This window comes from Acinetobacter endophylla (assembly GCF_053543775.1).
Genome location: NZ_JBLVOM010000247.1, coordinates 1 through 115,343 on the forward strand (window position 1 = coordinate 1; position 115,343 = coordinate 115,343).

General features: G+C 43.3%; 109 protein-coding genes and 1 pseudogene (1 of these 110 running past the window's edge). 39 read left to right on the top strand and 71 right to left on the bottom strand.

What is annotated here, in order from left to right:
- From ACNPNW_RS12565 to ACNPNW_RS12595, 7 genes are all read right to left on the bottom strand, one after another.
- On the bottom strand, nt 1–720 hold a 720-nt coding region (locus tag ACNPNW_RS12565), incomplete at its 3' end, for an IS5-like element IS17 family transposase (RefSeq protein WP_448767008.1).
- A gap of 440 nt (nt 721–1,160) precedes the next feature.
- Nucleotides 1,161–1,448, bottom strand: a complete 288-nt coding sequence (locus ACNPNW_RS12570) for a hypothetical protein (RefSeq protein WP_005103447.1) — start codon at nt 1,446–1,448, stop codon at nt 1,161–1,163.
- A 158-nt stretch (nt 1,449–1,606) separates the two neighbouring features.
- Nucleotides 1,607–1,747, bottom strand: a complete 141-nt coding sequence (locus ACNPNW_RS12575; protein ID WP_004645377.1) for a hypothetical protein — start codon at nt 1,745–1,747, stop codon at nt 1,607–1,609.
- Nucleotides 1,748–1,904: 157 nt separating this feature from the next.
- Nucleotides 1,905–2,174, bottom strand: a complete 270-nt coding sequence (locus tag ACNPNW_RS12580) for a hypothetical protein (protein WP_448767009.1) — start codon at nt 2,172–2,174, stop codon at nt 1,905–1,907.
- Nucleotides 2,175–2,482: 308 nt separating this feature from the next.
- A complete protein-coding gene (locus ACNPNW_RS12585; RefSeq protein WP_004278758.1) occupies nt 2,483–2,686 on the bottom strand; it encodes a hypothetical protein in 204 nt (67 codons plus the stop codon).
- 324 nt (nt 2,687–3,010) lie between these two features.
- Nucleotides 3,011–7,534, bottom strand: a complete 4,524-nt coding sequence (locus ACNPNW_RS12590) for a translocation/assembly module TamB domain-containing protein (RefSeq protein ID WP_448767010.1) — start codon at nt 7,532–7,534, stop codon at nt 3,011–3,013.
- Nucleotides 7,535–7,569: 35 nt separating this feature from the next.
- On the bottom strand, nt 7,570–10,326 hold the full coding sequence (locus ACNPNW_RS12595; RefSeq protein WP_448767011.1) for an autotransporter assembly complex protein TamA: 2,757 nt from the start codon (nt 10,324–10,326) through the stop codon (nt 7,570–7,572).
- Nucleotides 10,327–10,500: 174 nt separating this feature from the next.
- On the opposite strand from ACNPNW_RS12595, the gene ACNPNW_RS12600 reads away from it, so the two are divergent.
- Nucleotides 10,501–11,820, top strand: coding sequence for an MFS transporter (locus ACNPNW_RS12600; protein ID WP_005263241.1), 1,320 nt, complete (start codon nt 10,501–10,503; stop codon nt 11,818–11,820).
- Between the two features lie 3 nt (nt 11,821–11,823).
- Complete coding sequence (coq7, locus tag ACNPNW_RS12605; RefSeq protein ID WP_004278762.1) at nt 11,824–12,459, top strand: 2-polyprenyl-3-methyl-6-methoxy-1,4-benzoquinone monooxygenase; 636 nt, start codon at nt 11,824–11,826, stop codon at nt 12,457–12,459.
- Nucleotides 12,460–12,605: 146 nt separating this feature from the next.
- On the opposite strand, the gene ACNPNW_RS12610 is transcribed toward coq7, so the two are convergent.
- On the bottom strand, nt 12,606–13,307 hold the full coding sequence (locus ACNPNW_RS12610) for a DUF1003 domain-containing protein (RefSeq protein WP_222112200.1): 702 nt from the start codon (nt 13,305–13,307) through the stop codon (nt 12,606–12,608).
- Between the two features lie 282 nt (nt 13,308–13,589).
- On the opposite strand from ACNPNW_RS12610, the gene ACNPNW_RS12615 reads away from it, so the two are divergent.
- Nucleotides 13,590–14,291 carry a VIT1/CCC1 transporter family protein gene (locus ACNPNW_RS12615; protein WP_004645386.1) on the top strand — a complete coding sequence of 234 codons (702 nt, stop codon included), beginning with the start codon at nt 13,590–13,592 and terminating at the stop codon, nt 14,289–14,291.
- A 592-nt stretch (nt 14,292–14,883) separates the two neighbouring features.
- Here ACNPNW_RS12615 and ACNPNW_RS12620 read toward each other — a convergent pair.
- The 4 genes from ACNPNW_RS12620 to ACNPNW_RS12635 form a co-directional block, all read right to left on the bottom strand.
- A complete protein-coding gene (locus ACNPNW_RS12620) occupies nt 14,884–15,321 on the bottom strand; it encodes a 2-amino-4-hydroxy-6-hydroxymethyldihydropteridine diphosphokinase (RefSeq protein WP_222112201.1) in 438 nt (145 codons plus the stop codon).
- On the bottom strand, nt 15,278–15,658 hold the full coding sequence (gene folB, locus ACNPNW_RS12625) for a dihydroneopterin aldolase (RefSeq protein WP_034439422.1): 381 nt from the start codon (nt 15,656–15,658) through the stop codon (nt 15,278–15,280). Before folB ends, ACNPNW_RS12620 begins: the two co-directional genes overlap by 44 nt.
- A gap of 129 nt (nt 15,659–15,787) precedes the next feature.
- Nucleotides 15,788–17,086, bottom strand: a complete 1,299-nt coding sequence (locus tag ACNPNW_RS12630) for an ABC1 kinase family protein (protein ID WP_222112202.1) — start codon at nt 17,084–17,086, stop codon at nt 15,788–15,790.
- A 58-nt stretch (nt 17,087–17,144) separates the two neighbouring features.
- Nucleotides 17,145–17,915: a HesA/MoeB/ThiF family protein gene (locus ACNPNW_RS12635; RefSeq protein ID WP_222112424.1), complete on the bottom strand. Its 771-nt coding sequence runs from the start codon at nt 17,913–17,915 to the stop codon at nt 17,145–17,147.
- A gap of 482 nt (nt 17,916–18,397) precedes the next feature.
- Between ACNPNW_RS12635 and ACNPNW_RS12640 the strand changes: the two genes are divergently transcribed.
- A complete protein-coding gene (locus ACNPNW_RS12640; protein WP_222112203.1) occupies nt 18,398–18,928 on the top strand; it encodes a pyridoxamine 5'-phosphate oxidase family protein in 531 nt (176 codons plus the stop codon).
- A 268-nt stretch (nt 18,929–19,196) separates the two neighbouring features.
- Here ACNPNW_RS12640 and ACNPNW_RS12645 read toward each other — a convergent pair whose 3' ends face one another.
- The 3 genes from ACNPNW_RS12645 to ACNPNW_RS12655 all read right to left on the bottom strand — a co-directional run bounded on the left by ACNPNW_RS12645 (nt 19,197) and on the right by ACNPNW_RS12655 (nt 23,264).
- Complete coding sequence (locus tag ACNPNW_RS12645) at nt 19,197–20,843, bottom strand: AMP-binding protein (RefSeq protein ID WP_448767012.1); 1,647 nt, start codon at nt 20,841–20,843, stop codon at nt 19,197–19,199.
- A 267-nt stretch (nt 20,844–21,110) separates the two neighbouring features.
- On the bottom strand, nt 21,111–22,247 hold the full coding sequence (locus ACNPNW_RS12650) for an acyl-CoA dehydrogenase family protein (RefSeq protein WP_216986124.1): 1,137 nt from the start codon (nt 22,245–22,247) through the stop codon (nt 21,111–21,113).
- Between the two features lie 246 nt (nt 22,248–22,493).
- Nucleotides 22,494–23,264: a 3-hydroxyacyl-CoA dehydrogenase gene (locus ACNPNW_RS12655; protein WP_312327785.1), complete on the bottom strand. Its 771-nt coding sequence runs from the start codon at nt 23,262–23,264 to the stop codon at nt 22,494–22,496.
- Between the two features lie 138 nt (nt 23,265–23,402).
- Between ACNPNW_RS12655 and ACNPNW_RS12660 the strand changes: the two genes are divergently transcribed.
- Together ACNPNW_RS12660 and ACNPNW_RS12665 are read left to right on the top strand one after the other, a co-directional pair.
- Entirely contained in the window at nt 23,403–24,425 is a 1,023-nt protein-coding gene (locus tag ACNPNW_RS12660; protein ID WP_448767013.1) for an AraC family transcriptional regulator, read from the top strand.
- A 227-nt stretch (nt 24,426–24,652) separates the two neighbouring features.
- A complete protein-coding gene (locus ACNPNW_RS12665; protein ID WP_085064870.1) occupies nt 24,653–25,006 on the top strand; it encodes a hypothetical protein in 354 nt (117 codons plus the stop codon).
- Between the two features lie 182 nt (nt 25,007–25,188).
- Here ACNPNW_RS12665 and prmC read toward each other — a convergent pair whose 3' ends face one another.
- A complete protein-coding gene (gene prmC / locus ACNPNW_RS12670) occupies nt 25,189–26,007 on the bottom strand; it encodes a peptide chain release factor N(5)-glutamine methyltransferase (protein ID WP_222112205.1) in 819 nt (272 codons plus the stop codon).
- Entirely contained in the window at nt 26,007–27,095 is a 1,089-nt protein-coding gene (prfA, locus tag ACNPNW_RS12675) for a peptide chain release factor 1 (protein ID WP_004645400.1), read from the bottom strand. Before prfA ends, prmC begins: the two co-directional genes overlap by 1 nt.
- A 345-nt stretch (nt 27,096–27,440) precedes the next feature.
- On the opposite strand from prfA, the gene ACNPNW_RS12680 reads away from it, so the two are divergent.
- The 4 genes from ACNPNW_RS12680 to ACNPNW_RS12695 all read left to right on the top strand — a co-directional run bounded on the left by ACNPNW_RS12680 (nt 27,441) and on the right by ACNPNW_RS12695 (nt 30,647).
- Nucleotides 27,441–27,857 (top strand): glycine zipper domain-containing protein, encoded by a 417-nt coding sequence (locus ACNPNW_RS12680; RefSeq protein WP_004645401.1) that lies wholly within the window; start codon nt 27,441–27,443, stop codon nt 27,855–27,857.
- Nucleotides 27,858–28,102: 245 nt separating this feature from the next.
- The gene (locus ACNPNW_RS12685) at nt 28,103–28,558 is read left to right on the top strand and encodes a hypothetical protein (RefSeq protein WP_004278778.1); all 456 of its coding nucleotides are present in this window, start codon (nt 28,103–28,105) and stop codon (nt 28,556–28,558) included.
- 169 nt (nt 28,559–28,727) lie between these two features.
- A complete protein-coding gene (locus tag ACNPNW_RS12690; protein WP_448767014.1) occupies nt 28,728–29,732 on the top strand; it encodes an LLM class flavin-dependent oxidoreductase in 1,005 nt (334 codons plus the stop codon).
- A gap of 351 nt (nt 29,733–30,083) precedes the next feature.
- Nucleotides 30,084–30,647, top strand: a complete 564-nt coding sequence (locus ACNPNW_RS12695; protein ID WP_044108869.1) for an NAD(P)/FAD-dependent oxidoreductase — start codon at nt 30,084–30,086, stop codon at nt 30,645–30,647.
- A 246-nt stretch (nt 30,648–30,893) separates the two neighbouring features.
- On the opposite strand, the gene ppsR is transcribed toward ACNPNW_RS12695, so the two are convergent.
- Nucleotides 30,894–31,730, bottom strand: coding sequence for a phosphoenolpyruvate synthetase regulatory kinase/phosphorylase PpsR (gene ppsR / locus ACNPNW_RS12700; protein ID WP_005106620.1), 837 nt, complete (start codon nt 31,728–31,730; stop codon nt 30,894–30,896).
- A 154-nt stretch (nt 31,731–31,884) separates the two neighbouring features.
- Here ppsR and ppsA point away from each other — a divergent pair, with 154 nt between their 5' ends.
- The 12 genes from ppsA to alr all read left to right on the top strand — a co-directional run bounded on the left by ppsA (nt 31,885) and on the right by alr (nt 45,001).
- Nucleotides 31,885–34,263 (top strand): phosphoenolpyruvate synthase, encoded by a 2,379-nt coding sequence (gene ppsA, locus ACNPNW_RS12705; RefSeq protein WP_004278782.1) that lies wholly within the window; start codon nt 31,885–31,887, stop codon nt 34,261–34,263.
- Between the two features lie 419 nt (nt 34,264–34,682).
- Complete coding sequence (locus ACNPNW_RS12710) at nt 34,683–35,480, top strand: RDD family protein (RefSeq protein ID WP_085064867.1); 798 nt, start codon at nt 34,683–34,685, stop codon at nt 35,478–35,480.
- A gap of 298 nt (nt 35,481–35,778) precedes the next feature.
- On the top strand, nt 35,779–36,873 hold the full coding sequence (gene cyoA / locus ACNPNW_RS12715) for a ubiquinol oxidase subunit II (protein WP_448767015.1): 1,095 nt from the start codon (nt 35,779–35,781) through the stop codon (nt 36,871–36,873).
- 3 nt (nt 36,874–36,876) lie between these two features.
- Nucleotides 36,877–38,865, top strand: a complete 1,989-nt coding sequence (gene cyoB / locus ACNPNW_RS12720; protein WP_219309179.1) for a cytochrome o ubiquinol oxidase subunit I — start codon at nt 36,877–36,879, stop codon at nt 38,863–38,865.
- A gap of 4 nt (nt 38,866–38,869) precedes the next feature.
- Complete coding sequence (gene cyoC, locus ACNPNW_RS12725) at nt 38,870–39,490, top strand: cytochrome o ubiquinol oxidase subunit III (protein ID WP_004278786.1); 621 nt, start codon at nt 38,870–38,872, stop codon at nt 39,488–39,490.
- Nucleotides 39,490–39,816 carry a cytochrome o ubiquinol oxidase subunit IV gene (locus ACNPNW_RS12730; protein WP_004645410.1) on the top strand — a complete coding sequence of 109 codons (327 nt, stop codon included), beginning with the start codon at nt 39,490–39,492 and terminating at the stop codon, nt 39,814–39,816. The genes cyoC and ACNPNW_RS12730 overlap by 1 nt, the downstream gene beginning before the upstream one ends.
- Nucleotides 39,817–39,826: 10 nt before the next feature.
- A complete protein-coding gene (gene cyoE, locus ACNPNW_RS12735; protein ID WP_004645412.1) occupies nt 39,827–40,705 on the top strand; it encodes a heme o synthase in 879 nt (292 codons plus the stop codon).
- Nucleotides 40,706–41,139: 434 nt separating this feature from the next.
- Nucleotides 41,140–41,526, top strand: a complete 387-nt coding sequence (gene rpsF, locus ACNPNW_RS12740) for a 30S ribosomal protein S6 (protein ID WP_004278789.1) — start codon at nt 41,140–41,142, stop codon at nt 41,524–41,526.
- Nucleotides 41,527–41,538: 12 nt separating this feature from the next.
- Entirely contained in the window at nt 41,539–41,766 is a 228-nt protein-coding gene (gene rpsR, locus ACNPNW_RS12745; RefSeq protein ID WP_004278792.1) for a 30S ribosomal protein S18, read from the top strand.
- Nucleotides 41,767–41,775: 9 nt separating this feature from the next.
- Complete coding sequence (gene rplI / locus ACNPNW_RS12750; protein WP_004645413.1) at nt 41,776–42,222, top strand: 50S ribosomal protein L9; 447 nt, start codon at nt 41,776–41,778, stop codon at nt 42,220–42,222.
- Between the two features lie 216 nt (nt 42,223–42,438).
- The gene (gene dnaB, locus ACNPNW_RS12755) at nt 42,439–43,881 is read left to right on the top strand and encodes a replicative DNA helicase (protein ID WP_004278794.1); all 1,443 of its coding nucleotides are present in this window, start codon (nt 42,439–42,441) and stop codon (nt 43,879–43,881) included.
- A 49-nt stretch (nt 43,882–43,930) separates the two neighbouring features.
- Nucleotides 43,931–45,001, top strand: a complete 1,071-nt coding sequence (gene alr / locus ACNPNW_RS12760) for an alanine racemase (protein ID WP_085064865.1) — start codon at nt 43,931–43,933, stop codon at nt 44,999–45,001.
- Nucleotides 45,002–45,048: 47 nt separating this feature from the next.
- Here the strand turns inward: alr and ACNPNW_RS12765 are convergent, their stop codons facing one another.
- From ACNPNW_RS12765 to ACNPNW_RS12785, 5 genes and pseudogenes are all read right to left on the bottom strand, one after another.
- Entirely contained in the window at nt 45,049–45,480 is a 432-nt protein-coding gene (locus ACNPNW_RS12765; RefSeq protein WP_005106614.1) for a BLUF domain-containing protein, read from the bottom strand.
- 81 nt (nt 45,481–45,561) lie between these two features.
- Entirely contained in the window at nt 45,562–46,296 is a 735-nt protein-coding gene (locus ACNPNW_RS12770; RefSeq protein ID WP_004278798.1) for a proteasome-type protease, read from the bottom strand.
- 13 nt (nt 46,297–46,309) lie between these two features.
- Nucleotides 46,310–47,089, bottom strand: a complete 780-nt coding sequence (locus ACNPNW_RS12775; RefSeq protein ID WP_005252164.1) for a transglutaminase family protein — start codon at nt 47,087–47,089, stop codon at nt 46,310–46,312.
- Entirely contained in the window at nt 47,086–47,688 is a 603-nt protein-coding gene (locus ACNPNW_RS12780; RefSeq protein WP_085064864.1) for an alpha-E domain-containing protein, read from the bottom strand. Before ACNPNW_RS12780 ends, ACNPNW_RS12775 begins: the two co-directional genes overlap by 4 nt.
- 22 nt (nt 47,689–47,710) lie before the next feature.
- A pseudogene (locus tag ACNPNW_RS12785) lies at nt 47,711–49,156 on the bottom strand (circularly permuted type 2 ATP-grasp protein); the annotation flags it as partial.
- A gap of 354 nt (nt 49,157–49,510) precedes the next feature.
- Here ACNPNW_RS12785 and ACNPNW_RS12790 point away from each other — a divergent pair.
- Together ACNPNW_RS12790 and ACNPNW_RS12795 are read left to right on the top strand one after the other, a co-directional pair.
- A complete protein-coding gene (locus ACNPNW_RS12790) occupies nt 49,511–50,518 on the top strand; it encodes a helix-turn-helix transcriptional regulator (RefSeq protein WP_243474533.1) in 1,008 nt (335 codons plus the stop codon).
- Between the two features lie 501 nt (nt 50,519–51,019).
- Nucleotides 51,020–52,690, top strand: coding sequence for an FMN-binding glutamate synthase family protein (locus ACNPNW_RS12795; protein ID WP_004278804.1), 1,671 nt, complete (start codon nt 51,020–51,022; stop codon nt 52,688–52,690).
- Between the two features lie 68 nt (nt 52,691–52,758).
- Here ACNPNW_RS12795 and ACNPNW_RS12800 read toward each other — a convergent pair whose 3' ends face one another.
- The 4 genes from ACNPNW_RS12800 to ACNPNW_RS12815 are packed head-to-tail and all read right to left on the bottom strand — an operon-like array spanning nt 52,759 to nt 56,493.
- Nucleotides 52,759–53,802, bottom strand: coding sequence for an alpha/beta hydrolase (locus ACNPNW_RS12800; protein WP_448767016.1), 1,044 nt, complete (start codon nt 53,800–53,802; stop codon nt 52,759–52,761).
- Entirely contained in the window at nt 53,802–54,941 is a 1,140-nt protein-coding gene (locus ACNPNW_RS12805) for a YdcF family protein (protein ID WP_085064861.1), read from the bottom strand. The genes ACNPNW_RS12800 and ACNPNW_RS12805 overlap by 1 nt, the downstream gene beginning before the upstream one ends.
- 1 nt (nt 54,942) lies before the next feature.
- Nucleotides 54,943–55,983: a UDP-N-acetylmuramate dehydrogenase gene (murB, locus tag ACNPNW_RS12810; RefSeq protein WP_085064860.1), complete on the bottom strand. Its 1,041-nt coding sequence runs from the start codon at nt 55,981–55,983 to the stop codon at nt 54,943–54,945.
- A gap of 3 nt (nt 55,984–55,986) precedes the next feature.
- Nucleotides 55,987–56,493 carry a low molecular weight protein-tyrosine-phosphatase gene (locus tag ACNPNW_RS12815; protein WP_085064859.1) on the bottom strand — a complete coding sequence of 169 codons (507 nt, stop codon included), beginning with the start codon at nt 56,491–56,493 and terminating at the stop codon, nt 55,987–55,989.
- A 120-nt stretch (nt 56,494–56,613) separates the two neighbouring features.
- Here ACNPNW_RS12815 and ACNPNW_RS12820 point away from each other — a divergent pair, with 120 nt between their 5' ends.
- On the top strand, nt 56,614–57,774 hold the full coding sequence (locus ACNPNW_RS12820; RefSeq protein ID WP_121979772.1) for an iron-containing alcohol dehydrogenase: 1,161 nt from the start codon (nt 56,614–56,616) through the stop codon (nt 57,772–57,774).
- An 89-nt stretch (nt 57,775–57,863) separates the two neighbouring features.
- Nucleotides 57,864–58,298: an acyl-CoA thioesterase gene (locus ACNPNW_RS12825; protein WP_085064858.1), complete on the top strand. Its 435-nt coding sequence runs from the start codon at nt 57,864–57,866 to the stop codon at nt 58,296–58,298.
- An 8-nt stretch (nt 58,299–58,306) separates the two neighbouring features.
- Here the strand turns inward: ACNPNW_RS12825 and dnaX are convergent, their stop codons facing one another.
- From dnaX to ACNPNW_RS12850, 5 genes are all read right to left on the bottom strand, one after another.
- Nucleotides 58,307–60,439 (bottom strand): DNA polymerase III subunit gamma/tau, encoded by a 2,133-nt coding sequence (gene dnaX / locus ACNPNW_RS12830; protein ID WP_085064857.1) that lies wholly within the window; start codon nt 60,437–60,439, stop codon nt 58,307–58,309.
- A gap of 133 nt (nt 60,440–60,572) precedes the next feature.
- Complete coding sequence (locus ACNPNW_RS12835; protein WP_085064856.1) at nt 60,573–61,016, bottom strand: copper resistance protein NlpE N-terminal domain-containing protein; 444 nt, start codon at nt 61,014–61,016, stop codon at nt 60,573–60,575.
- Between the two features lie 78 nt (nt 61,017–61,094).
- Nucleotides 61,095–62,360, bottom strand: coding sequence for a serine hydrolase domain-containing protein (locus tag ACNPNW_RS12840; RefSeq protein ID WP_085064855.1), 1,266 nt, complete (start codon nt 62,358–62,360; stop codon nt 61,095–61,097).
- Nucleotides 62,361–62,419: 59 nt separating this feature from the next.
- Nucleotides 62,420–63,274: a MaoC family dehydratase gene (locus ACNPNW_RS12845; RefSeq protein ID WP_004645431.1), complete on the bottom strand. Its 855-nt coding sequence runs from the start codon at nt 63,272–63,274 to the stop codon at nt 62,420–62,422.
- A 157-nt stretch (nt 63,275–63,431) separates the two neighbouring features.
- Nucleotides 63,432–64,823: a 3-oxoacyl-ACP reductase gene (locus tag ACNPNW_RS12850; protein ID WP_085064854.1), complete on the bottom strand. Its 1,392-nt coding sequence runs from the start codon at nt 64,821–64,823 to the stop codon at nt 63,432–63,434.
- Nucleotides 64,824–65,063: 240 nt separating this feature from the next.
- Here ACNPNW_RS12850 and ACNPNW_RS12855 point away from each other — a divergent pair, with 240 nt between their 5' ends.
- The gene (locus tag ACNPNW_RS12855; protein WP_448767017.1) at nt 65,064–66,581 is read left to right on the top strand and encodes an acetyl-CoA C-acetyltransferase; all 1,518 of its coding nucleotides are present in this window, start codon (nt 65,064–65,066) and stop codon (nt 66,579–66,581) included.
- 54 nt (nt 66,582–66,635) lie between these two features.
- On the opposite strand, the gene ACNPNW_RS12860 is transcribed toward ACNPNW_RS12855, so the two are convergent.
- Together ACNPNW_RS12860 and ACNPNW_RS12865 are read right to left on the bottom strand one after the other, a co-directional pair.
- Nucleotides 66,636–68,819: an LVIVD repeat-containing protein gene (locus ACNPNW_RS12860; protein WP_085064291.1), complete on the bottom strand. Its 2,184-nt coding sequence runs from the start codon at nt 68,817–68,819 to the stop codon at nt 66,636–66,638.
- 163 nt (nt 68,820–68,982) lie between these two features.
- Nucleotides 68,983–69,432, bottom strand: a complete 450-nt coding sequence (locus ACNPNW_RS12865) for an AceI family chlorhexidine efflux PACE transporter (protein ID WP_005252200.1) — start codon at nt 69,430–69,432, stop codon at nt 68,983–68,985.
- A gap of 98 nt (nt 69,433–69,530) precedes the next feature.
- Here ACNPNW_RS12865 and aceR point away from each other — a divergent pair, with 98 nt between their 5' ends.
- From aceR to ACNPNW_RS12885, 4 genes are all read left to right on the top strand, one after another.
- Nucleotides 69,531–70,421, top strand: a complete 891-nt coding sequence (gene aceR / locus ACNPNW_RS12870; protein WP_005263303.1) for an HTH-type transcriptional regulator AceR — start codon at nt 69,531–69,533, stop codon at nt 70,419–70,421.
- A gap of 89 nt (nt 70,422–70,510) precedes the next feature.
- The gene (tal, locus tag ACNPNW_RS12875; protein WP_085064292.1) at nt 70,511–71,488 is read left to right on the top strand and encodes a transaldolase; all 978 of its coding nucleotides are present in this window, start codon (nt 70,511–70,513) and stop codon (nt 71,486–71,488) included.
- Between the two features lie 75 nt (nt 71,489–71,563).
- On the top strand, nt 71,564–72,223 hold the full coding sequence (gene leuE / locus ACNPNW_RS12880) for a leucine efflux protein LeuE (protein WP_085064293.1): 660 nt from the start codon (nt 71,564–71,566) through the stop codon (nt 72,221–72,223).
- A gap of 109 nt (nt 72,224–72,332) precedes the next feature.
- Nucleotides 72,333–73,508 (top strand): benzoate/H(+) symporter BenE family transporter, encoded by a 1,176-nt coding sequence (locus ACNPNW_RS12885; protein WP_085064304.1) that lies wholly within the window; start codon nt 72,333–72,335, stop codon nt 73,506–73,508.
- A 39-nt stretch (nt 73,509–73,547) separates the two neighbouring features.
- Here the strand turns inward: ACNPNW_RS12885 and ACNPNW_RS12890 are convergent, their stop codons facing one another.
- Both ACNPNW_RS12890 and ACNPNW_RS12895 read right to left on the bottom strand, forming a co-directional pair.
- Nucleotides 73,548–73,892 carry an SMR family transporter gene (locus ACNPNW_RS12890; RefSeq protein WP_005106592.1) on the bottom strand — a complete coding sequence of 115 codons (345 nt, stop codon included), beginning with the start codon at nt 73,890–73,892 and terminating at the stop codon, nt 73,548–73,550.
- Between the two features lie 90 nt (nt 73,893–73,982).
- Complete coding sequence (locus tag ACNPNW_RS12895; RefSeq protein WP_044109514.1) at nt 73,983–74,969, bottom strand: alpha/beta hydrolase; 987 nt, start codon at nt 74,967–74,969, stop codon at nt 73,983–73,985.
- A 266-nt stretch (nt 74,970–75,235) separates the two neighbouring features.
- On the opposite strand from ACNPNW_RS12895, the gene ACNPNW_RS12900 reads away from it, so the two are divergent.
- Together ACNPNW_RS12900 and ACNPNW_RS12905 are read left to right on the top strand one after the other, a co-directional pair.
- The gene (locus ACNPNW_RS12900; protein ID WP_004278834.1) at nt 75,236–75,679 is read left to right on the top strand and encodes a universal stress protein; all 444 of its coding nucleotides are present in this window, start codon (nt 75,236–75,238) and stop codon (nt 75,677–75,679) included.
- A 133-nt stretch (nt 75,680–75,812) separates the two neighbouring features.
- Entirely contained in the window at nt 75,813–76,259 is a 447-nt protein-coding gene (locus tag ACNPNW_RS12905; protein ID WP_004278835.1) for a universal stress protein, read from the top strand.
- Nucleotides 76,260–76,292: 33 nt separating this feature from the next.
- Here ACNPNW_RS12905 and ACNPNW_RS12910 read toward each other — a convergent pair whose 3' ends face one another.
- Nucleotides 76,293–76,502, bottom strand: coding sequence for a hypothetical protein (locus tag ACNPNW_RS12910; protein WP_004278836.1), 210 nt, complete (start codon nt 76,500–76,502; stop codon nt 76,293–76,295).
- Nucleotides 76,503–76,710: 208 nt separating this feature from the next.
- Nucleotides 76,711–79,317, bottom strand: coding sequence for an aminopeptidase N (gene pepN, locus ACNPNW_RS12915; protein ID WP_448767035.1), 2,607 nt, complete (start codon nt 79,315–79,317; stop codon nt 76,711–76,713).
- Nucleotides 79,318–79,678: 361 nt separating this feature from the next.
- Between pepN and ACNPNW_RS12920 the strand changes: the two genes are divergently transcribed.
- The 3 genes from ACNPNW_RS12920 (at nt 79,679) to thiM (ending at nt 82,138) form a co-directional block, all read left to right on the top strand.
- A complete protein-coding gene (locus tag ACNPNW_RS12920) occupies nt 79,679–79,936 on the top strand; it encodes a hypothetical protein (protein ID WP_085064295.1) in 258 nt (85 codons plus the stop codon).
- Nucleotides 79,937–80,097: 161 nt separating this feature from the next.
- The gene (locus ACNPNW_RS12925; protein ID WP_085064296.1) at nt 80,098–81,258 is read left to right on the top strand and encodes a hypothetical protein; all 1,161 of its coding nucleotides are present in this window, start codon (nt 80,098–80,100) and stop codon (nt 81,256–81,258) included.
- A gap of 31 nt (nt 81,259–81,289) precedes the next feature.
- On the top strand, nt 81,290–82,138 hold the full coding sequence (gene thiM / locus ACNPNW_RS12930) for a hydroxyethylthiazole kinase (protein WP_448767018.1): 849 nt from the start codon (nt 81,290–81,292) through the stop codon (nt 82,136–82,138).
- Between the two features lie 571 nt (nt 82,139–82,709).
- On the opposite strand, the gene ACNPNW_RS12935 is transcribed toward thiM, so the two are convergent.
- Entirely contained in the window at nt 82,710–84,233 is a 1,524-nt protein-coding gene (locus tag ACNPNW_RS12935) for a TerC family protein (protein WP_005247303.1), read from the bottom strand.
- A gap of 742 nt (nt 84,234–84,975) precedes the next feature.
- Between ACNPNW_RS12935 and ACNPNW_RS12940 the strand changes: the two genes are divergently transcribed.
- Nucleotides 84,976–85,440: a MarR family winged helix-turn-helix transcriptional regulator gene (locus ACNPNW_RS12940; RefSeq protein ID WP_004278843.1), complete on the top strand. Its 465-nt coding sequence runs from the start codon at nt 84,976–84,978 to the stop codon at nt 85,438–85,440.
- Between the two features lie 77 nt (nt 85,441–85,517).
- Here ACNPNW_RS12940 and ACNPNW_RS12945 read toward each other — a convergent pair whose 3' ends face one another.
- The 5 genes from ACNPNW_RS12945 to ACNPNW_RS12965 form a co-directional block, all read right to left on the bottom strand.
- Nucleotides 85,518–86,180 (bottom strand): SOS response-associated peptidase family protein, encoded by a 663-nt coding sequence (locus tag ACNPNW_RS12945; RefSeq protein ID WP_005247305.1) that lies wholly within the window; start codon nt 86,178–86,180, stop codon nt 85,518–85,520.
- A 92-nt stretch (nt 86,181–86,272) separates the two neighbouring features.
- Nucleotides 86,273–87,721: an aldehyde dehydrogenase family protein gene (locus ACNPNW_RS12950; protein ID WP_448767019.1), complete on the bottom strand. Its 1,449-nt coding sequence runs from the start codon at nt 87,719–87,721 to the stop codon at nt 86,273–86,275.
- A gap of 128 nt (nt 87,722–87,849) precedes the next feature.
- Nucleotides 87,850–90,015 carry a malate synthase G gene (locus ACNPNW_RS12955; RefSeq protein WP_004278846.1) on the bottom strand — a complete coding sequence of 722 codons (2,166 nt, stop codon included), beginning with the start codon at nt 90,013–90,015 and terminating at the stop codon, nt 87,850–87,852.
- A 366-nt stretch (nt 90,016–90,381) separates the two neighbouring features.
- Nucleotides 90,382–91,533, bottom strand: a complete 1,152-nt coding sequence (gene zapE, locus ACNPNW_RS12960) for a cell division protein ZapE (protein WP_448767020.1) — start codon at nt 91,531–91,533, stop codon at nt 90,382–90,384.
- Between the two features lie 84 nt (nt 91,534–91,617).
- Complete coding sequence (locus tag ACNPNW_RS12965; RefSeq protein WP_448767021.1) at nt 91,618–92,625, bottom strand: AraC family transcriptional regulator; 1,008 nt, start codon at nt 92,623–92,625, stop codon at nt 91,618–91,620.
- A gap of 144 nt (nt 92,626–92,769) precedes the next feature.
- Here ACNPNW_RS12965 and ACNPNW_RS12970 point away from each other — a divergent pair, with 144 nt between their 5' ends.
- Both ACNPNW_RS12970 and ACNPNW_RS12975 read left to right on the top strand, forming a co-directional pair.
- Complete coding sequence (locus ACNPNW_RS12970; RefSeq protein ID WP_448767022.1) at nt 92,770–94,266, top strand: flavin-containing monooxygenase; 1,497 nt, start codon at nt 92,770–92,772, stop codon at nt 94,264–94,266.
- Between the two features lie 67 nt (nt 94,267–94,333).
- Nucleotides 94,334–95,242 carry a LysO family transporter gene (locus ACNPNW_RS12975; protein WP_448767023.1) on the top strand — a complete coding sequence of 303 codons (909 nt, stop codon included), beginning with the start codon at nt 94,334–94,336 and terminating at the stop codon, nt 95,240–95,242.
- A gap of 122 nt (nt 95,243–95,364) precedes the next feature.
- On the opposite strand, the gene ACNPNW_RS12980 is transcribed toward ACNPNW_RS12975, so the two are convergent.
- The 27 genes from ACNPNW_RS12980 to rsmG all read right to left on the bottom strand — a co-directional run.
- Entirely contained in the window at nt 95,365–95,592 is a 228-nt protein-coding gene (locus ACNPNW_RS12980; protein ID WP_448767024.1) for a hypothetical protein, read from the bottom strand.
- A gap of 86 nt (nt 95,593–95,678) precedes the next feature.
- On the bottom strand, nt 95,679–96,359 hold the full coding sequence (gene pyrF, locus ACNPNW_RS12985) for an orotidine-5'-phosphate decarboxylase (protein ID WP_216986153.1): 681 nt from the start codon (nt 96,357–96,359) through the stop codon (nt 95,679–95,681).
- A 36-nt stretch (nt 96,360–96,395) separates the two neighbouring features.
- Nucleotides 96,396–96,755, bottom strand: a complete 360-nt coding sequence (locus ACNPNW_RS12990) for a lipopolysaccharide assembly protein LapA domain-containing protein (RefSeq protein ID WP_004278852.1) — start codon at nt 96,753–96,755, stop codon at nt 96,396–96,398.
- Nucleotides 96,756–96,779: 24 nt separating this feature from the next.
- Nucleotides 96,780–97,085, bottom strand: a complete 306-nt coding sequence (locus ACNPNW_RS12995; protein ID WP_004278853.1) for an integration host factor subunit beta — start codon at nt 97,083–97,085, stop codon at nt 96,780–96,782.
- Between the two features lie 163 nt (nt 97,086–97,248).
- The gene (gene rpsA, locus ACNPNW_RS13000) at nt 97,249–98,925 is read right to left on the bottom strand and encodes a 30S ribosomal protein S1 (RefSeq protein WP_004278854.1); all 1,677 of its coding nucleotides are present in this window, start codon (nt 98,923–98,925) and stop codon (nt 97,249–97,251) included.
- Between the two features lie 110 nt (nt 98,926–99,035).
- Complete coding sequence (gene cmk, locus ACNPNW_RS13005) at nt 99,036–99,719, bottom strand: (d)CMP kinase (protein ID WP_004278855.1); 684 nt, start codon at nt 99,717–99,719, stop codon at nt 99,036–99,038.
- A gap of 17 nt (nt 99,720–99,736) precedes the next feature.
- The gene (locus ACNPNW_RS13010) at nt 99,737–100,168 is read right to left on the bottom strand and encodes an SRPBCC family protein (RefSeq protein ID WP_422195746.1); all 432 of its coding nucleotides are present in this window, start codon (nt 100,166–100,168) and stop codon (nt 99,737–99,739) included.
- A gap of 60 nt (nt 100,169–100,228) precedes the next feature.
- Nucleotides 100,229–100,744 carry a tRNA adenosine(34) deaminase TadA gene (tadA, locus tag ACNPNW_RS13015; RefSeq protein WP_253174234.1) on the bottom strand — a complete coding sequence of 172 codons (516 nt, stop codon included), beginning with the start codon at nt 100,742–100,744 and terminating at the stop codon, nt 100,229–100,231.
- 6 nt (nt 100,745–100,750) lie between these two features.
- On the bottom strand, nt 100,751–101,872 hold the full coding sequence (locus tag ACNPNW_RS13020; protein WP_448767025.1) for an enoyl-CoA hydratase/isomerase family protein: 1,122 nt from the start codon (nt 101,870–101,872) through the stop codon (nt 100,751–100,753).
- Nucleotides 101,869–102,582, bottom strand: coding sequence for a uracil-DNA glycosylase (gene ung / locus ACNPNW_RS13025; RefSeq protein ID WP_005247316.1), 714 nt, complete (start codon nt 102,580–102,582; stop codon nt 101,869–101,871). The genes ACNPNW_RS13020 and ung overlap by 4 nt, the downstream gene beginning before the upstream one ends.
- A 46-nt stretch (nt 102,583–102,628) precedes the next feature.
- A complete protein-coding gene (locus tag ACNPNW_RS13030; protein WP_044109536.1) occupies nt 102,629–103,225 on the bottom strand; it encodes a 6-pyruvoyl trahydropterin synthase family protein in 597 nt (198 codons plus the stop codon).
- Between the two features lie 152 nt (nt 103,226–103,377).
- Nucleotides 103,378–104,349, bottom strand: a complete 972-nt coding sequence (gspK, locus tag ACNPNW_RS13035) for a type II secretion system minor pseudopilin GspK (protein WP_081407897.1) — start codon at nt 104,347–104,349, stop codon at nt 103,378–103,380.
- Nucleotides 104,350–104,355: 6 nt separating this feature from the next.
- On the bottom strand, nt 104,356–104,997 hold the full coding sequence (gene gspJ / locus ACNPNW_RS13040) for a type II secretion system minor pseudopilin GspJ (protein WP_448767026.1): 642 nt from the start codon (nt 104,995–104,997) through the stop codon (nt 104,356–104,358).
- On the bottom strand, nt 104,994–105,545 hold the full coding sequence (gene gspI, locus ACNPNW_RS13045) for a type II secretion system minor pseudopilin GspI (protein ID WP_448767027.1): 552 nt from the start codon (nt 105,543–105,545) through the stop codon (nt 104,994–104,996). Before gspI ends, gspJ begins: the two co-directional genes overlap by 4 nt.
- Nucleotides 105,535–106,086: a type II secretion system protein gene (locus ACNPNW_RS13050; RefSeq protein ID WP_005106567.1), complete on the bottom strand. Its 552-nt coding sequence runs from the start codon at nt 106,084–106,086 to the stop codon at nt 105,535–105,537. The genes gspI and ACNPNW_RS13050 overlap by 11 nt, the downstream gene beginning before the upstream one ends.
- A gap of 9 nt (nt 106,087–106,095) precedes the next feature.
- The gene (locus tag ACNPNW_RS13055; protein ID WP_005252237.1) at nt 106,096–106,710 is read right to left on the bottom strand and encodes a TetR/AcrR family transcriptional regulator; all 615 of its coding nucleotides are present in this window, start codon (nt 106,708–106,710) and stop codon (nt 106,096–106,098) included.
- A 41-nt stretch (nt 106,711–106,751) separates the two neighbouring features.
- On the bottom strand, nt 106,752–107,525 hold the full coding sequence (locus ACNPNW_RS13060) for a TatD family hydrolase (RefSeq protein ID WP_448767028.1): 774 nt from the start codon (nt 107,523–107,525) through the stop codon (nt 106,752–106,754).
- Between the two features lie 27 nt (nt 107,526–107,552).
- A complete protein-coding gene (locus ACNPNW_RS13065; RefSeq protein WP_004278877.1) occupies nt 107,553–107,894 on the bottom strand; it encodes a PilZ domain-containing protein in 342 nt (113 codons plus the stop codon).
- A gap of 15 nt (nt 107,895–107,909) precedes the next feature.
- Complete coding sequence (locus ACNPNW_RS13070) at nt 107,910–108,890, bottom strand: DNA polymerase III delta subunit-related protein (protein WP_448767029.1); 981 nt, start codon at nt 108,888–108,890, stop codon at nt 107,910–107,912.
- A gap of 14 nt (nt 108,891–108,904) precedes the next feature.
- Nucleotides 108,905–109,666, bottom strand: a complete 762-nt coding sequence (kdsB, locus tag ACNPNW_RS13075) for a 3-deoxy-manno-octulosonate cytidylyltransferase (protein WP_448767030.1) — start codon at nt 109,664–109,666, stop codon at nt 108,905–108,907.
- A 12-nt stretch (nt 109,667–109,678) separates the two neighbouring features.
- Complete coding sequence (lpxK, locus tag ACNPNW_RS13080) at nt 109,679–110,683, bottom strand: tetraacyldisaccharide 4'-kinase (protein WP_448767031.1); 1,005 nt, start codon at nt 110,681–110,683, stop codon at nt 109,679–109,681.
- Nucleotides 110,684–110,686: 3 nt separating this feature from the next.
- On the bottom strand, nt 110,687–112,414 hold the full coding sequence (gene msbA / locus ACNPNW_RS13085; protein WP_448767032.1) for a lipid A export permease/ATP-binding protein MsbA: 1,728 nt from the start codon (nt 112,412–112,414) through the stop codon (nt 110,687–110,689).
- Nucleotides 112,414–112,836: an ExbD/TolR family protein gene (locus ACNPNW_RS13090; RefSeq protein ID WP_004278885.1), complete on the bottom strand. Its 423-nt coding sequence runs from the start codon at nt 112,834–112,836 to the stop codon at nt 112,414–112,416. Before ACNPNW_RS13090 ends, msbA begins: the two co-directional genes overlap by 1 nt.
- 10 nt (nt 112,837–112,846) lie before the next feature.
- On the bottom strand, nt 112,847–113,485 hold the full coding sequence (locus ACNPNW_RS13095; RefSeq protein ID WP_004278886.1) for a MotA/TolQ/ExbB proton channel family protein: 639 nt from the start codon (nt 113,483–113,485) through the stop codon (nt 112,847–112,849).
- A gap of 33 nt (nt 113,486–113,518) precedes the next feature.
- Nucleotides 113,519–114,406 (bottom strand): ParB/RepB/Spo0J family partition protein, encoded by an 888-nt coding sequence (locus ACNPNW_RS13100; RefSeq protein ID WP_004731487.1) that lies wholly within the window; start codon nt 114,404–114,406, stop codon nt 113,519–113,521.
- The gene (locus tag ACNPNW_RS13105) at nt 114,403–115,185 is read right to left on the bottom strand and encodes a ParA family protein (RefSeq protein WP_004278889.1); all 783 of its coding nucleotides are present in this window, start codon (nt 115,183–115,185) and stop codon (nt 114,403–114,405) included. The genes ACNPNW_RS13100 and ACNPNW_RS13105 overlap by 4 nt, the downstream gene beginning before the upstream one ends.
- 25 nt (nt 115,186–115,210) lie before the next feature.
- Nucleotides 115,211–115,343, bottom strand: partial view of a 16S rRNA (guanine(527)-N(7))-methyltransferase RsmG gene (rsmG, locus tag ACNPNW_RS13110; RefSeq protein WP_004645477.1) — the final stretch only. 500 nt of this gene lie beyond the right edge of the window; the window shows 133 of its 633 coding nt (coding positions 501–633); its start codon lies off the right edge, out of view — the gene reads right to left on this strand; the stop codon is at nt 115,211–115,213.

Genomic DNA, 115,343 nt, shown 5'->3' on the forward strand with positions numbered 1-115,343 from the left:
TCGAAGTAATTCATTTCGCTCTAGCGAGCTACTCTTTGTATCTTTCCATGGTTTCGCATTTTTTCTAGGTGGAATCACCGCATGTGCTTGCCGATCTGCAATGACCTGACGGCATTGCTTGGTGTCATAAGCTCCATCGGTATAAACAGAGTCAATCTGCTCATCTTGTGGAATCTGATTAAGTAAATCACCAAGCACCTGTGAATCACTGACATTATTGGTTGTAAGCTGAACTGCTCGTATTTGCAGGGTTTTGGCATCTATACTAATATGAAGTTTACGCCATTGGCGACGATATTCAGCTCCATGTTTCTTGCGTTTCCATTCGCCCTCACCTAGAAACTTCATGCCTGTAGAGTCTACGAGTAGATGCAGCCCATCGCTACTTTTTTGGTAGCTGATTGCAATATCAATATGCTTTTGTCTTCTACAAAGCGTACTGTAATCTGGTGCGGTCCAATTTAATCCGCAAAGTTTAATCAGACTTTGCACAAAGCCAGTGACCATACGTAAAGATAGACGGAATAAGGATTTAATCATTAAGCAGCATTGGATGGCTGCGTCGGAGTAGGTTTGATTTCGCCCTTGTTTGCCTTTTGATGGAGCATACCATTGCGTAGCAGGATCAAACCAAATGGCAATATTTCCGCGACTCATGAGTGCTCGGTTATATGCGGGCCAATTGGTTGTGCGGTAGATTTTGTGTGTAGGCTTCTTCATTTGAAAATTATATCGCTGAAAAAGCCTTTACAGATAGGTTTGTGCAACAAAGCCCTTACTCTTTCAAATAAGCGGGCTAGTGCTGTAGTCATTTTCTTCGTATTATTTGCGTCTTCTTGTTTTCGCAAAATGACTATAGCACTGTGAATTTATCAATAAAGTATAGGGAGTATTAATAAACTGTTCTCTTACATTTGCTTTAAGTTACTTTTCGTTCAATAAGCTGTACATGTTAAAAAAGCCCACCTTTCGATGGGCCTTCCCCCTTTATCACTTTTGCGCTGATTCAGATATGTTGTCAAAGTGAGCAACGACTAGAGAATAAGCAAGCTATTGATAAAAATATATAAATACCCCATTAACATATAACAAAACTATAGTTTTATAAAAAATAACTATACTTATTGAAGTAATTGACGATTTTGACCTTCAAAGGCACTTTATAGCTGACTTAATTTGCTAGACATATAAGTTAAAAATAACGTCTTATCCTGAAAATTAGGCATTTCAAACACCCAAAAAATGTAATTTTTAGATCTCAATTTAAGTTTCACATTCACAGCCTTTACTTGAATTATTACATCCTCATGCTGCATTTCTGCGAATAATTCTAGAATCAAGGCAAAGAATCTGAGTTTGTTGACTGTGTTGTATTTTGTTGGTTTATATATTCTCAAGGCTTCAGAATATATAAGCTCGCACCATTCATTTCCATCTTCATCATCCATTAGCTCTCATTTAATTATTTAAAATAGATCACGAGGTAGGTTTATAACATGGTGGCTATAATTAAACTGCTTTTAATCTGAATATTAAAATTATAAATTTTTATAAAATAAAAAAGCCCATCATCCGATGGGCTTTTTTGGGAAATATCTCGTGAAGACTAAGCTGCAAATTCTTGCAGTACAAATCGTTTTACACTTTCATCAAAGTCAGGTTTTGAAAGAGCAAGCTTGCCATTTTTCATAGTTTTATAACAATAACTCGCTGCTACTCCCATACCAACCAAAGTCAACAACTTCATTGCTCACCTCTTTACTGGGAAGATTTGAATACAAAGTTATCATTCAAATTTGTAGTTTTCCAACTCAGTTTCGATTGTTTTCTGTACTACATGTTAATGAATGTATGAATAATAAATGAAAACCTACCGTATGATGCGTTTGCTTAAAGTCTTTCAACTAGTGGTTAATTTGCGTATCTATCCAGTTAAGGAAATTTTCCTTATTACTGAATTCTGGCATAGACCCAAAATTTATAGTTTCTTTAGCACCAAATTTTCCAGCGACAGTATTCGGTGCTTGAACTCTGAAATCCAGAGGATCACTTTCATGTAGAGTTCTAAAATATTCTACTGCTTTATCAAATTCACTTTTATCCTTAAAACCTGGTCGTTCCTTTAAAAAGTCATAAACTTGTTCTAGAGCTGGTAGATAATTATTTTTAGGCATTCTGTTTTCTCTAAAATGATGAGTTTTATGATGAAGACCTATTTTGAATGAATAATGATAAGAATATTCCCTTATTTCTTAGAGTTTATGTAAATCATGATGATTTGAGAGTTAAATCCAAATTCTGGAGTAAGCTGATAAAAAATGAGCATAAACATACACTCATTTTTACTACAGTTTCTAATGCATACTTAACTAAATGGCATTGCTCTAAAATAAAGTCTGTTTTATTAAACAAAGTGCAAATGTCAGCTGCTCTATCAGAAAAGATTACATGCGCTTTAAATACGTCACTTTAAGGTTCAAGCCTAGTTGACGCTATGAATATCAAGTTCATCATTGGTGGTCAATACAACAGAAGCCAAAATTGGTATGCCCAAAATGAAAGGTACAGCGAAAATCCATAGAACTACGGTTACATCCGGTTTAAAGAAAAATTGAATGGCTAATGCAGTCAAAATAAGTACAGAAAATAGAATCGCAGCAAAACGGATGATAAATTTAGTCGACATGCGAAGATGCTCTTATGCGTGAAATCGTATTTTCAATATACACCTATTTTTATTATGGTTTTATTGATTTTCAGTCTGTTCTTGCATGTTTTAATTGATTTTCTATATGTGATAACTGAATTATACGACGATCAGTTTTCTTCACCCTGAAGTCTCATCCTAAATTCTTTCTCTACTCGTGATTTCATTGTCGTATATATAGAGAGATTGAATTCAGACATTAACGCTTCTGCTGATCCATAAATCAATCTACTGTATGACCAATAAAATTTGTGTACTATCTCAAATTAAAAAAGCCCTAAAATTAGGGCTTTTTTAATGAGATTAGAATCGCCAATTATAGAACAAGTCAATCGCACGTTCTAAAGACTGACTCGCTTCCAGATACAGACGCTGATTTACCTGATAACGTAAAGTCAGCTTATTCACTGGTGTGAATACCCCGACCCCATAGCGCAGATATAAATCAGGCGTAATATAACCGGTCACAGAAACCTGGGTATCATCTCCTGTACCTTGGGCATCCAGAGCTAGACCAGTTAAGCCAAAACTGCGCCCGATCTGGTTGGTCAGTGCGCGGGTGCTACCCAAGCCCAAACTAATCCCCGCAGCAGCGATCGTATTATTCACATCGGATCTAAATCCTTCAGCCTGGCTTAAACCAGATACACCCTCATTAACACGACCGGTAATCAAGGCATTTAAGGCTTCCTGTTCTGACAGGCCCGCATCATTATAAATCTGAATACTTGGACTCGATGCAGTCCCTGTTACCCGTACCCCGACTGTACTACCCTGAACCGATTTATTGGCATCAATGTCCAGTGTCGGATTGGTAAGTTCACCATTAAAACGCGCGATAGCACGATTCAAGTCCAGACTTTGGCCATAGGCTTCGATTTTCACCCGCTGTGATACCCCGATTGCACCATTGGCACGCATTGCAGTTTCCAGACCACGCTGTGACAGATTGACTCGACCCAAGAGTGGAATACGACTGTCAAAGCCCTGGAAAATCACCTGATTGCCTAAAGAAACAGCAACATCTGCCCGGATATCCCAAGGACGTGCAGACTTCAAGATCGCCAGCTGATCATCACCTTCATGTACGACACGTACATCTGAAGATAAACCGACTACAGGTTCTGAGGCTTCAGGCATTGAAATCAGCGCACGCGGTACATCGACTGTGCCACTCAGACTCAGTTTTTTATTAAATGGATACATGTCCAGAGTCAAATCAGGTGTCACTACAGCGGTAATTAATGGGGCCTGACGAATCAGCAGATTGTCCCCTTGCAGTTTTAACTGCACCCGCGGATCACCTTTCCATTCCACAGAACCGGTTAATTTGCCCACACCACGGCCACTGTTAAATGCGCCATTGATGCTGGCCGAATTCTGACGTATGGATGAATAGAGCTGTACATTGGTCAAATTCACCGGTAGGGAGATCATGCTGATTGAAGCATCTTTGACACGAACCTCACCTTCAAGCAAAGGATCCGTTAAAGTTCCGCTAATTTTTCCGGCATAAGATAAAATCCCGTCCAGATTACGGATGTCCTGAATAAATGGCTTAAAGACTTTGAGCCGTACCTGGTTAAAGGCAATTTCGCCACGCATCGGTTTACTGTCACGGTATGGATCAATGATGACATTGGCATAGCCGGTTCCGATATCCGGGGTTTTAACGTCCAGCCGAATTTGCAAGCCATCTGCCACGCTTTTTGCCACCAGACCGACTTCATCATATTTCAGTGTAGAACCCAAATAATCTGGATCTTCGGAAGATAAGCCCACCACACCATTACGCGTCACCAGACGCGCGTCGATTTTAGGTTTGGCGCCTTGTGCCCAAGCAGCCTTGGCATAACCATTGACTTTACCCGTCAACGCCAATCCATCAGGCAGGAATGCACTGAAATCTTCCAGATCAAGGTTTTGGGTAACAAAAGAGGCACTGCCACGGGTTTTATTAACCCGAATCGGCTGATCAAAACATAGCTGACTTTGCTGACTCATCCAGCAATGAGCACCGATGAACAGATCCGATTGAGCACTGTTATAAATCACGGCTGCATTCTGACGCTGTACCAGACGGGCACGTAAAGAGTCGAAATCACCTCTTTGAATTTGACCCAGCCAGTTATTCTGGGCATTAAAACCGCCGGCAAGCTGCACAAAGAATTCGGACAGGCGGTTTTCGGCCTGCACTTTGAGAATGTGTGCAGCACGGGTACCGGCCAGTGAGATCTCACCACGTACAATCTCGCGTGAACCGCTACGCAGACGATCCATGGTTGCAGTCAATAAGGTTGGTGTGCTTTGCGATGTCGGCAACTGGCCGCGAACACGAACTTTCTGCACGCTAAACAAGTTTTTAAAGGCAAAATTATCAATAGACAGGTTAGCCGAAGCCTGTAAGCGAGGCTGTGCCTGCATATTGATATAGCCCTGCGCCCGACCTCTTAAGCCTGGATACAGCTCAAACAGCGCCGGTGCATTGACTTTGAGTTGCAGATTCTGCGCATTACCAGTCGCCTGAATCTGGTTGCTGGCATAAGACAGGAACAGGTTATTGGCTTCAAACTGCTCTGGGACAAAACCGCGCTGATTTGAGTTAATAATGACCGATAAATTCCCTTTACCACGTACCGGTTTATTATTCAGCATACCAGCCAGATTCAAGCGTTGAATCTGAATGCGTTTTAGCGCATCTGACCACACACCTTTGGTCTGAACATTGCCTGACAATTCGCCTTTCAGTTTGGCATTAAAATATTGCGGCTTAAAACGGATTAAGGATGCATTAATGTCCCAACCAATCCCATTCGCCAGGTTGACCAGACCGCTAGCATTAATCTTGCCAGCCACACCATCATGACGGAATTCATTGATCTTCAACATGTCCGGGGTACCTGAAACGCGCAGTTTTAGCAGACCCTGACTGGCTTTAAGCTGGCTGGCATTTAAAGCACCATCATAATTAATCGCATACCCTCTAAAACCGCCGCCCGCTTTTTCATTATGGAATAACAAGGCAATGGTACTGTTACCGGTCAAACGTACAGTTTCATTCTGCTCTGCCAGTCGCCCAGTCAGGTCGACACTGTTCAGTTTAATAATCTGCTGATTCGGTTGCGCATAACCATTGGCTTTAACCTGACCATTCAAACGATCTACCGGTGAAGCTGCGGCAATACTTTGGGTATTTAAATTTTTAGCATTTAATATCGCGGTCCATTTTAACTGACGTTTTTCCTGTGGCAGTTCAATCCGTGCATTACCGCTTAAGCTGCCTGCCTGTGCATTGGCGCTGTAATTAAAGCTCGGGACATTCAGGATATTCTTGTTCAGATTGAGTTTGGCCTGATACATGCCTGCAGGTAAAAGACCCTCTTCATGCTGCTCAACTTTGGTCGCCACATGAATATTCTGCTGACCTTCGACCAATGCCAATTTGACATCGCCAGACTCACTACTGAGCCAGCCCACATAAGGTACGGCGCGATCAATATTTTTCCAGGCAACATCCAGCAGCATCGGTTGTATTTTATTGGCCTTGACCGGATTTTGATCCAGCTTCAGATTCCAGCTTTCATAGCGGTCAAAATCAACCAGTCCGGTAAGGTGCAGGCCATTTTCCAGGTTACCCGCAGAAGCGATATTGGCATCCAGACTTGGCGGCAAGAAATCTTGTACGACTTGCGGAATGCGCTCATGTTTAGGATCAATCCCATTCAAACGCCCAGCCAAATCCCAGCTGACCCGGTCTTTCCAGCCCACTGTCCCGGCAAGGCTGACTGCGCCTTTCATCAACTGACCATTCAGATCGGTAATATTCAGCTGATTGACCAGATCGGTATACATCACCGCACTATACTGACCTTGCGGAATATTTTCCCCAATCAGGTCAGTCTGGACATTCAGATCTAGACGTTGGATATCACCATTGAACTCGGCAATGCCGTCTTTGGTAAACAGTTTCTGTTCGGCCAGAATAGGCCAGTGATAATCCTTGAACTTCAACTCGCCGCGCATCGGTACCTGAGGGCGCATAGGATGTACAATAACCCAACCGGTTAATAAATCAGGCGTATTGGTCGCTACGCCAGCCTGAATCGTGTCCAGTGTTCCACGTGCCCTCACCTGAATATCATGAATATTCAAGCTATCTCTTAAGGAAGGCAGATTGACGATGCCCGTAGCATCTAGAGGGTATTTACCTTCAAACTGCATTTTACCCGTGGCTTCACGTACTGACAGATAGCCCATATCCATCCGGGAATCTTCAAAATTTAATTCGGTGCCAGACCAGAGCGCCTCATTTAATTCAATATTATAGAAATCAACTGCATTGGTCTGGGTTTTAATGACCAAATGATCCAGCAGTAAATGATCAACGCGCAAGATAAAAGGCAAACGGATAGCATTAAACTTGAACGGTTCGCCCGTTGATGGTTGCTTGTTAATAATTTGCAGATTGAGGACATCGGCTTCAGTCAGATGAATTTCTTTTTTGACAATCGCGCGCCAGCCCAGCTTAACATCAGCACGATCAATTTTGACATCGACTGGTTTCAGGCTGACCAGCACATTTTTAAGAATAATCCCGCGCCATAAATTACCGCCCTCATATTCATATTGAATAATTTTCTGGCGTTCCAGCACCTGATCCAGCAGGAATTTACTGCCCTGATTGGTCGAAAATAGTAAAGCCAGCACAGACAGCAGAAAAATCAGCGAAAAAAGCACCGACAATAGGATGCTTCTGAATATACGGCGCTTTTTCGGCACAACGCTATCTTGTGGTTCTTGTTCTGGCTGTGGTTGGTTCTCGACCATGATCTACTCAAATAACTATTTTTTAAAATGATGTTTTATAACTGCGACCCAATAAAGAAATGTAAACGAATCGGATAATTGTCATCAGACAGTCCAGTCGCTACATCTATACGTATAGGCCCAATCGGTGAAGCCCAACGTACACCCACACCCGCGCCATATTCGGTCGGATTATTGAATTCTTTATTATAGGCATTTCCGGCATCTGCAAAGACCGCAGCACGCCAGCCTTCCTTGAACTGATAATTATATTCTAATGAAGCCACGCCTAAAGCCTGACCACCTACTTTAAAGCCCTCAATTTCCGGAGAAAGGCTCTTGTAGTCAAAACCACGGATACTCTGGTCACCACCGGTGAAATATCTAAGGTTATACGGTACCTTGGCAAAATCTTCAGTGAAAATATAGCCTGCATCGGCACGACCCACAAACTGATGATCTGCATTTTCACCCAGCGAATAGATAAAACGCCAGCCCGCATTCACAATGGCCATATCTGCATCAGAGAGTAAAGCCTCGCTGCCCAGTTCAATCTTATAGGTCTGTTTAAAACCCTTGGTTGGGTTGACCCGACGATCGCTCTCGGTACGTGAAACTTCATAACCGACTAATAGCGATTGCTGTTCATCTTCGGTATTAAAGCGAAAAGCTTCTGGAATCTGGTTAAAGTCGACAGAACCATCCTGCTTCAAGCGATCCAGACGATAACGTGCGCCGAAAGTACGTTGCCAGCTACCACGTGGATTCTTGATAATCCGGTCTGCACCTAAGACTGCAGATTCAATCAAAAGGCCTTCACCCTGTGCGACACCTTCACGCTCTTCACGCTCATACCCCCCCACAATACTGACATAGTCATTCAGCGGATGGTGATAGGGAATATTATAACGTCCATCAATCGACTGACGGATGCCTGATAACTCGATGTTGGCATCAAATGAATGTCCGCGCTTGTTCACAATGGCACGGCGATATTGACCACGTAAACGGATATCGGTATCTGTGCCATAACCCAGACCCACTTCAGCACTGTTTAAACGGTCTGCATTTAAAGTCACAATCACTGGAATCTTTTTCTCTTCCCGTGCCTGTACTTTTAAACGGTCCTGTTCATTCTCTTTGGTTTGCTGCTCAACCCGCAAAGTTCTTAAATTTGCACTTTCCTGATCGCGGCTACCGGCAAACTGGTCTTCATCTACGACATTCTGGGTCACTTCCTGAGAAGAGGATACCGAGCGAGCTGGTTGCATCGTAGCAGCCTGATCTTCACTCCGTTTCTGTTCTTCAATCAGGCTTTGAATATCGGGTGCCAGTTCCAGCTCTTTATCAAGCGGATCAGGGCGAATCGCATCCACCAGGGTATAGTTAAAATAACGTGAGTTGGTCAGGTTGTTGGCCAGACTATTGACTCGCCAGAAGGTATAATCTGCACCCTCTTTCCAGGTGACTAGGCTTTCCAGTACGTCTCGGTTCAGCGGAAATTCCTTTTCAGGATCGCTCATTCTGAACTCGACATTGCCTAATTTATAACGTTCACCCGTTTCAAAACGCAGGTTCACATCGGCGGTATTTTGTGGCTGAGCAATCTTTACATCATGCAGACGCCAGAATGAATCAAAATAACCATTGTTATTGGCTGCTGTGGTAATGCGTGTCTTGGTTTTTTCATAATTACCATGATTGAAAATATCGCCTTCTTCCTGTTCAGGTAAAAGACTGATGACCTGGAATTGTGGCTGTTCGGCGCCCTCTCCAGTAAATTCAATATTTTGAGTACTGATCAAGACAGGCTCATTCGGGTTCACAAAAACTCGAACCCGGCTGTCAGAGATTTTTTCAAACCTGAACTGGGCATTATAATAACCCACTGCCTGCGCTGCCTGTCTGGACAAGGTGCGTAATTGCGGCAAAGCCGAATTAAAGTCGCCAAAAGACTCTTGGGTAAAACTGGATAATTTGGCTTTGACATTATTTCTTAAATTCAGATGGCCTTCAGGCACCTCTTTACCATTCAGCATACCTTTGCTTTGTGCAACACCTTGCCCATTTATGATCACCACATCTGCACTAATGCGAGGAACTCTTGCGGTCATGATCTGTCGTGGAGGACGGATTTTATAAAATAGCCGTTTGAACAGATTCGGACGTTTATCATCCTCAGCAACCAGTGGCCCTTGCACTTCTGGCAAGGTCAATCCGGCTTCATTATTTTTTACAATAATCTGGCTGTCTGCCTGAATCGATTGCATCAACTGATCGACATTCACCGGCGCCTGATTGATTTCCAGCAGTTCTTGCTGGCTGACATCAGCCACCACCGTTTCGCTGGTCTGAGTATTGCGATAGTTTTGTGCTTCCTGTTTGGCTTGCTCGGCTACCTGGTAAATTTCATTGGCCATGTTCTGGTCAATGGTCTGCATAGGCAGATCTTCCAGATCATCAAATTCGATCGGCGTAAATTCACCCAGACCAGATCCTGCATTTTGCTGTTGTTCCAGCATCAACATACTGTCGACTGGTACTTCCGGCTCCAAGGCTTCTTCAATTTTTTCTTTCGCTTCCGTTTCGGACGTAGCCACACCCTGACGAATCGCTTCTTTGGATAGCTCGTCTACCATTTCTGCCTGAGAAATGGCCACAGGTGTTTCGGGCTGTTCGGTTTGTGCCATGCTCTGATGGGATAACATCATAAAAAAGATGCTCATACACAGCTGCATACCACTATGCTGTGGTATGAGAGGCCCCATACTGCGATTTAGCATCGTTTTTTTAAAATTTTTCTTTGCAGGCATAGCAAACTCTAAACGAATACATTCTTTAATTGATTATTTGACCGAAAAATATAAGCTAAGGAGCTTAATTAATTGGTTTTTACCTTTACATGGCTGAAAGTATCTTACATGATTTTTCTCAATGTTTACGCATAACTGACATTTCTTAATAAAACTTAATGTAGCACGGCCTATATGAACAAAAATGAACATTTGTTAGCTTCTCGGCGCTTTTTACCGATGTTTCTGACGCAGTTTTTTGGTGCATTAAACGATAATGTATTTAAACAGGCGTTACTGCTGGTCATCACTTATGGATGGATTCAACAGCAATCGGCCAACATCAGCACTTTAAATAATCTGGCGGCTTTACTGTTTATCTTGCCGTATTTTATTTTTTCAGCCACTGCCGGTCAGATTGCCGACAAATACGAACGTTCACAGCTAATTCGCTATCTTAAGCTTCTGGAAATTGCCATTATGTTGCTGGGAACTGTCGGTTTTCTCATGGGTAATTTATGGATTCTGTTATTTGCCCTGTTCCTGATGGGCACCCATTCCACTTTCTTTGGCCCGATTAAATATGCCATTTTACCTGAAGTGCTGAAACCAAATGAACTGATGTCCGGCAATGCCCTGTTTCAGTCCGGAACTTCTCTGGCAATCCTGTTCGGTATGATTCTAGGCGGCGCAGTTATTGCAGCTTCTGCCGGCAACTTGATCTGGATCAGTTTAACCGTCATCAGCATCGCCTTGATTGGTTATATATCCAGTCGCTATATCCTGAAACAAAGTATTCCCGCGCCTGAGCTGCAAGTTGACTGGAATTTCTTCCGCACCAGCTTGCAGACCTTGAAATATGCCAAAAGCTTACCTCTGATTTTTACCATTTTACTGGGCAACTCATGGTACTGGTTTTATGGTGCAACCTATCTGACCCAGATTCCTCAGCTGACATTACAAAATCTGCATGCATCTGAAAATGTCGCCAGTCTGCTCTTAACCTTTTTTTCTGTCGGAATTGGTCTGGGTTCATACTTATGCCGTAAAATTGGTGGCAGCCAGGTCAATATCAAGATGGTGCCTTTTGGCGCGATCGGTCTGGTGATCTTTGCCCTGTATCTGGCCGCGAGTCTGGCCTTTGTTCCGGAGCGTACAGGTGCATTAATCGGCTTGGCAGATGTCTTTCAGCAAGGCTGGAGCTATTATCATGTGATGCTGGCCGTCACCTTACTTGGAATTAGCGGCGGTTTTTATATTGTACCGCTGTATGCCATGATGCAGGCGCATTCTCCCCGCTCACATCGTGCGCGTGTGGTTGCAGCAAATAACATTCTGAATGCCGTTTTCATGGTATCTTCTGCTATATTCTCGATTATTATTTTAAGTGTTTTAGAGCTTGATCTTAAAATACTTTTTTGTATTACCGCAGTATTAAGCGGCCTGTTTACTCTCTGGCTACTTTACCGGCTGAAACCAATGATCAAAACTGCAAAAGCGCCCTTGGAGGATTAATTCATGCGTCAATATACAGGTCTCGATAAACTGATTCACTCTTTTGACCAGGCATTACGCAGTCTAGTCCCGGGCACGACTTCGGCCCAACGTGAAAATCCGGCCCAACCGGTAGAAACACAGTTAACCGTCAGTGATGCACGTCATGTGGCAGGTTTAATGCGGGTCAATCATAGTGGTGAGGTTTGCGCACAGGCGCTGTACCATGGTCAGGCGATGACGGCGAAACTCCCGAATGTACGTCGCGAAATGGAACAGGCAGCGATTGAAGAACAGGATCATCTGGCTTGGTGTGAAAACCGCTTAAAAGAACTGGATAGCCATACCAGTCTGCTCAATCCGGTCTGGTACGGTCTTTCCTTCGGTATGGGTGCAATTGCCGGAATCGCAGGCGATAAATACAGTCTGGGTTTTGTGGCTGAAACAGAACGTCAGGTCAGCATGCATTTACAGCATCATCTTAGCCAGTTGCCACCGCAGGATGAACGTTCTCGTCGTATTCTAGAACAGATGAATGAAGATGAACTGCATCATCGGGATACAGCGTTAAATGCTGGCGGTGTAGATCTACCCGTTCCAGTTAAGATCGCCATGACAGGCATTTCCAAGTTGATGACCAAAACCAGTTATTTTATTTAAATCCCACTATTTTAATTTTAGCCCACTCATTTGTGGGCTTTTTAATACATCTAAAATCCTCACTGGTATCTATCAGCTCAAGGGATATCGTTATCTTATTGCTTATAAGTTCTATAAAATAATAGAGATTCCCCCACAGCATCCTTTTAATCTTTTTTGCTCATTTCAGAAAGCAGGTCCAGCTGGATTTCCTGAATTTGCGCCAACCGTTCCCATTGATGCAGCAACAGATGATCTAATTTTTCATGCAAATGCTGAATTTCCAGTTCGGCTTTTAAGTTGATCTGATAATCATTTTGCGAACGTAAGCGGTCTTTGGCTTCCTGTCTGTTCTGGCTCATCATAATAATAGGTGCCTGAATCGCCGCGAGACAGGACAGAATTAAATTCAACAGAATAAATGGATAAGGATCGGCAGGTTGTGTCACCATCACCACAGTATTTATCGTAATCCACAGCCCCAAGAAGATTGCAAAACAAATCAAAAAAGTCCAGCTTCCACCAAAAGTTGCAATTTTATCGGCGAGCCTTTCTCCCAAGGTCCACTTTTGCTCTAAGGTCGTTTCCACATTTTTAGTGATCAGTTCATGCTGATGCATGCTATGAATCACTTCGAACTCAAGGTCAGCCACTTCACCCTTTTCCGAACTTAATAATGAATGTACATACTGTATACGGTACCGGGTTAAATCTGCCTGGCAAATATAATCTTGCGGTGTCCAGCCTGGAATATCCCTGGCAATCTCTTCGGTAATGACTTTTCTGACTGTTCCCATCGGGGTGAGATTTTTCAGAAGAAAGTGCTTGCCGCATACCAAGCATTTATGGCTTTCATGTTTTTCTTTCATGATAATTCTCTTTTTAAACCGGCTCACTCAGCTATTATTTTGTTCGATATATTTGATTTGCTTTAATCATTTTTACCATTCGTAAATCAATTATGTATCAAGTGCGTCTGATTTCTTGAACTTATGAATCTCACTTCGATTTTATCTTGGATTGATAAAAGGCTAAGCCAAGCGCACGATGATCAGATCATTCAAGATAATTTTCAGATCGATTCAATCCTACTATCTATACATGACTTAAATTTACTATAATCATGATGATAATAAAAAAGGGGCTTCATTGTGCGCCATTCATACCATCTTGAAAAACATTATATCGAACGCGCGGGTTGGCTTCGTGCAGCTGTACTGGGGGCAAATGACGGAATTATTTCGGTCACCAGTCTGGTGGTGGGTATTGCAGCCAGTGGAGCATCCACAGAAATTTTATTGGTGACCTGTGTTGCCGGCTTAATCTCTGGCGCTGCCTCGATGGCGGCCGGTGAATATATTTCAGTTAAATCCCAGCAAGACATTGAAACCAATGATCTACTCATGGAAGAGCGCGAACTCCAGCGCCATCCCACCCATGAGTTAAATGAGCTCAAAACAATTTATATACAGCGTGGGTTGGAACCTGCTTTGGCACAACAGGTCGCTGAACAGCTGACCAACCATAATGCCTTGGATGCCCATGCTCGGGACGAAATTGGTATTTCAGCACATACCTCTGCCCAACCTTTTCTCGCTGCATTTTCTTCCGCCATGGCCTTTACGGTAGGTTCATTATTCCCTTTAATTTCAATCATGATTTTACCGGAACACTATCTGGATAAAGGCGTCATGCTGATTGGCGTTTTAAGTTTGGGGATGATGGGTGCACTGGCAAGCTATGCCGGTGGAGTAAGTGTCTGGAGAGGTGCTGTTCGGGTGATGCTCTGGGGAATTATCGCCATGTTATTCAGTGCATGGATCGGATCATTATTTAATGTGTCTGTTGCCTAAATATGTGTTTATTTTTTAGCTAGACAAAGAATAGGATTGAGCGGCTCTTGTATTAACATCACTGAAAAATGTTTTTTCAAAAACTAGCCGCTCTAACAAAACTTGAGTTTAATTAATATATGTTCGGTTTTAATTTAGATATTTAAAACCTAAGATCTATGCATGAGAGGTATTGTTATGGAAACTACGATCATTCTTGCCATCTTGGCGATCATTATCGTATTGCTGATCATTTTTTATAACAAGAAAAAGTGAAATAGCGATGATGCATTTTTACTGCTTTGAGGGTTTTTACTGATCTTAAAATAAATTCCAGAGCTTTAAATCAATCAAATATTAATTTCCTGTCGGAAAACCATGAAATCCCCATTGGATCACATAAAGAATCCCAAGGATTAAAATCACCGAAACCAAGATTTCTAATATTTTCATTTTTAAATGAGCTCTATACTTAAGCACCTCATCTTATCTGAATTTTTCTTTTCATCTAAAACAAAAAATTGAATCATAAAAAAGCCTGATCTTGTTTGATCAGGTTGGTTAATCATTCTTACTGGATAAAATTTATGAGCAAAAAATTAGGTGATTTGATTTAAATCAGCTGTTCAACTGTTGGGAAGCTATGTGATCCATGTTCGAACATGGCATCATGCCAGATATCAAACATGGGCACTTTCACATCCAAAGCCAAAGGCAATTTTTTTTCATTAAACTGCATATGTTGAAGATCGGATCCCCAGGCAATCAAATCAACATCCAAAGTAATCTGATGTGATGGACGTACTCGCCCTGATGCCTGTTCCAGCTGTTTGAGCAGCTCAATCAGGTCTTCACTAGACACCGAACTTCGCAATAAACACGCTGCATTCCAGTAATCTGCGCCGATGCCATCACGGCAAGGAATCATATAAATGGGAGAAAACTGAACTTCTCCCCATTCAGAAATACGTTGCTGTGCAGCTTGAAAGTGTTGCTGAGGATGACAATTACTCGCTAATGCTAGGGCGAAAATCGTTTCGGTGGCGTTCAAGACGTATCCCTACAGAATTGGCTTGCGCGATAATGGCAGGCTTACGGATCGTAATATTAATCGATTCAATTGCTGTAAAGGTAGTAAAAAGTGCATTCAGCACTAACTTTGCTGCATGTTCAATCAATTCAGGCTTGGCCTCTTGAATGACTTTGCTGGAAATCTCACAAATTTCTGCATAATTCAGCGTATCTGCAAGTGCATCTGAGTTTGATGCCTGTTCTAAATCGGTTTGAATGGTCAAATCCAGCATTAAAGGCTGAATAATTTGACGCTCCCAGTTAAAGCAGCCCACGACTGTCTCAACCTTTAAACCTTCAATAATAATGGCGTCCATTGGATTGCTCGAGAATTTAGTACTAACCAAATCCCTCTCAAGCTCCTTTACAAAGGGAGGAGCTTTTAAAGTCCCCCTTTTAAAAGGGGGATTTAGGGGGATTTTTCCAAGTCTAGATAGGGTTTAAGATTAATGCTTTAACAGCAGATTCGGATCTATGCTTTGCACCATTTGCAAACGCTGATCGGCATAGATATCGGTATACGGTGCAAGAATTCGCATGAAACGGTCGAAATACAACATTTGCTTGAATAGCAAGGCAAAGTCGCGCGGGAAGCGGATCCCGTGACGTTCACCCACAGCCACCATATCCATCATGATATCGTTCAAGTCAGCAGGATTTGATGTTAACAATTCCTGCGGATCTGCCATCAACACGCCACTGAATAAACGTTCCAGATCAGCAGCCAAGACTTTGGTATCAATCTGCACAGCGGTCATGCCCATTTTCAGCATGTTTTGCGCCATTAGCTCATAATTGGTATGTTGCAATGAATCCATGAATGCCATACATGCCGTCCATACTTCAGGCTTGAGCTGACCAACAATACCGAAATCAATAAAACCGACACGGCCATCTTCGAGTAGCATCAGGTTACCGGCATGCAGATCGGCATGGAAGCTGTTACACATCATCAAGCTGCCAAACCAGGTATTCATCGCAGTGATAAGTACTTGAGATGGATCTTTGGATACCTTTTTAACCACTTCAAAATCTGTCAAAGGCACACCGTATAAACGCTGCATGGTGAGCACACGACGGGTCGAATATTGATGATAAACCTTAGGTGCAGTCGCTGCCTGATTGTTGGTGATATTCAGGTAATTGACGAAATCATCCAGATTCTGTGCTTCTTCGATAAAATCGACTTCACGCACCATACGGGTTTTGATTTCTTCGACAATGTCAGCCAGTGAAGCAAACTTAACTTTCGGTACTGCTTTTTCCAGTAACTTGGTTGCCCAATGTAGGACGTTCAAGTCAGTGTACAAAATGGTCTCTACGCCCGGTTTTTGTACTTTAATCACGACATCTTCGCCAGACACCAGTTTGGCTGCATGCACCTGTGCAATAGATGCAGAAGCTAACGGCGTTTCATCAATCGATGCAAAGATTTCATCCAGATTGCGTCCTGCAAATTCAGAAGCCAACACTTGCTGGATATAGCTAAACGGTAAGCGTGGTGTCTGATCCAGACAGCCCTGAAATTCTTCAACGTATTCACGTGGAAACAGCGACGGTGTGCTGGCAATAAACTGACCCAGCTTGATATAAGTTGAACCTAAGGATTCAAAAGTTTCACGCATCAGTTTGGCATTGCTCGGCTTTTCAGTGGCATATTTAAAGCCCGCCTTTGCCGCAACGACTGCTGTTTCTCCCATACGGGCAACTGAACGTATTCCATCTAACCAGATATTGTTTTTCATAATGTCTTAGGAAAAATTAATTAAATGCAGTGTAGCAAAAAAAATTCACTTTGCAGGCTTATCTTGCCTGACAGATTGGGCAATCTGTATCTTTTTCGAAAGCGAGAATCCGCTGTTTAAAGCTCAGCCCATCCCATAACAACAGCTTTTGTCGAAGTGGCGTCTGGCCCAATCCCAGATATAACAAGGCATGATGTGCCTGCAAGCTGGCCATCACATTCGGTGTGGTGGCCAGTACACCGGAGTTTGCACAGCGTAGACTTTCATCAGCCTGGTTTTCGGGTGGAAACAGACAGGCATAACAGGCGGAATCCCCTTCGACCATAAACAACTGGCCTTGCAAGCCAATTGCCGAGGCACTCAACAAGGGCACATTCTGTTCAATGCAAATCTGGTTGACCAGATAACGTGTGGCAAACTGGTCGCAGCCATCCAATACCAGATCCTGATGTTCGATCAGGTGCGCTGCATTCTCAGCCGTTAAGGCCTGATTCACATATTCAACCTGTACGTTCGGGTTAATCTGGCCCAGCCTTTTGGCGAGAGTTTCTGCCTTATAAAATCCAATATCCTGCGGCATAAATGCCAGTTGTCGCTGCAAATTACTCATCTCGATGGTATCCGGATCGATCAGGGTAATTTTCCCCACGCCTGCGCGTGCCAGAAGTTCTGCCAGTGCACAGCCTATCCCGCCACAACCAATAATGCAGACATTAGAAAATTTTAACCGTTCTTGAGCGTCAATATCCCAGCCATCCAGAAGAATCTGACGGCTATACAGATGCAGTTCAGCATCGGTGAGTTCGAATTCTGGGGATATGGTATCCATGTTAAATGTAGACAACGTCTTTCCTTGTTTCGAAAATTTTTAACAATGATCGTAAAATTAGCTTTACTGAAGTTTCTAAAGGCTGATAAATCTCTGGAATATCAATCTCACATTCAATTCACAGCACATCAATAAATGGTTCGGCAATCGTTGAGGCAAATAGCATATCAGCTAAACGTTCGGTATCAAGATGCAGCCGCTATGGCTTGGCAAGATTTTTTGAATCACCTCAATTAAACGGTTCCGGCAAACAGCTCTTTCTCATTTATACAAGGTGTCAAACCTGAAGTTTTTAAAATCTTTGCTATTGAATTACCCTGTAAATAGAACTGCCTTGTTTAGCAATTCTGTAGTCTCTGCCTGTATTTGAGTATGAAAATGTATGAGTTCAGTGAGACCTAAGGCATCTGTCTCTAAATATGATTAATCTGAAAATACCAAGCAATCTTTTCAGCTTTCATAAAATCGTATGGAGAACATACATGACCGAGCATAACAATACTCAACATGATAATCGTGAAAAATTATGGGAATTGATCAAGGATGTTCGTTACACCATGATCAGCCATTTAACTGACACACATGAAATACACTCCCAGCCGATGACCATGCTGAACTCCGAGCAGATGAATGAACGCCAAAACTTATATTTCATCCTGCGTAATACCAATGATCTGGTCAAAGCAGCAGAAACAGGCCGTGGTCAGATTGGTCTGTCTTTTGCAAAACCATCAGATGGTATTTACGTGTCGATTAGTGCACATGCCCAGATCAGTACTGACCGCATTCTGATTGAACAGTTGTGGAATCCGTGGGCTGAAAACTGGTTTGAAGGCAAAGATGATCCTACCGTACGGGTATTGATTGCTGAAGCAATCAGCGCAGAATATTGGAATGTGACAGACAACAAAGTCACCCAGCTTTTTAAAGCCTTAAAAGGCGGCGTAACTGGTGAAGCGGGCGAACCGCATGCAGAACATCAAAAAGTGAATCTACAAGGTAATATCTGGTAATGAATGAGATTTAGCCTCTTGAAATTAAGAGGCTAATTTTTTGATATATTTAATTTTAAATATCAATGTAATTCCACTGTAATGACATAAAAAATTATAATTTTTGCTTGCCTTAATCTGCTCTCTTAAAAATATAAGCTTGGGAAAATCAGCTCAATATCTGACTAAAATTTAAGTAGAAGATTTATTTCCTAAAAAACCAAAAGGCTGCCATGGCAACCTTTTAGCATTCAATCAAAAAACTAATTTGAGAAACTAACTAACTAAATTAACTGACTCGCTTCATCTCTTGGACTTTGGCTATTTCCTGCTGTTTGAGTAAATTGCGCTGAATTTTGCCGCTCGATGTTTTAGGCAAAGCTTCTACAAACTCAATCTCTTTCGGATAGGCATGTTTGGATAAGCGTGAACGTACATAACTTTGCAGTTTCAACATTAAATCTTCAGTAGCAGGATAAGCCGATTTAAGCACTACAAAGGCTTTCACAATTTCTGTTCGTTCTGGATCTGGCTTTCCAACGACTGCGGATTCAAGCACTTCCTCACATTCAAGCAAGGTACTTTCTACATCAAAAGGCCCAACCCGATAGCCCGAGGTTGTAATGACATCGTCTGCACGCCCAATAAAATCAATACCGCCATATTCATTCAGCTTCACGGTATCACCAGTGAGATAATACTGCCCGACAAATGACTTGCGGTTATGCCCTGCATAGCCTTCAAACCACATCAAAGGTGAAGCTGAACAGTCGATAGCAAGTGTTCCAATACCGCCTTTTTCTACTTCCTGATGTTCTTTGTTCAATACAGCAAAACGATGCCCAGGAATGGCAAAACCAGCTGAACCGACTTTTTTATAATGCTCCAGGCCATGATGATTGGCGATCACCATACCCAGTTCAGTCTGTCCATATTGATCGTAAACATTCACATTTAAATCATGATTGAACCACTGAATTACTTCAGGCGTGAGCGGCTCACCCGCACTGCTTACCACGCGTAAATGCGAACTGATGCCTGCATCAAATTTTTCTTTAAAGCCAAAGAACATGCGAAATGCGGTTGGCGAACCGGTCAAGTTACTGACCTGATATTTTTGAATGATTTGTACGGCATTATCGACACTAAAGCCACGTTCATCCATGATGATGCTGTGCCCTAAACTGAGCGGCCCTGCAATGCCATAATACAGTCCATACGCCCAGCCCGGATCTGCCAGATTCCAGAAGGAATCTTCATCTCGCAGATCTACAGCGTGCAGCATATAACCCTTAAAGGCCAACAAGGCTTTTAAAGGCACAGGAACCGATTTCGCCAAGCCTGTGGTGCCTGAAGTAAACATCATCAGGAAGACATCATTAAACTGGCAATTTACCGGTTCAAACTCTTCCGGTTGTTGCTGTAAGGCTGTCCAGAAATCCGCATCTTGATAATTATTTGTCGCTGTTTGATGCACAGTCAGAATATTAGGAATATTGAAATCATGGAGTTTCAGTCGTTGTTCTTCATCAGTAACGATCAACTGGGTGCCAGCGGTACTGATGCGATGTTCAATGGCTTTACTTTCAAAAGCGGTAAATAAAGGTTGGTAAATGGCACCGATACGCCAGGTGGCCAATATGGTAATTAAGAGTGCTGGCGTTCTTGGCAGTAAGCCTGCAATACAATCACCGGCCTTTAAACCCAGAGAATGCATATAATTGGCCAGCTGTCCTGAAGCCATAGCCAGCTGTTCAAAGGTCCACTGCTCTGCGTCTCCGTTTTTGCCTTCCCAGATCAGTGCAGTTCGGTTTTGACCCAAGTAGCGACCACAGCATTCGGTATACGCATTGATGTTCTCTGCGTTTCCAACCAGATGTTCCTGAACCATATTTTCAAAATTAAAATCAGTATATGCCTGCTCTAGTGCCTTCATGACGACAACCTCTTTCCTATTGTAGTTTTCAGGCGACCTTGCCTGAGTTTATCCATTTGTATTTGTTGTTCCTGCTGATTCCCTCAGCATACTTTCTCAAATCTGCATTCATGCCCTAGGGCTAGAACATGAATAAGGCTTATTTTTCGATTATTCGTACTGTATGTCTTTAGATCATCATGTTCAGTTGAATCCTGCAATTTCCATATCCATCAACGTAAGTGCCAGATTTGAACATCAATCAAAGTCTGTTTTTTAAATTAAAAATCAGCGCTGACATACTTCACGTGCAATCACCAGACGTTGAATATCCGATGCACCTTCATAAATCTGGCTCACTCGTACATCACGATAGATACGTTCAACCGGAAAATCCGACACATAGCCATAGCCACCATGAATCTGAATCGCATCTGAACAGACTCGCTCTGCGATAGTTGAAGCAAACAATTTGGCCATAGAAGCTTCTTTTAAGCATGGCTGGCCAGCATCTTTTAAGGTTGCAGCATGCAAGACGAGCTGACGTGCGGCTTCAATTTGTGTCGCCATATCTGCAAGCCTGAATGCCACAGCCTGATGCTGCACAATTTCTACGCCAAAGGCTTTGCGATCATTGGCATATTCCACTGCAGCATCTAGCGCAGCCCGGGCCATACCGACAGATTGTGCTGCAATGCCGATCCGCCCCGATTCAAGGTTCGACAAGGCAATCTTATAGCCTTCTCCTTCCTGCCCCAACAAGTTGGCAGCAGGAATCCGGCAGTTATCCAGAACGATGGTCGCGGTATCGGAACAATGCTGACCCATTTTCTCTTCCAGACTGGACACGATATAACCCGGTGCATCGGTCGGCACCAGAAAGCATGAAATACCTTTTTTCCCTGCCGATTTATCAGTCACAGCAAAGACTAGTGCAATCTGTGCGTGTTTACCTGTCGTGATAAACTGCTTGGTGCCATTTAACACCCATTCATCACCATCACGTTCGGCTTTACACTCCAGCGAACTGGCATCCGAACCGGCCTGAGGTTCTGTCAAGCAGAAACAGCCGAGCCATTCACCTGTTGCCAGCTTGGTTAAATACTGTTGTTTTTGTTCCTCTGTGCCATAACGCTGGGTAATGCCACAAGGTAAAGAATTCTGCACACTGACAATCGTCGATATTGCACCATCACCTGCGGCGATCTCCTCTAGTGCCAAGACCAGTGACACATAATCCAGACCTGCGCCGCCCCATTCTTCAGCCACTGTCATACCCAATGCGCCAAGCTCACCGAGTTCTTTAAGTTCTTGTGCAGGGAATTGTGCAGTTTTGTCGCGTAAGGCCGCTGTCGGTTTCAGTTTCTGCTGCGAATAATTTCGCATCATGTCCTGAATCATTTTTTGTTCATCATTTAAAATCATTGAACTTCCCTTTCTATATCTATTTATTTACTTCAAGCTTTTTACTATTGAGATCGTTGGCACGTCGGATAAGGCGGCATGGATGTCGCCTGCGAAACTGAGATACAGGGATGTATCTTCAGTTTCGCAAAGGATTTTTGTTTCTTTTGATCCTTCAAAAGAAAATGCATGCTTAAGCAAATTCATTTAAATTCAATGAGAAATTGGTAGCTGTGCAAATCATCATGTCCTATATAAATCGAAAACTTATTTAGGCTGCATACGGATTGCGCCATCCAAACGAATGACCTCACCATTCAAATAACTATTTTCAAAAATATGTCCCACCAGATGGGCAAATTCCTGTGGTTTTGCCAGACGTGGTGGAAACGGCACCATTTGTCCTAAAGCATCCTGGACATTTTGTGGCATGCCTTTTAGCATCGGAGTTTCCATAATGCCCGGCGCGATGGTCATGACACGGATCGCTTCACGGGCCAGTTCACGTGCCAGAGGTAAAGTCATTGCGACTACTGCACCTTTAGAAGCCGCATAGGCAGTTTGACCAATTTGACCGTCATAAGCGGCAACTGAAGCAGTATTCACAATCACGCCACGTTCTTCTTCACCCGATTGCAACTCATATTTTGCAATTAAAGCCGCCGCATGACGCAACATATTAAAAGTACCATTTACATTAATATTGAGCACTTTTTGAAACATGGCTAATTCATGGATGCCGTTACGACCCAATACTTTGGCAGACGGTGCAATCCCGGCACAGTTGATCAAGCCATTCAGTTGACCATACGTGCTTTCAACATGAGCGAAGAAACTTTCAATGGCTTGTTCATCGGTAACATCGAGCTGTACAAACTCAGACTGTGCACCCAGTTGCTGCTGTAGTACTTCACCCTGCTCCTGATTCATATCGACCAGAATCACTTTGGCACCGTGTTCAACCAGATGAGTCGCTGTGGCTGCACCCAAACCTGAGGCACCACCGGTGATCACAATAACTTTTCCCTGAATGTTCATGTTTATTTCCTAGCGATTTTTCTATTTCAGATACGACTTAATATGCAGAGTAAACAGAGTTTTTATTCTGTACAATTTCCAAATATTGCATCTTGCATGATGTATTTGGACAATGAAAACAAGGATGTCAGACTGAATATGCATAAGCCTGCACTGGAATATAGCAAAGGCACCATCTCGATTGACCTGGTGAACGAAGCATTGCTGGATGCCAAACGGCTGCAATTTGATATCCCTGCCATTTTGAAAAAAGCCAATATCCCAGCAGAAGTATTAAATGCTCCCAAGGCACGCGTGTCGGTCAGCCAATTTGCCCAATTATGGACTGTGCTTGCAGACAGCATGAATGACGAATTTTTTGGCATGGACAGCCATGCCATGCGTCGTGGCAGTTTTAAATTGCTTTCGAAAATGGTTATGCAGGCAGATACACTGGAAAAAGCGCTGCAAAACATTCTGCAATTTCTCAACTTGGTTTTGGACGACCTGCAAAGCACGCTCATGGTTGAGGAACACTATGCCTATATCGTGATTTATGATTTAAAAGCAACCAAACGCATGTTTAGTTATGCGACGTATCTGATGCTGATTCATACCCTGATCTGCTGGTTAAGTGGACAACGAATTTTACTCAATCAGATTCAACTCAAATGCGCAGCACCCCTAGATGATTTTGATTACAAAGTTCGGTTCTGTGAACAGATTGAATATCAGGCCAGCGAAAACTATGTGCAATTTGATGCAAGCTATCTGCAACTACCGATTAAACAGGATGCTCAGTCTTGGTATCAGTTTATTCAGCAAACCCCACAAAATTTATTAGTACGTTTTAAAAACCCCTATGCCTTGAGCACCCAAATTCGCCGACAATTGCTACAGGTTTCACCAGCAGAATGGCTGGAACTGAATGAATTGGCCTTAAAAATGAATATGTCTGAAGCCACCATGCAACGGCGTTTAAAAAGCGAAGGTGTCAGCTATCAGCAATTAAAAAATGAGATACGCCGGGATACCGCCATTGAATTACTGACCCGTACTGAACAAAGTTTACAAGAGATTAGTGATCAGCTTAACTTCCAGGAATCCAGTGCATTTCATCGTGCATTCAAAAAGTGGACTGGCGTCAGTCCAGGGACTTATCGACAAAATAATATTAGATAATTTATATAAACTTAGACTTCAAAAATATTACCGAAAAATACTTGGATTATAAGCATATATTTTTATTATGATTATATATTTCAAGCCCCAAAACATATATTAGCAGGACTACACAGTCACCCGGAAAGCTTTGCAATTTACCCGAGAATAGATTATTTTTCACTCAATTTATAGCACTTTGCTATTGGCTGTATTCTCCATTTTCCTTTCGTGTTGAAGGTATCTCCATGTTAAAGATGACTGATGTGCTTGGGCAAAATCTTGTCCAAAACTTCTCTAAAGCTTTATTTTCTTCGACTGATCTGATCACAGAACAGTTGAATCAAGGGATTTTAAATGCATCGGATGCAGAACTGAAAGATGCAATTCTGCACTTCTTTAATCAGGTAGATGCTGTGGAAGCGGCTCAGGCCCTTGAAATTCCGGCAGAACGTATCAATGAATTACAACAAGGTATTGCCTTGAAAGATGAAAAATCTCTGGCAGACACTTTGAAAGTTGTAGCGCTTTGTCTGGCAATGGAAACTGGCAGTTTGGATCAGGTAGAAGTCTATAACTGTCTACAAGACTATCCAATGTAATTATTTTTAAAAATTCCTCGAAAGCGGTGCTCTGGCATCGCTTTTTTGTTTTTAGTTATACTGCGTTGGCGTCATGTCATTCAAAATACTTAAGGTTTCAGATGCAGTCAGGAATTTATAAAGAAAAAATCCAATAAAAAAGCGACCACATCGGTCGCTTTTTTATAAAGATAGATGACAGATTAATGTGGCCATTGACCCAAAGTTACGCGATCATTCCCGCCATAATCTTTAACCGTGCGGACTTGCTTATAACCCGCCTGTTTGAATAGATGTTGTACGGCGTCTGCCTGATTATAACCATGCTCAAGCACCACCCAACCATTCACGGTCAAATGCTTCTTGGCTTGCAGAATAATCATTTCAATATCGGCCAGCCCCTTTTTATCTGCCACCAGCGCACGTTCCGGTTCAGTCGCCAGATTCTGCATATGCACATCATCAGGGTCGATATAGGGTGGATTCGATACAATGGCATCAAAGAATTGACGGCCAAATGGTTTCAACCATGAACCTAGAACGAATTCTACATTCTCAATATCATGTTGTTCCGCATTATATTTCGCCACCTCAAGCGTAGGCTCGTAGATATCGGAAGCCGTTACTGTCCAGTTAGAACGTTCAGATGCCAGTGATAAGGCAATTGCGCCAGTACCTGTACCCAAATCTACTACACGGGCATCTTCAGGCAGGTCTAACTTCAATACCGTCTCAACCAGTACTTCAGTATCCGGACGTGGCACCAAGGTATCTTTAGTCACTTTGAGGTCCAAAGTCCAGAATGGCTGTGAACCAGTGACATAAGCCAAAGGCTCACCGGCAGCAATACGCGCCAACCCGTCTTTATACGCCTGTTCCTGTTCCGGCGTTAACTCCTGATCCTTTTTCATCAGCAGATCAAATGAATCAATCTTGGTGATGTGTTCCAATAACCAGGCATTTTCCTGACGTTCGTAACTTTCAGCTTCGCCGCGTAAAGCCAAGGCTTGTAAAATATTCATTATCCACCATTCTGCTGTGCAAGCATGGCCAACTGATCCGCCTGATATTCGCGGTGCAGACTATCCAGCAATTCGGTCAAATCACCTTCCATCACGGCATCCAGCTTGTATAAAGTCAGGTTAATGCGGTGATCGGTCATACGACCTTGCGGATAGTTATAAGTACGGATACGTTCCGAACGATCACCCGATCCCACCAGGTCACGACGCATTTCCGAGGTTGCTGCATCTGCTGCTGCACGTTTGGCATTTTCCAAACGTGATACCAGCAGTGCCATCGCTTTGGCCTTGTTCTTATGCTGTGAACGCTCTTCCTGACATTCCACTACGGTGCCGGTTGGAATGTGGGTAATACGTACTGCAGAATCGGTTTTGTTAACGTGCTGACCGCCTGCACCTGAAGCACGATACGTATCAATCCGCAAATCGGATGAATTGATTTCGACCGAGGTATCAACATCAATTTCAGGAAGAATCGCAACGGTACAAGCAGAAGTATGCACTCGGCCTTGTGATTCGGTCGCCGGTACACGCTGTACACGATGCGCACCACTTTCAAATTTTAGACGACCGTAAACACCGTCACCATTAATCAGGCAGATGACTTCTTTATAGCCGCCATGTTCGCCTTCATTTTCAGAAAGGATTTCAATACGCCAGCCTTGGTTTTCCGCATATTTACTATACATACGGAATAAATCGCCAGAGAAAATCGCTGCTTCATCGCCACCGGTTCCCGCACGAATCTCCAGATAAGCCGAGTTGGCATCATTCGGATCTTTCGGAATCATCAAGATGTTCAAGTCTGCTTCAAGCGATTCAATTAAAGCTTTATTCTCTTTAATTTCTTCCTGTGCCATTTCCTTAAAGTCCGGATCTGACAGCATGGCCTGAGCCGTTTCGATGTCTTCTTCAGCCTGTCTATACTTGGTCCAGACATTGGTAATTTCTGTTAAGTCATTATGCTCACGTGACAATTGACGGAAGCGCTTATTATCAGAAATGACTTCTACATCAGCCAGTAATGCGGTCAATTCTTCATGGCGGTCAGAGAGTTGGTCTAATCGTAAACGTAACGATTCTTTCATTTTCTAAAAAATCTCAAACATAGGCTGTGACTAAAAACCGATTTAGCACAGCGAAATCAAAAAATTGCGCCTAGTTTAACGACTCTGGCTTCTAATGAACATCATTATTGAGTAAGTCCGCGTTGCTATCATTCATGCTCTACAGCATTTGTTAACAAATATGATTAAAAACAGTGGAATTGCTTTTTTTATAGTCGATCTTATTCTTATTTCTTGCCGATTTTACAATTCGCCAAATAAAGCAGGGAATTATGAAGAAACATCTTCATATTGTTTTGGGCATGATTTGTTACATTTTCCGCATCGAAATAACTACAGTCCTGTAGATGGACACGGAGTGATGACATGAAACTCAACGCACTTTTAATGAGTACAGTTTTAGCTGCTGGTTCAATGATGACCGTAAACGCACATGCCGACAGTACAGCGCGTGTTGCAGCAGCAAGTGCTTTAGGTAGTGTTGCAGGTACAGCATTAGGTAAAAACATGGGCGGTAATACCGGCGCAACCATTGGTGCTGCTTTAGGTGGTGCTGGCGGTGCAGCGGTTGCAAGCAGCAAGAAAAACCGGACTGAATCTGCAATTGGTGGCGCTCTAGGTGGCGGTGCAGGATATACAGTAGGTAAAAATATGGGCGGTACTAACGGCGGTTATATCGGTTCAGCTTTGGGTGCTGCCGGTGGTGCTGCACTAGGTAACAAGATTGCAAAAGATAAAGCAGCTGAAAAACGCTCTAAACACTGGAAAAAACGTTACCGTTAATTTGCGCTCAGGCAGTTTAGACCAGACGCTACATTTAACATGAAAAGCACCTTTTGGTGCTTTTTTTATTGTGGCTTTAATACGTGAATTTTCAATTAATACATGGAATTATCCTGTCCACATCATGAATAAATTAAGGAGATAAAAATCACAATTCGCCAACACTGCCTTCATGCTGTTTTGCGCTTGCTAGATTAAATTTATCTCATCAACAAAATATAGCTAGATATATAAAAGGTGTCCTCATGAACTATAAATCTCTAATGATCGCTGTCGTAGCAACCTCAGCCATGGGTATGACAGCTGCCAATGCAGGCAATACAACCAATACAGCTTTAGCTTCTGCTTTGGGTGGTGTCGTTGGTGCCGCAGTAGGCAATAAAATGGGCGGTACTACTGGTGCAACAATCGGTTCAGCGATTGGTGGTGGTGCGGGTGCCGCAGTAGCAGCAAATAAACGTGACCGTAATGGTGCGATTATCGGTGGTGCCCTAGGTGGCGGTGCAGGTTATGCAGTTGGCCGAAACATGGCAGGCACCAACGGTGGTTATATCGGTGCGGCACTGGGTTCAGCAGGTGGTTCAGCTTTAGGTAAGAAAGTCAGCGAAGACCGTCGTTATGATGACCGCAGCGAACGTCGCTATAACTCTTCTCGTAACTACCGTTATAACGATTATCGCTATAACAACCGTCGTCGTTAAGATTCTCTCCCCTTATTCTTTCCTCCTTTATAAGCATCTTCGGATGCTTATTTTTTTGCCTTTATTTTTTATCTTTATCTTTTGGTTTACACTTATATCGATTTTTTTCGATATACAAATACATTCTAAAGTCGTATGCTTTTAGAGATGTTTATTTAAGAGTAATACTATGCGTACGCTTAACGATACCCAGTTCTCTATACTCGAACTGGTTCCTGTTCGTGACGACAAGAGCATTCAATTCGCGCTGAACCATGCGCTGGAACTTGCCCAAACAGCAGAAAAATTGGGTTATCGCCGGATGTGGCTGGCAGAACATCATAATATGGATGGTATTGCCAGTTCAGCAACTGCAGTTCTCTTAGGCTATTTACTGGCGAATACCAAAACCTTAACTTTAGGCTCTGGCGGAATTATGTTGCCCAACCATGCACCGCTGGTCGTGGCTGAACAGTTCGGCACATTGGCGACGCTCTATCCGGACCGGATTGAACTGGGTCTGGGCCGCGCACCCGGTACAGATCAAATGACCATGCGTGCCCTGCGTCGTGGCCGTCAGGAAACCGAAGATCAATTTCCGCAGGATGTTCTGGAAATTCTGCAATATTTTAAAGATCCAATTCCAGGACAGCGTATTGTGGCAACGCCGGGTCAAAGCACGCATGTACCTGTATGGTTATTAGGATCCAGTCTGTTTAGTGCGCAATTGGCAGCAAAACTCGGCCTACCTTATTCCTTCGCTTCGCATTTTGCCCCGCGTATGCTGGGTCAGGCCATTCAGCTGTATCGTGACAATTTCGAACCGTCTGAATATCTCGATCGTCCCTATGTTTCCATGGGCGTACCGATCTGTGTCGCAGATACCGATGAAGAAGCACAATATCTAGCGACTAGTGCCTATCAGCGGGTTTTATCACTGATTCGTGGGCAAAGCCTGAAACTTAAAGCACCAATTGATTCGATGGAAGGTCTGTGGTCGCCGCCGGAAAAAATGTCAGTCGATAATTTTTTTGCCATGGCTCAGGTCGGTTCCAAAGAAACCGTTAAAGCTGGGCTAGAATCGCTTTTAGCCAAATATGATGTGGATGAGTTTATCTTTACTTGTGACATCTATGACACTGACAAACGTCTGCACAACTTTGAGCTATTGATGCAAATAAAAAACGGTCAGTAAATGAATGAGAGTTGCATCTACCTATTCTCAGCAATGGGTAGATGTTTTTCATCTTTAAAGATAAATGACTAAAAGAAACATCCCAGTAAAATCATTTCTATCGACTACACCATTAAACTGCTTCTTCTTTGACAAATAACTCAACTTTATTTCCTTCGTCGATCTCGTCAAGTTAAAAGTCATTCCTTTTGGATTGCATATAAATCCATTCAGTCTTCAATAAAGTCAGATTTTATATTTTGGTCAAATAGATGACTGTCTAAGTTAAATTTTTCACTTTACCCTGGCTTGAGTTTTTGTTTATATCTCATACAAAGAAAATTAATTATTAAATAAATTCAAGGAATTCTAATGTCTACCAAGCAGGATCCACACGCTGGTATTTTTGAAAATCGCCCCGAACATTTTCAGCAGTTTACTGGAATTAAAGCACCCTCTTCCGAACTGCTAGAATTGGATTATGCAGATAAAGATATTGCTATTATTGGCACAGATCAGTTTACCGTGAGCCAGCTGGATAAAATCAGTCAACATGCCCGTTCGGTAAAAGTTTTCCAGATTAATCCTGCTTTTGTACTGCCCGGTTCCGACCGAATTCTGCAACGAATTATTAATCACCCATTGATTGGTAAAAATCGCCGCTTATTTAACAACCGCATTAAAAGCTTGCTTTCTCTGCGGTTTTTAGAAAATCAGGTGCAGAATTTGTGGCTAAGACGCCAGTTAATGCCAAATCTTGCATCTTCCCGTAAAATTTATCTGAAATCAGATCATTATTATGCTGCCCTACAACGTGAAAATTGCCGCCTGATTACCTGGCCGATTCTGAAAATTTCGGAAAATACAATTCATTGTATTAATGGTGAACAGCATCCGGTCGATATCATTATTCATACTTATTTAGCAGAAAAATAACTCACGCTGGCGAGTAAAAATGAAAAATTGGTAAGCTGATAATGAGATTTTTATTTACGTATCAAGAACCGACATGATGATTTATTCAACAAAATGAGCAAAGAAGACTCTTTTATATTTCAGAATATGATAGTTGGTATTTTCTTAGAATTATAAAATTCATACATTATTTCGATTAATCAATGCTTACTTGTAATTTTTAGCTATAAATCAAAGCCAAACCGCAGTTTGGCTCTGGCTGGTTTCTTAACCGATTCGACGTTTTAAACCGGTCATTTGCAACACACGTGTTGAGATTTCTTCAATCGACATTTCAGACACATTCAGGTACTTGATGCCTTCCGAAATATAAATTCCTTCAATCGCACGCAACTCCATCTGACACTGACTAAAGCTGGCATAACGGCTATTGGCCTTACGCTCAGAACGAATGGCCACAAGGCGTTCCGCATCAATCATCAGGCCAAACAGCTTGTTTTTATGCGGTCGCAGCACGGCTGGCAGTCGGTTATCATCCAAATCTTCTTCAGTCAGTGGATAGTTCGCCACGCGAATACCGAACTGCAAAGACAGATAAATAGAGGTCGGGGTTTTACCTGAACGCGATACACCAATCAGGATCAGGTCAGCTTTATCATAATGACGGGTACGTGCGCCGTCGTCGTTATCTAAAGCAAAATGAACAGCATCAATACGGGCCTTATAAGACTCAGAGTCGGTCACCGCGTGGGTCTGCCCGACTAAAGTTGTAGGAATCGTGCCTAATTCATCAGCCAACTTACTAATAAGCCCTTCAAATACATCGAGATTTACTGCATTTGCAGTATTAATAATGTCGCGCACATAGGGATCAACCAGGGTGTCAAATACCAGCGGTTTTTCACCGTCGACTTGAGCTCTTGCATTGATCTCTGCCACCACATTTGTGGCCGCTTCTTCGGAGCTAATGTAAGGGATAATATGAATGTCAAATTTCACATGTGGAAACTGCGCTAACAGCGAGTGTCCAAGAGTTTCAGCGGTGATGGCGGTACCATCTGAAATAAAGAAAACACTACGCTGAATTTGTTTACCTTCCGACATTAAAATTCTCCTCCAACATTTGTCTTAGTGCTATATAATCTTTATAGTAAACCGATCTTACATGACTGTCGCTTAGTAAAATCAAAAACCTAGATGATTTGCTATACTCTCATGCCGAGATAGTGATTAATACTGCAAAAGTGGAGTAACAACTTTGGAAGCGCGCGTAATTGGTCTGGAAAAATTAGGGAAGCACGACGTTGAGCTGGTCGGTGGGAAAAACTCATCACTAGGCGAAATGATCAGCCACTTATCAAATGCTGGTGTATCTGTGCCAGGTGGTTTCGCAACGACTGCCGATGCCTACCGTGAATTTCTCGAGCAAAGTGGCCTAAACGCTAAAATCAATGCAGAGCTTGCTGCACTCAATGTTGATGATGTAAATGCACTTGCTGAAACTGGCGCAAAAATTCGTCAATGGATTGTGGATACTCCACTTACGCCTGCATTAGAACAAGAAGTTCGTACAGCATTTGCAGAACTTTCTAACGGCAACCCTGACATCGCGGTTGCCGTTCGTTCTTCTGCAACTGCAGAAGATTTGCCGGATGCTTCTTTTGCCGGCCAGCAAGAAACTTTCCTGAACATTCGTGGTATCGATAACGTTCTGATCGCAATCAAAGAAGTATTTGCATCTTTGTACAACGACCGCGCCATCTCTTACCGTGTACACCAAAACTTTGCCCATGATGTAGTTGCACTGTCTGCTGGTGTACAACGCATGGTTCGTTCAGAAACTGGCGCTGCAGGTGTGATGTTTACGCTAGATACTGAATCAGGCTTCCGTGATGCAGTATTCATTACTGCATCTTATGGTTTGGGTGAAATGGTCGTTCAAGGTGCAGTTAACCCGGACGAATTCTATATTTCTAAACCGCTTTTAAATGCAGGCCGACACGCGATCCTTCGTCGCAACCTGGGTTCTAAGCACCAGAAAATGATTTATGGTGAAGAAGCATCTGCAGGTAAATCTGTCGTTGTCGTGGATGTGGAAAAAGCTGAACGCCAACAGTTCGCTTTAAACGACCAGGAATTACAAGAACTTGCTAAACAAGCGCTGATCATTGAAAACCACTACGGTGCACCAATGGACATCGAGTGGGCAAAAGATGGCGATGATGGCAAGATTTATATCGTTCAGGCGCGTCCTGAAACTGTAAAAAGCCGTGAAAATGTCGGCACCATGGAACGCTACCTGTTGAAACAACGTGGCACTGTAATTTGTGAAGGTCGTTCAATCGGTCAACGCATTGGTTCTGGTAAAGTCCGCATCGTAACATCTATTAAAGAAATGGACAAAGTACAAGATGGTGATGTTCTTGTATCTGATATGACTGACCCGGATTGGGAACCAGTCATGAAACGTGCAGCTGCGATTGTAACAAACCGTGGTGGTCGTACTTGTCACGCTGCAATCATTGCACGTGAGCTTGGTGTTCCTGCAATCGTTGGTTGTGGTAATGCAACTGAAGTTCTTGTAGACGGTCAGGAAGTGACTGTGTCTTGTGCCGAAGGTGATACTGGCTTTATCTATGAAGGCGCACTAGATTTTGAAATTCAAAAGAATTCAATTGAGTCTATGCCTGCTCTTCCATTTAAAGTCATGATGAACGTGGGTAACCCGGACCGTGCATTTGACTTTGCTCAAATTCCAAACGCAGGTATTGGTCTGGCGCGTCTTGAATTCATTATTAACCGTATGATTGGTGTTCACCCGAAAGCATTGATCAATATTGACAGCCTTCCACGTGAAACACGTGCAGCAGTCATGGCGCGTACTGCAGGTTATGCATCTCCAATCGAATTCTATGTAGAGAAACTGGTCGAAGGTATCTCGACACTTGCTGCTGCATTTGCAGACAAGCCAGTCATTGTTCGTATGTCAGACTTTAAGTCTAACGAATATGCAAACTTGATCGGTGGTAAGTTATACGAGCCAGAAGAAGAAAACCCGATGCTAGGTTTCCGTGGTGCAAGTCGCTACGTTTCTGATAACTTCCGTGATTGTTTCGAACTTGAATGTCGTGCATTGAAAAAGGCACGTGATGAAATGGGTTTAACCAATATCCAGATCATGATTCCATTTGTTCGTACTGTTGCTGAAGCGAAACGTGTCATTGAACTTCTTGCATTAAATGGTCTTAAGCGCGGTGAAAATGGCCTTAAAGTGATCATGATGTGTGAACTTCCAACCAATGCTTTATTGGCAGATCAGTTCCTTGAACATTTCGATGGTTTCTCTATTGGTTCAAACGACTTGACACAATTAACACTTGGTCTTGACCGTGACTCTGGTATTGTCTCTCACCTATTTGATGAGCGCGACCCTGCGGTTAAAGCGTTGCTTTCTCTTGCAATTCAAGCATGCCGTAAAGCTGGCAAATATGTAGGCATTTGTGGTCAAGGTCCTTCTGATCACCCAGATCTTGCACAATGGTTAATGGAACAAGGTATCGACTCTGTGTCTTTAAACCCAGACTCGGTACTTGAAACCTGGTTCTTCCTGGCTGAGGAAAAAGTGCAAAAAGCATAAGCAATTGTGAATAAAAAAGACCCTTTTATAGGGTCTTTTTTATGAGATAGATATTATGATTTACTGTTTGAAAATTAATAACTAAAGGCCTAATCGCAAGATAAACGATTGAATTTATAAATATAATTAAATCAAAGCTTATCAACACATGAAAACTGTAATGACAAACAAATACCAACAGTAAAGTCATATCAAAATGGCAATAATAATGAATAACCATTGGATGTTCGGGAAGATATTTTTAAGAGTGGTGATCCTTGCAATTTTGTATGGGCGCATTTTTAATGAGAAATATGATTGAAAATCCTCAATTAATCTATATCTTACGATAAGAGGATGTTTGTTTTCAAAACAGAATTCAATACAATCTTGATCAAAGCTATTATCAGTTCACATTTATATATTGAGATTCAGTCTATATGCAGATTTACTTGGCACGAAACAATCAACAAGCTGGTCCATATACGCTCGAGCAATTGAATCAGATGCTGGCGAATCAACAAGTCATGCTGACTGACCTGGCATGGCATCAAGGCATGACAGAATGGAAAGCCTTAGGTGAACTTACCCAAGGAAAATCGGTATATCAACCTGAAGGTTATGTCGCTCCGGCAGTCACACCTGAAACACCGATATTCCAGAACAGCCAGCCAACGACTTCGGCCTACTCACAGCCTCATACTCAAACAGCGACTCAAAAAAATGAACTCGCCAGTATTCCAAGCCGTATCCTGGCCAAAATTGTAGATGTGTTACTGTGGTTACCAGCAACCTTCATTTTGACTGCATTTTTTACCCCTGAACAGGAAACGCGGTTTGCACAACTGAATGAAGAGTTCATGAATGTCGTGCTGAGTAGCGATGCAGATCCTGCACTGGCCCAACAATTACAGACTCAAATGTTTGAGATGTTTTCTCAGCAGGCGTGGCTTGCCACAGCGGTCTATTTGATTATCATGCTGGCCATTCAAGCCTTTCTGATTGCCAAATCAGGCCAAAGTATTGGTAAAAAGCTGACAAAAATCAAAATTGTAGATGCCGAATCAGGTGAAAAGACCAGCCTGTTACGCGCCTTCACTATTCGTAGCGTATTTTTCATATTTTTAAATATTGTATTTATGCCACTGAGTTTAATTATTGACTGGGCCTTCGGGTTGGGCAAAAAACGTCAAACCTTGCACGATAAACTCGCAAAAACGCAAGTTGTGAAACAATAGTGCAGGAATACACAAAATGGGATGAATATCATCCCATTTTGATTACAGAACTTTGAAATTGAAATAAAATTCCCATAAATCCCCCCCAATCCAGACCAGCAAAATCGGTTTTTATTACAGGCATTTAAAGCGCCCTAGATATAGCTTAGTTCGTGAATCTCAGGCATAATGCCCTACAACGTAGCGGTGTATTGTGATTAATAGGATGTTTTGTAAAATTCAGCCTTTTTTGTCATGTGCACTTTAATCGCTATCCCATATTAAATTAGGGAATGGGACTCTTCACCGAGGTTGTAAAATGAGACAAACGATTTTAGCTGTATTGTCTTTATCTGCGATGACTGCACTCTTGACCGGGTGTGGTGGTGATATGGTACTTCTGAACTCTAAAGGTCCAGTTGCAGCAGGTCAAAGTAACCTGATGATGACTGCGATTTACTTAATGCTATTGGTGGTTATTCCATCAATCATCATGGCATTATGGTTCGGTTGGAAATATCGTGCATCGAATAAAGACGCAGACTATAAACCTACATGGACACACTCTACTGCGATTGAAATTGTAGTATGGGGTATCCCTGTCATTATTATTGGTATTTTAGCTTGGTTAACTTGGTGGGGCTCCCACAAGTATGACCCATACCGTCCAATTGAAGCAGATAAAGCGCCATTAACTGTTCAAGTTATTGCTGAGCAATTTAAATGGATCTTCATCTATCCTGAGCAAGGCATTGCAACTGTTAACGAATTGCGTTTCCCAGAGAAAACTCCGGTAAGCCTTCGTTTAACCTCTAACTTCACGATGAACTCGTTCTTCATCCCGGCGTTAAGTGGTCAGATTTATGCAATGGCAGGTATGCAAACTCACCTCAACCTATTAGCTGATGAAACTAGCCCAGCTGAAGGCTACCGTGGTTTCTCTTCAAACTATTCAGGTTACGGCTTCTCACAAATGCGCTTCCGTGCACATTCTGTGACTGATGCCCAGTTTGCCGAATGGGTTTCTGCTATTCAGGCAGGAAACGGTACTTCAGTTAACCCTAATGCAGTACAAAAAACTGTTCTAGACCAAGCTGAATTTGCAAGCTTACGTGACGGTAACCGCGGTGTTCACCAGATCGAAGCGATTATTGCAAGAGCTAAGACTCCTGAAGAGAAGGCTGCTGCTGAAGCAATGAAGCCTTACCCTACTAAGCCACATCCTGTGACTTACTACTCTTCTGTAGAGCAAGGTTTGTTTGAATCTGTGATTCACAAGTATATGAGTAACTACCACGGTGCTGACCATTCAGCTCCTGTAGAAGCTGCAGCGACTGATGCTGTTGCTCATGAAGCGTCTGCTTCTAAAGCTCATGTAGCTGGTGAACATGCGACTGCTTCTCAAGGAGAATAAGACATGAGCTTCTTAGGTAAGTTAGGTCCGGATGCAATTCCTTACGATCCAATCGTATTGGCAACTGTTGCAATGATGATCTTGGGTGGTATCGCAGTTGTTGCCGGTATTACCTACTTCAAAAAATGGGGCTACCTGTGGAACGAATGGTTCACATCTGTAGACCATAAAAAAATTGGTATCATGTACCTGTTCGTATCGATCATCATGCTGGTGCGTGGTTTCGCCGATGCGATCATGATGCGTCTTCAGCAGTTCCTTGCAAAAGGTGGCGGCGAAGGTTATTTACACCCTGAGCATTACGACCAGATCTTTACCGCGCATGGCGTGATCATGATCTTCTTCGTGGCAATGGGTCTTGTTGTTGGTTTGATGAACATCTCTGTACCGCTTCAAATCGGTGCACGTGACGTTGCATTTCCATTATTAAACTCACTCAGCTTCTGGTTATTCGCCGGTGCTGCGGGTCTAATGATGGTGTCACTCGCGTTAGGTGAGTTCGCTGCAACAGGCTGGATGGCATACCCTCCACTGTCTGGCATTGAATACTCTCCAGGCGTAGGTATGGACTACTATATCTGGGCACTGCAAATTTCAGGTCTGGGTACGCTATTAACGGGTGTTAACTTCTTCGTTACCATCATCAAAATGCGTGCGCCTGGCATGAAACTTATGGAAATGCCAATCTTTACCTGGACATCTTTATGTACAGCAGTATTGATTATTGCGGCTTTCCCAGTGTTGACTGCAACAATTGCAATGTTAACGCTTGACCGTTACTTCGGTTTCCACTTCTTTACTAACGACTTGGGTGGTAGCCCGATGTTGTACGTGAACTTGATTTGGACTTGGGGTCACCCGGAAGTATATATCTTGGTATTACCAGCATTTGGTATTTACTCTGAAGTTGTTGCGACTTTCTCGCGCAAAGCATTGTTCGGTTACAAATCAATGGTGTATGCAACAGTAGCAATCACAGTATTGTCATTCGTTGTATGGGTTCACCACTTCTTTACCATGGGTGCAGGTGCCAACGTTAACGCGTTCTTCGGTATCATGACCATGATTATTGCGATTCCTACAGGTGTGAAAATCTTCTCTTGGTTATTCACCATGTACAAGGGTCGTATTGTTTACACTACTCCAATGCTATGGACACTAGGCTTCCTGGTAACTTTCGGTATCGGTGGTTTAACAGGTGTATTGATGGCGGTTCCACCAGCGGACTTCCTGGTACATAACTCTTTATTCCTGATTGCTCACTTCCATAACGTAATTATTGGTGGTGTAGTATTTGCGATGTTCGCAGGTATCATCTTCTACTGGCCGAAAATGTTCGGTTGGAGACTGAATGAGACTTGGGGTAAAGCAGCGTTCTGGTTCTGGTTCTTCGGTTTCTACTTTGCGTTCATGCCACTTTATATCCTTGGTTTCATGGGTATGACACGTCGTTTGAATACATTTGACAACCCAGAATGGGACCCGTATGTAAATATCGCGATGTTCGGTGCAGTTCTGATTGCGCTTGGTATCGTATGTTTCATTCTGCAAATCGTGGTTGGTTTCTTACAACGTGACCAACGTCTGGATTTGACTGGCGATCCATGGGATGGTCGTACCCTTGAATGGGCGACATCTTCTCCTGCTCCGTTCTATAACTTTGCTCATCTTCCAAAGATCAATGGTATTGATACTTTCTGGATCGAGAAAGAAAATGGTGTTGCGTATGCAAAACCAACGAAGTACGAAGATGTTCATATGCCAACTAACCGTGCTGCCGGTTTCGTTATCGCGATGTTCATCACTGTTATGGGCTTCGGTTTAATCTGGCACATCTGGTGGTTAGTAGTTGTTACGTTCATTGCTTCTATCATTAGCTTCATTGTGTCTTCTTTCACCAAGAAAGTGGATTACTATGTTCCAGCTGCTGAAGTTGAACGTATTGAAAACGAACGCTATGCGATTCTTGAAAAACACTTGAAGAAGGACTAAGACAATGGCTGAAGTACTTCATCACGATAACCACGGACACGATGAGCATCATCATCACGATGATACTGACATCACCGTCTTTGGTTTCTGGACTTACTTGATGAGTGACCTTGTCCTGTTCGGTACACTCTTCATTGCGTTCGCTGTTTTGAGTAGCCACATTCCTGTGGGTACTCCAAGTGCGAGAGACCTGTTTGGCGACTCTTTAGGTTTCGTTCTTACTGAAACCTTCGCCCTCTTGATCTCTTCTGTAACCTTTGGTTTTGCAGTTCTTGCTGCATACAAAAAAGACGTTGCAAAAGTACTGACTTGGTTAGCGATTACTTGGGTATTCGGTGCTATCTTCATCGGCATGGAACTATATGAGTTCAATCATTTAGTTCATGCGGGTCACGGTCCAAGCACAAGTGCGTTCTTATCTGCGTTCTTTACTTTGGTAGGTACGCACGGTATTCACGTAACTTCTGGTCTGGTCTGGATGATCGTGCTTATGGTTCAAATCAAGAAATATGGTTTGACTCTTGCAAACACGCGTCGTCTAGCTTGCCTAAGCTTGTTCTGGCACTTCCTTGACATCGTTTGGATCTGTGTATTCAGCGTAGTTTACTTGATGGGAGTTCTGTAATGAGTCACGATCATAACGCTGCTGGCGAATCACACGGTAACGTTAAGCAATATACTGTTGGCTTCATCCTTTCTGTCATTCTTACCGTAATTCCATTCGGTATGGTGATGGCAGGCGGTTTTGGCCGTGGTATCTTGATTACTGTCATCGCGATTACTGCGGTTGCTCAGATTCTTGTGCAGTTAATTTACTTCCTGCATATGAACTCTTCTTCAGAGCAACGCTGGAACGTGATTGCATTCGTGTATACCATCTTAACTATCGCTATTCTTTTAGTGGGTTCTGTATGGATCATGAATTACCTACACTACAACATGATGATCTAAACTGGTCGTCATGCTGAAAAAGTATTTATTCCTGACTAAGCCAGGAATTCTCTTCGGTAACTTTGTTACCACTTTGGGTGGCTACTTCGTAGCCACTCAAGGTTCTGTAGATTTCCTTCTCCTGCTTATTACCCTTCTCGGTACTACGCTTGTCGTAGCATCAGGATGTGTGGTCAATAACGTGATTGACCAGGACATCGACCAAAAAATGCAGCGCACCCAAAACCGTGCTCTGGTCACCAAAACCATTTCCGAACCTGTTGCCCTGGCCTTTGCCCTGGTATTAGGCATCGCTGGTTTTAGTCTTTTATGGTTCTGGGTAAATGCGTACGCTTTCCTATTCGCGGTGATTGGTTTTGTCGTATATGTTGGTTTCTACAGCCTATGGACAAAACGAACCACAATTCATCAAACTGTTGTAGGCAGTATTTCTGGTGCAGCTCCACCTGTCATTGGTTATACCGCAGTGGCCAATCAATTTGACCTCGGTGCGTTACTGATCTTTTTAGGTTATGCGCTATGGCAAATGCCTCACTCATGGGCGATTGCGATTTACCGCTTTGATGATTACAAAAATGCAGGTATTCCGATTTTGCCTGTGGCGCGTTCGATTCATCGTACCAAGATTGAATCACTGGTTTATGTGGTGTTATTCACACTAACCATGAATGCGTTATTTGTCTTTGGTTATGCCAACTGGTTCTATGCAGTGATTTTAAACTTACTGTGCATTTACTGGTTGTATATCGGTGTCATTGGCTTTAAAGCTGAAAATGATCAACTTTGGGCAAAGAAATATTTCTTGTTCTCGGTGATCCTGATTACTGTCATCAGTATTATCTTTAGTTTTACCTCAACTGCACCATCTACACAGATTGTGTTTTTTTAAAAAGATAGAGTTAGTCTCTATCTTTTTTTATTTTGATTTTTCCTAGCCCCCATTCCAAGTATCTGTAGAGCAGAATCAAAATTTCAGCTTTAGAACTTAACCCCTCATTTCTTATCTCTGATAAATTTACCTATTTTTGACTTTAGCCTGACATTGATAATGTTTATGCAGATTTTAAGTTAGAAAAAGTCACTTGATATTGTCGATAGTACATTTGATGAATTTATCCACTCTAAGCCTGTTTAAAGCTATAACGATTTTCTAGCAAGGTATGCAGAGATAGAGATAATTTCGCAAAAATGTCTTATTTGATTGAAATTATCCCTAAAGATCACTACAATTCCCCCTTCGCAAACACTGCGACACAACTTTGGTTGTGACTCCTTGCTTCAATTTACTTAAATTGGGGCTGTCCAAACCGTAAGGAGCTGACAATGCGTCATTACGAAATCGTACTTTTAGTACACCCTGATCAAAGCGATCAAGTCGTTGGTATGGTAGAACGCTACCTAACTCACATCAAAGAAGCTGAAGGTCAAATCCACCGTCTTGAAGACTGGGGCCGTCGTCAATTGGCTTACCCAATCAACAAGATCCACAAAGCTCACTACATTCTTATGAATGTTGAGTGTGGTCAAACTACTCTTGATGAGCTTGAAGAATTGTTCCGTTATAACGACGCAATCATTCGTAGCCTTATCATTCGTCGTGAAAACGCTATCACTGAAGAGTCACTATTGGCGAAGAGTGCTGAAGAAAAACGTGCGCGTAAAGCTCAACGTGAAGAAGCACAACACGCTCAAGACTCTGCTGAAGCTTAAGGAGAACATAACATGGCACGTTTTTACCGTCGTCGCAAGTTCTGCCGCTTTACAGCTGAGAACGTTACGTACATCGACTACAAAGATATCGACACTTTAAAACAGTACATCACTGAAAACGGCAAGATTGTTCCTAGCCGTATTACAGGTACTAAAGCTCGTTACCAACGTCAATTAGCGTTAGCTATCAAACAAGCTCGCTACTTGTCTTTGATCCCTTACACTGACAATCATAAGTGAGGTTGAGCTGTGGATATTATCTTATTACAACGCATTAAAAACCTAGGTAAACTAGGCGATAAAGTTTCAGTTAAAGCTGGTTACGGCCGTAACTTCCTTATCCCACAAGGTATGGCAGTTGCTGCAACAGAATCAAATACTGCTGCTTTTGAAGCTCGTCGTGCTGAACTTGAGAAAGCTGAAGCTGATGTTTTAGCTGCTGCTCAAGCACGTGCTGACCAATTGAACGAAGTGAACATCGTTATCACTGCGAAAGCTGGTGACGAAGGTAAACTATTCGGTTCTATCGGTACTCGTGACATCGCTGACGCGTTGACAAATGCTGGTCTAGAAGTAGACCGTGCTGAAGTACGTCTTCCAAATGGCGCGCTTCGTCATACTGGCGAATTTAACATCGCAATCCAATTGCACCATGATGTTACTGCAGAAGTTCTAGTTACTATCGTAGCTGAGTAATTTCTCGCCTCAAAAAGAGCATGCGAAAGCATGCTCTTTTTTTATCTCTAAAAAATATAATCTAGCCAACACTGTCAAATTCATTTTATTATTCGTGTTTACAAAAAATTGCACTTCGCATTTTTGATCAGAGCGCGTATCATTTCATCTCGTAGTGAATAAACGCTATTCATCTCCGACGATATTTAACCATTGTATTTAAAATCAGGGATTTATATGTCACAGGCGAATGCCAGCAAAAAGGTAGCTACTGCTAAACCGGAAATTGTTACTGAAAATAGCAATCTCAAGGAGTTCCGTACTCCGCCACACAATTTAGCAATTGAACAGGCTGTACTTGCTGCCCTTATGACTGTGGCTGAATCTTTTGAACAGGTCGGTGATGTGCTGACCGAAAATGATTTTTATGCCACCCGACATAAATATATCTTCCGTGCTATTGAGCAGCTCTCTAAAGAAAACTCACCTTATGATGCCGTTCTGGTGCATGACTGGCTCATCAAACAGAATTTACTCGATGCCATTGGTGGTGAAGAGTATTTAATGCAGCTGATGGCAGATTCACCATCGAGTTTCTATAACCTGGAAACTTACGCTGGGAAAATTAAAGAGTTTGCTACCCTGCGTAGCATGATTAAAGTCAGCTCTGAAATTTTACAAAATGCCTATGACACCAAAGGCCGTACCGTCAGTGAAATTCTGGATCTGGCTGAGACCAATATTTTCTCGATTGCCGAACAACATAATAACAATGCCAAAGCACAAGGACCTAAGCCGATCAACTCGGTCGTCGCAGACGTATTTGATAAATTAAATGAACTGTCACAAATGGAAGGCAGCATTACCGGTTTAACTACTGGTTTTGTGGAACTGGATAACAAAACTTCCGGCATGCAATCCGGTGACCTGATTATTGTCGCGGCGCGTCCTTCCATGGGTAAGACCACCTTTGCCATGAATCTGGTCGAAAGCGTTTTATTCAATAACAATCTGCCTGCTCTGGTCTATTCAATGGAGATGCCTGCCGACTCGATCGCCATGCGTTTGATTTCTTCATTTGGTCGCGTGCACCAGGGACATTTACGTTCTGGTAAAATGGACAGTGATGAATGGTCAAAAGTCACCAGTACCATTGTGCATTTACAAGAAAAAAATCTGTATATCGATGATTCTTCTGCGCTGCCACCAACAGAATTACGTGCCCGTGCGCGTCGTATTGCCAAAATGCATGGCGGAAAACTAGGCTGTATCATGGTCGATTACCTGCAGCTAATGAAAGTCCCTGGCATGGGTGATAACCGTGTTGGCGAGATCTCGGAAATTTCCCGAAGCTTAAAAGCTTTAGCGAAGGAAATGCAGTGTCCGGTAATTGCCCTGTCACAGCTTAACCGATCGCTGGAGAACCGTCCGAATAAACGTCCGGTGATGTCCGACTTGCGTGAATCCGGTGCGATCGAGCAGGATGCCGACTTGATCATGTTTATTTACCGGGATGAGGTTTATAACAAGGAATCTAAAGAAGCTGGCACTGCCGAAATTATTATCGGCAAACAGCGTAATGGTCCAATTGGTACCGTACGTCTGGCATTCGAAGGTCAATATACCCGCTTTAGTAATCTCTCGCCTGAGTTCTATGCTCAGTATGATGACGAAGAGTAATCAGGCTCTCGTCATCACATTTCCATCGTCCCTCTAGGAGTAATTTAGGGTGCGCCAAGCTACAGTTTATATTGACAGCGCTGCGCTGCAATATAATTTAAACCGTGTCAAACAACTTGCCCCAACCGCGAAAATCGTCAGCATGGTGAAAGCCAATGCTTATGGACATGGAGTTAAAGACTGCTTAGCAGCCTTAAGCGAAACCGATGCCTTTGGTGTCGCCTGCCTGCAAGAAGCCTTGGAAATTCGTGAATTGGGCTATCTACAGCCAATCACGCTCATCGAAGGGATTTTTTCTGCAGATGAAATGCCAATCGTAATCGAACAAAATATTGAAGTCATTGTGCATCAACAGGCTCAAGTCGACTGGTTAATTGCACATAAAGATGCCTATATCGCCAAAGAACTTAAAGTCTGGGTCAAACTGAACAGCGGCATGAACCGCCTAGGTTTTAAGATTGATGTGATCAAAGATGTGATTCATATGCTAAAAGCCGAAGGCTTTACTTGCGTGCTTGCCATGCATTTTGCCAATGCCGATGCCGAGCATCCACTGAATGATGAACAAATCCGTCAATTCTTAGAAATTAAAAATGACTGTGCCCCACTTTTAGCCTCTTGCTGTAACTCGGCTGCAATCTATAAATATCCAGAATTGCATTTTGACTATATCCGTCCCGGGATCATGCTCTACGGCGCGACGCCTTTTGCAGACCGAGACGTACATGATCTGGATCTAAAACCGGTCATGACCTTTACCGCCGAGATTATTGCCTTGAATGAGATTCAAGCGGGTGAGCATGTCGGTTACGGTTCTACGTTCACAGCTGAACAGGACATGACTTTAGCAATTGTTTCAATTGGCTATGGTGATGGCTACCCTCGCGCTTTCCCTAAACAGAACTATGTCGCGATTAATGGCCAGCAAACTCGCGTGATCGGCCGCGTAGCGATGGATATGATCGCTATTGATGTCACAGGGTTAGAAGTGCAATTGGGCACAGAAGTCGAACTTTGGGGTAAAACCCGTCTGGTGGATGATGTGGCTGAAGCGAATGGCACGATTGGTTATGAACTATTATGCCGACTGAGCAATCGTCCACTACGCAAAATGGTCTGATCTAGTCTTCAAAGTAAAAAAAGCCCAACATAGGTTAGGCTTTTTCTTTAGGCTGACTTTTGTTCTTCGCCCTGTTCTATGCATAATTGCATTAATAAGGCATCGACATGGCTTTGCTGAAAGGCAAAAGGATTAAAGTCATCAAATCCCATTTCCCGACAGAATTGCTGGATCTGACTGCGTTTGGAAATATATTTCATGGACCAGTCCGGGAAACTTGGATATTCAATTTCCTTGGTCTCAAATAATTTAATATCCTGATGGCGAGGATCTTTATTCAGTCGCTCCACCAGCAGACTTTTTAAAGTGGGACATTCACCTTCGAGACATTGAAAAAAATGACCATCTGCGAAATACAGTACACCTGTCACTTGATGCTGGTAATTAAAATCACGAGCTTCTTTCAGGATATTCGCCAAATCTTCAAGTAAGTCAGGTTTGGGAGAAGTACTTTTACTGGCATAACAAAATTGGTACATGTGCTAACTCCTCTTTTTTTATTATACCTGATGCATAGAAGTTAACACTGTACGCGAAAAACCTGAACCCGGATAGGTTTATTATAAGAAATACTCATTAGAGGGAACCGGAAGTTCCGCCAATCCTTTTTTCAAGGTCTCTGACCATTGCCGGCTGATTGACGTGAAATACTCATCATCTTCGGCAATACGCTTGCCTCTTGGCATGATCAGACTGTCTTTTTTATAGACCAGCACATCGAGGGGCATACCAACCGATACATTGGAACGTAGGGTCGATGCAAATGAAATCAGGGAACAGCGCAAAGCTTCATCCAGCGGCATATCATAAGTCAGCGCACGATCCAGGATCGGCTTGCCATATTTACTTTCGCCAATCTGGAAATACGGCGTATCGCGTGTGGCACAGATAAAGTTCCCTTGCGGATAGACATGATAAAGCTGCATATCCTGATCTTTAAGTTGCCCCCCGACCAGCAGATTGCAATAGTAATTGCTTTGTTCCGAAATATCGCTCGTAACATTCGCAATCACTTTTTTCAGCATACTTCCAACCAGCTCAGCGACATCAAACATGGTGTGCAGACTCAAGATATTGGGTTCCTGCTTCAGTTCGAGCTGATTTTTGATATGCCCAATTACGGCTTGTGTTGTTGCCAGATTTCCGGATGCCTGTATGACGATCATACGTTCACCAGGAATACCAAAGGTATACAACTTTCGAAATACAGAAATGTGATCTACTCCGGCATTGGTCCGGGTATCACTGATAAAAAGCATACCTTGCTCTAAACGTAGTGCACAACAATACGTCATTCATTCGTCCTTATTAACATCCTAGCACTTGAACGATGGAATGCATGGATTCCACACCGCCCTTTTCTCTGACACCGCGTACCGGCGCCACATCCCAATAATCCCGTCCAATCGCCACATAAACATGCGAACTTGGAGTAAACAACAGATTACTGACATCAAAACAATACCATGTCTGGTCTACAAACACCTCTACCCAAGCGTGACTGGCCAGATGCGAAGCATTTTGTGCATATAAATAACCAGAAACATAGCGTGCAGGCAAACCTAGATATTTGCACATGGCAATAAAAATATGACTATGGTCCTGACAGACGCCCTGTCTGGACTCAAAGGCATCTATTGCAGAGCCTTGCACTGAAGTACTGTTGGAAATATAAGGCACATGCTCCAGCAAGGCCTGTGCCAGTCCAATCAAATGCTGACGGGTTAATGCAGGAACATGACGTTGTGCAAAGTCTTTCATTGCTGCATTACATTGTGTCGATTCGGTCGGCTGTAGAAAAAGATTGGGATTGATTGAATCATTCAGTCCACTCTGATGCGCAGGATTCAGTTCAACAATCCCTTGCGCCATGATAGTCAGGGAATAATAAGGCTCCCGCTGGCTACAGGTCATCCACAGATTATGAAATGCATCTTTCCGGATTTCTTTATTACCCGGCACACTGATATCCCAAGAATGAACCCGCTGATGCGCATTGCTCGAAGGCATCATTTTAATGTACTGAATACTGTTCCTCACCTCGGCCGTGTACATATAGTGCGTTTGGTGATTCACCATCAATTTCATACATCTGCCTCAAACAGTTGATGGATATGGTCGCTAAACTGATAGAACTGAATCCGGTTCGGTTCTGTACGCAACTGTTCCCAGTACTGTTCCAGATCATTCCAGCCCATTTCTACCAGAATTCTGACCACATAATCAATCTTGCACAGTGTGGTACTGGTTTCTTCACCCAGACGTAACTGGTGATCGAGCTGTTCTACACATTGCCCTAAACTGAAAAACAGAAAGATATCGGAGGATTCGGCTTCAAGAATATCTTCACATTCCGTCACCACTTCACAGATATAACCAGCATTTTTGTCTGCGGTTTTGATCAGTTTCATCAGTTCCGCATAGACTGAAGCAGACAGCACCCCTCGTAATTCCTGAATATTGTCTTTGGCCACTTTAAACTGCTGGCTAAAAGACGCCACTTGCGTAGGATCAAGTACTAGCTCATTTAGGGAACTGGCATCAAAGGCAGGTAAACAAAAGGCATGGGCATACGCCACTGCCGCTTCGTCTTCTAAAAATGGAAAGCGCGCACATAAAAAATGAGTGCGAGATAAATAACGCCCTAGCCAAAAAATATGTTGTGCATTGCTATTCAGCAAAACCATGACATTTTCCTTCTTTGGAATCTTATGAATGTAAATTGTCGACTACCCAGGTATCTTTGATACCACCACCCTGTGATGAATTCACCACCAGTGAGCCGGGCTGCATCGCCACACGGGTCAAGCCACCCTGTACGATTTCAGTACGATAAGGCGAACTTAATACAAATGGGCGTAAGTCGATATGACGTTCAGCAATACCAAAATTGGTCAAAGTCGGACTAACCGATAAGTCCAAAGTTGGCTGCGCAATATATAAATGCGGCGCAGCTAAAATTTTCTCCCTGAAAGTTTCAATTTGCTGTTTAGACGCTTGTGGTCCAATGAGCATGCCATAACCGCCCGAACCCTGCGCTTCTTTCACCACCAGCTGATCCAAATGAGCCACGACATAGTCTAATTCTTCAGAATTACGACATTGATAAGTCGGAACATTTTTTAGAATTGGCTGCTCACCCAAATAAAAACGAATCATTTTGTCGACATATGGATAAACCGATTTGTCATCTGCCACACCGGTTCCCGGCGCATTGGCAATCACGACATTATTTTGCAAATAAGCCGACATCAAGCCAGCAACACCCAAAGTGCTATCCGGTTTAAAGCATAATGGATCAAGAAACGCATCATCGACCCTTCTATAAATAACATCGACTCGTTGACGACCACGTATGGTTTTTACATAAACCTTCGAGTCATCAACAAAAAGGTCACGTGATGTTACCAATGGCACATCCATCTCCCTTGCAAGGAAGGCATGTTCATAGTACGCACTGTTAAAACGTCCTGGGGTCAGCACCACCACAAATGGCTTGTCGACGTAGGCATTTTCGATCAGGATTTCTTTCAATAATTGTGGATATTGCTCAATTCCGGCAATCTTGGACTGCTCGAATACTTTTGGCATCAGTTTTTCACTGATCTTGCGGCATTCCAGCATATAAGAAACACCAGATGGCGTTCTGAGATTATCTTCTAAGACATAAAACTCGCCCTTGGAATCACGGATCACATCGATCCCGCTAATCTGGCTATAAATCCCGCCTTTCAAGCTATGTTGATACATATGCGGCTGATAGGCTTCATGAGTTAAAATCTGCAACTCAGGAATGATATTGGCTTTTAAAATGTCCTGTTGATGATAAATATCATGTAAGAATAAATTTAGCGCCCGTACCCGTTGTGCCGAGCCTAAAGCCACCATATTCCACTGTTTCCGGTCTATGACTCGCGGAATGATATCGTAGGGAATAGTGCGTTCTACGCCTTCTTCATCGCCATAAACGGTAAAGGTAATACCTTGATTTAAAAAATGTTCTTTTGCTACCTGATTCAGTGCATTGAGTTCATCCAGCGTATGTTGAGATAACCATTCTTCCAGTCTTTGACCTGCCTGACTGGACAGCACATGTTCATCCTGCATTTCATTAAAGAACTTTGAAGATAACTGCTGCAGTAAAAGTTGTGGGTTTGTTGTAGTAGATACCGCTGTAGTTTTAGTGTCTATAAAATTTTTTCCAATATTCTGGGAACTAAATTTATCAATTGTTTCAATCACATTTGTATCCTGATTTCCTTTAAGCATACAAACCCTCGTATTATCATCTATTATAATTAAATCAAAGCAATATCCATGCCATGACATCTGCATTTCAATTACCATTAATCTAATAAATGCCCAATGAACTCAATGCTATTTTCGACCAAGTTATTTTAGAATTGTAGGACAAATGTTGCACAGAGGGACTTGCGAAAAAATGAGAGTTTTTTTATTGTGTTAAGCTAAGCCTAAATCCCCTCTTCTTTATTGCCAGCAAAATAAATTATGTCAGCACAAGAAAAAGAAACTTCAAACAGTCTGTATCGCCAATGGCAAATTTTGTCGCGTCTTTCTACCGGCAAATGGATGGGAACACGTGAATTACAGGAAATCCTGAATCGCGAAGGCATTGATATCAGTCTACGTACCATTCAGCGTGACCTGAATCAGATTGCGCAACGCTTTCCAATTGAAAGCAGTAAAACCACGCCGCAAGGCTGGCGTTGGCGTTCAGATGCGCCGCTGCAAAGTTTGCCGCATATGACCAGCTCGCAAGCGGTCACTTTCATGATGGTCGAAGAACATTTAAAACATCTGCTGCCACCGAGCCTGATCGAGGAAATGAATCCGTGGTTTGATCTGGCACGACGCAGTCTTTCTTCCCAGAACAATGTCCGGCAATGGATTAACCGCGTACGCATTGTTCCGGCTACCCAACCCCTGATTCCACCTGTGGTAGATAAGGCTGCGCAGCAAGCGGTGTATGAAGGTCTGTTACAGGACAAACAGCTGGAATGTGTGTATCAGGGCCGCGGTCATAATAGCGAAGAAAAAACCTATATTCTCAATCCTCTGGCATTGGTACAAAAAGGGTCAATCATCTATCTGGTGTGTACCCGTCATGACAAGTCCGATATCCAGACCTTTGCCCTGCACCGCTTTAAATCGGCCGTCGTGCTGAATTCACGTGCCTTGCATCCGGTCAATTTCGATATTGATGAGTATATTGATTCTGGTGCGCTGGGCTTCCGGGTGGACTTCAACCACCCTACTGAAAATGTCACGCTAAAACTCAGGATGTCGGAATCGGATGCACATTACTTTGAGGAAAGCCAGCTCAGCAAAGACCAGAAAATTGAAAAAATGGAAGATGGCATGTCGCTGATCACTGCTACCGTGCCATTTACCTCACAACTGGTCTGGTGGTTACGCAGCTTTGGTAAAAAGATTAAACATATTGAACCGAGTATTGTAGCCAGTGCAGTCGATCAAGTGGATGAGGAAAACCCTTAACCACTCAGGCTTCATCCAGATTCTTTTAGGTATTCCAGAATAAAAAAATCCCCAAATTGGGGACTGGAGAATTATGCTTATATTTTTGTTCTTGTTGTGGTGATCTGCCGCTGTGCCAAGCTGCTTTTCTTTGATACCCCGAAATGCAACTTGGATGAAACATCAATATTTAAAAATGACTGAGACATGAGCAAGCCAGCTCAGCATTATTAAAGCGAATGGATTTTTTGGTCATAGTTTAAGACTCCTATGTAGTGAATAAACCGACTATAAAGTCATCTGTCTTAATTGTGAAATAAATAGAATGCATGTCTTTTGCAGATTTTTTCTATAGTACTTTTTCCGCAAAATTTATCTGTAATCGCTGCTGATTCATTGCCTGGCTTAATAGTATTTCTGGCAAGTCTATAAAATCGAATAACAATTCTCTGCTTGTATAAGATACCTCGCTTTGCACATCATAAAGCCTTATAGAAGTAGAAATAGGGACTTAATTTTACAATGGCTAACCCTGCTCAATTAGTACGTCACAAGCTGCTCAATACTTTCTTTTCCCGCCATTCGGTCTGGTTTGCCTGCATTCTGATTGCAGTGATTTTTACTACATTTCATATCGGTTATTCACCGCGTTATATCTATTATTTTATGCCGCAAACGTTAGTGAATACCCTATGGATCCTGAGCATTCTGCTGAGTTTGCTGGGTTTGTATGATGTACTACAAAATAAGCATTCCATTCTGAAAAATTATCCCATTATGGGACATTTCCGCTTTATCTTTGAGGAATTCCGTCCCGAGATTCGTCAGTATTTTATTGAAGCCGACCGGGACGCACTGCCTTTTTCCCGTATGCAGCGCAGTCTGGTGTATCAGCGGGCAAAAAATGAAAATTCTGATAAACCTTTCGGTTCGATCCTGAATGTCTATGAAGATAATTACCGTTTTGTTAGTCATTCCATCACGCCCTGCAAAGTTGCCGATCCGCAGACTTTTCGCATCCTGATTGGAAATGAGCAATGTACCCAGCCCTTTTCAGCTTCTATTTTAAATATTTCAGCCATGAGCTTTGGCAGCATGAGTGCCAATGCAATAAGAGCCCTTAATCTCGGCGCTAAAAAAGGTGATTTTTTCCATGATACAGGCGAAGGCAGTATCAGCCCCTACCATCTGGAATATGGCGGTGATCTGGTCTGGGAAATTGGCAGTGGTTATTTTGGCTGCCGTACTTTAGATGGGCAATTTGATCCGGAACGTTTTGCTGCACAAGCCAAATTACCCCAAGTGAAGATGATTGAAATCAAGCTTTCGCAAGGCGCAAAACCTGGCCACGGCGGTATTTTACCTAAAAGTAAAATTTCGGAAGAAATTGCCCAAATTCGAGGCATCAGCCGTGATCATGATTGTGTTTCACCTTCGAGTCATCCGGCATTTAGCACACCGATTGAAATGATGCATTTCATACAAAAATTACGTGAACTTTCCAACGGAAAACCGGTCGGATTTAAGCTATGTCTGGGCCAGCCGTGGCAGTTTATGAGCATGGTCAAAGCCATGTTACATACCCAGATTTATCCGGATTTTATTGTGGTTGATGGCTCTGAAGGTGGAACCGGAGCTGCACCCATTGAATTAATTGACTATGTCGGTGCGCCTTTAAGAGAAGGTTTACTGTTTGTACACAACACCCTTGTTGGTGCAGGTTTGAGAGATAAGATCAAAATTGGTGCAAGTGGTAAAATAATTAGTGCATTCGATATTGCCAGCACGCTTGCCATTGGTGCGGATTGGGTGAACTCTGCCCGTGGTTTTATGTTTGCAGTGGGCTGTATTCAGGCACAAAGTTGTCATACCAATCAATGCCCTGTCGGAGTCACCACCCAAGACAAAGATCGCCAGAAAGCCTTACATGTGCCGACCAAGGCCGAACGGGTGTTTCATTTTCATAAAAACACCTTACATGCCCTGTCTGAACTAATAGCTTCCGCAGGTCTCAAACACCCTTCCGCTATTAAGGCGCATCATCTGGCACAACGCGTGAATAATCACGAAATAAAGAACTTTGCGCAGATTCATTTTTGGCTCAAAGAAGGTGAATTATTGTCCTGTGAAAATAAGGATGAGGAGAACTTCTACTTCCGGATGTGGAATTTGGCCCAATTAGAAAAATTTTAAATCAATAGCATTAGAACTAAAAAAGGCGTTTTCATAAACGCCTTTTTAAATATTAAATTTTCAATCTATTAATAATAAGTTTTGCTGCCGTGTGCATGCAGAAAGGCAGGAATCAAACCCGTCAATGCAGCACGAATATCAGCACGCTCATTGATTAACTGATGCGAACCCTCTTCTAGCATAAGCAAAGTCTGGAGTCTGAATTTACGTCGGATAAATTCGATATTATAACGCCAGTCCACAGTCTGATCCTGTGCACCCTGTGCTAGCCAGACTGGAATACGACAAGCCGGACGCGCTTCCATTTCCAGCATCCAGCGTGACATCGCTAAAATCCAGTCCATGCCCATCATTCGCGGTTGTAATGGATCTTTAAGCCGGATAAAACGCAGAAACTCCGGATTATGATTATTGCGTCTGAAATGCCGGGGAACTTCACGTTTGATTCGGCTAATAATGCCCAATCCGACCGAATTATGCCACCAGGCAGTTTTGGCGGGACGAATCAATGGTGATAACAATAAGACTCGTTCAACAAAAGGATTTTCACGACGCTGTGCAAACTCCAGTAAATGGTGCATCCAGATCGCACCGCCGGTACTCTGCCCGATGCCAACCCAAGGTTTCGGTAATTGTGAGGCATGTTGCACATAACGATGTACGGCATGCAAAACCTGCTGATAATGATCAAAATTCTGAATGCTGGCAGGTGAACCATCACTCAGACCATGTCCAGGCAGATCATAGGTCAACACACTAAAACCCTGTTCTAAAAGCTCTTTGACAATGGGCTGATAAATGCCGCTATGTTCCAGATAACCATGCAACAGAAAAGCAGTTCCCTGAATCTTGTCAAAGCGGGTATTTTCCAGATTCGGTTCAAACACCTGTACATGCAACTTGAATAATGGCATCTGTACATAGCCCTGCCAGTGTTTGCAGTCCAGTAAATCAAAACCATAAAGCTTTCGATAGGACTGCAGATCAATCGGCGGTTCATCACTACGATTCAGGTTTAAAGGTGGCAAGAGTTGAGGCGTAACATCCCGACTCGGAATGGGTAAATCCAGCTGTTTCAGAATGGTGGGATTTAAAAATGGGATATCAGACATTATGGCACCTCCCGACAGTCACTGGATCCAAACCACATATCGCGCATGGTCGCCAACATTTCATAATTGGCACGACGACTGTGATCATAATTTTGTGCACTTGGACGCCATCGTGTCAATGGCGTTGGCATCGGCGCTTCTACCGGAATGGTTTGTATGCCATTTAACGCAAATAAACGGCGGGTACGCGGCATATGATAACGATCCGTAATCAGAATCACTGTAGGCGCTCCACCTTTCTTTTGTAATAATAATGAACTGAATCGGGTATTTTCACAGGTGTTCATGCTGCGATCTTCCAGTAATTTAGCATCGACACCATGATTTTTTAACCAGCGCTGCATATATGGCGCTTCGACCCCACTCAGAACAATCGGCAACTGGTAATGTTTCTCTACTGCCAGCGTGGTTTCCAGCCGTAGTCGCGTATAGTTATTGACGACAATTTCTTTGCTCTGTTCATCCTGAGTTAAGCCACCACCCAATACCACAATGGCATAAGGCTGAGAGCTATTGACGGGTTTAGCCTGCTGTTGCTCTTGTAATAAAGCCAAGTCCTGCTGGATTTCCTCTCCATCAGTTTCCTGTACCGAACTGGCTTCCCCTTGTTCCAGCGGATGCGTCGTCAGAAACTCCATATATTGCTCAATACGTTCCTTGTTTTCACTACTGTCCCACTCCAGTAATTCCCGGACATTGGCTGTCGGATCGACTGGTTCTGCATCTTCCTGCGAGGACAATAACGGCACCTGAGCAGGTGGACTTTGCTCTGTTTTTTGATCTTGCTGCTCGCGTTGATATTCTTCAATCACCTGCTGCAGTGCTTTATAACGTGCCTGGATCAGCATCAGGTTGGCCGAGTTATTTTGCTGGATATCCTGTTCCATGACCTTTAAATATGCCTGACGGGCAATCCACAAATCAGAGCCAGGTTCCAGATTTTCATGTTCACTAAGCGCTGCCATTTTCTGGCTTTGGGCCGCGACTTCATTTAGCTCTAAGGAGACAAACTGGTTTAAGCCCTTGACGATCATTTTTGAGTAAAAAGGCGTATAAACTAACACCAGTAGACAGCCGCATAGCACAAACAGTCCAGTAACTATTTGTAGCAAACGTACCATCCAATGGGTGTTTTTCATGTTATTCCTCTTCCTGATGAGAACGGATCAAGCCATTTTTATCGAACAATACAGGTTCAGGTTCCAGCATTAGATTGAATTTTTCCCAAACTGATTGCTGTACCGCACGATACGTTTTACGGACATCGGTGAGAGAGGCTTGACCATAATTCACCAAGACCAGCGCCTGTCTATGAAACATGCCGACAGGCCCCAACTGTTTGCCTTTCCAGCCCGCCTGATCAATTAACCAGCCTGCTGCAAGTTTAACTTGCGTATTGGCTTGCTGGTAATGGGGTAAATTCGGGAAAGATGCAGCAATTCGGTCAAAGACCGCCTGACCAACTACAGGATTTTTAAAGAAGCTGCCCACATTGGGAAATTCTTGCGGATCAGGCAATTTACTCTGACGAATCTGAATGACTTGTTGCTGCAGGTTTTCTGCTGTGAGCTGATCACCGACCGCAGTCTTCAGATCACCATAATTCAGTTTCAACTCTGGCTGTTTAAGTAATCTAAAAGTCACATGGGTAATCACATAACGGTTAGGACCATCTTTAAAAATACTATGCCGATAGGCAAACTGGCAATCTGCTGCCTGAATCGAAGCAAACTGTTTCAACTGACGGTCATAGACCTCAACAGAATCGATGAATTCTCCGACTTCAACGCCATAAGCGCCAATATTCTGTACTGGCGAAGCACCGACACGTCCCGGAATTAAAGCCAGATTCTGTAGGCCATATAAACTTTGTGCCGTAGTCCAGAGCACGAAGTCATGCCAGCCCTGTCCGCCACCCACACGTAAACATTGCGACTGATCATCAGCATCCAGCATCTCTATACCCTGAATATCCATATGCAGAACCAGTGCATCAATCTGCTCCGGCAACAACATATTGCTGCCGCCTGATAGGATCAGTACATTGAGTTGTTGCTGTTCAGCAAAATCCAGTGCAGCCAATAGATCAGTGGTGGACTGAATATGGGCATAGTATGAAGCAACTGCTTCTAAATTTAAGGTATTAAAAGGTTTAAGTTGAACCTGGGTTTGAATCTGCATTGCTTAAACCTTGTGTAAATTCTGTTTAAAAATCTCAATCCAGGCCTGGCTGCTGGACTCACACTGATCAAGCACCCGTTCAAAGCCATCCGCTTCGCCATAATAGGGATCGGGTAAAGCCTGTTTTGGATAGATCTGATCATGCTCACTCATCAGTGCCACGCGTGCACGTACATGACCAAACCGAGTTTCTGCCAGACGCTGTATGTTCTGGATATTGGATAAATTCTCCAGATCCATCGCCAGAATCAGATCATAATCAATAAAATCATGCGGAGTCAGCTGACGCGCCCGCAAGCCAGAAAGATCGTAACCACGTTTCAGTGCGTGCTTTTGGCTACGCAAGTCTGGAGCCTTGCCCGGATGATAATTACTGGTTCCGGCAGAGTCGACCACAATGTTCAGTTGCTGTTCATCACAATAATGTCTGAGTACAACTTCTGCCGTGGGAGAGCGGCAAATATTTCCCAAACAAACACATAACACCTTGTATGGCGTTCTGGATGACATAAACAACCTCAGAGCTACTTTATTTTAAGGATTCTTATGTTAAGTTATTTATATACTGATTCCTATCTTACAACCATAGAATAATCTCGTATTTGCAATAAAAAAATCAAGGATATCGCCATGAATCGTTTTCAGTTTCAAACCGTCCCCAATATCATTGCCGGACTAGGCACGATTCAGGAATTATTTAAAATCCTAAAAAATGGCCGCTATCGACGTCTTCTGCTGGTGACCGATCCCGGCATGCTGAAGCAGCAATTACATCTGCCGATTCTGGATATTATTGAATCTGCCGGTCTGGATTACGTGATTTACTCGGATGTTCAGGCTGATCCACCCGATACCGTGGTACTTGAAGCGGCGGCTTTTGCAAAACAGGAAAATATTGATGTGATCCTGGGCTTTGGTGGTGGCAGCTCAATGGATGTGGCCAAACTAATCGCGATTCTGGCACATCCTGAGCAGCATCAGACATTGTCCGATTTGTATGGCGTTGATAATGCCACCGGGCCACGTTTATCTTTAATTTTGGTACCTACCACTGCCGGAACAGGCTCCGAAGTAACGCCGATTTCGATTGTCACCACAGGTGAAACGACCAAAACTGGCATTGTCGCGCCCATTCTCTTTGCAGATATTGCCATTCTGGATGCAACCTTTACCCAAAATCTTCCGGCACAGATCACTGCCGCCACCGGCATTGATGCCATGGTGCATGCCATTGAAGCCTATACCTCAAAACACAAGAAAAACCCTTATTCGGATATGCTGGCCAAACAGGCTTTAAGATTACTGAATGCCAATCTGCCGCGCGTACTGCAAGACGGATATGATTTAGATGCGCGTCAAAATATGCTGGTCGGTTCCATGCTGGCTGGACAAGCTTTTGCCAATGCACCGGTCGCTGCCGTACATGCGCTGGCTTATCCGCTTGGTGGCCATTTTCACCTGTCACACGGGCATAGCAATGCGCTGGTTCTAACTGAAGTATTAAAGTTTAATGCGCCAGCGGCTAAACAGCTCTATGCGGAATTAATGACCTGGCTGGATCCCCGCAGTAAAGGTTGTCATGATGGCCTGACCGATCTATTTATTGATCATTTTAATAATCATCTGATGCAAAGCGGTTTAACTTTAAAACTAAATCAGTTGAATGTTCCAGAACATATGCTGCAGGTCATGGCAGAAGATGCGATGCAACAAAGCCGGCTGTTGCAAAATAATCCACGTGAACTCAAGGTGGAGGATGCTTTTCAGATTTATCAGGCGATCTATGCCTAGACCAATTTCTACCTAAGCCTGAATAGCTGAGGATTTAATAATCTAGACCAATTTCTACCTAAGCCTGAATAGCTGAGGATTTAATAATAATGAAAGCTACGATCAAACAGCGTGAACACTATACTTTTTTCCTGCCCATTCAAACCCGATGGGCAGACAATGATCTGTACGGCCATGTCAACAATGTGACTTATTATAGTTATTTTGATACCGCAGCCAATGCCCTGCTGATTCAGGAAGCTGATTTTGATCCTAAATATTCCCCGATGATTGGGCTGGTGGTCAACTCCAACTGTCAGTTCAATCAGGAACTGTCTTATCCGGAAATCATTGAAGTGGGCGTGGCGATTGAAAGCATGGGAAATTCATCGCTCAGCTATGATCTGGCTATTTTTAAACGCAACTCAGATACAGCCGCTGCGCAAGGCAATTTTGTTCATGTATTTGTCGATCGTGAGACACGAAAAAGCACCCCGATTCCAGTCGAAATGCGGGATGCTTTATCTCGATTTGTTGTGACTTAAAATCCAGCCTATTTCAGCTGAATATTTTGCAGTTCACCGTCAAACTGCTGTAACAGATCGCGTACTGCCGGTTCAGCATGTAACAATTCTTCGGCACGTTTAAAGGCACGTGCCTTACGCTGATGCTGCATGGTATATGGCGTTAACTGATCCACATTTTCAAATTTCACCTGGAAGTTAGTTTGCGGCCATTGCTGTTGCAAAGCAGCTTCCAGATGATGTTGCAACTGGGTCAACAACTGCTGGTACTGTTCAGGAATATGGAAAACGGATTCACCATTAATCTGGCCAGTCATGACGCCATATTGCGCCAGTTCCTGTACCGCCGGAGAAAGCTGGCTATTACGGAACCAGTATTCCCACTTTTCTACGCTCCACTCACCGTCTAAGGCTTGCTCAGGAATTTTTAAAATATCCTGTGGCATCAGATTCTGCGTATTTACATCTTGGAAAATCCCTTCCGGCAAAGCTGTCTGTGCGACTGGCTGAACCGGAGCTGTATTTTCAAGAGCAGGCTGAGCAATCGATTCCTGTGAAAGTTCTAATTCCGGTGCAGCAAGACTAAATTCCTCATTAGCAGACATGATGTCTTGTGCTGGCTCAGCAGGAATGACAGCATCTGCAGGAATAAACTCTTCAAGCAGAAAATCATCCGAGCTGCTGCTTGTAGCCGCTATTTCTGTGGTGCTCTCAATTTCATCAAAACCAAATAGGCCTTTGTCGTCATTTGGATCAAAAACAATTTGATCACCAGACTGCACTTCTTCAATCGCTGTCTGAGCAATTACTGCCTGAACAGGCTCAGAGGCATTGATGTTGGTTGGCTCTTCCTCATCCAAAAAATCATCCGAAGAAGGTTCAGACGCTGATGCGACATCAATCTCCTCATCCGACTCATCGTCCAGAGAAAAATCATCAAATACCGGTTCTGCCTCCAATGATTGTGTTTCTACTGATTCAGATTGAAGTTTTGTCTGAACAGGTTGCTGTAGGCGTGTTGTATGGGTGGCTGCCTGTTGCGGTGCAGTCTCCTGCATCACTAGAGTTTCACTTGGTTGTAATGGACGGAAAGCCAGCAAACGTAGCACCGTCATTTCAAAGCCTTGTTCTTGCGTAACTGCCAGCTGTAAATCGGCACGCCCTTTGCAGGCAATTTGATAATACAGTTGCAGGTCCTGTGCTGAGATTAGAGCCGATAACTGCATGATCTTTCGATTGATCTCGGCACTATATTTCAGGCTTAAATCTGGTAAATATTGTAATAAGGCCAGTTCATGCAGTGTCGAAATTAGCTGGTCTAGCACCAGTGACACATCCAGAGCTTGCTGACGGAACTGTAGTAATAACTGACTGACCTGCGCTTTCTGGTTCTGATGAATCGCCAGAATCAGGTCATAAATAATGGTACGGTCAATCAGACCGAGCATGTCTTTGACATCCTGATGCTGGATTGCACCCTGACCATAGGCAATCGCCTGATCAGTTAAGGACAAGGCATCACGCAGAGAACCTTGTGCAGATTCAGCAATCTGCCAGATCGCATCCTGATCAGACTGAATACTTTCTTTGCTAAGAATATGGCCTAGATGTTCGGTAATTTCATCAACTGCCAATGGGCGCAAGGTAAATTGCAAGCAACGTGAAATGACAGTAATCGGCAGTTTTTGCGGATCAGTGGTTGCGAACAGAAATTTGACGTGTTCCGGTGGTTCTTCCAGCGTCTTTAACAGCGCATTAAAAGAATGCGTGGAGAGCATGTGCACTTCATCGATCAGGTAGACCTTGAAGCGACCTTGAGTCGGTGCATAAGGCACATTGTCGAGCAGCTCGCGGGTATCTTCCACTTTGGTGCGTGATGCCGCATCGATTTCGATTAAATCAATAAAACGGCCTTCATTGACTGCGGTACAGGTCGGACACACCTCGCAAGGCGTCGAAGTAATACCGGTCTCGCAGTTCAAGCACTTCGCCAAAATACGTGCAATCGTGGTTTTTCCGACACCACGTGTTCCTGTAAACAAATAGGCATGATGCAAACGACCACGTTCGAGCGCACTGGTTAAAGCACGTGATACATGGTTTTGGCCCACCAATTCATTAAAATTACGAGGACGGTATTTTCGCGCAAGTACTTGATACATGTATGCTCCTTTTTACAGGTCTAAGCATACTGTTTTTTTATAAAATAGTGAAATGAATGCCGGTTTATAAAGAATAAAAATCCCTTGATCAAAATCATTGAAAAAGGGATATAAAACAGATGCTTTTTTAAAATTAGACGGATTCAAACAGGATAAAGTCACTTTGCATCTGGTAGCGTTTGCCTGTTTGATCTTCACGAATTTCCAGAACATGCTTTTTCAGATCGACATAGAGCAGATTTCGGGTATCGACATTCAGTAGTTCAATCTTTTGTTGTGATTCATCCTGAAACCGAATCTGCCCGCTCATCGTTTCAATTTCATTATGACCACTCAAACTTTCACGCTGTAAAGTAAAGGTCTGATCTTCATTCAAGGTCAAAGCCACTGCTATGCCTGGACAATCTTCACAACTTGAAAAGCATCCCATACATGGCGTTGTACCCTGATAACTCCCAACCCAGGCAGGAATCTGAGCTTTGGCTTCAATCACCGTATGTGCAGCCGGCTGATTCGGCTCCTGACATCCGAACAACGCACTGCTTGCGACCAGAGGAATCACCAGCACTTTTTTCATTACTTCACACCACAGCCATGGACTGCGCGACAAAATAACATATTTAGCTGACGGGCTAAACTCCCAAATCAGGGATATTTAGCGCCAGCCTTTGCGCCCGGTCAGTACCGCATCCGCACAGCGCAATGTTTCCTGCGTCAGCCCCCAAAGACGGTAGTCTCCGGTCAATGAACCTGTAGGAAAGTTATGTGTATAGGCAAAACTTAAACCGCGCTCAGGATCACACCAGGCGCCAGAGCCATTAAAGCCCATATGACCAAAACCTTTAGAGGCTTTTCCTAAAGTGAGAACACGGTGGTAACCCAAGCGCCAGTGCATCGGTAAAGGCATGACCCGATCTCTTGTTTTGTATTGCACCTGACTCAGTCGCTGGAATACCTCCTGCGAGATCAGTTGCTGTCCTTGCCATTCACCACGACTGGCCAGCATGGCATAGATTTTTGCCAAACTCTCTGCGGTAAATACTCCATTGGCAGACGGAATAATCGCTTGTAGACCCTGTTCACTAAAGAAACTAAATTTCTTCATGCCTTTGGGAATCATGGCATCCTGAAAATCCTGTGGACTCTGACCACTCCATACCAAGGCTCGTTCCATCAGGTTTGGTTGCCTTGGCACAGTTTTTATCGCAGTCTGTGTTTGAGACTTGGCGGCTTTAGGCTTTAAAATAGGTAAGGCCACCCGAGCTAACTCATGCGTCGGTACGCTAAAATAAGCACCATTTAATTGTAATGGCTGTACCAGATATTCCTGCATCAGTGCACCCAGTTTTTTACCAGTCGCTTTTTCTAATACCCCACCCACCTGCCAGCCAAAGGTTAGCGGTTGATAAGCTGCATCCGTAGCAACCTGAAACCGTGGTTCTGCTGCCGCAATCCGGTCTAGCATATGCGACCAGTCAGCCATTTCAGTGGCATCATCAATGAGATTGCGGATATCAAACAATCCACTTTGATGACTGAGCATATGCGCCAGAGTAATATTTTCTTTACCCTTTTGTGCAAATTCAGACCAGTATTCTGCAACCGGTCGATCATAATCCAGATAACCTTGACTGACCAGAATATGCGCCAAAGTCGCCAGCACACCTTTACCTGTGGAATAACACAGCGACATGGTATCCGGTTGCCAGTTTTCAGTGACAGACTTTTTACCGGTATAAATATCGACGACCTTTTGTCCCTCAAAATATACCACCAGTGCGGCACCACCCTGTTCGGTACGTGCATCCTGCAAACGGCTAAACTGACGGGCAAGGTCACTGAAACGCTCATCGACATTGCCCTGATAATTATGCTGATCAGCAAACAGATAATCTTTAATTGGCTGCATCATTCTATCCATAGAATATTGATCCCTTAAAATGAAAAAGCCTAAATCGGGTTTAGGCTTTTGATTCAGATTTAAATTGCTTTGATATGGCCGGTGACGTGTGGTTTTTGATTTTTACTGCTTCGTATCAGAAAATCTGTATCATTGGCTGCCTGTGCCGTCAGGAACTCAACTTTAGATGGCAAGTACATCGGCAACTTGAACCAGACATCAGCTTCATAAGCATCTGGCAATGACAGATTCGCCAGTGCTTTGGCCTTGCTCCACATACCATGTGCAATCGCCTGTTTAAAACCAAAAGCTTTCGCTGTGACTGCATGAATATGGATCAAGTTAAAGTCGCCTGAGGTCATGGCATAACGACGACCCGTATTCTCCGAGATGTTCCATTCATTATTGAGTATATATTCTGGCGCTTGGCTTTCTGCAGGTTTTGCAGCAGCTTTAGCATTGGTCTTTTGACGTGACAGATAAGTCGTCAATGCTTCAACTACGACCTCGCCTCCCACTTTGACTGTAGTAATGAAATCAAACTGCACGCCTTTATCGTGCGGCTGCAATTCGCCAAATTTGCATGATAGGGTCAAGGTTTCATTGACGCCAATTTTACGGTATTGCTTCACTTGGTTACGGATATGTACCAAGCCCAAGATCGGAAATGGAAATGCTTCTGAAGTCATCATGTGCATTTGCAGACTTTGTGAAAGCACCGTCAGATAGATTGCTGGAATATAACCATTATTTTTAAAACCGCAGACTTCATTATAAGCTTTCAAATGTTTTTGATCGACCTTGAATGAATCCACCACATATTCAACTTGCGGTAGAACTTTTTCAGCTTTCGGCTTTTTAAAAATCAAGCCCTGAATCACTTTTGGATAGGCTAAATAAGGTTTTGGAAGTTGACTAAAATGGCGCGTATTCATACTGAACCTTTAAAATATTCTTTTCATTTATATATGAGTGGAGTTCTCTCTCCCTTTGGGAGAGAGTTAGAGAGAGGGCTAAAAAAAGCCCCTAATCTCCCTCTCCTAAATCCTCCCTCTGAGCTTCAATAAAAGCGCAAGAGAGAATTTGAATGCTTTAAGCCCCTAAAAGACTTTGACCACATACACGTATCACGTTGCCATTTAAACCTGTTGATGCAGTAGCAGCAAACATTGCAATCGTTTCTGCAACATCGACAGGTAGACCGCCTTGACTCATCGAATTCATACGGCGGCCCGCTTCACGGATCGCAAATGGAATCGCAGCCGTCATTTGTGTTTCGATAAAGCCCGGTGCAACGGCATTAATGGTTATACCATTTTTTAAAGTTGGTGCTGTGAATTTCACCACACCAATCACACCCGCTTTAGACGCTGCATAGTTGGTTTGACCCAGGTTACCTGCAATGCCTGAAATTGAGGATACACAGATAATACGACCATTGGCATTTAGACCATCGTTGGAGATTAAATAGTCATTTACACGTTCAATCGCAGACAGGTTGATGTTAATCACCAGATCCCATAGCTCAGGCTTCATATTGGCCAAAGTCTTGTCACGGGTAATACCGGCATTGTGCACAATAATGTCCAGACCACCCTGCTCAGCTGCTGCCGCTTTGATTTTCTCACCTGCATCTGCAGCAGTAATATCAATAGCTAAAGTTGAACCGCCAATTTCACCGGCTACACGATCAAGGTCCGCTTGCTGCTGCGGAACATCCAGACAGATGACATGTGCACCATCACGTGCCAATACATGAGCAATCGCTTCACCAATACCACGGCTCGCACCGGTTACTACAGCAGTTTTGCCTGCTAATGGTTTAGTCCAGTCTACGTCTACTTTTTCAGCAGGTGAAACACGAATCACCTGACCAGAAACATAGGCAGAACGTGGAGAAACTGCAAAACGTAAAGCAGACTCAAGGTTTGCTTCTGCACCAGCATCTACATAGATCAGGTTCGCTGCAATTCCCTTTTTAAACTCTTTACCAACAGATTTTACAAAACCTTCCAGTGCACGTTGAGCGATTGACTGACTGACTGATTTAGCAGTTTCAGGCGTAGTCCCTACAATCACGACACGGCCAGAACTTTGGATTTGACGCGCAATCGGGTTAAAGAAATCATAAAGTGATTTTAACTGTTCTGAATTTTCGATCCCTGAAGCATCAAAAATAACGACCTTGAATTTTGATTCTTTATCGCCCGGGTTAAATGCACCCAGATTCAGCCCAGATGCTGCAGCCGCCTGTTGCAACTCAGCATTATTACCTGCATAGCTGTTGGCATGAATATTTGCCAGAACCTGAGCAATAGCACCCGTCAATGGACTTGCTGGTGCTGCGCCCAATAATACTGCGCCTTTTACCACCGGCGTAGCAGACTCAAAACGGTCTAAAGAAGTTGGGGATGGCAAACCCAAATTTTTAATGACAAATTTACCAATAGGAGATTTTGCAAAAGTTTGGTACTGATCAGTCATGTTTATTATCTCTCATACAAATTAATTTTTGGTTGATCTAAAGTTACCCTTAAACTTCAATATGATGCCAGACACATATATTTCAATAGATCCGCCAGATTCCGCCCAATCATACTTGAGATAATAGGCAGATGACTTGACCTGAGCGCAGTCTGTAATGTCATTGTAGTCAATACAGCCTATCCTCTTCTATGCTAATGTAAACACCAAGAAGACGATCTATTTGCCTGGTAAAGCCTTATGAGCAAAACAACTCAAGAAAATCCAGCAGTCGAGAACTCTGCGACAGAAACTGTGTCAAAACCATCAACGCGCACCAAGCGTAGCACTAAAAATACTGACACAGCCACTGGGACAGAAAAAAGTCCGACTAAAACCTCGCGTACACAGAGCACACCTGCCCGTGCCAAAAATACGACTTCATCTGAAAAAGATTTAATCTCTACAACACAGACTTCTGTTCTACAGGAACCAAACATGAGCCAAAATACAGTTCGCCGCGTTGCGATTATCGGTGGTAACCGCATTCCATTTGCACGTTCTAATGGTGCTTACTTTACGGCATCCAATACTGACATGTTTACAGCAACCCTGAACGGCCTAGTTGAACGCTTTAATCTGCAAGGTCAACGCTTAGGTGAAGTGGTTGCGGGTGCAGTACTGAAACACAGCCGTGACTTCAATATGACCCGTGAATGTGTACTAAATACTGCCCTTGCACCTGAAACGCCTGCTTATGACATCCAGCAGGCATGTGGTACCGGTTTGCAAGCGGCATTTCTTGTTGCCAACAAGATTGCTTTAGGTCAAATCGAAGTGGGCATTGCAGGTGGTGTAGATACAACTTCCGATGCGCCGATTGCTTTTGGTGATGGTTTACGTAAAGCACTGCTTGAGCTAAACATTGCGAAAACTGCAAAAGACCGTCTGAAAGCACTGACCAAAATCAATGTGAAAGACCTGATGGATGCACCAAAAAATGGTGAACCGCGTACAGGTCTGTCTATGGGTGATCATCAGGCAATTACCACACTGGAATGGGGTATTTCCCGTGAAGCGCAAGATGAGCTAGCTGCATCTTCACACCAGAAAATGGCTGCAGCATACGAAGAAGGTTTCTTTGATGACCTGATCACGCCATTCCTGGGTCTTAAGCGTGATAACAACCTGCGCCCAGACTCTTCAGTTGAGAAGCTGGCAAAACTTAAACCTGCTTTTGGTAAAGGTGATGCACGTACCATGACAGCAGGTAACTCTACGCCACTGACAGATGGTGCTTCTTGTGTACTGCTCGCTTCTGAAGAATGGGCGAAGGCAAATGGCCATGAAGTGCTAGCTTACCTGACTTTCCAGGAAACTGCCGCAGTTGATTTTGTCGAGAAAAAAGAAGGTCTGTTGATGGCGCCTGCATATGCCGTACCACGCATGCTTGAGCGTGCAGGTCTGAAACTGCAAGACTTCGACTATTATGAAATTCATGAAGCTTTTGCATCTCAAGTATTGTCTACGCTGAAAGCTTGGGAAGATCCAAAATTCTGTAAAGAGCGTTTAGGTCTGGATGCACCTTTAGGTTCAATTGACCGTGCCAAACTGAACGTAAAAGGCTCTTCACTTGCTGCCGGTCACCCGTTTGCAGCAACTGGTGGTCGTATCATTGCGACAGCAGCAAAACTGATTAACCAGAAAGGTTCAGGCCGCGTACTGGTGTCGATCTGTGCAGCCGGTGGTCAAGGTGTGACGGCAATTATTGAAAAATAATCCGTTGACCGATCCAATTAAAAAGCCCCTCAATTGAGGGGCTTTTTTTATGTTTTAGGGATTTGTTATTGGATTATTTTTAAAATATTCATCTACTTTATTCCATGGTGCAGTCGATGCCACACCTTTTACCATATTCTGGTTCACACCCTGACAAAGCGCGCTGTCGGGTGTTAGGTGGAAAGCATTCACATTTGGGTCCATATAAGGAATTGAGCCTGGACGGCGCTGGAAATAGAAGTTTAACCAATCGACCATAGCTTCAAAGCCATAATTCGACATGGCCCAGGCACTATTATGCCCGCCCCAATGATGACCAAATTCATGTGCAATAATTCGATAACCAGATAATGTGTAATGGCCATAGAATAACCAAGTATCTACTCCTAATACTGCTCCACCACCTAAACCACCACCCATATTGGTAATGCCAAGATTAATTTCATTGCGGTTAAGAATTTCCCGATAGATCCGGACATAATCTTCTGGCTGAAAGAAACCATTCGGCCCTTCTACCTGACCATCATTGCCAAAAAAATCGTGTCCCATGACCGCTTTATGGTTAAACCATAAGGTTTCAAATTCTGGAGTACTGAGCATATAGGCCAGATTGGTCATCATCATGACCCATTCCCGGGCATAGACCGGCGTAATACGACACCATTTATTCGGTTCATCATAGGTACCAAAATAAATTTTCCATTTGGCTTTAATCTGATTCAGCTTTTTGACGTGCTCATCGGTCTCAGAGCTAATTTTCAGATCAAAAACATTGCTTGGGTTTTGCGTGGTCTGACTCAGACCTGCGAGCTGGATCGAGCCTGTGCCATCAAGCAACGGGAAACGGGATTGATCGGTCAACTTGAGACCAAAATTTGCCTTCGAAAATGGCGTCAACTGATCCAGCTTAGCCAGAATCACCCAGTCTTCTGAGTTTTTAATCTTGGCACGAATCTGCAAATCACGTACAGGCACAGCACTGTAGCTTTGCAAATGCAGGCGGTTGCCATTTAGAGTTGCCGATAAAATCTTGTCCATATAGACATGACGCTGGCTGCTATTGGTCAAGGTTTCCCATGATTCACCATCCTGCAAGACACGGCTTCTCTCGCGTGCCTGAGATTCGGTTAAAATCATAGCTTGGTTTAGCTGTGTGGATTTATTCTGTTGCAAGGTCAGCATTGGCAGAATATGAATTTTCTGATTGGCCATGTGTAATAGATTCTGACCATAAATATAAAGATCGCTGGCCTTGGCCAGTCGACTGCTCTGGTTTTGCCCTTTTAAAATATAATCTCGGAAAGTATCTACACTTTTATTGGGTAAGATAGACTCCAAGTTAAAAGATTTTTCCCGGTAGCTTTTTACAGTTCCATCATTTCGTGACACATAGACCAAGCCATCGTTATGACGATGCATGACTGCCGACAAATTGGTTTCTGTTAAAATGGGCGTAATATTATTTCCATTTTCCTGAATCTGATTGATATCGTGGACATAAGTCATACCATCCGGCAGGCTGGTATACAGATAGTCGCCCATGACCTCCATACGTGCATTACAGTTGCGTGCACAGCCCGGCAAGCTGAGCCGTGCAAATTTGCGGGCCTTTAAATGGTTTTGCGCTGTCACATCACTTTGACGCCAGACATTGATCCGGCCTTCAATATCAGGTACATACACATAACGGTCGTCAGCAGTCACTGCATTGCTATGTACCAGCGAATAATTAAGCGCATCGCCCCACCACACACCTGTACCGAGTGCCATAATGAAGCTCGGCTGTTCACCACTAATATCTAGAATATCAATTCGGTTCGAGCCATAATTGGCCACATATAAACGCCCTGCATGAATTTCCAGATCATTCAGGCTGTCCCATTTTTTGGCCAGACCCGAAATTTTCATAGGATCAATCGCACTGAGTGCACGTTTTTGTTTTAAGTCATAACGTAAAATATTCGATTCGGCCTGACTATTGGCAATATAAAGGACATCGCCATTTACCACCATGGCGGTGGGATTCCAGGTTTTCAGACCGAAATTCCCTGCTGTTAATTCTGAACCCACATCCAGAACCTTAAATTCCGCAATTTTGCTCAGTTGCTCACCCGAACCGGGGGGTGTCACTGGATCCGGCAGCGTCTGCTGTGGCGTACTGCTCTCACCTCCTCCACCCCCACAACCCCACATCAGCAACACGATGGACACTGACAAGATCGCTCGTCTAAATAGCATTGAATTCCCCAATAAATTTTAAAATTAAAATAAAAAATCAATGTCTTATAGCTTAATTTTCAGTTGGGTTCGAGCATAAAAAATGAGGACTTGATCAAGTCCTCATCGCTGAATATTTCACCTTTCGCATTCTGAAAAGGGAGTCTGAACTGTGTGGTATTTTTTATGGCTTATTTGATGATGAGATTTTCCGATAATCCGGCTCTTGCCCCAGTCTGGCTTCTAGATGATCATAAATCCACTGGAAAATAAAGGTATACACCAAGATACAAAGGGTCAAAGCCAAATCCAGCAGAAAGGCCTGAGCCAGACTCATGTGCAAGGCATAAGCCACCATCGGAATGGTCGCCAGCATCAAACCGCCTTCAAAGCCAATTGCATGGGCAATCCGCACTTTAATGGTTCTTTTCAAACGATGTTTTGCTTCAAATTTTTCAAAATAATGATTAAACAGCATGTTCCAGAGTACTGAAGTCACGGCCATAGCAATCCCGAGTGCACCGGTGACCTCAAGCGGCATATGCATCAATGTACTTAGCAGGACAGCGATCACGACCAGTAAAATGCCTTCATATAAAGCTGCATGAATCAACCTTCTTTTGGAAATTAACATATCAAATCAGCTCAATTCATTACATGATGCAAGAATTTTATTTCTTTAAATCTGACTATTCGAGTTAGAATCTATCAGTAAAAATGAAAGATAAAATTATGAATGTTAATCAGGAACAGCTGCTGATGTTTAAAACTGTGATGGAAACCGGTTCTTTCTCTGCAGCTGCCCGTCAACTGGGTAAAGTACCTTCCGCAGTCAGCATGGCCATTGCCAATCTGGAAATTGACCTGAATCTGGAACTGTTTCAGCGTATAGGTCGTGAACCGAAACCAACTGCACAAGCGCAGGTATTGTATGAAAAAACCCAGCAGCTACTGGTAGAAATGAACCAGTGGAAACAGCATGCTCAAGCCCTAAGTTCAGGCTTGGAATCTGAATTGAATATTGTGGTAGTTTCAGAATTGCTGCATACGCGCTGGACCGATTATATTGTGTTGCTAGAACAGGAATTTCCTGCACTGCAAGTCAATGTATTCAGTGCACCTCAGGAAGATGCACATCGTATGCTGTTTGAAGGTTCAGCGCAGCTAGCCTTGATGTTTGAACGCGAACAACTGGAAACACGGGAACAGTTTGTGGAATTGAAACGTGAGGTACTGGTGGCTGTAGTCGCCAAACAGCATCCCCTAAGTCAGTTCGATCAAGTCAGTTATGAACAGATTTTGCAAAACAGGCAGATTGTGGTGGCCAGTCGGGATCGCACCATCAAGCCGGAACTACTCTTTTCACGAAATTACTGGCGCACCGACAACCACCACTCGGCTTGCAGCATGATTCAGCAAGGACTGGGCTGGGGGGTTCTGCCACTCGAAATGCTGAATGAGCAGCCACATTTGCAAGATCAGTTACAGGTTCTCAACCTGCTCGATTTCACCCCAAAGTTTGAATATTTTGTTGATCTGGTCTGGAGCAGAGAAACCCGATTAGGCACAGCTGCTCATTTTTTGATTAATCACTTGCGCAAACAACGTAAAACCGGGCATTAATCACAGAAATTCAACGACAGTCTACTTGGTAAACCGGCCATTTATGATATATAAGAAAGCATAAGCAATAACCATAGAACTAGATCGTAATGACATTAACTGCATTAAACCAATTAAAAAACTTGACGATCATTGTGGCAGACAGCAGTGATTTGAGTGCCATTGAAAAATTTCGTCCGCTTGATGCAACCACCAATCCATCGCTGATTACTGCAGCAGCAAAACAACCTGAAAATCAGGCCTTGATTGAAGCTGCTTTTCAGCAAGCCCAGCAAGAAGGCTATGCAGATGACGCTCTGATTGAACGGACTATTGATATTTTAACGGTCAAATTTGGTGTAGAAATCTTAAAACTGATTGAAGGTCGTGTTTCAACGGAAGTCGATGCTTCGCTGTCCTTTAATACTGAAGCTACCATTGCCAAAGCCAAAGAGTTACTGGCACTTTATGCGCAATATGGAATTGACTCAGACCGCATTCTGATCAAGATCGCGTCTACCTGGGAAGGCATTCAGGCAGCGAAAGCACTGGAAGAACAAGGCATTCATACCAATCTGACTTTATTGTTTGGTCAGCATCAGGCCCATGCCTGTGCTGATGCCAAAGTAACATTAATCTCGCCTTTTGTCGGCCGTATTCTGGACTGGTACAAAAAAGCTGAAGGCGTTGAGTCTTACCCGATTGAAAAAGATCCGGGTGTACTTTCGGTTAAGCGTATTTATGAATTTTATAAAGCGCATGGTATTCAGACTGAAATCATGGGTGCCAGCTTCCGCAGTATTGATCAGGTTCTAGGCTTGAGCGGCTGTGACCTGCTCACGGTAGCACCAAACCTGCTGGCCGAACTGGAAAATGATCAGCGTGAAGTGCAGGCCCAACTCTCAGCCAAAGATATTAAAGTTCAAGGTGAACTCAGCCCAATCAGCCCTGCCGATTTTGAAGCACAACTGAAACAGGATCCGATGGCCAGTGAATTATTGCAAGGCGGCATTGACGGTTTCATTAAAGCCCGTGAGCAACTGGCTGCTTTATTACGTGAAACTTTCCTGAGTACCACTGAGATTTAAAGAAAATTTAGCAAATTTCTCCAAGCCGATGTTGCTATAATGCCGCATCGGCTTTTTTGTTCATGCGAGTTTTTCGTGTTTGGTATCACAGATCTAACGACCTTTATCATTGGAACCACGTTGATTGTGCTACTGCCCGGGCCGAATTCCCTGTATGTCATGTCGATTGCTTCGCGCTTTGGGATTAAGACGGGATATATGGGTGCCTTGGGGGTTTATACGGGCGATCTGATCCTGATTATATGTACAGCATTGGGAGCAGCTTCTTTACTGCATGCCTTTCCGGTACTGTTTATTGCACTGAAAGTTATTGGAGCGATCTATCTCAGTTACTTGGGTATCAAGCTAATCATTGCGGCCTACCAGACTTTCTTTCCGGAAAAGTCATCACAACGCGTCCAGATTAAAAAGACGACTCCAGATACGGTAGAATCTGTTCAGCCCTTTCGTGCAGCGCTCACAATCAGTATTTTAAATCCCAAAGCGATTCTGTTTTATCTGTCTTTTTTTGTGCAGTTTGTCGATCCTGCCTATCCTTATCCAGCCCTGACATTCACGCTTCTGGCTGTAATCTTGCAATTGATCAGTATGACCTATCTTTCAATCCTGATTTTTTCTGGTGTAAAACTGGCGTCCTATTTCAACCAAAATTATAAAGTGACTGCCAGCTGTGTCGCAGCGGTCGGGATCCTGTTTTGCGGTTTTGGCCTTAAACTGGCGACTTCAACTTTCTAGCAATGATCGGCTTCAAACCAGTAGACCTTTGGATAAAATTGTTAAAAACATTGTGTTGATACGTGAAAAGCGTATGATTTAAACGCATTTAAAAATAGTGTCATGGATGATGCCAAAACTTTTACAAGATCTCTCCTTTCCTGCCGTCATGGCCGGTTTTATTACCTGCATGATTGGTATTAGTGTTTCCGCCGTACTGGTCATTGAAGCCGCTCAAAGCCTAGGTGCTAATCAGGCACAAATTAGCTCCTGGTTATGGGCACTGGGTATAGGTATTGGAGTTTCTGGATTTTTGCTTTCCTGGAAATATCGTTATCCGATTTCAACCGCCTGGTCGACTGCCGGTCTGGCACTGGTCATTGCTTCTGCCGGTCACTATAGTCTGGGTGAAGCAATTGGCGCTTTTCTGATTTCTGGCATCCTGATTGCCTGTCTGGGATTTTTTGGAATTTTCGAGCGAATTTTCCAGTTTATTCCACAAAGTTTGACCAGTGCCATGCTGGCAGGTGTTTTATTAAAATTTGGCATCTCGGTCTTTGGCAGTCTGCAACAGTCCTGGGAATTCGTGCTTTGTGTACTGGCGATTTATCTGGTTTCCAAAAAACTGAGTACGCGCTATAGCATCGTGATTACCGTGTTAATGGCTATTGCCCTCTGTCCGTTCTTTATTAATTTTACTATTCCGCAGCTGAACTGGAGTATTGCCCAGCCGGTATGGATTACACCTGAATTTAGCCTGCAAGCTGTTTTAGGACTGGCCTTACCTTTAATGGTGATTAATCTGGCATCGCAATACCTGCCTGGCTTGGCCGTCATCAAAAGTTATGGTTATCCGCCGAAAGTAAATTCTATTCTAGGCTGGACGGGTATTACACAGACGATGCTGGCGCCCTTTGGCTGTTTTAGTGTCAATCTTGCCGCAATCAGTGCGGCGGTCAGCCTGGATGTCCAAGCGCATCCTGATCCGGCCAAACGTTATATTGCCGGTATGAGCTGCGGCCTGTTTTATATCCTGATGGGTTTTTTTGCTGCGACCTTGACCAGTGTACTAATGGCTTTTCCGGGGATTCTGATTACAGTATTGGCAGGCATTGCCCTGTTTGGCACCATTGGCCACAATATCGCGCTGGCTTTTCAGGACAGTCATGACCGTGAAGCAGCACTGATGACATTCCTGTTTAGTGCCTCTAATATTCAGTTTTTCGGTATTGGTTCAGCTTTCTGGGGACTGCTACTTGGTTTGACGGTTTATTTGCTGTTTAAGCTTAAACCGCAAGTGGCGTAAGCTTATTGTAGAAATGAGGCAATTACTTTTGCTGCCTTTTTAATGCCCGGCAGTTTGGGAAAACAGGTTAATCACCACCACACCGGAAATGATCAGTGCAATCCCGATAAAAGCGGGCACATCCAGCGCCTGCTTAAAGATTACATAGCCTACGATTGCCGTAAGAACGATGCCTACTCCCGCCCAGATCGCATATGCAATGCCTAAGGGGATTACTTTAATGACCTGAGACAGCAAATAAAACGCAATACAGAATAAAACGACTACCGCCAGAGATGGCCATAATCGGGTAAAGCCTTCTGACTTCACCAAAAATGTTGATCCAGTCACTTCGGCAATAATAGCCAACGCCAACAACAAATATGCCCATGAGACAGGATTCATTTTTTAAACTCCAAACTATTTTTCAATGATTGCTGTCGGGACGATCTGACATGATCAACCTTGAGAGATTCATTTTGCACCGTTTTCTCTTCAAGGTGAAAGCTGATGTAAAAAATCCAGGGTTTTGACAAAGGTTTGCTGACTTTCCTTTTTTCCCATAAAAAACTGATATTCATGAATGAGCCAGGCCTTAGACTCTGGATAAAATATTTCAGTCACAGCAACCTGCTGTTCCTTCAAAGCTTTTACAAATGGTAGTGACTGAGTATCGGTCAAAAAATCCTTATTCCCACCACTGATCAGGACAGGTGGATAAGACGGCGTAATATACTGAATCGGAGAAATCTGCTTTAAAAATGCGGCATCATGTTTACGCTCGCCGGTATAAGCCTGAATCAGGTTAAAGACACCCCATTCGATAATTTTCATTTCTTCAGGTGCTTTGCTGGCAAATGCTTCCAAGTCATAAATTCCACAATGCAAGATTAAACCTTTAAGCTGAGCAGGTTGCAGATGAGGCTGAATACCAGATTGGTCGGCAAATACAGGATTGGTCAAAAGCGCGGCGTAATGGCTGGCCATATTCGCCCCGGCAGAATCTCCGGCCAGATATAAGTTCTGGGCATCGATTTGGTAGGTGTCTGCATAGGTATCGAGAAATTCAAGTGCCTGATTGATCTGGTGTAACTGGCTTGGATAGGTCGCTTGTGGCGCAAACTGATATTGCACGGATACCACATTATAGCCCTGTGCCGCCAGCAGCTTGAAATAACCCCGTGCATGTTCTTTAGAACCTGAAATCCAGCCGCCGCCATGAATCCAGACAATGGTCGGTCTTGGTCCAATACTGGCAATATTCTGCGGCTGATACAGATCCAGAGATAATTTCTGCTGTGGCGCATAGGTAATATTTTGCTGGACGATAACCGCACCAGGCGCATAACGATCCATCACTTTTTGCTGCAAGCCTGTGGTCAGGTTAAAAGCACCGGCAATGACTTTACTGTTCTGTGCGGTCTGACAGCCGGAAAGAATAACTGAACCTATGAGCAAAAGATGAATGGCAAAAAACCTCAAAACTGTCCCCTATACATGATCTAAAAACAGGCTACGGCAGTTTAAACCATCCTGCTGTAAACGAGGACTATTCATCCTCTTATTTTTGATCATTAAAACTGTAAATCCGAGTTTTTTACTCTGTTTTTTTTATCACTTTTACATGAAAAATATTTGTAATTTAATGAGTTTTTTCAATTTTACCGCTTTTTTGCAATTGCACCCGCCACAGCACTGTGCTATCAATAAACCAAGCCTAAAAATCAGACAACCTGCGGAGAAAAGCCATGGCCTATCAACATATTTTAGTCCCAGTGGACGGTTCAGAAATTTCCTTTTCTGCAGTACGACATGCTGCCAAAATTGCCAAGGCATTCGGTAGTCAGCTTTCCCTGATCAGCCTGATCGCAGAAGATCCTTTTACCGAGGCTGATTTTTATTACAGCTCCTCTATCATGAAGGAATATTTTATCGAGGCACATGCCAATGCCAAAAAGGCCCTGAAAGAAGCCACTGCCATCGCAGCCGGTGAAGGTATTGAAGCGCAATCCCGCATTGTCACAGGTTTAGTCAATGCAGAGCATATTGCTGAAACCGCGGGTGAAGTGAAAGCAGACCTGATTGTTATGGGTTCTCATGGCCGTAAAGGCTTCCAGAAAATGATTCTGGGCAGCTTTGCACAAGATGTATTGGGTGCGAGTGAAATTCCCGTACTGATCGTGAAAAAATAATCCTGACGCTGCGCATCTTCAAGATGCGCAGTACTTGCTACTTTACATTTGAACCTCTAGCAAAACATGCTGTGGAGATTTACTCGCTCAAACCACCCCCCGCTTACTGCAATAATAAATATGAGGAAGCACCATGAATAACTATGATCATCTTCTCGTAGCACTCGATGAGTCCTCGATTTCCTATGCTGCCGCAGATCACGCCCTGGAACTGGCCAAAGTATTTCATAGCCATGTCACTTTACTCAGTGTGATTGCGGTAGATCCCTTTAAGGGCGTAGATTTTTACAAAGTTGCTCCAGCAGTCACAGATTACTTTATGCATGCAGAACAAAATGCACTTGATCGTTTAAATGAACTGAAACTGAACTTTGTTCGTGATGGCATCCAGGTGACGACAAAAATCCTGCATGGCATGGCACCGTCAGAAGGCATTATGCAGGCTGCAAATGAATCCCCGACCGATATGATCATTATGGGTTCACATGGTCGTAAAGGTCTGCAAAAACTTATGCTGGGCAGTGTCGCTCAAAATGTTCTGGCACTTTCCTCTATTCCAGTACTCATCGTCAGACAATAAGATGCTTGATCAAAGCCTGTATGATGCAGGCTTTTAGCGAAGTTTTTGATTTAACTCACTTAAGAAAATTTCAGCATCAAGCTGGCTTTGAAATACTTTTTTGTATTCTCCGACCTGCTGAATGGAATGCGGCGTATATTGAATGGAGATTTCAAGTAAGCCATTTTCAGGATTCTTGCTGACATGTACGGCAATAATATGCTGGCTATTTAAATAAAAACCATCTTCAATTTTCACTAACATATCTTGGACAACCTCTAGTAAGCGAATCTGTAGATCCCTTTACCTAGCTTACAGCTTAATAAACAAATACTCTTTTCCATATAATCATACTGTAACACCCTTTGATACTTAACTCGGCCTTTAGGGAAATTCAACTGTATTTAAAGACAGCATTTGAAAAGTAAAAAAAACCGGATCAGGTCGATCCGGTTTTTTATGAATATTGATGTTATACGCTGAGCATACTATTGAGTGTCTCAGACACATTTTTAGATTTAACCAGTGGCTTTAAGGTTTCAAGCTGTGCTTTCACTTCACTGCGTTGCGGTTCTGCCAAGGTATACCAGCGTGACAATACCTGTAGCAAACGTGAGCCTACAATCGGATTTTTCTCGTCCAGATATTTTGCCAGTCCAATAAAATGCTGCACGCCAAAGCTCCAGGTATTGACCGGATTAGCATTCAGCCCCCCGCTCACTGCACGGATACGGTTAGGCACAGCCAGATCATAATCCGGATGCTGGGTCAGATACGCAATCGTTGCATCCGTTGCTTTTGGATGTGCTGCCTGAACCATAAACCATTGGTCTAAAGACAAGGCTTCATCTTCAAAGCGGCTATAGAAATCTGCCAAAGCTTCTTCTGCTTGTGGTGCATCATTCCAGACCAAGACTTTCAGCGCACCCAAACGTTCAGACATATTCCCCGTGTGATATTGCTCATAGGCCAAGTCAAAGGCAAATGCATCTCCCTGACGAGCCATCATCGTCAGCATAATATTTCTTAAAGCACGCACACCCATCGCTTGTGAGAATTCAGATTGCAGATCAGGATCCAGATTAAGATAAGTTTCTTTCGCTGTTTCTCCAAAAGCACGTGCCAAGGTATGCAGCAAAGCCTCACGCTTTTCCTGAATCATGACCGGATTATAATCCTGATCAATACGGCTACCTAAATAACCTTCCGACGGTACATCAAACAGACGTGATGCCAACAGCGGATCTTTCTCAATCACATCCGGCAAGGTATTGAGCATAGCCTCGATATAAATTTCTGCAGGCTGGTCATCCAGCAAGATACGCTCGAGTAAGGTCTGAGTTGCTTGCCACTGGTTAAAACCATTGGTCTCGTATTGCAACAGGAAAGCCAGTTCTTTTTCTGAATAGTCAAAGTCCAGATTCACTGGTGCAGAGAAATTACGCAGCAAGGACACCACCGGTTTTGCTGTCACACCGCTAAATTCAATCGTGGCTTCATTCTGATCAAACAGATACACGCCATCTTTGACGCCATTTTCAAAGAGTGCCTCAGAGTTCAGCGTTAGCTGCTCACCGGTTTCAGCATCAAACAATGCCAAAGCCACTGGAATTGGAACTGCTTTCAGATTCGGGTATTTGGCATGCGGTTTCAGGCTTTGCTTAAAGCTGAGGCGATAGATTTGGGTCTCTACATCATATTCAGCTTTTGCTTGAAGTTTAGGCGTACCCGGCTGGTTATACCAGGTCAGGAAATTTGAAAGATCCACACCTGAACCTGCTGTTAGTGCAGCCACCCAATCCTCAACCGTTACCGCCTGACCATCATGACGGCGGAAATATTCATCGGTTCCCTGACGGAATTTTTCCTTGCCAAGCAAGGTCGCCATCATGCGGTTAATTTCCGCACCTTTTTCATAAACGGTGGCGGTATAGAAGTTGTTAATTTCTACAAAATGATCCGGACGCGGTGGATGTGACAATGGGCCTGAATCTTCCGGGAACTGATGTGCTTTCAGAACTGCCACATCATCAATACGCTGTACTGCAGCCGACTGTAAATCTTCCGAGAAAGACTGATCACGGAATACGGTCAAGCCTTCTTTCAGACACAACTGGAACCAGTCACGACAGGTAATCCGGTTACCAGTCCAGTTATGGAAATATTCATGCGCAATGACTGACTGCACTCGCATGATAGCAGCATCAGTGGTGTACTCTTCATCGGCCAGCACACATGAAGTATTGAAGATATTCAGACCTTTATTTTCCATGGCACCCATGTTGAATGCACTGGTCGCCACGATCATGTAGTTATCCAGATCATAAGGCAGACCATAATGCTCCTCATCCCAGCGCATGGAATGTTTGAGCGCTTCCATGGCGATCTTGCATTTTGGAATATCTTTTTCTTCTGCGTAGATTTCCAGAGCTACATTGCGGCCTTCCGATGTGACATAGGAATCTTTCATCACTGCCAAATCACCAATGACACAGGCGAACAAATAGCTCGGTTTCTTGGTCGGATCCTGCCACACGGCATAGTGACGATTGGCATCGACTTCACCTGTTTCCAGCAGGTTACCATTTGCAAGCAAAACCGGATATTTCTTGTCTGCTTCGACACGCGTCGTAAAGACCGACAACACATCTGGACGGTCTGGATAGAAAGTAATTTTACGGAACCCTTCTGGTTCATTTTGGGTCACAAACAGATCTGAACTGGCCTGATACAAACCTTCCAGCATCGTATTACTTTCAGGGTGGATTTTAACCACAATTTCAAGCAACACTTGATCAGGTGCATTGGCAATCACCAGTTGTTCAGCATCCAAGTGGTAGTCACTGGCATTCAGGGTTTGACCATTTAACTTAATCGATTGCAGCTCTAGATCGCGGCCAAGCAGAACCAGATCGCCAGCAGTTTGGCGCTGCATCTCCAGCTTGCTGCTGACCAGACTGTGGTCACTATAGACTTGAATATTCAGGTCGATGGAATCAACAATAAAGGAAGGTTTTTGATAGTCTTTTAAATAAATGGTTTGATCCGCTTCGATCACCGGGTTTGCCGCAATATTCATGTCCTGTCCTAATCTTTTATCGTATTCGACATTGTTCATGTCAAAATCATACGCCAAGTTTTAAACGCTGTCTGTGCATTTGTATTGTTAGATCTAATATGGGCATTTCGTGCACCACTTTCAATGCATTCTGCCTAATTGAGCAGCACTCGGCTCTACATAAGAAATATCTGTGCCATAAAAACAGTCAGAATCATAATTTCTTACATTTTCATAAATCACTGATTTAAAAATATATAATTTTATTTGCAGCGTACCGCATAAATACAGATTAAAAAATGAGCACACTTCTTGCTAAAGTTAAACTGTGTTTTTCCACACTTCCAATGAAAGAATAATGATAACGATGATGAGGTGAGCCATGTATTTAAAACAGCATGTTGTACGGATCGTAAATATCAAAACTTTGCAAACCCTGGATCAGGCCAATATTGACCATAAAGTGATTGCACTGTTGATGAGCTGTGAAGGCATTCCGCTTCAGGCCCATGAAGTGACTGCCATTCTCAACACCTACGATGCACTCGGTGCCAAAAAAGTGCCCTCTAAAAAGGTTCAGGCCTTAATTCATGCTAAACATCGCGGCGAGGAGGACGACACATTACCCTGCCCGGTTTAAAAAGCGTCATTTTATGTTTTTAAAATCAGAGCTACTTCGGTAGCTCTTCTCCTGTTTGGGTGACTATTTTTGATTTAGAAAAATTGCACCAGTCCACTACGTTTGCATCTCATCAGCCGTGTATAATCAAATGCCCGTCCATTCTAGAGTTGCTCGCGACCATGGTATTCAGTGTTCTGCAAAAACAGCTTGATGAAAGTACCCACTGCCCGCTGTGTAAGGCATCGATGTATTGGATTGAGGCAGAGCAATATGATCAGGAACTGAACTATCATGAATGCAGTCATTGCCAGCATCAGCTTTATTCCGATCAAAAGCACAATTGTTATTGTGAACACTGTCTGGCGCAGCGTAAACGAATGCTCAAGGAAGTCCGTTTACAGGAAAACCGTCAATATCATAAAAAACAGGATCGGCCGGTTCTTGAGCTGAATCAGCTCAGTTTTATCAATAAACTGTTTTTACTTGCGATTCTGGATGAACAGGTGCAGGAATATAGCCAGCATCGTGAATATATTGACTGGCATCAAATTCGATATTATTCCATCAGTCCCAACTATCTGTTCCAACATGGTCTGGTAAAAAGCCTGATCCGGGATCAGGTTCTGATTCCCAAAGATCTCCAGCAGGAAAATCAGCATTATTATATTAATGTGCGACTGGATGGTTATTCTGAACCGACCCTGTTCAGTATCACCCAGCAGCTGCGCAACTGGTTTTATCAAAACCTGAGCCAAGGTGTGCCCTTTAAAAGTGCAGATGAAGTCAAAGATGCACTCTATTGCCTGCTATATGAAGAAATCATTCAGTTTGCCCAATTCTATTGCCGTAGCTGGAATGTGCAGATTGCCGGAAATCAGAGCTTTCAGACTTTTTGCTATCGTCTTTTGGATGTATTGGCTGTGGGACAGATTTATTATCTGGTACAAACAGGACTGGAATATCTGTACAAACAAAAAGCCCTCAAGCCTCGCAATGAAAACTTTATTAATACCAATCTGCTGAAAAAAACCTTGCAGCAGTACCGCGAACGTTCAGTTACAGAAAAATGGGAAACCTCTACCCTGCCGCGTCCACCGCAACTGGCATTCAGCAAGATGAGCGAAATCCTGTTTTATCGGTTTTTGGGCTATGATGAAAATATCTTCTTTCAGCCAGTATGGCGTTCGTGGCACAAGATCGAACCCCGCCTGAAATTTTATTCCCAGAAACGTTGTATGCACTGCGGCTCACAGGAACTGTCGGTGGATTATGATGCCAGTGACTATGTCAGCCTGTTCTGTCGTAGCTGCAAGCATCAAGACCATTATTTTACCCGCTGACCGAATACAACGAATCTTTCTCCTATTCTAAATGACCACGATGACTACTTCGATGCAAGCATTACAGCAAACACTTCTGGACCAGATCTGTGAAGCCTGGTTGAAACTTCAGCAACAGCAACCCCTGGTGCATATCATGACCAATACGGTGGCCAGCAACTATGTCGCCAATATTGTACTGGCTGCACATGCTTCTCCGGCCATGATCGACAATCCTTTTGAAGCTGAAAGTTTTGCCAAGATTGCAGCAGCAATCAGTCTGAATCTGGGTACACCGACGACAGAGCAGGTTCAGGCGATGCAGCTTGCTGCGAAAACTGCACATCAATTGCAAAAACCGTGGGTGCTTGATCCGGTCGGTTATGGAACAGTTCTGCGCTGGCGTTCTGGCGTCGTAGATCAGTTGATGCATTCCCAGCCTACGATTTTACGAGGCAATGCTTCTGAAATTGGTGCTTTGGCTGGCAAGCAGATCGAGTCCAAGGGTGTAGACAGCACAGTAGACAGTGCGGATGTTTATTTACAGGCGCGAAGTTTGCTGGATCATTGTGAATGCATCGCAATCTCCGGTGAATCTGATTACATTATTTCGAAAGACTATCCTGTGATACAGGTGTCAGGCGGTTCTGCTTTACAGCCCCGAATCACGGCGATGGGATGTGCACTCGGGGCACTAATTGCTGCCTATAGTGCAGTAACGTCCCCAGCCCTTGCTGCATTAACGGCACATGTACATTTTGCAATTGCCGGTCAATTGGCATTTGAACGTGCGCAACAGTTAGGCAGTTTTAATGTCGCCTTTCTGGATGAAATCCACCAACTCAATACTGAAACAATCCGAAAATACGCCAACTTTAAGATTCTGCCAGAATCCATTTAGTTTACTGGTCGCTTCACAGGGTGTTTGTTCTCCTGAATAGATAAACGCCCCTATTTAGATTGATCCTGCCCATTTGCTCTATTGATCTCCTTAGAAATGTTTTGTCTAGCTCTTTCGGAGATCATTTTTGAGTAGTTTTATTCTGAACTGAGTAGGCTTCATACAACTTATCTAATGATTTCCACACAAACGATTTCCATTTTACTTAAGATCTGTTTGCATCATGCAAATCTAGTTCATGTGAATTGTAGTTCAATTTTTTGTCAGTATTTAAATATGACTTTTAAGTTTTGATTAACAGGTTACATGAATCAATATTTGATGCTTGATCATGCTTATTTTCGATTGCTGACTTGACTTTTTCGGCTTCAAAATCTCACTGCAATATCCGGATATTCAGCTCAATCGGGAACATGACTAATAGTATGAATAAACTGATAAAAATCAGTTTAAACGAAGGCTCATATTATTTTAATGAGCCACATTCAACAGACATGCATTAAAAAAGCCAGCTGCCACTAAAGCAACTGACTTTTAGAATTTGAACAAATAACGTGTTTAAAACACCTGTTTAACCTACGTAATGAATGCTGACCGACTTGATACGATTGCTTTCAATTTCAGTGACTTTGAACTGCACACCTTGATAATTTAACTCGGTGCCCACTTCAACCGTACTGTTGGTTTTATCCAGAATCAAACCCGCCACACTGATATAACCGGCATCTTCATCAATCAGATCAATCATGCCAAGCTCAAGCTCAAGCTGATAAAGATCTAACATGCCCGATGCAATCCAGTGCGTATCATCGATTTTAACTAGATCTAGCTGTTCGTCTGCATCCGGGAATTCACCAGCAATTGCTTCAAATACATCTAGCGGTGAAATCAGACCCTGTACATTACCAAACTCGTCACTCACCAAGACCAAAGAACCTTTAGAAGTACGCAAGGTATTAATCGCGTCAATAACTTTCATCTTTTCAAAGATATAAATTGGGCGATGACGTTTAATCAGTGCTTTTAATTCTTCCGGCTCTTCCAGTACATCCAATAATTCTTTGGCACGTACTACGCTAATCACCTTATCTAGGCTACCGCGACATACCGGGAACAGACTGTGTGGAACAGACAGAATTTTTTCACGGATCTGTTCTGGGCTATCTTCCAGATCAACCCATGAAATCTGACCGCGCGGCGTCATGATCGAAGCGACTGAACGCTCTGCAAGGGTAAGCACCCCACCAATCATATAGCGTTCTTCATCTGCAAAGGTTTCTTGTGCCTGATTATTTTGACTGTCGGTCGTCTCTAGCTTGCCACCCATTAACTTCAGGATCGAGTCAGCCGTACGATGACGCAAAGGAATCTTGGATTCATGTTTAGCAGCATTACGCTGACCGAACTGGTTGAATGCTTCGATTATGATCGCAACACCAATACCTGAATAGATATAGCCTTTTGGAATATGGAAACCAAAACCTTCTGCAATCAGGCTGATACCAATCAAAAGTAGGAAGCTTAAACACAGAATCACCACGGTTGGATGGCGATTCACAAAGTTGGTCAATGGTTTCGATGCCAGTAGCATCACGCCCATTGCGACAATCATGGCAGCCATCATGACATAAATATTGTCGACCATACCAATGGCGGTAATCACTGAATCTAAAGAGAAAACAGCATCTAAAACAACAATCTGTGCAACAACAGCAGTGAAACTTGCATATACCACATTGGTAGACACTGTGACTTCAGGTTTACCTTCAATCTTTTCATGCAGCTCAGTAACGGCCTTATACACCAGGAACAAGCCACCAAATAACAAGATCAGGTCCCGACCGGAGAAGGTCCAGTCAAACACAGTAATCAATGGTTGTGTCAAAGTGACCAACCAGGCAATGGCAAATAACAGGCCTAGACGCATGAATAATGCGAGAGACAAACCAATAACACGTGCTTTATCGCGTTGTTCAGGAGGAAGTTTTTCAGCCAGAATGGCAATGAAGACTAGGTTATCAATACCTAAAACAATTTCAAGAATAATAAGAGTAATTAAACCTACCCAGATTCCGGGATCTAATAAAAATTCCATTAGAGAATGACCCCGTTCGAGTAAGCTAGAAATAGAGATGGAAGATCAACGCACGGCGAGGGATCCATTAAAATTTAACCTATGCAACTTAAGACTATTCCATTATGCATAAACTGAGTATTTTGTAATGTATTAATTTACAAAAAAATTACATGATCATGATTTTATTGAGACTTTTATGATCAACTGATTGATGCTGAAACTGATTAATTTTAATTTTTTCTACATCATTTATTCGAATTGAATTAAAAATAAACAGAATTTAGTTTGATTAGACCATTACTTTTAAGGTCACTTAAAGATTAGAGCATAAACTATTTTTTTATTGAAAGAACAATCACTTAAAAATATAGCTGTAAATAATCATTTACTATATTGACTAAAACCACTCAATCACCCTATATTTCTTAAATCGATTAATTTATTGAAATACAATTATTTGCATTAAAACCTATTCAGACAGGCTGCTTAAGAACAATAAAAAGTCTTGGAAAACATTTCTACTCACGAAATACATAATGAGGAATTAAATTTATACAAAATATTATCGCCTTTCATCCGATTTTAAAGAACAATCTTCGCGCCAGATAAGGCTCACATGCAGAACTGATCAACTCCTTGGGATATTAAGCAAAACTAAAAAGTGTTAGCGCTTTAACATTTTTAAAATAAAGGTTGAAATATGCATAAACTTTTTCATAAAATGAACGGGCCCTAGAAAAATAAATACAAGGAACATTTCATGACTAAGAAATATGCAAAATTTTTGCCGTGTACGGAAGAATTTAATTTAGAAAACTTTCCATATTATTGGGTAACTCAGGTTCATGCTCAATACGTCGTTAATGTCGATCATGCACTAAAAAAGTATGGTGTTGACAATTCCCGCCGCCGCATCCTTCTTGCACTAAAAGCCAAACCGCATGCCAGTGTTTCTGATTTGTCAGAGATGGTTGTTTCTAAAATGTCGACCACGACTAAAATTGTCTACCGCTTAAAAGACGAAGGTCTGGTTGAAACCTATTCATGTGAGGATGACGCACGGATTACCCGAGTATTTTTGACTGACAAAGGCATGCAAATGACACATAAGATCAATGATCTGACCAATGTCGTACTGGAACAGTCATTTGAAGGCCTGACGCCTTTGCAAATTGAAAAAACCATGGAAAGTTTACGTCATATTTTCAAAAATTTAGCTCGTTAAAGACCTACTTTTTATTTTAAATAGACGCTGGCGAATTGGCGCATACTTTATAATAATAAATAATTCGCCAGAGCTTTCTAAAAATCAAAAAAGTTCAGTTGTGGACTGACTTTTTTGATTTTTTCTTTTGGTACATGTGAGCATTCAAAATCTTCTACCGGAAAGCCCTCTACAAAGCTACGAATATCCGGATGCCTTAGCGTTAGCCATTCTTGCAGTCGCTGCTGTGGAATCACAATAACCGAGCGTTTGATATTACCCGGCTCATGAAACTCCTTCATCATGGGATGGTCAATTGCATCCATGGTAATCATACTGGCAGAGCGTACAATTTCCCCTTGTACCCGAGCAATCTCATACACAGCTGCAATAAAAGTCGCCTGACCATCTTTACGTCTTACACCCCAACGCTGCGGTTTATTGTCAAAATATTTGGACTCATAAAATTCCGATACCGGAATGACGCCAAAATGACATTTGGCAGTGGCCTCAGCAAAAGTGGGCTTTTGCAGTAAGGTTTCATTTCTGGCGTTATAGGTCTTGGTGCCTATAGTTTTGTCTTCTGCCCATTTCGGAATGAGTCCAAAATTCACAGAACGCCATTCCAGTCCTTGAGCTGAATGAAATAAAAGCGGTGTAGCATAATTGGGATAGACCTCCTCTGGATATTCAAAAGGAATTTCTGGCAATCCCAGATTATGCAACTGCTCTAAGGTTAAAGGCTTAAAATTGGCGCACATGGTTCATATATGTAAATCATTCGACCATCAGATTATACCGTGATGCCAAGTCGAAGCCTGTCGTATTTCTATAGTTTTAGGCGCGTTGACTGTTATGAATTCGGGACAGTCAACCAATGTGTCCGGGTAAATTCCTCAAAAATCCAGCGGCCATTAAAACGACCCAATCCTGAATTTTTCTCGCCGCCAAAGGGTGCATTTGACTGATCTGCAACACTAATACCATTAATATGCGTCATACCAATATCCAGTTGTGCGGCAAAAGCAGTGCCTCGCTCGATGTTTGAAGTACATACTGCGCTGGATAAACCAAACTCGGTCGCATTGGCCAGATTTAAAGCATGTGCTTCATCCCGGGCTTTTAAGATAGGTAAAATTGGACCGAAGCTTTCTTGCTGCGCCAGATCGGAATCTTCCGCGACATCAATAAAAATATGTGGATAGACCAGATTCCCTTCAATTCCTCCTTCATACACCAGTTGCGCGCTCTGCTCACTGCCTGTTTGAATGATCTGTTGATGCTTTTCAACCTGACTCTGGTTAATGATCGGACCGATCACGGTATCTTCCAGATTTGGATCACCCACCGGAATCATTTTGATCCGATCCAGAAGCTTATCTACGTAAGCATCATGAATAGAGGTATCAACAATGACCCGGTTAGTACTCATGCAAATTTGTCCCTGATGCATAAAACGCCCCATCAGCGTTAGTTCAACCGCAAGATCAAGATCGGCATCATCCAGAATGACCAAAGGTGCATTGCCACCCAGTTCGAGTGCCAGACGCTTGATTCGGGAACTGGCCAAGGCTTTACTGCCTACACTTTTCCCCACTTCAGTCGAACCGGTAAATGAAATCATTTTCGGCACTGAATGCTCAACAAAATAATCCCCGATTTCACTGCCAGCACCGGCAACAATATTCAGTGCACCTGCAGGCAAACCTGCCTCTTCAAATAATTTACCGATTAAGGTGCCGCCAGTCACTGGTGTATCACTGGCTGGCTTCAGCACAACGGTATTACCACAGGCAATTGCAGTTGCCACTGAACGTAAGGATAAATGAAATGGAAAGTTCCATGGACTAATGACAGCAATCACGCCTAAGGGCTTGCGCAAAACCATACTTTTACGTGCCGGATCCTTACTTTCCAGCTGTTCTGTTTGGATCCAGTCTGGAAAAGCCAGACTTTCCTGAATGATGCCCAGAGCAGCATCCACCTCAACGCCGGCTTTAATGCGCGTACTGCCTGATTCAATAATGAGCCAGTCAATGATTTCGTCCCGACGCTGCTGAATGATCGCGATTAAATTTTGCAGCACTGTTTTACGTACTTCAATGGATTTCAAGCCCCCCTGCTGGAAAGCCTGCTCTGCTGCGGTATAAGCACTGTCGACATCGACAGAACTGGCAGCTGGCATACTAAAAATTTCGCTCTGGGTATAGGGGTTGATATTTTTTATTGTTCTGGTTGAAGTACCGGCTTGCCACTGACCATTAATAAACTGCTGGTCTAAATTTTGATATACCGTTGTCATTTTATTGTTTCCTCGCATGCTTTGCCCCACTTTAAAAGTTCGGCTGGAAAATTTCTAGTCAGAACGACAGCGGCTTACCATTAGACAATAAAAAAGCCTCCGAAGAGGCTTTTTTAAGCTAGACAGGATTAATCACCTGTATAACCTTTTAACTTTAAACGCGCTGCATGTAGAAGCGGCTCGGTATAACCTGATGGCTGCTCACCACCTTTAAAGATCAGGTCAGATGCTGCCTGGAATGCAATATTGTTGGCAAAGTCAGCAGACATTGGTGTATACAGTGGATCATTGGCATTTTGCTCATCCACAATTTTCGCCATACGTTGCATGACTTCTTCTACCTGTTCACGACTTACGATACCGTGACGCAACCAGTTCGCAACATGTTGTGAAGAAATACGTAAAGTCGCACGGTCTTCCATTAAACCGACATCATTGATGTCTGGAACTTTAGAACAACCTACACCCAAATCTACCCAGCGAACCACATAACCTAAAATACCTTGACAGTTATTTTCGAGTTCTTTGGTTTTTTCTTCTTCAGACCAATTAGTGTCTTTCGCCAATGGTGGTGTCAACAAATCATCTAGAGATAAAGGCTGAGTCGACAATAATTCTTGCTGACGGTCTGCAACATTAATCTGGTGATAGTGAATCGCGTGAATCACCGCACCTGTAGGTGATGGAACCCATGCACAGCTCGCACCCGCTTCAGGATGTTCAGTTTTGGTTTTGTACATGTCAAGCAGCATGTCTGGCTTTGGCCACATGCCTTTACCGATTTGTGCTTTACCACGTAAACCTGCTTGCAGACCAATCATCACGTTACGGTTTTCATAAGCCGGGAACCAGATTTGGCCTTTTACTTCGCCTTTACGAACGAATGGACCAGCTTCCATAAAGGTATGGATTTCATCGCCGGTACGGTCCATGAAACCTGTATTGATGAAGATCGTACGATCTTTGGCTTGTGCAATACAGTTCTTCAAGTTCACAGAAGTACGGCGTTCTTCATCCATAATCCCGATTTTTAAAGTTTTTGCAGGTAAGCCAAGTGCCTGTTCTGCACGTTCAAACAATTCAACGGCAAATGCCACTTCTTCAGGACCATGCATTTTCGGCTTAACGATATACATTGAACCTTGACGCGAGTTCTTGATCGTGTTTTCACCTTTGATGTCTGCAAAAGACAACAATGGCGTAACCAATGCATCCATGATGCCTTCATAGATTTCTGCGCCATCTACCAGAATCGCAGGGTTTGTCATTAAATGACCAACATTACGCAGCAACATCAATGAACGGCCGTGAACTTTAGTTTCACCACCTTCTACATTTTTGAAAGTACGGTCTTCATTCAGTTTACGGGTAACAGTTTTACCGTTTTTCTCAATAGACTCTTCTAAAGTACCTTTCATCAGGCCTAACCAGTTACGGTAGCCTTCTACTTTCTCTTCAGCATCAACAGCTGCAATCGAGTCTTCCAAGTCCTGAATGGTCGTAACCGCAGCTTCAAGAACTACATCTTTTACACCAGCGGCATCAGTTTGGCCAATCGGGCTGCTGGCATCAATTTGCACAATAGCGTGCAGGCCATTATTTTTAAATACGATTTCAGTCGGTGCTGAAGCTTCGCCATTGTAGCCAACGAATTTAGCTGCATCTGCCACAGTTGTTTTTGAACCGTCTTTTAGGGTAACAACCAGTGCATTAGCTTCAACTGCGTATTGAGTTGCATCTGCATGCGAACCTTGTGCCAATGGGAAAGTTTCGTCGAGGAAATTCTTTGCAAATGCGACAACTTTTTCACCACGTTTCGGGTTATAGCCTTTGCCTTTTTCCGCGCCATCTTCTTCAGAGATGACATCGAAGCCATAAAGTGCATCGTACAAAGAACCCCAACGTGCGTTTGCAGCGTTCAAGCAGTAACGTGCATTACGTACTGGTACCACCAACTGTGGACCTGCCAGTATTGCAATTTCTTCATCTACATTTTCAGTGCTGATTTGAAAATCTTCTACTTCTGGTAACAAGTAGCCAATTTCAGTCAAGAAAGCTTTGTAAGCTTGTAATTCAAATGTGTTATTGCGGTGCCATTCATCAATTTTCGCCTGAATGTCATCACGCTTAGCCAAAAGTGCTTTATTTTTAGGGCTAAGATCAACAACGACTTGTTCAAAGTTTTTCCAGTATGTTTCGCTGTCTAAACCAGAACCTGGTAGTGCTTCATTTTCGATGAAATCGTAAAGTTCTTTAGCAATCGCTAACTTGCCTTTTTGAATACGTGCAGTCATTGTCTTTCCTGATATTGCTACTTTTTATACAAGAGATTCTAGTATACCGATTAAAATCTAGCTGAATAGTATTATCACATTGCTAAATACTGAGCATTTTTTCCAATATGAATACCCTCATAAACATATTTGATCTTTCTCAGTTACAAATAGATATCATTCTGCTAAATACCTTAATGACAGTGTATAAAGTTTTCGAAATGTAGAAATTAGACTTAAGTTCAGATTTTCGAGTAAAATTTATGCTTTCTAGTTATACACGGTCATATTTAAAGCAAGATTAAGCCATGTTTGACCTAGCTTGTCGACAATTTAAGCGCTTATTTTTATAAAAAAAGCGCCGGTGAATCACCAGCGCTTTTATTGTTATTCTCCATTCACGGAGACTTTTTGCTCAATCTGACGGTGTTCAGAATTCAGGTAATCATCCGATTGCATTTCCAGCAAACGGGAACGGGTCCGTTCAATTTCAAAGGCCAGTTTCTCACCCTGATAGATATCAATAATATTATCTTCCGAGGTTAAGAGTAATTTGACGCCACGGTCATAAAATTCATCGACCAGATAAATAAAACGGCGCGTGCCATCATTCAGGAAATCGGTCAGGTGCGGTACATTACTCACTAAAACCGTATTATAAATATTAGCAATTTCAATAAAATCAGCCGGACTACGTGGTTTTAAACAGAGCTCAGAGAATTCACACCACAACACATCTTCGGTATGGGACACAGTTTCGACAATACGGTTATTGATAATAATCGGTTCTTCAGAGCAGGTCTGGGTCTGGGTCAGCGCACTGAAACGTTGCGCAATCCAGTTTTTATGATCATGGGTTAATGGGAATTTAAACAGTTGAGCCTGTTTCAAAACCCGTAAACGGTAATCCACCCCGGCATCGACATTCAGGATCACACAGTTCTTTTTCACCAGCTCAATCGTTGGTATAAAACGGTCACGATGAATGCCGTTTTTATATAGGCCGTCCGGTGCGATATTTGACGTGGCGACCAAGGTAATGCCACGTTCAAACAGTTTCTGGAACAGATCACTCAGGATCATCGCATCGGTGACATTAGATACGAAGAATTCATCAAAACAGATAATGACGGCATCTTTATAAATCCGATCCGCGACGATATCTAACGGGTTACGCTGCCCCGATAATTTGTTGAGTTCACGATGCACATGCTGCATAAAATGGTGAAAATGCATCCGGGTTTTACGACGAAACGGAATCGAATCATAGAACTGATCCATTAACCAGGTTTTGCCACGTCCCACTCCGCCCCACATATACACACCTTTCGGCGAGGTCTGACGGCGAAAACGGCGAAATGCTTTTTTCGATGCTTTAAAACGCTGAATTAATTCCAGCCAGACACGATTCAGCTCATGTACTGCCATTGCCTGCGCTTCATCAGGCATAAACTGTCCTGAAGAGATCGCTTGTGCATAACGTTCTGCAGGAGAAATCGGACTAAAAGCTGTGCTGTGCTGTGAATTAAAATCGGACATAGAATTTCGTACTATTTGGGATCAATTTAATTATAGCGGAGTTTAATCAACACGCTATAACACTTTGGCATAAACAAACTTAGGCTATTTTATATATTGCCGAGGGCTTTGCCCAAACCAGCGTTTAAAGGCGTGGTTAAAAGCCGCCGGCTCAGAATAACCTAATAATTCTGCAATCATTTCAATCGAATACTGTTTGTACTCAATTAATCGCAAAGCTTTATCTTTAATAATCTCTTCGCGAATCTGTTTATAACTGGTATCACACTGCTGTAACTGATGCCTTAAGGTTCGCTCCGGAATATGCAGCGCCTGTGCAGTTTCAGCCATACTCGGCATCAGGCCGCTTTGAATCTCCAGATAATCCTGCACCCGCTGTACCACAGTCGGCGTGTGTTCATCCTGTTGTAAACGCTCCAGTTCAGCCAGACATTTGGCTTCATACACCGCAAAAGTTACTGCATCCTGCGACGGAATTTTGATATCCAGAACTGCCTCATCGAACCAGAATGCCGCCCGAGGTGCATCGAACTGTACCTGTGTTCCGTAGTAATCATGATAGACCTTTAAGGTATTCAGATCTTCCGGATAGGCAAATGGCAACTCGATCCGCAGATCAGGTTTGGATAAACCCATCATTTTGTAAATTTCCCGGATAAACTTAAAAGTCCCGGAAATCTCCGCCTGTGCCAGCAACAGACCCAAATGATCATCTTGCTGCTTGGCCCGATAACATAGCGCGCTATGATGCTCGCTTTGCTGCAAGGTCAACTGACCGGTCAAATGCGTCAACTGCTGAAAACGGATCACCTGATTCAGTGCATCACGTACCGTAGGACTGGTCACCAGCAACATGAGTAAGGGACCATAACCTGCCAAAGCATAATGCTGGCCAATCAATAATCCCTGTTCAGGTTGGATTTCCTGTCCCACCACCTTAAGCACATCATGTTCCAGACTCGGATGGATCACCGAGCTTGGATCAAAGGCATCTACACGCAGCCCAATGTTTTGCAGTTTCTGATCGACCTCCATGCCAGCCTTGCGCATTCCTTGAATCAAATACATCAGACTGAGAACAGAACGTTTCATAACCATACAAATACAATGTGATTATTCTAGTTGTACTATAAAAATAATGTGTCGGCTATTGCCGTTTAGATCAATTTTCTATCTAATCATCAAGGAGCAAATTACGATAAATATCCAACATTAAAATAAGTAAGGAATTTACTGATGCTAGATTATGCCACCCCTACACGTTCCCATCCCCATACTAAAGTTGCTATTATTGGAGCTGGTTTCGGAGGGATTGCCATGGCAATACGTTTACAACAGCATGGTATTTATGATTTTATTATTCTTGAAAAAGGTAGCGATTTTGGCGGAACCTGGCGGGACAATCAGTACCCTGGAGCAGCCTGTGATGTGCAATCACATTTATATTCCTTGTCATTTGCACCGAAAAGCAATTGGTCCAAACGTTATGCGGAAGCACCCGAGATATTTTCTTATATTCAGGATCTGGTGACCGATTATAACCTGCGTGCTTTTTGCCGTTTAAATACCGAAGTACTGGCAGCACATTACCAGGCAGAACGCTGTCTATGGCAATTACAGCTACAGGATCAAAGTATCCTTGAAGCCCAGTTTGTTATATTCGCTTCCGGACCTTTACATATTCCGCAAATCCCAGATATTCTCGGTATTGAGAAATTCCAAGGCAAAGTCTTTCATTCTGCGCAATGGGATCACACTTATGACCCGACTGGCAAAAATGTCGCATCGATTGGAACAGGTGGCAGCGCCATTCAATATATTCCGGAAATTGCCCCGAAATGCAAACAACTGTATGTCATGCAACGTACTGCAGCTTGGATCATTCCTCGGGATGAACGTGCCTACCCGAATCTTGAAAAGAAACTCTTTAAAAAATATGACTGGTTTAGAAAGTTACATCGCACCCGCCTGTATTGGTCAAATGAATCGCGTGTGGTACCGATTATCAAACCAGGCATTATGAAATTCACCCAAAAACTGGCAGAACTATTCATTAAATATGAGGTCAAAAATCCTGAATTGGCCAAAAAACTGACTCCCGATTACATCATGGGCTGTAAACGCATTCTGATCTCGAATAAATACTTTCCCACGTTTAAACGCCATAATGTAGAACTGGTGACTGAAAAGATTCAGGAACTGACCGAACACAGTATCATTACCCAAGATGGAAAAGAGCAGCCGATTGACTATCTGATTTATGGCACCGGATTCATTACCGATCCACGTATCTATATGAAGAATTTTCAATGTACCGGGCTTGATGGCGTAGAGTTGAATGAAATGTGGAAACAAGGTGCTGAAAGCTATTATGGAATTTGCGTGAAAGACTTTCCAAACTTGTTTCAGTTACTGGGGCCAAATACCCTATTGGCACACAACTCTGTCATTTTTATGATTGAGGCACAAGTCGAATATATTTTGCAATTGATGCAACTAGTCGATCGATCCCAAAGCGATGCCATCATGGTCAAAGACCAGGCACAGGATGCATTTAATCAGCAGGTGCAACATATGTTTGAAAAGACTGTGTGGCAATCTGGCTGCGTCAGCTGGTATCAGCAGGAAGGCGGCAAGAACTTTGCCTTATGGCCAACTTATACCTGGAAATACTGGCTCAAAACAAAAAAGCCAAATGCCGCAGATTATCGATTATTGAATAAAGTCGCCTAAAAGCTTTTACCATCTGACATCAAGCGGTGGCATAATTTATAGGTAATTTTTTCAATCCATTAAATTTATGCAATCGCTTTGGCTTATCTTTCAGCTTCTATTCTGTCTAGCACTCGGTTTTGCCATGGCAAAACAAATTCCGCTTTCGATTATTAAAATCTGTTTCAAGCTATTGCCCTATTTTAGCTATGTTTTATTGATTGCAATTGCCTTTGAATTTTCACAATTGGTAGATGAATTGCAGCATCCTCTCCAGATTTTGAGTACGTCGATCAGCATTGCCTTTCTGACCTCGCTCGGTGCTTTTGCATTTTGCTATCTACTATTTAAATGGGCAGGTTATCCTCCTAGTTCCGGTCGGGTATCCGTCGACCTGGTGCTTAAATCCCTAATGAACATGAGCTATGCCTTTTTGGCTCTCGCAGGCGGATATTGTTTACATACGGGCTTGAATCTATTTGATCTATCCGTGCAAATCAGCACCTGGCATTTGTTGCTGGTATTTATGTTCATGATTGGCCTGGATCTGGCTTATTCACCTTTAGATCGTTCCTGGTTAAATTTTAAAATTCTCTTAGTTCCGATTGGTTGTATTTTTGGTTCATTATTTGCAGTCATGCTTTATTCATTCTGGAATACAGACATCAGTCTAAAAGATTTGATCATGCTGTCACAAGGCTATGGATTTTACTCAATGTCAGGTGTTGTCGTAACAGAACTCAGAAATGCAGAACTCGGCAGTATCGCGCTAATGAATGACCTGTTTAGAGAAATTTTTGCCATCTTACTCATGTATGGTATGGGCTGGAGATACCCAAGATCCGCCATTTCCGCAGCGGGTGCAACTGCGATGGATGTGACTCTACCGATGGTTAAACAGGCCTGTGGGCATGATTTTATTCCACATGCCATGGTCAGTGGTTTTATTTTGTCACTGTTAGCACCAGTCATGGTGAGTGTACTGGCAGCGATTTAATTACTTTATCACTTTCTCAATCTCACTAAATTCCTCTTTTATAAAGAGGAACTCTCCTCCCTGATTCAGTTTAAAAGCAGAATTTTAAAACGAAGCACAAGCAAGTAGGCCGAGAGGGCTGACTAAAAACTTAAATCAATATCACTTAAGGCATCGCCTACTGTTTCAATAACATTCGAAGCAAGACTAATGGCATCAGATGCCAAACTGACCACATCGATCCCCGCTGTCCAATCTGCTGAGCTTGCCTGCTGTTGTTGCTGTTCTTGTTGCTTAAGCTGCTCTGCCTGTTGAACATTTTGAATCACGTCATTCTGTGCTTTTTCTAATTGTGGTTCAGATGAAGTCATAATTTTTCCTTTTTATTTTATAACTATTTTTTTCAATATATAAAAAAAGCCTTTCGACTGAAAGGCTTTTTGTCATTCAAACCATATTAAAGCGTTGCCAGAATATCTTTTAAGGTTTGGCGCATATTTTTAGACTGGGTAATCGGGCGACCAATTACCAGATGTGTTGAGCCATCTAGCATTGCCTGTTTCGGTGTCACAATACGTTTCTGGTCATCTGCATTCGACCCTTCTGGACGAATGCCGGGTGTCACCAATGCAAAGTCTTTTCCAATCGTTTCACGTAACATTTTCGCTTCTTGAGCTGAGCACACCACACCATCGAGACCACTCTCTTTGGTCAGTTGTGCCAGACGTTTTACATGCTCATTTGGCTCAATATCCAGACCAATATCTTTTAAGTCTTCACGGCCCATTGACGTCAATACAGTCACTGCAATCAACTGAGTTTTATAATTACCCGCTTGCAAACGCTCTACACAGGTTTCCATCATCTTGCGGCCACCTGAGGCATGCACATTGACCATCCACACACCCAAATCTGCTGCCGCGCATACTGCCTGTGCTGTTGTATTTGGAATATCATGAAATTTCAGATCCAGAAATACATCAAAGCCTTTATCTTGAAGTGCTTTGACAATAATTGGACCTTCATGGGTAAATAACTCTTTACCAACTTTAAGTCGACACAAGGCAGGATCTAACTGTTCTGCAATGGCTAAGGCATCAAATTGGCTTTTGGCATCTAGTGCGACGATGATACTCAAGAGATTACCCCTTCATATAGGCAAAAAATAAGCCCATTATAATGGGCTTTGATTTTCATTGGTAATATCTAATACAGTTTTTTCATGCCGGGTATGGGCTGCTGCTTCAGCGGCCATTAACTTGGCTGTATTCAACTGTTCCTTACGTAGATGTTCAATGTCTTTACGCAGTCGTTTTATTTCCCAATTCGTCTGAAAAACCCGGAAGATCTGAACGCCCAATAACAGGCCCAAAACGACACCTAAAGATAACGTGAGGAGAAGTAATAATCCCAGGCGCATTGCGGGAACTTGAGTAAATAACAAGTCCACTGACAATTCGGTACCGTTTTGCAAAACCAAAGCTAATGAATAACCAAACAGTACCAATAAAAGAATGACCAGAACGTAACGCATGAACACCCCGCAAAATATTTACAATTATTTTTGTGCAGACTCGTTCACAGCGTCACGAAGTGCCTTGCCTGGTTTAAAGTGCGGAACTGCTTTTGCAGCCACTTCTACTGATTTACCAGTTTTAGGGTTACGACCTACGCGCGGTTCACGGTGATGCAATGCAAAACTACCAAATCCACGAATCTCGATACGATTGTCAGTTGATAATGCTTCTATCATTTGATCAATCATAATTTTAACTGCTTCTTCCACTAAAGGCTCAGCCAAATGCGGATTTTTTAACGCAATACGCTCTATTAAGTCAGACTTATTAAGTGCTTCAGTAGTCATCTGCGACCTCTTTAATTATCAAGCTACTTGGGATCTATTTCCCGATAATAACCTGTTTAAATACAAAACGGTAGCGCAATAATTAAATACTACGCTACCGTTTACAGTATTTGTATAAAAAGTATTAGTTAACTTACATTAACAATACAATTCAAACGCTTACTTAGTTGCCCATTTGAGCTTTGATCAGGTCACCAATTGTCTTAGGACCATTGTCTTGACCAGCAGGAGCTGTTTTCAAGTTAGCAACTGCTTCTTTCTCTTCAGCTTCGTCTTTCGCTTTGATAGACAAGTTGATTGCGCGAGATTTACGATCTACGTTGATGATCTTCGCTTCAACCTCTTGACCAACTTCAAGGAACTTAGTTGCATCTTCAACGCGATCGCGGTTGATTTCAGATGCTTTCAAAGTCGCTTCAACTTCGTCAGCTAACTTAACAGTAGCGCCTTTAGCGTCAACTGCAGTTACAGTACCTTTAACCAACGCACCGCGTTCGTTAGCAGCAAGGAAGTCATTGAACGGATCGTTGTTCATTTGCTTGATGCCAAGGCTGATACGGTTGCCTTCAGCGTCTACAGAAAGGATAACCGCTTCAACAGTGTCGCCTTTCTTGTAACGACGAATCGCTTCTTCGCCTTGTTCGTTCCAAGAAATATCAGACAAATGAACTAGACCGTCGATACCGCCTGGTAAACCGATGAAGATACCGAAGTCAGTGATAGATTTGATCGTACCAGAAACTTTTTCGCCTTTGTCGTGATCTTTAGCAAACTCTTCCCATGGGTTAGCACGAGTTTGTTTGATACCCAAAGAAATACGACGACGTTCTTCATCAACTTCAAGAACCATAACATCAACTTCGTCACCAATCTGAACAACTTTAGATGGGTGGATGTTTTTGTTCGTGTGATCCATTTCTGAAACGTGTACTAAACCTTCAACGCCTTCAGCGATTTCAGCGAAACAACCATAGTCAGTCAGGTTAGTTACGCGCGCTTTAACGATTGAACCTTTAGGGTAACGGTTCATGATCGCTAACCATGGATCTTCGCCAAGTTGTTTAAGACCTAGAGAAACACGGTTACGTTCGCGGTCGAATTTAAGTACTTTAACAGTAACTTCTTGACCAACTTCAACAACTTCTGAAGGGTGCTTGATACGTTTCCAAGCCATGTCAGTGATGTGAAGAAGACCATCAATACCGCCAAGGTCAACGAATGCGCCGTAGTCAGTAAGATTTTTGATAGTACCAGTAACTGTTTGACCTTCTTCAAGCTGAGCAAGAAGAGCTTCACGGTCAGCTGAAGATTCAGCTTCCATAACAGCACGACGTGAAACAACAACGTTGTTACGTTTAGCGTCAAGTTTGATTACTTTGAATTCTAACTCTTTGCCTTCTAGGTGAGTAGTATCACGAATAGGACGAGTATCAACTAAAGAACCTGGAAGGAACGCACGTACTGGACCGATGTCAACAGTGAAACCACCTTTAACTTTACCAGAGATAACACCAGTAACGATTTCGCCGTCTTCAAAGATTTTTTCAAGTTTAGTCCAAGTTTCTGCGCGTTTAGCTTTTTCGCGAGAAAGAACTGTTTGACCCATACCGTTGTCAAGTGCTTCAACAACTACGTCTACAGTATCGCCAACTTGAACTTCAAGTTCGCGCTGTTCATTTAAGAATTCAGCACGGTCAACAACGCCTTCAGATTTAAGGCCAGTGTCAACAGTTACCCAATCAGAGTCAATGCTTACTACAACGCCCTGGATAACTGCACCCTTTTCAACGTTGAGGTTTAATTCGCTTGCTTCAAAGAGGGCTGCAAAAGATTCGGTCATGATATTTCCGATAAAGTCAGCGGTCTTGGATCAGACAAGGCCGGTTTAATTAAGCATCTACATAGTCCATATAAAACTGATCAAGCTATGCGTTTGCTGATAAAATTGGGTTAATTTGCTAACTGCTGATCCACATAAGTGGTCATCAGCTGGAATACTTCATCGATATTCAAATCTGAACTATCAATAATGTAAGCATCATCCGCAGGCTTGAGTGGAGCGACGGCGCGTTCCGTATCTCGTTTATCGCGAGCGATGATATTAGCTAAAATGTCGCTTATTTTAACATCCAGTCCCATGCCCTGCAACTGCTTTACACGTCTTTGCGCGCGTGATTCAGCCGAGGCCGTCAAATATATTTTTGCCTGAGCATTCGGGAAGATACTTGTCGCCATATCACGTCCGTCTGCTACCAGACCAGGCGCCTGTGCAAAGGCATGCTGACGTGAAACCATCGCTGTTCTAAGCTCAGGAATTGCTGCAACTTTTGAAGCAAACTCTCCTACCCGTTCAGTTCGAATAGTTTGGGACACATCTTCACCATCCAGCCACACCTGCACCCCGGTGTCGGTACTAACAAACTGGATATCTAAATTTGTTGCGATTTGTACGCATTCTGGCAATTTCGTGTCTAGCGAATCCAGCAAATCATGGTGATGCAATGACAAACCCAAAAGGCGGTATAAAGCACCAGAATCCAATAAGTGAAACTGATAATGTGCAGCCAGTTTCGCTGCTAACGTGCCCTTGCCAGACCCACTTGGACCATCAATGGTAATAATTTGAACTGTCATTGCTTTCCCGTTGTTGTTTAAACAGATTTTGCGAGTTTTGTCAGGCCTAGTTTAATCGCTGCCTGTAACTGTGCAAGGATTAATTTACTCACAAAAGGCGCACGTGCCTGCAATTCAATCGTATAAGTTACTAACGTTTTGTCATCAGCCAGTGCTTCAAATTCAATAATGCCTAAATGATGCTTGATCAATGGATTTTTAATAATCTGATATTCGATGCGATTATTTGGCTCGAATAAGGTAATTTGTTCTTTCAGCGGCTTTACTGGACCCATACCCATTGCACGAACCGAACCGAGTCCATCAGGATATTCAGCATCCGCAGAATCCTTGATTCGTTCGACCTGCATCGGCGCAAAGGCAATATTATAAGTGGCATGCTTAGACATTAAATCAAAGACATCATCAAGCGCTGCCGGGAATTCTTTTTTTACTTGAATGCTATTCATTATTGTTCCTGAATATTGCAGATATTTGAAAGTAAGTAAATTTTAGCGGATAAAGCAGATTTATTTCTGCGTATTTAATAACTTTTCTTGTAACTTGAGTTCTCGTTTCTGCTCGCGGCGCAACTTAAAAAATGAACTGAGCTGTTCAGAGCATTGCTGCTGCATGCAGCCTGCCTGGAAAGGAAATACGTGATTATAATAACCGGTTTCAAACAGTTGACGCGCACTCACCAGTGAACCTGCTTTCGCTTCAAATGCACCAAATACTACCCGTGAGACCCGCGAATGCACCAGCGCACCGACACACATGGTGCACGGCTCAAGAGTCACATAGAGCACCGCATCATCAGGTAAACGATAATTTTGGATGTTTTGACAGGCATCACGTAGCGCAACAATTTCCGCATGCGCAGTGGGATCATTCAACGAGATCGGTGCATTAAATCCCTGACCAATGATCTGATTTTGGCTGACGATAATTGCCCCGACAGGGATTTCTCCCTGTGCAGCAGCAAGTGCAGCCTGCTCGTAAGCACGCTGCATCCAGTATTCATCTGTAAATTGTGTTTCGGACATTGAAGCTTAAATCACACCATAATGCTTGAGCAGCTCATTCCAGCTTTCAATAGTCGTAACTGGAGGATTCTCAGACAGGATACCTTTCAAGCTCATATCTGCACCTTTTTTCCACTCAGGACTAAGGTCTTTGTCGACCAGACGTGCACGCACACCTTCGACAAAATCATGATGACGGATTTTCCAGTCAGAAATTTGCAGTTCCAGTTCAAAAACTTCTTTCCAGGAATGTACCTGCTTACCCCATTGCCATAATAGCCAGGTCAAGGCTGCAGTGGTGGGTGAACCTTTTTTCAGGTTTTCACTGGCCTGACGCAACCAGTCACTACGTGCATCACTCAGGCCAATAATCGATTCATAATCATGCTCGAAGTTGATACCACGGCACACACTATGAATGACATCCAGAGAGTTCTGCAATGGTCCCGGGCCGACTGGACGATGCATACCGTTCAGGGTGTCATCAATGGCGCGAAAGTCACCTGCAGGATAATGATCCCAATCGATATTAATGACTTTATCCAAAACTGAATCACGCTGTGCATCACAAATATGGGTTGCCCAGCCAATCCCATAAGCGCCGGCAGCCGTCATGATTGATCCGGTCAAGCCGGTAAATAGACCAATCGCACCACGATCTGCCAGGAAGCGGGTCGCACCCACATCTGGATATAAACCGATATTGATTTCAGGCATGGCCAAACGTGAATATGGCGTCACTAAACGGAAAGGCGCTGCCATAAACAGGCCCAAGCCACCGCCCATCACATAACCTTCACCCCAGACTAAAACGGGTTTGGCATAATTATGTAATAACAGATCGAGTGCATATTCTTGCTCAAAAAATTTATTGGCAGCCGCGACTTCATCATTAATCACTAACTGACGCAGCTTACGCACATCCCCACCCGCGCAGAACGCTTTTGGTGTGGTTGAATCTAGCCAGATGGCTTTTACGCTTTCATCATGATGAAAGTCCTGAAATACTTCCAAGAGTGCGGAAGCGATCGATTCATCCAGCGCATGCAAAGATTTCGGGCGATTTAAACGAACGATACGCCAACCATTGTGCGCTTCTTCAACAATCAAATCTGGATGATAATGTTTAGTAAGGGGAGAATATTTCATGCGTCCAGCTGCCAATCTATAGGCTCAATGCCATGTTGTTTGAGGTAATTATTCGATTTCGAAAATACTTTGCAACCAAAAAAACCACCACGGTTTGCGGCCAAAGGCGATGGATGTGCTGCCTTTAACACGAGATGCTTGTCTTGATTAATGCGCTGTCCTTTACGCTGTGCGTATGCGCCCCAAAGAATAAAGACAATATGTTCACGCTGTTCATTTAATACATCAATGACGTGATCGGTAAATTCTTCCCAACCGCGCTTTTGATGCGAAGTCGGCTGACCTGCTTCTACGGTCAGTACTGCATTTAACAGAAGCACACCCTGCTCTGCCCAATGCGTCAAGTCACCATGCTTCGGTCTTTCAACCCCAACATCAGCATGTAACTCATGAAAAATATTACGCAAAGATGGTGGTAATGCAACCCCCTTTTGCACGGAAAAGCTTAATCCATGCGCCTGATTTGGGCCATGATAAGGATCTTGCCCTAAAATTACCACTTTCACCCGATCTAGCGGCGTAGTATTCAAAGCATTAAAAATCAGATGATTGGGAGGATAAATGATTTTATCTGCTTTTTTTTCTTCAACGAGAAATGCTTTTAATTCATCCATTTTCGGACTGAGCAAAAATTCACTCAATCCATATTTCCAGCTTTCATCCAGCTGAACTTTATTCAGCTTGGCCAGTTGCTGTTCATTTAAAGACATTCTTCAATCCTAAATCTATGTCAATGGATTTAAAGTCACGCAGACTTTAAATCTGTACCTGTAAATCTACTGTAGGGTTATGAAATGGTGTGCCCTGTTTGAGCTTGGCAAACATGTCCGGATCTGTCCATTCAGCCTGCACTTGTTCAGAGAACTCAAGTTGCTCCAGACTAAGGATGCCCATTTGTTCATTTTGAATATCTTCTAAAAAGCTTTGTGCATAGCCGGTGTCGGTTTCATGCACAATCACAGAATAGACTTCGACATCGCCTTCACCATTTTGAGTCACGGTCGATGCCAGCACCTGCTGTGCCAGAAAGAAGAAAATACGTGAAAACTGTTCTGCTGATGGCGATACCGGCAAAGACACCCAGCGCGCACTGAAATTCTTGCAGGCCTGAATATATTCCGGATCGTCATTTTTCCAAAAGCAGATGGCATGATCGAAAGAATCAAAGAAATCCTTAATCACACCTTTAAGCAGACCAAAGTCATAGACCATTTGACCATGATCTAGCTTCGAGGCTTTTAGCAATAACTCGACTTTATAACTATGGCCATGGATCGAACGCTTACAGCGATCTGACGTGCAGTTACGCACAATATGAGCATTCTCAAACTTAAATAACTTACGAATTAACATATGCCGTAATGTCGTCAAAAAATAGGTGAATTAATTTTGATTATAAAGCAAAAGTAAAGCTTTGAGGATTAATTTTGCTGTTTAGCATGATAGGAAAAAGGCATCAGCCCGGCATTTGCGCTTATCCAGCCTGTACAACTCATGAGCTAAAATTAAAATGGCGCCATGCTACGGTAAGCGACATAAACCTGTTTGTCCTGACGAACCAGATCGCTGCTAAACTGGCGCTTACGCTCACTTAAAACCACTTCGATTCGGGCTTTAAAATAATTGGATTGCACCCCAAGCAGACTGTTAAACAAATTACGCCTGTCCGCATCGACCTGAGCGAAAGGCTCCAGTGACCACAGATCAGTCACATTGGAAAAGTGCTCCAAATTGGCCTGACGCTGATCCAGCAATTGCTGCACTGCATTCACATCCAGCTTTTCATCCATACTAGCCAAAAGAAAAGCTGAAGCGGTATTAATATTGACCAGGCTCTCCTGCACCGGTGCAGTACTCAGATAAGGTGCTATCAGCTTATATTTATTCTCTTCAAAACCGCGTACCAGCTTTAATTCTTCTACGCTGTGAAATTTTGCATTCGGTGGCAAAGCAGCATTGGGCAAGCTCTGATAATAGTTAGATTCGGCGCCCATGCCCCCACTGACCAGCTCGTCTGCATCCTGCCAGTCAATGACTGCTTCACTGAGCTGTTCCGGCAAACTGGCACGTTTTAGAATCAGCTCGAACCATGCTTTGGCATTTTCATTGACTGCGCCTTCGGCAGTAATCAGGCTATTTAAATTAAACTTGCCTGATTCATCCTGTATTATTCCGGAGACATAACCGTCATCTACCGGAAAAGCTGGCATGGGCTGCGCCCAGGTTTCCTGCAGATGGTCGACCTCTGCGGCATTTTCAGCATCATCGACCAGCAATTCAGAAAAAAAGGCCTCAGCACTTTTGGCATACATTAAGGACTGGTTTTGTCGCATCAAATAGGCAGTGCTTTCAGCAGTTGCAGCTTGACGTTGCGCAATCGTAGCCGCCAGAATAGTCGCTAGCGCTACCATCACCAGAATGGTAATCAGTGCAATGCCCTGCTGCTGCTTGATCATGATCGCTTTATTCATTTTCATTTCTTATTATTCTGAGCTGGGTTGACCGGTGTTCTGAGTATCAAGCAAAAAGTCCGTATTCAATAAACTGAACATCCATTCATAACTTACACCATTCACGGTTAAATTGATTTTAATCCCTTTAGGCAAACGCTGTTTATGCTCTAACTGATTCAGATCAGCAGAAGCATCCGGCCATTGTGTGAGTTCATTCGGATTAAGTACGATGATCTGAAATTGTTCCACTTCCGACAATAAAACACTGGATTCGGGCTGATCTTGACCTGCCTGATTTAGATTCCGGTATTTCAAGCGATAAAGTTTCTGCTCATCGGCTCGATACTGATATTCAATGCGCTCATCTGGGGAAATCCCTTCTTCCAAAGGATTAGTTACCCCGGTTTTACTGAAATTAAAGCGTCCGTTCTGCAGCACTAGAGCCGGTTGAATATCCCCATTGATGTTGGCCGTTAAGGGAACTGTCTGTACGGTATCTCGCAGAATCTGCTGATAGGTTTGTTGTAACTGACCTAGACGCTGTTCATGAATCACATTCTGATCTTTAGTTTTGACAATATAATCAAAAACTTTCCAGCTCAAAGCAGACAGCACCGCAAAGATCGCAATTGCGACCATTAATTCAACTAGGGTAAATCCTTTAGGCTTCATGGGGTATTGTTCATGCGATGATTAAAGAACATCAGACTGCTGATGCCAGATTCAACCTGACCACTGTCCTGATTAACCAGACTAATCTGTAATTCGATTCGCTGGACATTCGGACTGACCGTCGGCTCACTACGCTTGTCAATCTGCCAGGTTTCACCTTGCTGGGTCAGCTGTTTGGAAGCCGTGCCTTCCATCCATTCCTGATTGATTTCCATTTGCGCCACTTCATTTAAGGCAACAAACTGTGCTTTGGTACGTAGAATGGCATTCGAGGTCGACTGGGTATATTGCATTGCGACTTTGGTCAGGGTCATAGCTGCGGTTGCAAAAATTGCCAAGGCCACCATGACTTCCAACAAAGTAAAACCTGAGGCACGATTAAGTCGAGTAACACTCGACCTGAGCGACATTGTCGCGCAAGAAAGTCCGATAGCAGCGCAAGACGAAGTCCTATGCTTGCAGCACACATGATCAAATCCATGAACACTCGCCTTAAACAACTTGATTACACCAGACCCAGCGCTCTGCTTGAAATATCTAGATTTCATTGATTTTACCCAGATGATCAATCTCAATCGCAGCACCCACTTCACGGTCTTCTAAAAAGAACTGAATCCGCACCGGTTTGACTTCACCATTGCCGAGCCAGATTAATTGAGGTGAATTTGCCTGAGTCAGGTCACGATTTTGTGCCCTGGCATAACGCTGCTGTTCCAGTGCCTGAATTTGAAAGGAAATATGATCAGGCAAACTACGCAATTTAAAATCTGCATAATTTTGCCATTTCTCATTTTGCAGGTTCGGTTCAGTCTGCGCTGCCGAACGATATTCTATAATTCCATAGCGAAATGGCGTGACATCTGTCGCTGATTGAACGTCAAGCGCGAGTATTCTGGATTGGTCATTAGCCTCGCGTAGCACCCGTTGCAAGTCCACCAATAAAATTTCCCGTGCCTGCATCGCTTTGCGCTGATCGACACCACTGGTATTCAGCAGCACTAGTGAAGCCATAATTCCCATAATCACAATCACCACCATCAATTCGATTAAGGTAAAGCCACGAACTGCACTGTGAGGTGATCTGATCATAGGACAACCTTAGGCAAACTGCTCGGCTGAATGTACCTGCTTAGGCAAAGCCAGTGCCTGATCGATATAGGCTACACGCAAGGTATCGCGCGAACCCAAATAACGCTGATAGAAACTGGAATTAAGAATTGCAGCTGCACCATGGGTCAACGACCAGATCGAAGCCAGATAATCGCGTACTGACATGCGGCTATTAATAGAAGCCAGATAAGTTTCTGTCATACGGATAATCAGGCGTAAACGCTGTTTGCGCACCTGATAAAGTTCGCTAAAAAGGTGCTGGATTCCAACCCCAGTCGTCGACAGGCGTTCTTCAATCTGATGAAACAGCACGGTTCGTTCCGGATGATGTAAATGATGCAGCATAAAGAAGGCCAGATGTTCAGGAAAGGCTTTATCGCTATCCTGAATCATTTCCAGCAACATGCGCTCATTACGGATAATCAGCAGCATGTACAGCTCATCTTTACTCTGAAAATGTTTATAAAGTGTCCCTTTGGCCAGATCAAGCTCGGCAGCCAGCGCATCTAGCGTCATTCCTGCTTCACCATTTTCCAACAGGAGCTGTTCTGCAACTTGAAAAATCAAGGTTTCTCTTGCTCGAAACTGAGCCTGACGATCCATCTTCACCCTATAAACTCTCTTTGTACTTTATATAACTTTATTTACTTTAAATTCAGAAGATTTTCAAAGTTCTGCTTTGTGATAAAAGCCATTTCTTCTAGCGACTTATCATATACATCGCAAAGCGCTTTGGCTACATAAGGAACGTATTTAGGCTCATTAGATTTGCCACGATACGGCATTGGCGCAAGATAAGGACTATCGGTTTCAATCAGCACACGATCCAGCGGAACCTGTTTGGCGACATCACGCAGATCCTGCGCATTTTTAAAGGAAACAATGCCGGAAAATGACACATAATAGCCGCAGTCCAGTACCGCTTTGGCGGTTTCCCAGTCTTCGGTAAAACAATGCAAAATCCCGTGAGTCGATTTTTCCGCGCGGATAATATCAACGGTATCATGCTTGGCGGAACGGGTATGAACAACTACAGGTTTTTTGGTGATTTGTGACGCATGAATATGCCGGGCGAAACAGGCCTTTTGCTCTGCAATAAAATCGGTACTGTGATAATAATCAAGACCGGTTTCACCGAGCGCCCAGACTTTCTCCGGTTGCGCCAGTTCGACCAGATATTCAGTCGTGGCACGCGCCATGGTTGCAGCATCTTCGCAAGGATGTATGCCAACGGTATATCCGACATCTGCATGACGCGCGGCAATTTTGGCCAGCTCGATATGATCATCCAGATCGACCGAGATACTCATGAATTTGGAAACACCGGCTTCACGAGCCTGAGCCAATGCCTGATCCAGATCACCATGATATGGTGTCAAATCAAGCAGGGTTAAATGACAATGAGTATCTACAAACACGATGCGTTCCTACCAAGGGTAAATTAACTACATAGTGTAACTTTTACGTCCTTCAGATTTAAGACCTGCAACCAGACGATCTGCTTCATTTTTAAAATAAACGCCTTTTTCACCGCTTAACTGGATGCCAAAGCCTTGTGGCTTGATGCCATTCTGCTTTTGCGAGACCCAGATGACTTTACCGGTTAAAGGAATTTTCTGGGTCTGGTCAGGCAAAGTCGTCAATACAAAAACCTCTTCGCCCAGTTTGACCGGCTGCTTGGAAGGAATAAAAAGCCCACCACCCACAACATAAGGCATATAGCTGGCAAACAGTGTTTCAATGTCAGGAATATTGGCCTGAATAATACCGCCCATACGTGGTTGCATGTGATTTCCCCTTAATTAAAGATTCATCAGCGTGATAAACAATTCATCAATAACCAGATTGCTTTGGACATTCTGTTCAAGGAATTGTTTAGCGCGCTGAAAATCTTCATAAATTTTAAAAAGTGCTTCTAATGAATATTGTTCTGCAAGTACATTGAATTCAAGGTCAATGTTTTTCACCGTCTGATTTAGCTTGACACAAATTAAATCGGACAACAAGTATTCAAACATTTGAGCAAAGTCACCAAAATTCAGGTTTTTATTCCATTTGGTCGCAATTGCCATCGGCATATTTTTTTGCATGACCAGTTTTTGCCAGTCTTGCAGGAATTCCTGACGTAGTGGCAGCCAGGCACTTTGTGCAATCTCTAGTGCCTGTAACGGCATCTGATTGGACAGGTTCATCAATAACTGTTGTTGGCTAGCACCTGCATCTGGGAGCTGATTCTGGACATAATCGCTAAATTGTTCTGCGGAAATCCGGTCCAAAGCAAAATGCTGCAAACGACTGCGTATAGTCGCGGGCAATTTTAAATAATGATTCGCCAGTAAAATAATGACCGTATTATCACCGGGTTCTTCCAGTGTTTTAAGCAAGGCGTTAGCAGAGGCAATATTTAAGGCTTCTGCCGGCTCAATCACAATCACGCGCCAGCCATCTACAGTCTGTTGCACAAAAGGCAGAAGATCACGAATCTTCTCGATCTTGATTTTAGCATTCTGTTTTTTATTGTCTTCATCGGTACTGATATGCACATAGTTGGGATGGGTATCTGCCTTTAACCATTGGCAGCTACTGCATTCACCACATGGCCCGGCAGGCTGACGATTCAGGCATAACACCCAAGCCAGAAACTGTTGGGTAAACGCTTCTTTGCCACAGCCTTTTTTTCCATAAAACAATAAACCATGCCCAAGCTTGGGAAAGCGTCCGGTCAGGGTTTCCCAAACCTGTTGCTGCCATGGATAGATATGTGCATTGACATCAAAAGGCATGTATTTGACTCTTCTTAGGCAAAATGGGAAAGCTCCATCTGATTTAGGCGATCCAGATCTTCCTGGGTATCTACCCCTGGCGGCAAATTGGCTTCAGCCACCGCAATGGCAATACGGTGTCCATTTTCCAGTACCCGTAACTGTTCTAGAGATTCCAGTTTCTCCAGCACACCCATTTCCCAGGTCACATATTCTTGCAACAGTTTGACCCTATAGGCATACAGACCTAAATGACGATAGGCCTGATCATGCAGCTTCAGTTCAGCCAGTTTCGCGCCATCACGGTCATAAGGAATGGTAGCACGGCTAAAATACAATGCCTGCTGGTGTTTTGACATTACGACTTTCACAATGCTGTCACGCTTGAATTCATCCAGTTGATGGATCGGCTCACATAGCGTCGACATGGAAGATTCAGGCTGGTCTTCTAGAAGTTGAGCCACCTGTTTTACCAGTTGCGCCGGCAGTAAGGGTTCATCCCCCTGTACATTAACAATGATGTCATCACTGGCCCAGCCTTTAATTCGAGCCACTTCACTCAAGCGGTCTGTGCCGGAAGGGTGATCCGCCGAGGTAATCACCACATCAATGCCTTCAGCACGGCAAACGGCGGCAATACGCTCATCATCAGTTGCCACACACAGATCGTCAAAACCTTGCACTTTTTTAGCTTGATCCACTACCCGCAGAATCATGGGACGATCATGAATTTCCAGCAACGGTTTACCCGGTAAACGTGAACTGGCGAAACGTGCAGGAATAACAATGTGTTTCATAATGAATGAGCCTTAAGAAATTTGAATACCGTATTGTTGCAACTGTTGCTGCAAGACTGTATAGCAGGCTGGCGATAGGACTGCATCGACTGGCACCACCCAAATATCCTGTTTAAAATCTGGATATTGTTTAAGTAGCGCCATAATTTTTACTGCGTCTTTTTCAGTCGTAATGATCGGATTACTATCATCAAACTGTAAATCCTCAATGTCATAGTCATGATGGTCGGGAAACTCATGACACTGAAATTGTTCTATGCCTAAATTTTGCAAGGTCTGATAAAACCGCTGTGGAAAGCCAATGCCGACTACCGCATAAAAAGCCGCTTGAGGATCAAAGATTTTAGTGCTGTCCTGATTGAGCAAATAAGGCTGTGATGCAGCCAGATGCATATTCAGTTCAGAGCTTGGGTTAGCCGAATGCTCAATTACGGTTCCGGTTTTTAGCCGTGTTACAGGTTCGCGTAGATAGCCTTCAGGTAAAAGCTTTTGATTACCCAGACCGCGATTATTATCCAGCACAATCCACTCAATCTGGCGATTCAAGGCCCAGTGCTGTAATCCATCATCACAGATAATCAGATCCAGCTCATGTTTCTGCAATAACAGTTCAATACTTTTCTGCCGGTTGGGACCAACTGCCATCGGTACACCTGTTGCCTGCACAATCAAGGCAGGCTCATCTCCGACAATCTCCGGCAAGGTATTAAAGTCGACATAGGTAGGAAATGGGCCTTGACCGCCATAACCACGGCTAATCACTCCCACACGGATATTTTTCTCGGTTAAATAATCCACCAGATGAATCAGCAAAGGTGTTTTACCGCTACCACCGACTGTGATGTTGCCAATCACCATAACGGGAATCGGCGCGCTATAACTTTTTTTAATGCCTTTTTGATAAAGCCAGTGATTGCTGACAAAACCCAGGCGATACAACCATGACAAAGGACGCAGCACCACCAGCCACTTTGCCTGTGCATTCCAAGCATCCTGAATGATTTGTGCTAATGCCATGAGTTACTGTTCCTCAAAGTTAAGCTGATGCAACTGATAATAAGCACCATGTAGCGCAATCAGTTCGGCATGACTGCCCTGCTCAACAATACGGCCCTGATCCATAACCACAATACGATCCGCGTTTTCAATCGTCGATAGACGATGTGCAATTACGATGGTCGTACGGTCCTGCATAGCTTTATCAAAGGCACGCTGAATAAAGTATTCCGACTCGTTATCCAGCGCACTGGTCGCTTCATCCAGAATCAGGATAGAGGCATTTTTCAAAATTGCGCGTGCGATCGCGATGCGCTGACGCTGGCCACCAGACAGGTTTAAACCCTGAGCACCTAGCTGAGTATCATAACCTTGGGGCAATGCCATAATAAAATCATGCGCATAGGCTGCCTTTGCTGCCGCGATAATATCTTCATCGGAAGCACCTTCGAGCTGACCATAAGCAATATTTTCCCGCACGGTTCGGTTAAACAGCACCACTTGCTGGTTCACCATGGCAATCTGGGTTCGCAAGGCGGTAATTTCAAAATCTTCAATCGGTTTCTGATCCAGCAGGATCTGCCCAGAAGTTGCATCCTGATAACGCACCAGCAGATTCACCAGAGAACTTTTTCCTGCACCAGAACGTCCTACCAGCGCTACTGTTTCACCGGCCTTGACCTGCAAATTAAAGTCATGAATAGCATGATGGCCATCATCATAAATCAAGTTGACATCTTTAAACTCGATATCGCCTTTCAGGCTATCCGTTAAAGTCCCGGTATTTTTTTCTTCAGGCATATCCAGCAATTCAAATACCGAATGAGCCGCAGCCATACCACGTTGAATTTTTTCATTGATATCCGTCAAGGCTTTGATCGGTCTTGCCAGCATACCCGCCGCAGTAATATAAGCGACAAATTCACCCGCAGAGGTATCACCCAGAATTTGCGGACGCAAGGCAATAAACATCACAATACTCAGTGAAATCGACATGATCAGCTGAACCACAGGACTATTCAACTGTTGTACAGCGACCATTTTCAAGCCACGACGCAAGTTTTCCAGCGAGTTCTGTTTAAAGCGTTCCTGCTCATAACTTTGCCCTCCAAAACCCTTGACGATCAGGTTGGCATTCACCGTTTCCTGCACCACATGGTTTACATCACCCATGGTGTCTTGCACTTGCTGCGATAATTTACGCATCCGTCTTGCAGCTTTACTGATAATAAAGCCAATGACGGGTGCAAAAATCAGGATACACATGGTCAGACGCCAGTTGGTATACAACAGGTAGCCTAATAATGCCAGAGTGATCAAACCTTGTTGCAACAAGGTTCTTAAAGCTTCAGTTGAAGCAGCGGTTAGCTGTTCGACGTTATACATGATTTTGGCAGTAATATGCCCGCTGGTATTATCCAGATAATACTGGGACGGTAAACGCAGCAATTTTGCAAAAACTTCCTGACGGATGTTGAATACCAGATTCCGGGAAATTACCGCAGTAAAATATCCACCCATGAACAAACCCAGGCCCCGGAAGAACATGAGTATGACCACTAAAAACGGGAAAAGTGATGTGAAACTCTGGTCTTTATTTTGAATCGCCTCAATAATATATTCCAGTAATTTAGCGACAGAGACTTCCGTAGTGGCATTAATAGAAAAACCCAGCAGGACAAGCAATGCAATGCCCCAAAACGGTTTTAAATAACTTAAAAGGCGAAGATAGACCTTAAAATCGTGCTTCACTAATAACCTCGGGTGGGTACTTTGGTACTGATATTAATATTTACAAAGCCGAGCTGCCCGGCCACATCCATGACACGAATCACGTCCTGATGGCTGGCTTTTGCGTCAGCTGCAATGACAAACATTAAATCACGGCGTTCATTAGAAATCTGTTTAATTGCAGTATTTAAATCCGCGACTTCCTTACTGGCCAAGGATTGACCATTGACTGCGTAATGACCATTGGCATCCACAATCACTTCAACTTTCTGATCATAGCTTTTAGGCGGTACACCTTGCGCATCCGGCAAGGTCAGATTCATTCGGCTCATTTGGCTAAATGTCGTCGACAAAAGTAAAAAGACCAGAATAAACAGCAGACAATCAATCATCGGTGTCAGATTAATATGTACATCTTCCACCTGGTTGCGTTTGAATTTCATCATCCGCCTCCTAGCTGGCTTTTTGCATGTCTTGATCTATGTCTGCATGATTACGATAAAAAAGATCCGCATGAAACAAAGTCGCTTGCTGCTCAAGTTCAGCCACATATTCCTGAACAAGACGCTGAAAATAACGGTGAGCAAACAGTGCAGGAATTGCAATCAGCATACCGGCTGCCGTGGTAATTAAAGCCTTGGAAATACCGGGCATCATCAAGACCGGATCACTTCCAGTTCCCACATCGATCATCAGGAAAGACTCAATAATCCCAAGTACGGTCCCCAACAAACCGAGTAAGGGTGCAACTGCACTCAACGTGCCCAGAAAATTAATATTTTTTTCCAGATAACCGATTTCCTGTGACGCCACCACTTCCATCTGCGCGCGAGCATACTGCTCACCCTGCGGCTTACTAGTATAGCCCGCAGCCAATACCCGGCCCAAAGTGCTTTGCTTTAAGGCCGCACTTTGATTCATTTTTTGCATGACTTGTGCTGTATTTTGCGAAGGCCCCATCAACAGGATCGACGGAAGTACTACGTTCTTTTTCAGGCGGATCAGGCGCTCGATCGAAATCGCCAGCATAAAGATAGAACACAAGACCAGGGGCAGCATGAGCCAACCACCTGCTTTAACCAATTCCCACATCTAATTTATTCCCCAATAAAAAAAATATATAAATTATTCATCTTCTAAAATAGAAAGAATGCCATCCAGCTCTTCTAAAGAGTGATAGCTAATAACCAGTTTCCCTTTACCTTGCTTGTTATAGTCAATTTTAACATCTGCACTGAAACGCTCTGAAAGGCGCTGGGTCAATTGCTGAATATCTGGTGCTACCGCTTCTTTTACTTTTTCTTGTTTAGGTGTATTGAAATCACGGACTAACTGCTCGGTTTGACGAACAGACAGACTTTTTTCAATTACGATATCTGCAACTTTGAGCTGATCTTTAGCTTTTAAGGTTAAGATCGCACGTGCATGCCCCATATCCAGCAAACCCTGCTGCATAAAGTCTTTCACTTCTTCTGCCAGGCTAAGCAGGCGAAGTAGGTTACTCACTGTCGTACGCGCTTTACCTACGGTATCTGCAATCTCCTGATGGCTTAAGCCAAATTCTTCATGGAAACGTTGCAGAGCCATCGCCTGATCAATCGGATTCAGATCCTGACGCTGGATGTTTTCAATCAAGGCCAGTGCAATCGCAACCTGATCATTCAGATCACGTACAATCGCAGGAACCTCGGTCAAACCCGCCAGCTGTGCAGCACGCCATCGACGTTCACCCGCAATAATCTCGTATGGATAGCGTTCATCGTCAACCGGACGGATCACGATGGGCTGCATGATGCCATGCTTTTCAATCGATGCCGCCAGTTCCTGCAAATCCTGCTCGTTAATATAACGGCGCGGCTGATATTCACCGCGCTTGAGCAAGTTCACATCGATCTGTTTTAGCTGACCATGGTCAAGACCTTGAGCTTCGAGTTGTAATTTTTCTTTTTGAATTGAGCCTAGCAAGGCATCCAAGCCACGACCTTTGGCGAGTCCACGTTTCTTGACGGTCATGCTTTACTTCCTTTTTTCACTTTGCTTTTCTTTAATACTTCAGCTGCCAGATTTAAGTAAGCAACTGCACCCTTTGAGCTTTTTTCAAAATAAATCACCGGCAAACCGTGTGCTGGCGCTTCAGCCAGACGAATATTTCGTGGAATTACGGTTTCATACAGTTTTTTACCGAAATATTGTTCTAATTCTTCAGAGACATCACGGGTTAAGGCATTACGTGCATCGTACATGGTGCGTAATACACCGACAATTTGCAGGTCCGGATTCAATGCTTGCTGAATCCGATCGATGGTTTGGGTTAAATCCGCCAGACCTTCCAGTGCATAATATTCACACTGCATTGGAATCAGCACACCATCCACGGCTGCCAAAGCATTGACAGTAATCAGGCTAAGACTCGGTGCACAATCAACAATAATATAATCAAATGAGGATTCAATTTCCTGCAATGCATCCCGTAAAATGAACTCGCGCCCTTCCTGCTCTGCAATCGCCAACTCAACCCCAGCCAGATCACGGTTTGCCCCAAGTACCTTGTAACCGACTTCCGCCTTAGATATCGCCGTTTCAATCGGCACTTCACCCAGCAACACATCGGTAACCGAATACAGCAGGTCATTCTTCTGAATGCCAGACCCCATGGTCGCATTACCTTGCGAATCCATATCGACCAGCAAAACACGTTTTTTTAACACAGCTAAAGATGCCGCCAAATTTACTGCGGTTGTGGTTTTACCTACACCACCTTTTTGGTTTGCAATCGCAATAATTTGTGCCATGTTGCCCCCAATCCCTTTAAAAATCTTAAATACGTTTTAATAGAAGTAAATGACGCTGTTCGTCTAAGCGCGGAACTTTAAGTTCAATAATCTCACAACTAAATTCATTTTTTAAAGTAGCAACTTCATCTTCAGGAATTAAGCCTTTCATTGAGGCA

Coding starts and splice junctions, on each gene's coding strand:
- ACNPNW_RS12570 (WP_005103447.1), bottom strand. CDS start 1,448: ATGGATGATGAAGATGGAAATGAATGGTGCGAGCTTATATATTCTGAA.
- ACNPNW_RS12575 (WP_004645377.1), bottom strand. CDS start 1,747: ATGAAGTTGTTGACTTTGGTTGGTATGGGAGTAGCAGCGAGTTATTGT.
- ACNPNW_RS12580 (WP_448767009.1), bottom strand. CDS start 2,174: ATGCCTAAAAATAATTATCTACCAGCTCTAGAACAAGTTTATGACTTT.
- ACNPNW_RS12585 (WP_004278758.1), bottom strand. CDS start 2,686: ATGTCGACTAAATTTATCATCCGTTTTGCTGCGATTCTATTTTCTGTA.
- ACNPNW_RS12590 (WP_448767010.1), bottom strand. CDS start 7,534: ATGGTCGAGAACCAACCACAGCCAGAACAAGAACCACAAGATAGCGTT.
- ACNPNW_RS12595 (WP_448767011.1), bottom strand. CDS start 10,326: ATGCCTGCAAAGAAAAATTTTAAAAAAACGATGCTAAATCGCAGTATG.
- ACNPNW_RS12600 (WP_005263241.1), top strand. CDS start 10,501: ATGAACAAAAATGAACATTTGTTAGCTTCTCGGCGCTTTTTACCGATG.
- coq7 (WP_004278762.1), top strand. CDS start 11,824: ATGCGTCAATATACAGGTCTCGATAAACTGATTCACTCTTTTGACCAG.
- ACNPNW_RS12610 (WP_222112200.1), bottom strand. CDS start 13,307: ATGAAAGAAAAACATGAAAGCCATAAATGCTTGGTATGCGGCAAGCAC.
- folB (WP_034439422.1), bottom strand. CDS start 15,658: ATGGACGCCATTATTATTGAAGGTTTAAAGGTTGAGACAGTCGTGGGC.
- ACNPNW_RS12630 (WP_222112202.1), bottom strand. CDS start 17,086: ATGAAAAACAATATCTGGTTAGATGGAATACGTTCAGTTGCCCGTATG.
- ACNPNW_RS12635 (WP_222112424.1), bottom strand. CDS start 17,915: ATGGATACCATATCCCCAGAATTCGAACTCACCGATGCTGAACTGCAT.
- ACNPNW_RS12640 (WP_222112203.1), top strand. CDS start 18,398: ATGACCGAGCATAACAATACTCAACATGATAATCGTGAAAAATTATGG.
- ACNPNW_RS12645 (WP_448767012.1), bottom strand. CDS start 20,843: ATGAAGGCACTAGAGCAGGCATATACTGATTTTAATTTTGAAAATATG.
- ACNPNW_RS12650 (WP_216986124.1), bottom strand. CDS start 22,247: ATGATTTTAAATGATGAACAAAAAATGATTCAGGACATGATGCGAAAT.
- ACNPNW_RS12655 (WP_312327785.1), bottom strand. CDS start 23,264: ATGAACATTCAGGGAAAAGTTATTGTGATCACCGGTGGTGCCTCAGGT.
- ACNPNW_RS12660 (WP_448767013.1), top strand. CDS start 23,403: ATGCATAAGCCTGCACTGGAATATAGCAAAGGCACCATCTCGATTGAC.
- ACNPNW_RS12665 (WP_085064870.1), top strand. CDS start 24,653: ATGTTAAAGATGACTGATGTGCTTGGGCAAAATCTTGTCCAAAACTTC.
- prmC (WP_222112205.1), bottom strand. CDS start 26,007: ATGAATATTTTACAAGCCTTGGCTTTACGCGGCGAAGCTGAAAGTTAC.
- prfA (WP_004645400.1), bottom strand. CDS start 27,095: ATGAAAGAATCGTTACGTTTACGATTAGACCAACTCTCTGACCGCCAT.
- ACNPNW_RS12680 (WP_004645401.1), top strand. CDS start 27,441: ATGAAACTCAACGCACTTTTAATGAGTACAGTTTTAGCTGCTGGTTCA.
- ACNPNW_RS12685 (WP_004278778.1), top strand. CDS start 28,103: ATGAACTATAAATCTCTAATGATCGCTGTCGTAGCAACCTCAGCCATG.
- ACNPNW_RS12690 (WP_448767014.1), top strand. CDS start 28,728: ATGCGTACGCTTAACGATACCCAGTTCTCTATACTCGAACTGGTTCCT.
- ACNPNW_RS12695 (WP_044108869.1), top strand. CDS start 30,084: ATGTCTACCAAGCAGGATCCACACGCTGGTATTTTTGAAAATCGCCCC.
- ppsR (WP_005106620.1), bottom strand. CDS start 31,730: ATGTCGGAAGGTAAACAAATTCAGCGTAGTGTTTTCTTTATTTCAGAT.
- ACNPNW_RS12710 (WP_085064867.1), top strand. CDS start 34,683: ATGCAGATTTACTTGGCACGAAACAATCAACAAGCTGGTCCATATACG.
- cyoA (WP_448767015.1), top strand. CDS start 35,779: ATGAGACAAACGATTTTAGCTGTATTGTCTTTATCTGCGATGACTGCA.
- cyoB (WP_219309179.1), top strand. CDS start 36,877: ATGAGCTTCTTAGGTAAGTTAGGTCCGGATGCAATTCCTTACGATCCA.
- cyoC (WP_004278786.1), top strand. CDS start 38,870: ATGGCTGAAGTACTTCATCACGATAACCACGGACACGATGAGCATCAT.
- ACNPNW_RS12730 (WP_004645410.1), top strand. CDS start 39,490: ATGAGTCACGATCATAACGCTGCTGGCGAATCACACGGTAACGTTAAG.
- cyoE (WP_004645412.1), top strand. CDS start 39,827: ATGCTGAAAAAGTATTTATTCCTGACTAAGCCAGGAATTCTCTTCGGT.
- rpsF (WP_004278789.1), top strand. CDS start 41,140: ATGCGTCATTACGAAATCGTACTTTTAGTACACCCTGATCAAAGCGAT.
- rpsR (WP_004278792.1), top strand. CDS start 41,539: ATGGCACGTTTTTACCGTCGTCGCAAGTTCTGCCGCTTTACAGCTGAG.
- dnaB (WP_004278794.1), top strand. CDS start 42,439: ATGTCACAGGCGAATGCCAGCAAAAAGGTAGCTACTGCTAAACCGGAA.
- ACNPNW_RS12765 (WP_005106614.1), bottom strand. CDS start 45,480: ATGTACCAATTTTGTTATGCCAGTAAAAGTACTTCTCCCAAACCTGAC.
- ACNPNW_RS12770 (WP_004278798.1), bottom strand. CDS start 46,296: ATGACGTATTGTTGTGCACTACGTTTAGAGCAAGGTATGCTTTTTATC.
- ACNPNW_RS12775 (WP_005252164.1), bottom strand. CDS start 47,089: ATGAAATTGATGGTGAATCACCAAACGCACTATATGTACACGGCCGAG.
- ACNPNW_RS12780 (WP_085064864.1), bottom strand. CDS start 47,688: ATGGTTTTGCTGAATAGCAATGCACAACATATTTTTTGGCTAGGGCGT.
- ACNPNW_RS12790 (WP_243474533.1), top strand. CDS start 49,511: ATGTCAGCACAAGAAAAAGAAACTTCAAACAGTCTGTATCGCCAATGG.
- ACNPNW_RS12795 (WP_004278804.1), top strand. CDS start 51,020: ATGGCTAACCCTGCTCAATTAGTACGTCACAAGCTGCTCAATACTTTC.
- ACNPNW_RS12800 (WP_448767016.1), bottom strand. CDS start 53,802: ATGTCTGATATCCCATTTTTAAATCCCACCATTCTGAAACAGCTGGAT.
- ACNPNW_RS12805 (WP_085064861.1), bottom strand. CDS start 54,941: ATGAAAAACACCCATTGGATGGTACGTTTGCTACAAATAGTTACTGGA.
- murB (WP_085064860.1), bottom strand. CDS start 55,983: ATGCAGATTCAAACCCAGGTTCAACTTAAACCTTTTAATACCTTAAAT.
- ACNPNW_RS12815 (WP_085064859.1), bottom strand. CDS start 56,493: ATGTCATCCAGAACGCCATACAAGGTGTTATGTGTTTGTTTGGGAAAT.
- ACNPNW_RS12820 (WP_121979772.1), top strand. CDS start 56,614: ATGAATCGTTTTCAGTTTCAAACCGTCCCCAATATCATTGCCGGACTA.
- ACNPNW_RS12825 (WP_085064858.1), top strand. CDS start 57,864: ATGAAAGCTACGATCAAACAGCGTGAACACTATACTTTTTTCCTGCCC.
- dnaX (WP_085064857.1), bottom strand. CDS start 60,439: ATGTATCAAGTACTTGCGCGAAAATACCGTCCTCGTAATTTTAATGAA.
- ACNPNW_RS12835 (WP_085064856.1), bottom strand. CDS start 61,016: ATGAAAAAAGTGCTGGTGATTCCTCTGGTCGCAAGCAGTGCGTTGTTC.
- ACNPNW_RS12840 (WP_085064855.1), bottom strand. CDS start 62,360: ATGGATAGAATGATGCAGCCAATTAAAGATTATCTGTTTGCTGATCAG.
- ACNPNW_RS12845 (WP_004645431.1), bottom strand. CDS start 63,274: ATGAATACGCGCCATTTTAGTCAACTTCCAAAACCTTATTTAGCCTAT.
- ACNPNW_RS12850 (WP_085064854.1), bottom strand. CDS start 64,823: ATGACTGATCAGTACCAAACTTTTGCAAAATCTCCTATTGGTAAATTT.
- ACNPNW_RS12855 (WP_448767017.1), top strand. CDS start 65,064: ATGAGCAAAACAACTCAAGAAAATCCAGCAGTCGAGAACTCTGCGACA.
- ACNPNW_RS12860 (WP_085064291.1), bottom strand. CDS start 68,819: ATGCTATTTAGACGAGCGATCTTGTCAGTGTCCATCGTGTTGCTGATG.
- ACNPNW_RS12865 (WP_005252200.1), bottom strand. CDS start 69,432: ATGTTAATTTCCAAAAGAAGGTTGATTCATGCAGCTTTATATGAAGGC.
- aceR (WP_005263303.1), top strand. CDS start 69,531: ATGAATGTTAATCAGGAACAGCTGCTGATGTTTAAAACTGTGATGGAA.
- tal (WP_085064292.1), top strand. CDS start 70,511: ATGACATTAACTGCATTAAACCAATTAAAAAACTTGACGATCATTGTG.
- ACNPNW_RS12885 (WP_085064304.1), top strand. CDS start 72,333: ATGCCAAAACTTTTACAAGATCTCTCCTTTCCTGCCGTCATGGCCGGT.
- ACNPNW_RS12890 (WP_005106592.1), bottom strand. CDS start 73,892: ATGAATCCTGTCTCATGGGCATATTTGTTGTTGGCGTTGGCTATTATT.
- ACNPNW_RS12900 (WP_004278834.1), top strand. CDS start 75,236: ATGGCCTATCAACATATTTTAGTCCCAGTGGACGGTTCAGAAATTTCC.
- ACNPNW_RS12905 (WP_004278835.1), top strand. CDS start 75,813: ATGAATAACTATGATCATCTTCTCGTAGCACTCGATGAGTCCTCGATT.
- ACNPNW_RS12910 (WP_004278836.1), bottom strand. CDS start 76,502: ATGTTAGTGAAAATTGAAGATGGTTTTTATTTAAATAGCCAGCATATT.
- pepN (WP_448767035.1), bottom strand. CDS start 79,317: ATGAATATTGCGGCAAACCCGGTGATCGAAGCGGATCAAACCATTTAT.
- ACNPNW_RS12920 (WP_085064295.1), top strand. CDS start 79,679: ATGTATTTAAAACAGCATGTTGTACGGATCGTAAATATCAAAACTTTG.
- ACNPNW_RS12925 (WP_085064296.1), top strand. CDS start 80,098: ATGGTATTCAGTGTTCTGCAAAAACAGCTTGATGAAAGTACCCACTGC.
- thiM (WP_448767018.1), top strand. CDS start 81,290: ATGACCACGATGACTACTTCGATGCAAGCATTACAGCAAACACTTCTG.
- ACNPNW_RS12935 (WP_005247303.1), bottom strand. CDS start 84,233: ATGGAATTTTTATTAGATCCCGGAATCTGGGTAGGTTTAATTACTCTT.
- ACNPNW_RS12940 (WP_004278843.1), top strand. CDS start 84,976: ATGACTAAGAAATATGCAAAATTTTTGCCGTGTACGGAAGAATTTAAT.
- ACNPNW_RS12945 (WP_005247305.1), bottom strand. CDS start 86,180: ATGTGCGCCAATTTTAAGCCTTTAACCTTAGAGCAGTTGCATAATCTG.
- ACNPNW_RS12950 (WP_448767019.1), bottom strand. CDS start 87,721: ATGACAACGGTATATCAAAATTTAGACCAGCAGTTTATTAATGGTCAG.
- ACNPNW_RS12955 (WP_004278846.1), bottom strand. CDS start 90,015: ATGACTGCACGTATTCAAAAAGGCAAGTTAGCGATTGCTAAAGAACTT.
- zapE (WP_448767020.1), bottom strand. CDS start 91,533: ATGTCCGATTTTAATTCACAGCACAGCACAGCTTTTAGTCCGATTTCT.
- ACNPNW_RS12965 (WP_448767021.1), bottom strand. CDS start 92,625: ATGAAACGTTCTGTTCTCAGTCTGATGTATTTGATTCAAGGAATGCGC.
- ACNPNW_RS12970 (WP_448767022.1), top strand. CDS start 92,770: ATGCTAGATTATGCCACCCCTACACGTTCCCATCCCCATACTAAAGTT.
- ACNPNW_RS12975 (WP_448767023.1), top strand. CDS start 94,334: ATGCAATCGCTTTGGCTTATCTTTCAGCTTCTATTCTGTCTAGCACTC.
- ACNPNW_RS12980 (WP_448767024.1), bottom strand. CDS start 95,592: ATGACTTCATCTGAACCACAATTAGAAAAAGCACAGAATGACGTGATT.
- ACNPNW_RS12990 (WP_004278852.1), bottom strand. CDS start 96,755: ATGCGTTACGTTCTGGTCATTCTTTTATTGGTACTGTTTGGTTATTCA.
- ACNPNW_RS12995 (WP_004278853.1), bottom strand. CDS start 97,085: ATGACTACTGAAGCACTTAATAAGTCTGACTTAATAGAGCGTATTGCG.
- rpsA (WP_004278854.1), bottom strand. CDS start 98,925: ATGACCGAATCTTTTGCAGCCCTCTTTGAAGCAAGCGAATTAAACCTC.
- cmk (WP_004278855.1), bottom strand. CDS start 99,719: ATGACAGTTCAAATTATTACCATTGATGGTCCAAGTGGGTCTGGCAAG.
- ACNPNW_RS13010 (WP_422195746.1), bottom strand. CDS start 100,168: ATGAATAGCATTCAAGTAAAAAAAGAATTCCCGGCAGCGCTTGATGAT.
- tadA (WP_253174234.1), bottom strand. CDS start 100,744: ATGTCCGAAACACAATTTACAGATGAATACTGGATGCAGCGTGCTTAC.
- ACNPNW_RS13020 (WP_448767025.1), bottom strand. CDS start 101,872: ATGAAATATTCTCCCCTTACTAAACATTATCATCCAGATTTGATTGTT.
- ung (WP_005247316.1), bottom strand. CDS start 102,582: ATGTCTTTAAATGAACAGCAACTGGCCAAGCTGAATAAAGTTCAGCTG.
- ACNPNW_RS13030 (WP_044109536.1), bottom strand. CDS start 103,225: ATGTTAATTCGTAAGTTATTTAAGTTTGAGAATGCTCATATTGTGCGT.
- gspK (WP_081407897.1), bottom strand. CDS start 104,349: ATGAAAATGAATAAAGCGATCATGATCAAGCAGCAGCAGGGCATTGCA.
- gspJ (WP_448767026.1), bottom strand. CDS start 104,997: ATGAAGCCTAAAGGATTTACCCTAGTTGAATTAATGGTCGCAATTGCG.
- gspI (WP_448767027.1), bottom strand. CDS start 105,545: ATGAAATCTAGATATTTCAAGCAGAGCGCTGGGTCTGGTGTAATCAAG.
- ACNPNW_RS13050 (WP_005106567.1), bottom strand. CDS start 106,086: ATGATCAGATCACCTCACAGTGCAGTTCGTGGCTTTACCTTAATCGAA.
- ACNPNW_RS13055 (WP_005252237.1), bottom strand. CDS start 106,710: ATGGATCGTCAGGCTCAGTTTCGAGCAAGAGAAACCTTGATTTTTCAA.
- ACNPNW_RS13065 (WP_004278877.1), bottom strand. CDS start 107,894: ATGCAACCACGTATGGGCGGTATTATTCAGGCCAATATTCCTGACATT.
- ACNPNW_RS13070 (WP_448767029.1), bottom strand. CDS start 108,890: ATGCCTTTTGATGTCAATGCACATATCTATCCATGGCAGCAACAGGTT.
- kdsB (WP_448767030.1), bottom strand. CDS start 109,666: ATGAAACACATTGTTATTCCTGCACGTTTCGCCAGTTCACGTTTACCG.
- lpxK (WP_448767031.1), bottom strand. CDS start 110,683: ATGGCATTAGCACAAATCATTCAGGATGCTTGGAATGCACAGGCAAAG.
- ACNPNW_RS13090 (WP_004278885.1), bottom strand. CDS start 112,836: ATGAAATTCAAACGCAACCAGGTGGAAGATGTACATATTAATCTGACA.
- ACNPNW_RS13095 (WP_004278886.1), bottom strand. CDS start 113,485: ATGTGGGAATTGGTTAAAGCAGGTGGTTGGCTCATGCTGCCCCTGGTC.
- ACNPNW_RS13100 (WP_004731487.1), bottom strand. CDS start 114,406: ATGACCGTCAAGAAACGTGGACTCGCCAAAGGTCGTGGCTTGGATGCC.
- ACNPNW_RS13105 (WP_004278889.1), bottom strand. CDS start 115,185: ATGGCACAAATTATTGCGATTGCAAACCAAAAAGGTGGTGTAGGTAAA.